This is a genomic window from Frondihabitans sp. PhB188, from assembly GCF_003752365.1.
In the GTDB taxonomy this organism is placed as follows: Bacteria; Actinomycetota; Actinomycetes; order Actinomycetales; family Microbacteriaceae; genus Frondihabitans.
The window spans coordinates 268,237-379,149 of record NZ_RJUO01000004.1 but is presented as its reverse complement, the minus strand read 5'-3'; the positions used below and the strand labels follow the sequence as shown (position 1 = coordinate 379,149).

115 protein-coding genes and 1 pseudogene (2 of these 116 cut by a window edge) are annotated in these 110,913 nt (G+C 70.9%); 39 read left to right on the top strand and 77 right to left on the bottom strand.

Annotation, left to right across the window (positions count from 1 at the left end):
* A protein-coding gene (locus tag EDF46_RS13945; RefSeq protein WP_123506907.1) for a spermidine synthase crosses the window boundary here: on the top strand, positions 1 to 579 show its 3' portion. It extends 273 nt beyond the left edge of the window; only the last 579 of its 852 coding nucleotides appear in the window; the start codon falls outside the window, past its left edge; the stop codon is at positions 577 to 579.
* A gap of 167 nt (positions 580 to 746) precedes the next feature.
* Here the strand turns inward: EDF46_RS13945 and EDF46_RS13940 are convergent, their stop codons facing one another.
* From EDF46_RS13940 to EDF46_RS13815, 25 genes are all read right to left on the bottom strand, one after another.
* Positions 747 to 1,001, bottom strand: coding sequence for a carbon storage regulator (locus tag EDF46_RS13940; protein ID WP_123506906.1), 255 nt, complete (start codon positions 999 to 1,001; stop codon positions 747 to 749).
* Between the two features lie 147 nt (positions 1,002 to 1,148).
* Complete coding sequence (locus EDF46_RS13935; protein ID WP_123506905.1) at positions 1,149 to 2,150, bottom strand: hypothetical protein; 1,002 nt, start codon at positions 2,148 to 2,150, stop codon at positions 1,149 to 1,151.
* 15 nt (positions 2,151 to 2,165) lie between these two features.
* Entirely contained in the window at positions 2,166 to 4,229 is a 2,064-nt protein-coding gene (locus EDF46_RS13930) for a flagellar biosynthesis protein FlhA (protein WP_123506904.1), read from the bottom strand.
* Positions 4,226 to 5,377, bottom strand: a complete 1,152-nt coding sequence (locus EDF46_RS13925) for a flagellar biosynthesis protein FlhB (RefSeq protein ID WP_123506903.1) — start codon at positions 5,375 to 5,377, stop codon at positions 4,226 to 4,228. Before EDF46_RS13925 ends, EDF46_RS13930 begins: the two co-directional genes overlap by 4 nt.
* Entirely contained in the window at positions 5,377 to 6,138 is a 762-nt protein-coding gene (locus tag EDF46_RS13920) for a flagellar biosynthetic protein FliR (protein ID WP_123506902.1), read from the bottom strand. The genes EDF46_RS13925 and EDF46_RS13920 overlap by 1 nt, the downstream gene beginning before the upstream one ends.
* Positions 6,138 to 6,413 carry a flagellar biosynthesis protein FliQ gene (gene fliQ / locus EDF46_RS13915; RefSeq protein WP_123506901.1) on the bottom strand — a complete coding sequence of 92 codons (276 nt, stop codon included), beginning with the start codon at positions 6,411 to 6,413 and terminating at the stop codon, positions 6,138 to 6,140. The genes EDF46_RS13920 and fliQ overlap by 1 nt, the downstream gene beginning before the upstream one ends.
* Complete coding sequence (gene fliP, locus EDF46_RS13910; RefSeq protein ID WP_370454120.1) at positions 6,413 to 7,240, bottom strand: flagellar type III secretion system pore protein FliP; 828 nt, start codon at positions 7,238 to 7,240, stop codon at positions 6,413 to 6,415. Before fliP ends, fliQ begins: the two co-directional genes overlap by 1 nt.
* Positions 7,241 to 7,527: 287 nt before the next feature.
* Positions 7,528 to 8,019 (bottom strand): flagellar biosynthetic protein FliO, encoded by a 492-nt coding sequence (locus EDF46_RS13905; RefSeq protein WP_158614261.1) that lies wholly within the window; start codon positions 8,017 to 8,019, stop codon positions 7,528 to 7,530.
* Between the two features lie 2 nt (positions 8,020 to 8,021).
* Positions 8,022 to 8,702: a flagellar motor switch protein FliN gene (gene fliN, locus EDF46_RS13900; RefSeq protein ID WP_123506898.1), complete on the bottom strand. Its 681-nt coding sequence runs from the start codon at positions 8,700 to 8,702 to the stop codon at positions 8,022 to 8,024.
* Complete coding sequence (locus EDF46_RS13895; protein ID WP_123506897.1) at positions 8,699 to 9,610, bottom strand: flagellar motor switch protein FliM; 912 nt, start codon at positions 9,608 to 9,610, stop codon at positions 8,699 to 8,701. The genes fliN and EDF46_RS13895 overlap by 4 nt, the downstream gene beginning before the upstream one ends.
* Positions 9,611 to 9,681: 71 nt before the next feature.
* Complete coding sequence (locus EDF46_RS13890; RefSeq protein ID WP_233580040.1) at positions 9,682 to 10,641, bottom strand: flagellar motor protein MotB; 960 nt, start codon at positions 10,639 to 10,641, stop codon at positions 9,682 to 9,684.
* Positions 10,638 to 11,450, bottom strand: a complete 813-nt coding sequence (locus EDF46_RS13885) for a motility protein A (RefSeq protein WP_123506896.1) — start codon at positions 11,448 to 11,450, stop codon at positions 10,638 to 10,640. The genes EDF46_RS13890 and EDF46_RS13885 overlap by 4 nt, the downstream gene beginning before the upstream one ends.
* Entirely contained in the window at positions 11,450 to 11,719 is a 270-nt protein-coding gene (locus EDF46_RS13880; protein WP_123506895.1) for a flagellar FlbD family protein, read from the bottom strand. The genes EDF46_RS13885 and EDF46_RS13880 overlap by 1 nt, the downstream gene beginning before the upstream one ends.
* A gap of 201 nt (positions 11,720 to 11,920) precedes the next feature.
* A complete protein-coding gene (locus tag EDF46_RS13875; RefSeq protein ID WP_123506894.1) occupies positions 11,921 to 13,093 on the bottom strand; it encodes a flagellar hook protein FlgE in 1,173 nt (390 codons plus the stop codon).
* A 113-nt stretch (positions 13,094 to 13,206) separates the two neighbouring features.
* Complete coding sequence (locus tag EDF46_RS13870) at positions 13,207 to 13,656, bottom strand: flagellar hook assembly protein FlgD (RefSeq protein WP_123506893.1); 450 nt, start codon at positions 13,654 to 13,656, stop codon at positions 13,207 to 13,209.
* A gap of 12 nt (positions 13,657 to 13,668) precedes the next feature.
* Positions 13,669 to 15,456: a flagellar hook-length control protein FliK gene (locus EDF46_RS13865; protein WP_158614260.1), complete on the bottom strand. Its 1,788-nt coding sequence runs from the start codon at positions 15,454 to 15,456 to the stop codon at positions 13,669 to 13,671.
* Positions 15,453 to 16,166, bottom strand: coding sequence for a C40 family peptidase (locus tag EDF46_RS18885; RefSeq protein WP_123506891.1), 714 nt, complete (start codon positions 16,164 to 16,166; stop codon positions 15,453 to 15,455). The genes EDF46_RS13865 and EDF46_RS18885 overlap by 4 nt, the downstream gene beginning before the upstream one ends.
* On the bottom strand, positions 16,163 to 16,603 hold the full coding sequence (locus tag EDF46_RS13850; RefSeq protein ID WP_158614259.1) for a flagellar FliJ family protein: 441 nt from the start codon (positions 16,601 to 16,603) through the stop codon (positions 16,163 to 16,165). The genes EDF46_RS18885 and EDF46_RS13850 overlap by 4 nt, the downstream gene beginning before the upstream one ends.
* The gene (locus EDF46_RS13845) at positions 16,600 to 17,946 is read right to left on the bottom strand and encodes a FliI/YscN family ATPase (protein ID WP_370454119.1); all 1,347 of its coding nucleotides are present in this window, start codon (positions 17,944 to 17,946) and stop codon (positions 16,600 to 16,602) included. Before EDF46_RS13845 ends, EDF46_RS13850 begins: the two co-directional genes overlap by 4 nt.
* 2 nt (positions 17,947 to 17,948) lie before the next feature.
* The gene (locus tag EDF46_RS13840) at positions 17,949 to 18,566 is read right to left on the bottom strand and encodes a FliH/SctL family protein (RefSeq protein ID WP_123506888.1); all 618 of its coding nucleotides are present in this window, start codon (positions 18,564 to 18,566) and stop codon (positions 17,949 to 17,951) included.
* Positions 18,559 to 19,584, bottom strand: a complete 1,026-nt coding sequence (gene fliG / locus EDF46_RS13835) for a flagellar motor switch protein FliG (protein WP_123506887.1) — start codon at positions 19,582 to 19,584, stop codon at positions 18,559 to 18,561. The genes EDF46_RS13840 and fliG overlap by 8 nt, the downstream gene beginning before the upstream one ends.
* Positions 19,581 to 21,248 carry a flagellar basal-body MS-ring/collar protein FliF gene (gene fliF, locus EDF46_RS13830; protein ID WP_123506886.1) on the bottom strand — a complete coding sequence of 556 codons (1,668 nt, stop codon included), beginning with the start codon at positions 21,246 to 21,248 and terminating at the stop codon, positions 19,581 to 19,583. Before fliF ends, fliG begins: the two co-directional genes overlap by 4 nt.
* Positions 21,248 to 21,586 (bottom strand): flagellar hook-basal body complex protein FliE, encoded by a 339-nt coding sequence (fliE, locus tag EDF46_RS13825; RefSeq protein WP_123506885.1) that lies wholly within the window; start codon positions 21,584 to 21,586, stop codon positions 21,248 to 21,250. Before fliE ends, fliF begins: the two co-directional genes overlap by 1 nt.
* Positions 21,586 to 21,981, bottom strand: coding sequence for a flagellar basal body rod protein FlgC (locus EDF46_RS13820; protein WP_123506884.1), 396 nt, complete (start codon positions 21,979 to 21,981; stop codon positions 21,586 to 21,588). The genes fliE and EDF46_RS13820 overlap by 1 nt, the downstream gene beginning before the upstream one ends.
* A complete protein-coding gene (locus EDF46_RS13815) occupies positions 21,981 to 22,322 on the bottom strand; it encodes a flagellar basal body protein (RefSeq protein WP_123506883.1) in 342 nt (113 codons plus the stop codon). Before EDF46_RS13815 ends, EDF46_RS13820 begins: the two co-directional genes overlap by 1 nt.
* Before the next feature lie 158 nt (positions 22,323 to 22,480).
* Here EDF46_RS13815 and EDF46_RS13810 point away from each other — a divergent pair, with 158 nt between their 5' ends.
* Positions 22,481 to 22,867 carry a DoxX family membrane protein gene (locus EDF46_RS13810; RefSeq protein WP_123506882.1) on the top strand — a complete coding sequence of 129 codons (387 nt, stop codon included), beginning with the start codon at positions 22,481 to 22,483 and terminating at the stop codon, positions 22,865 to 22,867.
* A 151-nt stretch (positions 22,868 to 23,018) separates the two neighbouring features.
* Here EDF46_RS13810 and EDF46_RS13805 read toward each other — a convergent pair whose 3' ends face one another.
* From EDF46_RS13805 to EDF46_RS13785, 5 genes are all read right to left on the bottom strand, one after another.
* Entirely contained in the window at positions 23,019 to 23,318 is a 300-nt protein-coding gene (locus EDF46_RS13805; RefSeq protein ID WP_148061220.1) for a hypothetical protein, read from the bottom strand.
* Positions 23,311 to 23,757: a flagellar export chaperone FliS gene (gene fliS / locus EDF46_RS13800; RefSeq protein ID WP_123506880.1), complete on the bottom strand. Its 447-nt coding sequence runs from the start codon at positions 23,755 to 23,757 to the stop codon at positions 23,311 to 23,313. The genes EDF46_RS13805 and fliS overlap by 8 nt, the downstream gene beginning before the upstream one ends.
* Positions 23,758 to 23,765: 8 nt before the next feature.
* Positions 23,766 to 25,121 carry a flagellar filament capping protein FliD gene (gene fliD, locus EDF46_RS13795; RefSeq protein WP_123506879.1) on the bottom strand — a complete coding sequence of 452 codons (1,356 nt, stop codon included), beginning with the start codon at positions 25,119 to 25,121 and terminating at the stop codon, positions 23,766 to 23,768.
* 131 nt (positions 25,122 to 25,252) lie between these two features.
* Positions 25,253 to 26,101, bottom strand: coding sequence for a flagellin (locus tag EDF46_RS13790; protein WP_123506878.1), 849 nt, complete (start codon positions 26,099 to 26,101; stop codon positions 25,253 to 25,255).
* Positions 26,102 to 26,214: 113 nt separating this feature from the next.
* Positions 26,215 to 27,036 (bottom strand): sigma-70 family RNA polymerase sigma factor, encoded by an 822-nt coding sequence (locus EDF46_RS13785; RefSeq protein ID WP_123506877.1) that lies wholly within the window; start codon positions 27,034 to 27,036, stop codon positions 26,215 to 26,217.
* A gap of 454 nt (positions 27,037 to 27,490) precedes the next feature.
* Between EDF46_RS13785 and EDF46_RS13780 the strand changes: the two genes are divergently transcribed.
* The 7 genes from EDF46_RS13780 (at position 27,491) to EDF46_RS13750 (ending at position 33,251) form a co-directional block, all read left to right on the top strand.
* The gene (locus EDF46_RS13780) at positions 27,491 to 27,979 is read left to right on the top strand and encodes a flagellar protein FlgN (protein WP_123506876.1); all 489 of its coding nucleotides are present in this window, start codon (positions 27,491 to 27,493) and stop codon (positions 27,977 to 27,979) included.
* A 2-nt stretch (positions 27,980 to 27,981) separates the two neighbouring features.
* On the top strand, positions 27,982 to 29,403 hold the full coding sequence (flgK, locus tag EDF46_RS13775) for a flagellar hook-associated protein FlgK (RefSeq protein WP_123506875.1): 1,422 nt from the start codon (positions 27,982 to 27,984) through the stop codon (positions 29,401 to 29,403).
* Positions 29,403 to 30,332 (top strand): flagellar hook-associated protein FlgL, encoded by a 930-nt coding sequence (gene flgL, locus EDF46_RS13770; RefSeq protein WP_123506874.1) that lies wholly within the window; start codon positions 29,403 to 29,405, stop codon positions 30,330 to 30,332. Before flgK ends, flgL begins: the two co-directional genes overlap by 1 nt.
* Positions 30,329 to 30,784: a flagellar assembly protein FliW gene (locus EDF46_RS13765; RefSeq protein WP_123506873.1), complete on the top strand. Its 456-nt coding sequence runs from the start codon at positions 30,329 to 30,331 to the stop codon at positions 30,782 to 30,784. The genes flgL and EDF46_RS13765 overlap by 4 nt, the downstream gene beginning before the upstream one ends.
* Before the next feature lie 102 nt (positions 30,785 to 30,886).
* On the top strand, positions 30,887 to 32,041 hold the full coding sequence (locus tag EDF46_RS13760) for a tetratricopeptide repeat protein (RefSeq protein WP_123506872.1): 1,155 nt from the start codon (positions 30,887 to 30,889) through the stop codon (positions 32,039 to 32,041).
* Between the two features lie 5 nt (positions 32,042 to 32,046).
* Positions 32,047 to 32,499 (top strand): SprT-like domain-containing protein, encoded by a 453-nt coding sequence (locus EDF46_RS13755; protein WP_123506871.1) that lies wholly within the window; start codon positions 32,047 to 32,049, stop codon positions 32,497 to 32,499.
* A 95-nt stretch (positions 32,500 to 32,594) separates the two neighbouring features.
* Positions 32,595 to 33,251, top strand: a complete 657-nt coding sequence (locus tag EDF46_RS13750) for a CGNR zinc finger domain-containing protein (RefSeq protein ID WP_123506870.1) — start codon at positions 32,595 to 32,597, stop codon at positions 33,249 to 33,251.
* 75 nt (positions 33,252 to 33,326) lie between these two features.
* Here the strand turns inward: EDF46_RS13750 and EDF46_RS13745 are convergent, their stop codons facing one another.
* A complete protein-coding gene (locus EDF46_RS13745) occupies positions 33,327 to 33,617 on the bottom strand; it encodes a DUF427 domain-containing protein (RefSeq protein WP_123506869.1) in 291 nt (96 codons plus the stop codon).
* 33 nt (positions 33,618 to 33,650) lie between these two features.
* Positions 33,651 to 34,190 (bottom strand): hypothetical protein, encoded by a 540-nt coding sequence (locus EDF46_RS13740; RefSeq protein WP_123506868.1) that lies wholly within the window; start codon positions 34,188 to 34,190, stop codon positions 33,651 to 33,653.
* A gap of 85 nt (positions 34,191 to 34,275) precedes the next feature.
* Between EDF46_RS13740 and EDF46_RS13735 the strand changes: the two genes are divergently transcribed.
* The gene (locus EDF46_RS13735; protein ID WP_123506867.1) at positions 34,276 to 34,761 is read left to right on the top strand and encodes a hypothetical protein; all 486 of its coding nucleotides are present in this window, start codon (positions 34,276 to 34,278) and stop codon (positions 34,759 to 34,761) included.
* A 109-nt stretch (positions 34,762 to 34,870) separates the two neighbouring features.
* Complete coding sequence (locus tag EDF46_RS13730) at positions 34,871 to 35,500, top strand: DUF1684 domain-containing protein (RefSeq protein ID WP_123506866.1); 630 nt, start codon at positions 34,871 to 34,873, stop codon at positions 35,498 to 35,500.
* 72 nt (positions 35,501 to 35,572) lie between these two features.
* Here the strand turns inward: EDF46_RS13730 and EDF46_RS13725 are convergent, their stop codons facing one another.
* Positions 35,573 to 36,115: a hypothetical protein gene (locus tag EDF46_RS13725; RefSeq protein ID WP_123506865.1), complete on the bottom strand. Its 543-nt coding sequence runs from the start codon at positions 36,113 to 36,115 to the stop codon at positions 35,573 to 35,575.
* Positions 36,116 to 36,735: 620 nt separating this feature from the next.
* Between EDF46_RS13725 and EDF46_RS13720 the strand changes: the two genes are divergently transcribed.
* Positions 36,736 to 38,535, top strand: a complete 1,800-nt coding sequence (locus EDF46_RS13720; protein ID WP_199738282.1) for a DEAD/DEAH box helicase — start codon at positions 36,736 to 36,738, stop codon at positions 38,533 to 38,535.
* Positions 38,536 to 38,715: 180 nt separating this feature from the next.
* Positions 38,716 to 39,603, top strand: a complete 888-nt coding sequence (locus EDF46_RS13715) for an alpha/beta fold hydrolase (protein ID WP_158614258.1) — start codon at positions 38,716 to 38,718, stop codon at positions 39,601 to 39,603.
* Between the two features lie 10 nt (positions 39,604 to 39,613).
* On the opposite strand, the gene EDF46_RS13710 is transcribed toward EDF46_RS13715, so the two are convergent.
* Entirely contained in the window at positions 39,614 to 40,567 is a 954-nt protein-coding gene (locus EDF46_RS13710) for a DUF5937 family protein (RefSeq protein ID WP_123506862.1), read from the bottom strand.
* A 56-nt stretch (positions 40,568 to 40,623) separates the two neighbouring features.
* On the opposite strand from EDF46_RS13710, the gene EDF46_RS13705 reads away from it, so the two are divergent.
* Both EDF46_RS13705 and EDF46_RS13700 read left to right on the top strand, forming a co-directional pair.
* On the top strand, positions 40,624 to 41,859 hold the full coding sequence (locus EDF46_RS13705) for an MFS transporter (protein ID WP_123506861.1): 1,236 nt from the start codon (positions 40,624 to 40,626) through the stop codon (positions 41,857 to 41,859).
* Between the two features lie 43 nt (positions 41,860 to 41,902).
* Positions 41,903 to 42,889 carry an SDR family oxidoreductase gene (locus tag EDF46_RS13700; RefSeq protein ID WP_123506860.1) on the top strand — a complete coding sequence of 329 codons (987 nt, stop codon included), beginning with the start codon at positions 41,903 to 41,905 and terminating at the stop codon, positions 42,887 to 42,889.
* A 6-nt stretch (positions 42,890 to 42,895) separates the two neighbouring features.
* On the opposite strand, the gene EDF46_RS13695 is transcribed toward EDF46_RS13700, so the two are convergent.
* On the bottom strand, positions 42,896 to 43,609 hold the full coding sequence (locus tag EDF46_RS13695) for a GDSL-type esterase/lipase family protein (RefSeq protein ID WP_123506859.1): 714 nt from the start codon (positions 43,607 to 43,609) through the stop codon (positions 42,896 to 42,898).
* Positions 43,610 to 43,769: 160 nt separating this feature from the next.
* Here EDF46_RS13695 and EDF46_RS13690 point away from each other — a divergent pair, with 160 nt between their 5' ends.
* Together EDF46_RS13690 and EDF46_RS13685 are read left to right on the top strand one after the other, a co-directional pair.
* Positions 43,770 to 44,522 carry a carbohydrate ABC transporter permease gene (locus tag EDF46_RS13690; protein ID WP_123506858.1) on the top strand — a complete coding sequence of 251 codons (753 nt, stop codon included), beginning with the start codon at positions 43,770 to 43,772 and terminating at the stop codon, positions 44,520 to 44,522.
* Between the two features lie 235 nt (positions 44,523 to 44,757).
* Positions 44,758 to 45,330 (top strand): hypothetical protein, encoded by a 573-nt coding sequence (locus EDF46_RS13685; protein ID WP_123506857.1) that lies wholly within the window; start codon positions 44,758 to 44,760, stop codon positions 45,328 to 45,330.
* A 314-nt stretch (positions 45,331 to 45,644) separates the two neighbouring features.
* Here EDF46_RS13685 and EDF46_RS13680 read toward each other — a convergent pair whose 3' ends face one another.
* Entirely contained in the window at positions 45,645 to 47,297 is a 1,653-nt protein-coding gene (locus tag EDF46_RS13680) for a hypothetical protein (protein WP_123506856.1), read from the bottom strand.
* Positions 47,298 to 47,494: 197 nt separating this feature from the next.
* Here EDF46_RS13680 and EDF46_RS13675 point away from each other — a divergent pair, with 197 nt between their 5' ends.
* Positions 47,495 to 47,980: a glutathione peroxidase gene (locus tag EDF46_RS13675; RefSeq protein WP_123506855.1), complete on the top strand. Its 486-nt coding sequence runs from the start codon at positions 47,495 to 47,497 to the stop codon at positions 47,978 to 47,980.
* A gap of 94 nt (positions 47,981 to 48,074) precedes the next feature.
* Here EDF46_RS13675 and EDF46_RS13670 read toward each other — a convergent pair whose 3' ends face one another.
* From EDF46_RS13670 to EDF46_RS13645, 6 genes are all read right to left on the bottom strand, one after another.
* Entirely contained in the window at positions 48,075 to 48,734 is a 660-nt protein-coding gene (locus EDF46_RS13670; RefSeq protein WP_123506854.1) for a TetR/AcrR family transcriptional regulator, read from the bottom strand.
* A 163-nt stretch (positions 48,735 to 48,897) separates the two neighbouring features.
* Positions 48,898 to 50,358 carry an ATP-binding protein gene (locus EDF46_RS13665; RefSeq protein WP_123506853.1) on the bottom strand — a complete coding sequence of 487 codons (1,461 nt, stop codon included), beginning with the start codon at positions 50,356 to 50,358 and terminating at the stop codon, positions 48,898 to 48,900.
* Positions 50,359 to 50,410: 52 nt separating this feature from the next.
* Positions 50,411 to 51,856 (bottom strand): MFS transporter, encoded by a 1,446-nt coding sequence (locus EDF46_RS13660; protein WP_123506852.1) that lies wholly within the window; start codon positions 51,854 to 51,856, stop codon positions 50,411 to 50,413.
* Positions 51,857 to 51,882: 26 nt separating this feature from the next.
* Complete coding sequence (locus EDF46_RS13655; RefSeq protein ID WP_123506851.1) at positions 51,883 to 52,359, bottom strand: cupin domain-containing protein; 477 nt, start codon at positions 52,357 to 52,359, stop codon at positions 51,883 to 51,885.
* The gene (locus EDF46_RS13650) at positions 52,352 to 53,701 is read right to left on the bottom strand and encodes an amidohydrolase family protein (RefSeq protein ID WP_123506850.1); all 1,350 of its coding nucleotides are present in this window, start codon (positions 53,699 to 53,701) and stop codon (positions 52,352 to 52,354) included. Before EDF46_RS13650 ends, EDF46_RS13655 begins: the two co-directional genes overlap by 8 nt.
* Positions 53,698 to 55,284: an adenosylhomocysteinase gene (locus EDF46_RS13645; protein ID WP_123506849.1), complete on the bottom strand. Its 1,587-nt coding sequence runs from the start codon at positions 55,282 to 55,284 to the stop codon at positions 53,698 to 53,700. The genes EDF46_RS13650 and EDF46_RS13645 overlap by 4 nt, the downstream gene beginning before the upstream one ends.
* 118 nt (positions 55,285 to 55,402) lie before the next feature.
* Between EDF46_RS13645 and EDF46_RS13640 the strand changes: the two genes are divergently transcribed.
* From EDF46_RS13640 to EDF46_RS13620, 5 genes are all read left to right on the top strand, one after another.
* Positions 55,403 to 56,224: an ABC transporter substrate-binding protein gene (locus EDF46_RS13640; protein ID WP_123506848.1), complete on the top strand. Its 822-nt coding sequence runs from the start codon at positions 55,403 to 55,405 to the stop codon at positions 56,222 to 56,224.
* Entirely contained in the window at positions 56,221 to 57,075 is an 855-nt protein-coding gene (locus EDF46_RS13635) for an amino acid ABC transporter permease (protein ID WP_123506847.1), read from the top strand. Before EDF46_RS13640 ends, EDF46_RS13635 begins: the two co-directional genes overlap by 4 nt.
* Positions 57,076 to 57,134: 59 nt before the next feature.
* Positions 57,135 to 57,860, top strand: a complete 726-nt coding sequence (locus tag EDF46_RS13630; RefSeq protein ID WP_233580058.1) for an amino acid ABC transporter ATP-binding protein — start codon at positions 57,135 to 57,137, stop codon at positions 57,858 to 57,860.
* A gap of 91 nt (positions 57,861 to 57,951) precedes the next feature.
* Positions 57,952 to 59,220: a Fic family protein gene (locus EDF46_RS13625; RefSeq protein WP_123506845.1), complete on the top strand. Its 1,269-nt coding sequence runs from the start codon at positions 57,952 to 57,954 to the stop codon at positions 59,218 to 59,220.
* 9 nt (positions 59,221 to 59,229) lie between these two features.
* Positions 59,230 to 60,240: an adenosine deaminase gene (locus tag EDF46_RS13620; protein WP_123506844.1), complete on the top strand. Its 1,011-nt coding sequence runs from the start codon at positions 59,230 to 59,232 to the stop codon at positions 60,238 to 60,240.
* 135 nt (positions 60,241 to 60,375) lie between these two features.
* Here the strand turns inward: EDF46_RS13620 and EDF46_RS13615 are convergent, their stop codons facing one another.
* The 3 genes from EDF46_RS13615 to EDF46_RS13605 form a co-directional block, all read right to left on the bottom strand.
* Positions 60,376 to 61,920, bottom strand: coding sequence for a GMC family oxidoreductase (locus tag EDF46_RS13615; RefSeq protein ID WP_123506843.1), 1,545 nt, complete (start codon positions 61,918 to 61,920; stop codon positions 60,376 to 60,378).
* On the bottom strand, positions 61,917 to 63,296 hold the full coding sequence (locus tag EDF46_RS13610) for an alpha/beta hydrolase (RefSeq protein ID WP_123506842.1): 1,380 nt from the start codon (positions 63,294 to 63,296) through the stop codon (positions 61,917 to 61,919). The genes EDF46_RS13615 and EDF46_RS13610 overlap by 4 nt, the downstream gene beginning before the upstream one ends.
* 79 nt (positions 63,297 to 63,375) lie before the next feature.
* Complete coding sequence (locus EDF46_RS13605) at positions 63,376 to 63,918, bottom strand: NUDIX hydrolase family protein (protein ID WP_123506841.1); 543 nt, start codon at positions 63,916 to 63,918, stop codon at positions 63,376 to 63,378.
* Between the two features lie 64 nt (positions 63,919 to 63,982).
* Between EDF46_RS13605 and EDF46_RS13600 the strand changes: the two genes are divergently transcribed.
* Together EDF46_RS13600 and EDF46_RS13595 are read left to right on the top strand one after the other, a co-directional pair.
* Positions 63,983 to 64,621 (top strand): alpha/beta hydrolase, encoded by a 639-nt coding sequence (locus EDF46_RS13600; RefSeq protein WP_123506840.1) that lies wholly within the window; start codon positions 63,983 to 63,985, stop codon positions 64,619 to 64,621.
* Between the two features lie 43 nt (positions 64,622 to 64,664).
* A complete protein-coding gene (locus EDF46_RS13595) occupies positions 64,665 to 65,324 on the top strand; it encodes an SIMPL domain-containing protein (protein ID WP_123506839.1) in 660 nt (219 codons plus the stop codon).
* Between the two features lie 93 nt (positions 65,325 to 65,417).
* Here EDF46_RS13595 and EDF46_RS13590 read toward each other — a convergent pair whose 3' ends face one another.
* Genes EDF46_RS13590 through EDF46_RS13580 form a run of 3 tightly spaced genes read right to left on the bottom strand, consistent with a single transcriptional unit; the run spans position 65,418 to position 68,325 of the window.
* Positions 65,418 to 66,353: an NADP-dependent oxidoreductase gene (locus EDF46_RS13590; RefSeq protein WP_123506838.1), complete on the bottom strand. Its 936-nt coding sequence runs from the start codon at positions 66,351 to 66,353 to the stop codon at positions 65,418 to 65,420.
* Positions 66,354 to 66,395: 42 nt separating this feature from the next.
* Positions 66,396 to 66,926, bottom strand: a complete 531-nt coding sequence (locus EDF46_RS13585; protein ID WP_123506837.1) for a gluconokinase — start codon at positions 66,924 to 66,926, stop codon at positions 66,396 to 66,398.
* 1 nt (position 66,927) lies between these two features.
* Positions 66,928 to 68,325, bottom strand: coding sequence for a GntP family permease (locus EDF46_RS13580; RefSeq protein WP_123506836.1), 1,398 nt, complete (start codon positions 68,323 to 68,325; stop codon positions 66,928 to 66,930).
* A gap of 154 nt (positions 68,326 to 68,479) precedes the next feature.
* On the opposite strand from EDF46_RS13580, the gene EDF46_RS13575 reads away from it, so the two are divergent.
* The gene (locus tag EDF46_RS13575) at positions 68,480 to 69,205 is read left to right on the top strand and encodes a FadR/GntR family transcriptional regulator (RefSeq protein ID WP_158614257.1); all 726 of its coding nucleotides are present in this window, start codon (positions 68,480 to 68,482) and stop codon (positions 69,203 to 69,205) included.
* Between the two features lie 89 nt (positions 69,206 to 69,294).
* On the opposite strand, the gene EDF46_RS13570 is transcribed toward EDF46_RS13575, so the two are convergent.
* The 6 genes from EDF46_RS13570 to EDF46_RS13545 form a co-directional block, all read right to left on the bottom strand.
* On the bottom strand, positions 69,295 to 70,188 hold the full coding sequence (locus EDF46_RS13570; protein ID WP_123506834.1) for an SDR family oxidoreductase: 894 nt from the start codon (positions 70,186 to 70,188) through the stop codon (positions 69,295 to 69,297).
* A 102-nt stretch (positions 70,189 to 70,290) separates the two neighbouring features.
* A complete protein-coding gene (locus tag EDF46_RS13565; protein ID WP_123506833.1) occupies positions 70,291 to 71,517 on the bottom strand; it encodes an MFS transporter in 1,227 nt (408 codons plus the stop codon).
* Between the two features lie 61 nt (positions 71,518 to 71,578).
* Positions 71,579 to 72,118, bottom strand: a complete 540-nt coding sequence (locus tag EDF46_RS13560; protein WP_123506832.1) for a hypothetical protein — start codon at positions 72,116 to 72,118, stop codon at positions 71,579 to 71,581.
* 9 nt (positions 72,119 to 72,127) lie between these two features.
* Positions 72,128 to 73,264, bottom strand: a complete 1,137-nt coding sequence (locus EDF46_RS13555; RefSeq protein ID WP_123506831.1) for an ImmA/IrrE family metallo-endopeptidase — start codon at positions 73,262 to 73,264, stop codon at positions 72,128 to 72,130.
* Positions 73,265 to 73,302: 38 nt separating this feature from the next.
* A complete protein-coding gene (locus EDF46_RS13550; protein WP_123506830.1) occupies positions 73,303 to 74,286 on the bottom strand; it encodes an aldo/keto reductase in 984 nt (327 codons plus the stop codon).
* A gap of 50 nt (positions 74,287 to 74,336) precedes the next feature.
* A complete protein-coding gene (locus tag EDF46_RS13545; protein ID WP_123506829.1) occupies positions 74,337 to 74,981 on the bottom strand; it encodes an FMN-dependent NADH-azoreductase in 645 nt (214 codons plus the stop codon).
* A 94-nt stretch (positions 74,982 to 75,075) separates the two neighbouring features.
* On the opposite strand from EDF46_RS13545, the gene EDF46_RS13540 reads away from it, so the two are divergent.
* The 3 genes from EDF46_RS13540 (at position 75,076) to EDF46_RS13530 (ending at position 81,378) form a co-directional block, all read left to right on the top strand.
* Complete coding sequence (locus tag EDF46_RS13540) at positions 75,076 to 79,701, top strand: ATP-dependent helicase (protein ID WP_123506828.1); 4,626 nt, start codon at positions 75,076 to 75,078, stop codon at positions 79,699 to 79,701.
* A 9-nt stretch (positions 79,702 to 79,710) separates the two neighbouring features.
* Entirely contained in the window at positions 79,711 to 80,487 is a 777-nt protein-coding gene (locus EDF46_RS13535; protein WP_123506827.1) for an Fpg/Nei family DNA glycosylase, read from the top strand.
* A gap of 207 nt (positions 80,488 to 80,694) precedes the next feature.
* A complete protein-coding gene (locus EDF46_RS13530) occupies positions 80,695 to 81,378 on the top strand; it encodes a peroxiredoxin-like family protein (protein ID WP_123506826.1) in 684 nt (227 codons plus the stop codon).
* A gap of 218 nt (positions 81,379 to 81,596) precedes the next feature.
* On the opposite strand, the gene EDF46_RS13525 is transcribed toward EDF46_RS13530, so the two are convergent.
* The 12 genes from EDF46_RS13525 to EDF46_RS13465 form a co-directional block, all read right to left on the bottom strand.
* Positions 81,597 to 83,615, bottom strand: coding sequence for a glycosyl hydrolase (locus EDF46_RS13525; RefSeq protein ID WP_158614256.1), 2,019 nt, complete (start codon positions 83,613 to 83,615; stop codon positions 81,597 to 81,599).
* 65 nt (positions 83,616 to 83,680) lie between these two features.
* The gene (locus EDF46_RS18380) at positions 83,681 to 84,412 is read right to left on the bottom strand and encodes an HlyD family efflux transporter periplasmic adaptor subunit (RefSeq protein WP_123506825.1); all 732 of its coding nucleotides are present in this window, start codon (positions 84,410 to 84,412) and stop codon (positions 83,681 to 83,683) included.
* The gene (locus tag EDF46_RS13515; RefSeq protein WP_233580039.1) at positions 84,409 to 86,325 is read right to left on the bottom strand and encodes a glycosyltransferase; all 1,917 of its coding nucleotides are present in this window, start codon (positions 86,323 to 86,325) and stop codon (positions 84,409 to 84,411) included. Before EDF46_RS13515 ends, EDF46_RS18380 begins: the two co-directional genes overlap by 4 nt.
* A gap of 416 nt (positions 86,326 to 86,741) precedes the next feature.
* Positions 86,742 to 87,626 carry a hypothetical protein gene (locus EDF46_RS13510; RefSeq protein ID WP_123506823.1) on the bottom strand — a complete coding sequence of 295 codons (885 nt, stop codon included), beginning with the start codon at positions 87,624 to 87,626 and terminating at the stop codon, positions 86,742 to 86,744.
* Positions 87,627 to 87,647: 21 nt separating this feature from the next.
* Positions 87,648 to 87,938, bottom strand: a complete 291-nt coding sequence (locus tag EDF46_RS13505) for a TnpV protein (RefSeq protein WP_123506822.1) — start codon at positions 87,936 to 87,938, stop codon at positions 87,648 to 87,650.
* Positions 87,939 to 88,034: 96 nt separating this feature from the next.
* Positions 88,035 to 88,430 (bottom strand): DUF1304 domain-containing protein, encoded by a 396-nt coding sequence (locus tag EDF46_RS13500; protein WP_123506821.1) that lies wholly within the window; start codon positions 88,428 to 88,430, stop codon positions 88,035 to 88,037.
* Between the two features lie 121 nt (positions 88,431 to 88,551).
* Complete coding sequence (locus EDF46_RS13495; protein ID WP_123506820.1) at positions 88,552 to 88,875, bottom strand: hypothetical protein; 324 nt, start codon at positions 88,873 to 88,875, stop codon at positions 88,552 to 88,554.
* 70 nt (positions 88,876 to 88,945) lie between these two features.
* Entirely contained in the window at positions 88,946 to 90,010 is a 1,065-nt protein-coding gene (locus EDF46_RS18740; RefSeq protein ID WP_233580038.1) for a DUF2510 domain-containing protein, read from the bottom strand.
* A 179-nt stretch (positions 90,011 to 90,189) separates the two neighbouring features.
* Positions 90,190 to 91,032, bottom strand: a complete 843-nt coding sequence (locus tag EDF46_RS13480) for a helix-turn-helix transcriptional regulator (RefSeq protein ID WP_123507112.1) — start codon at positions 91,030 to 91,032, stop codon at positions 90,190 to 90,192.
* A gap of 122 nt (positions 91,033 to 91,154) precedes the next feature.
* Positions 91,155 to 92,489 carry a glycosyltransferase family 2 protein gene (locus tag EDF46_RS13475; RefSeq protein WP_158614255.1) on the bottom strand — a complete coding sequence of 445 codons (1,335 nt, stop codon included), beginning with the start codon at positions 92,487 to 92,489 and terminating at the stop codon, positions 91,155 to 91,157.
* 23 nt (positions 92,490 to 92,512) lie between these two features.
* Positions 92,513 to 93,490, bottom strand: coding sequence for a glycosyltransferase family 2 protein (locus EDF46_RS13470; protein WP_123506818.1), 978 nt, complete (start codon positions 93,488 to 93,490; stop codon positions 92,513 to 92,515).
* Positions 93,487 to 94,332: a glycosyltransferase family 2 protein gene (locus EDF46_RS13465; protein WP_123506817.1), complete on the bottom strand. Its 846-nt coding sequence runs from the start codon at positions 94,330 to 94,332 to the stop codon at positions 93,487 to 93,489. Before EDF46_RS13465 ends, EDF46_RS13470 begins: the two co-directional genes overlap by 4 nt.
* Before the next feature lie 836 nt (positions 94,333 to 95,168).
* Here EDF46_RS13465 and EDF46_RS13460 point away from each other — a divergent pair.
* Positions 95,169 to 96,197: a glycosyl hydrolase family 18 protein gene (locus EDF46_RS13460; protein ID WP_123506816.1), complete on the top strand. Its 1,029-nt coding sequence runs from the start codon at positions 95,169 to 95,171 to the stop codon at positions 96,195 to 96,197.
* Positions 96,198 to 96,292: 95 nt separating this feature from the next.
* The gene (locus EDF46_RS13455; RefSeq protein WP_370454108.1) at positions 96,293 to 96,610 is read left to right on the top strand and encodes a DUF6504 family protein; all 318 of its coding nucleotides are present in this window, start codon (positions 96,293 to 96,295) and stop codon (positions 96,608 to 96,610) included.
* A gap of 62 nt (positions 96,611 to 96,672) precedes the next feature.
* Here the strand turns inward: EDF46_RS13455 and EDF46_RS13450 are convergent, their stop codons facing one another.
* Positions 96,673 to 97,278: a GNAT family N-acetyltransferase gene (locus EDF46_RS13450; RefSeq protein WP_123506815.1), complete on the bottom strand. Its 606-nt coding sequence runs from the start codon at positions 97,276 to 97,278 to the stop codon at positions 96,673 to 96,675.
* A gap of 251 nt (positions 97,279 to 97,529) precedes the next feature.
* Positions 97,530 to 98,237 (bottom strand): ScbR family autoregulator-binding transcription factor, encoded by a 708-nt coding sequence (locus EDF46_RS13445; protein WP_158614254.1) that lies wholly within the window; start codon positions 98,235 to 98,237, stop codon positions 97,530 to 97,532.
* Positions 98,238 to 98,423: 186 nt separating this feature from the next.
* On the opposite strand from EDF46_RS13445, the gene EDF46_RS13440 reads away from it, so the two are divergent.
* Entirely contained in the window at positions 98,424 to 99,518 is a 1,095-nt protein-coding gene (locus tag EDF46_RS13440) for a glycerate kinase (protein WP_123506813.1), read from the top strand.
* A gap of 20 nt (positions 99,519 to 99,538) precedes the next feature.
* Here EDF46_RS13440 and EDF46_RS13435 read toward each other — a convergent pair whose 3' ends face one another.
* A complete protein-coding gene (locus tag EDF46_RS13435; protein ID WP_123506812.1) occupies positions 99,539 to 100,621 on the bottom strand; it encodes an alkene reductase in 1,083 nt (360 codons plus the stop codon).
* A 60-nt stretch (positions 100,622 to 100,681) separates the two neighbouring features.
* Here EDF46_RS13435 and EDF46_RS13430 point away from each other — a divergent pair, with 60 nt between their 5' ends.
* Positions 100,682 to 101,710 carry an MBL fold metallo-hydrolase gene (locus tag EDF46_RS13430; protein WP_233580037.1) on the top strand — a complete coding sequence of 343 codons (1,029 nt, stop codon included), beginning with the start codon at positions 100,682 to 100,684 and terminating at the stop codon, positions 101,708 to 101,710.
* Here EDF46_RS13430 and EDF46_RS13425 read toward each other — a convergent pair.
* From EDF46_RS13425 to EDF46_RS13415, 3 genes are all read right to left on the bottom strand, one after another.
* Entirely contained in the window at positions 101,707 to 102,924 is a 1,218-nt protein-coding gene (locus EDF46_RS13425; protein WP_158614253.1) for a GAF domain-containing protein, read from the bottom strand. The two genes, EDF46_RS13430 and EDF46_RS13425, sit on opposite strands and share 4 nt — an antisense overlap.
* A 94-nt stretch (positions 102,925 to 103,018) precedes the next feature.
* Entirely contained in the window at positions 103,019 to 103,882 is an 864-nt protein-coding gene (locus EDF46_RS13420; protein WP_199738281.1) for a GH25 family lysozyme, read from the bottom strand.
* A gap of 33 nt (positions 103,883 to 103,915) precedes the next feature.
* The gene (locus EDF46_RS13415) at positions 103,916 to 104,101 is read right to left on the bottom strand and encodes a PspC domain-containing protein (protein ID WP_123506810.1); all 186 of its coding nucleotides are present in this window, start codon (positions 104,099 to 104,101) and stop codon (positions 103,916 to 103,918) included.
* A gap of 81 nt (positions 104,102 to 104,182) precedes the next feature.
* On the opposite strand from EDF46_RS13415, the gene EDF46_RS13410 reads away from it, so the two are divergent.
* The 4 genes and pseudogenes from EDF46_RS13410 (at position 104,183) to EDF46_RS13400 (ending at position 105,769) form a co-directional block, all read left to right on the top strand.
* Positions 104,183 to 104,671 (top strand): SRPBCC family protein, encoded by a 489-nt coding sequence (locus EDF46_RS13410; protein WP_123506809.1) that lies wholly within the window; start codon positions 104,183 to 104,185, stop codon positions 104,669 to 104,671.
* A 103-nt stretch (positions 104,672 to 104,774) separates the two neighbouring features.
* Positions 104,775 to 104,996: pseudogene (locus tag EDF46_RS18950) on the top strand (DUF6596 domain-containing protein); the annotation flags it as partial.
* Positions 104,997 to 105,161: 165 nt separating this feature from the next.
* The gene (locus EDF46_RS18375; RefSeq protein WP_158614252.1) at positions 105,162 to 105,368 is read left to right on the top strand and encodes a hypothetical protein; all 207 of its coding nucleotides are present in this window, start codon (positions 105,162 to 105,164) and stop codon (positions 105,366 to 105,368) included.
* Positions 105,369 to 105,433: 65 nt separating this feature from the next.
* The gene (locus tag EDF46_RS13400) at positions 105,434 to 105,769 is read left to right on the top strand and encodes a YciI family protein (protein WP_123506807.1); all 336 of its coding nucleotides are present in this window, start codon (positions 105,434 to 105,436) and stop codon (positions 105,767 to 105,769) included.
* Between the two features lie 69 nt (positions 105,770 to 105,838).
* Here EDF46_RS13400 and EDF46_RS13395 read toward each other — a convergent pair whose 3' ends face one another.
* Positions 105,839 to 106,867 carry a class I mannose-6-phosphate isomerase gene (locus EDF46_RS13395; RefSeq protein ID WP_199738280.1) on the bottom strand — a complete coding sequence of 343 codons (1,029 nt, stop codon included), beginning with the start codon at positions 106,865 to 106,867 and terminating at the stop codon, positions 105,839 to 105,841.
* Between the two features lie 125 nt (positions 106,868 to 106,992).
* On the opposite strand from EDF46_RS13395, the gene EDF46_RS13390 reads away from it, so the two are divergent.
* Positions 106,993 to 107,970, top strand: coding sequence for a zinc-binding dehydrogenase (locus tag EDF46_RS13390; protein ID WP_123506806.1), 978 nt, complete (start codon positions 106,993 to 106,995; stop codon positions 107,968 to 107,970).
* A 9-nt stretch (positions 107,971 to 107,979) separates the two neighbouring features.
* On the opposite strand, the gene EDF46_RS13385 is transcribed toward EDF46_RS13390, so the two are convergent.
* The 3 genes from EDF46_RS13385 to EDF46_RS13375 form a co-directional block, all read right to left on the bottom strand.
* Positions 107,980 to 108,489 (bottom strand): DUF3592 domain-containing protein, encoded by a 510-nt coding sequence (locus tag EDF46_RS13385; RefSeq protein WP_123506805.1) that lies wholly within the window; start codon positions 108,487 to 108,489, stop codon positions 107,980 to 107,982.
* Positions 108,490 to 108,760: 271 nt separating this feature from the next.
* Positions 108,761 to 109,687: a helix-turn-helix transcriptional regulator gene (locus tag EDF46_RS13380; RefSeq protein ID WP_123506804.1), complete on the bottom strand. Its 927-nt coding sequence runs from the start codon at positions 109,685 to 109,687 to the stop codon at positions 108,761 to 108,763.
* A gap of 61 nt (positions 109,688 to 109,748) precedes the next feature.
* Positions 109,749 to 110,420: a response regulator transcription factor gene (locus tag EDF46_RS13375; RefSeq protein WP_123506803.1), complete on the bottom strand. Its 672-nt coding sequence runs from the start codon at positions 110,418 to 110,420 to the stop codon at positions 109,749 to 109,751.
* 117 nt (positions 110,421 to 110,537) lie between these two features.
* Here EDF46_RS13375 and EDF46_RS13370 point away from each other — a divergent pair, with 117 nt between their 5' ends.
* Entirely contained in the window at positions 110,538 to 110,813 is a 276-nt protein-coding gene (locus EDF46_RS13370) for a GlsB/YeaQ/YmgE family stress response membrane protein (RefSeq protein WP_123506802.1), read from the top strand.
* Between the two features lie 72 nt (positions 110,814 to 110,885).
* On the opposite strand, the gene EDF46_RS13365 is transcribed toward EDF46_RS13370, so the two are convergent.
* Positions 110,886 to 110,913, bottom strand: partial view of a LysR family transcriptional regulator gene (locus EDF46_RS13365; RefSeq protein ID WP_123506801.1) — the 3' portion only. It continues 845 nt past the right edge of the window; 28 of the gene's 873 nt are visible here — the last part of the coding sequence; the start codon falls outside the window, past its right edge; it ends in the stop codon at positions 110,886 to 110,888.

Sequence of the window (110,913 nt, the reverse complement as noted above, 5' to 3'; positions counted from 1 at the left end):
TCGCGCCAGCAGGTCGTCGAGCTGGAGCAGTCGCTCGTCGAGCTGGTGCGGGCGCAGCTGCCGTTTCCGCGCGGGGCGTCGATCCGGATGCGGTACGGCGACGCCCGCGAGGTGATGGAGAAGCTGCCGGGCGGCCTCCGCGGCACCGTCGACCTCCTCGTCGTCGACGTCTTCGGCGGGTCGCGCATCCCGGCCCACGTCACGTCGCTCGAGTTCTACGAGTCCGCGGCGGCGTTCCTCTCGCCGACCGGGATGCTGGTCGTGAACTCCGCCGACGGAGCCGGGCTCGCCTTCGCCCGCGGCCAGGCGTCGACCCTCGCGACGGTCTTCGAGCACGTCGCCGCCGTCGCCGACCCCGGCACGCTCAAGGGCCGCCGTTTCGGCAACGTCGTGCTGATCGGCTCGCGGTCGCCGCTGCCCGTCGACCAGATGCCGCGCGTGTACTCGGCCGACCCGCTGCCGGCGAAGGTCGTGGCCGGGCGCGAGCTGCGCGACTTCATCGCCGGGGCGCCGGTCGTCACCGACGCGACCGCCGTGCCGTCGCCGGAGCCCTCGCGGTCGGTGTTCGGCGGGCGCTGACGTGCGCCCCGCCCGACGCGCGGCCGCCGCTTCAGATATTCAAGGAGATTTTTGCGCCGACGGGCTGGGATCCGCATGGGCACGTCGGCTGAGCGCCGAATCTCCTTGAAATTCTGGCGGGGCCGGTAAGGGCGGGGCCGGGCAGGCTCGGCAGAGTGAGGCGCTGACTACTTCGCGTCGGGGGCGGCCTCGTCGGGCTTGGCGAGCAGGTCGCGCAGCGTCGCCTCGGCCTCGGCGGGCGCGGCGGCGGCTTCGGCGTTGGCCTCGGTCACGGCCCGCACGACCTCCTCGCGCTGCACCTTGATGCCGCGCGGAGCGTCGATGCCGACGCGAATGCCGTCACCGCGGGAGTCGAGGATGGTGAGGACGATGTCGTCACCGATGAGGATCCTCTCCCCCACCTTGCGCGTAAGCACCAGCATCCCGCCAGACTACCGGGCCGCGCGCGCCTGACACGTCGAAACGGCGAAAACACCCCGCCGCGGCGCAGTGCCGGCACCGATCCGGCGGGGCTGCGCCGATTCGGCGGGCCCGGGCCGATTCCGAGGGCATGTGCCGATCTCTAGGGCCTACGCGTCGACCCAGCCCAGCGGCAGGCCGAGCTGCCGCACGGTGTCGGGCGTCGACGTCGTCGCGAGGCCCGAGGCGGCGATGCCGTCGGCGTCGATGACGGCGGAGGCCTGCGCGATCCACCGCTCGGTGTCGGCGGGCTTGCGCCCGGCGTCCACGACGAACCAGATCTGGTCGGGGGCGAGGTCCTCGACGACGCCAGCGGCCGTGGAGTCCCAGCCGACGGCGACGATGGTCGCGCGGTCCATCTCGACGCCCGAGGCGCGGGCCTCGAGGGCGCCGCGACGGTCGGTGATGGCGACGAAGCGGCCGTCGGCGCACGAGCCCGCGACCCGGATCGCGGCACGCGTGCGGGTCGAGCCGTCGGCCATGGCCTGGGCGACGGCGACGGTGTCGGGCCGCTCGCCGACGATGACGACGAGGTCGCCCGGGCCCTCGAGAAGGGCCGGCGCGATCGGACGGGGCGCGCTGGCTGCGGCGGCGGCCGCGGCGCGACGGGCCGCACGGGTCGGGAACGCCTGCTGCTGAGCGGCTCCGGGCACCGAGGCACCGGGCGCAGGAACTGGCACGGCCACTTCGGGAGCCACCCCGTTGAAGGCCAGGTCGTCCATCAGCTCCGCGAACGCGTTCGAGCGGGTGGACACCGCCGGCTCGGGCTCCGCCGCCTCGGCTGCGAACATCTCGTCGCCGCCCTCGGCATCGGCCAGCAGGGCGGCGAGTCCGACGCGCTGGGCGGGGGTCGGCGCGAAGGCGCGCTCGGCGGCGGGGCCGGCGGGGGCGGGCATTTCCTGCGCCCCGGGCTTCGCGGCGGATCGACGGCCCTTCTCGGGCAGCTCGACCGTCGCCTCGACGTAGCGCTTGGAGAACAGGCCGGCGATGCCCAGGCCGCCCGACGTCACGCGCTCGGCGGCGACGATGCGGGCTCTCGGGCCGTGCTCCTCGCGGACGCGCGCGGCGATGTCGTCGAGGCTCTTGCCCTTCAGGACGATCCGCTGTGCCATGCGGCTAGTTTCGCACTAGGCCGCGAGGGTGTCGACGCCGCGGACGACCCCGACGGTCTCGATGGTCGAGTTGCCGGCGGTGGCCTCCTGGTAGTTCAGGACGGGCAGCCCGCCGGTCTGGGCGGACACGAGGCGGCGGATAGCCGGGCGGAGGGCGGGGGCGCAGACGAGGACGGCCGAGAGGCCCGATGCCTCGACGTTCTGCAGCGACGCCTTCAGCGACGACAGGATCATCTCGATGCGGTTGGCGTCGATGAGGATCTGCGAGCCGTTCTCGGACGGGCGCAGGCCCTCGAGGAGCGACTGCTCCAGGCCGGGCTCGATCATGATGACGCGGAGCACGTTGCCGTCGAGGTACTGGGCGGCGAGCGCGGGGCCGAGCGCGGCGCGGGCCGACTCGATGAGGCCCTCGGGGTCGGTCGACACCTTGGCGCGGAGCGTGAGCGCCTCGCAGATGCGGCCGAGGTCGTTGATCGGGATCTGCTCCTGGAGCAGGCCCTGGAGCACGCGCTGCAGCTCGGCCATGCTGAGCATGCCGGGGATGAGCTCGTCGACGGCCGGGGCGTTGACCGTCTTGACGCCCTCGACGAGCACGCGGACGTCTTCGCGGGTGAGGAGGCGAGCCGCGTTGTCGGCGATGATCGACGACAGGTGGGTGACCAGGACCGACACGCGGTCGATGACGGTCGCGCCGGTCATCTCGGCCGAGTGGCGCATCTCGGAGGGGATCCACTTGCCGGCGAGGCCGAACACGGGCTCGATCGTCGAGACTCCGGGCAGAGCGTCGAGGTAGTCGCCGAGGGCGAGCACCTTGCCGGCGGGCGCGGTGCCGCGGCCGGCCTCGACGCCGGCGATCCGGATCGCGTAGGTCGACGGCGGCAGCTCGACCGAGTCGCGAGTGCGGACCGGGGGCACGACGACGCCGAGCTCCATGGCGACCTTGCGGCGCAGGGCGCGGACGCGGCCGAGGAGGTCGTCGGAGGCGCCGGAGACCATGTCGACCAGGTCGGGTGCGAGCTGGATCTCGAGGGCGTGGACGCGCATCTGCTCGAGCAGGTCGTCGGTGGTCTCGGTGGTGGGGGCGGCCGGAGCGATGGCGGCGAGCTCGGCGGCCGCGGCCTCCTTGGCGTTCCGGGTCTTGATGCGCTGGCCGATGATCAGGAGGGTGACGCCGACGACGAGGAAGGGCACGATCGGCATGCCGGGGATGAAGCCCATGCCGATCGCGGCGACGCCGGCGATCATGATCGCGGTGCGCGACTGGGTGAGCTGCGTGGACGCCGTCGAGCCCAGGTCGGACTCCGCGTTGGAGCGGGTGACGATCATGCCGGTGGAGACGGCCATCAGCAGCGCGGGGATCTGGGTGACGAGGCCGTCGCCGATGGTGAGGATGCCGTACTTCGAGAGCGCGTCGCCGATGGCGAGGCCGCCGGAGACCATCCCGGTGGCGATGCCGCCGATCAGGTTGATGATGATGATCAGGATGCCGGCGATCGCGTCGCCCTTGACGAACTTCGACGCACCGTCCATGGCGCCGTAGAAGTCGGCCTCGCCGGCCACCTCGGCGCGGCGCTTCTTGGCGATCTCGTCGGTGATGAGTCCGGCGTTCAGGTCGGCGTCGATCGCCATCTGCTTGCCGGGCATGGCGTCGAGGGTGAAGCGCGCGCCGACCTCGGCCACGCGCTCGGCGCCCTTGGTGACGACGACGAACTGGATGACGACGAGGATCAGGAAGATCACGGCGCCGATGATGACCGAGCCGCCGACGGCGACGTGGCCGAAGGCCTGGATGACGTCGCCGGCGAAGCCCTGGCTGAGCACGAGGCGGGTCGACGCCACGTTCAGGCCGAGGCGGAAGAGCGTCGCGATGAGGAGCAGCGACGGGAAGACCGAGAAGTCCATCGGCTTCTTGACGAACATCGTCGTCAGCAGGATGACCAGCGCGAGCAGGATGTTGCAGATGATCAGGGTGTCGAGCAGGAACGACGGCACCGGGACGACCAGGAGCAGCACGATGCCGACTACCCCGACGGGGACGGCGAGCTTGGGGAGGCCGGCCATTTTTGAGGGTGCGGTCATGCGGGGGCTCCAACGAGGTCGGGGGCGGTCGGTTCTGAGTCGGTGGGGGCGGGGGCCGTGTAGCCGGCCCCGCCGGGCATCGTGTGCACGCCCTCGGCGGCGCGCGAGCCGCGCGCCGTGAGGGCCATCACGAAGGTGAGGACGCGAGCGACGGGCGAGTAGAGCTCGACGGGGATCTCGTCGCCCAGCTCGCACGCGGCGTGGAGCGCGCGGGCCAGCGGGATGTCCTTGACCATGGGCACGCCCTCGGCCTCGGCCTTCTCGCGGATGCCGCGGGCGACCTCGCCGGCGCCCTTCGCGACGACGCGGGGCGCCGAGCGGCCGGGCTCGTACTTGAGCGCGACGGCGACGTGCGTGGGGTTGACCATGACGACGTCGGCGTCGGCGATCGCGCTCATCATGCGACCGCGGCTCATCGCCATGGCGCGGGCGCGACGCTGCTGCTTGATCAGCGGGTCGCCGTCGGACGACTTGCTCTCGTCCTTGATCTCCTTCTTCGACATCCGCGTCTTCTTGCGGTTGCGGCGCATGACGACCAGGACGTCGAGGCCGCCCAGCACGAGGCCGGCGGCGACGGCCGCGACGACGAGCGACGAGACGCCGCTTCCGGCGGCGGCCATGAGCGAGGAGAGCGGGAGGTCGGCGTTCATCAGCACCGGCAGGAGGCCCTGGATGACAGTCCACAGCACGAGCGCGACGACGCCGGTCTTGAGCAGCACCTTCGCGCCCTGCCAGAGCGCTTGCATGCCGAACATGTTCTTGATGCCGGCGAGCAGGTTGAAGTGCTCGAACTTCATGATCGACTTCTTGAAGTGGACGCCGCCCTGGACGACCGCGGTGACCAGCACGGCGATGCCGACGATCGCGAGCATCGGGCCCATGACGCCGCCGATCGACGAGAAGGCGTCGAACATGGCCGCGGTGGCGCGCGCCTGCGTCGGGTCCTTTATGACGTCCTGGACGGTGAGGACCTGGTGGAGGCCGGCGGTCGTCGCGCGGTCGATGGCACCGGGGATGGCGATGACGGCGGCGGCGACGCCGACCCACGCGCTGAGGTCGGTGGACTTGGAGAGCTGGCCCTTGCCGTGGACCTCCTTCATCCTCTTCTCGGTGGCGTCCTCTGTCTTCTCGCCGGTCTCGTCGGCCATCAGCTCACCGCCCCGAGCATGATGTCGACGGCCTCGCGCGAGAGCGACGAGACGACCTGCGGCAGCGCGACGAAGACCATGCCGGCGAGGCCGAGCGTGATCATGATCTTGAGCGGATAGCCGAGCTGGAACGCGTTGAGCGCCGGCGCGACGCGCGTCAGCAGGCCGAGGCCCGCGTCGGCGAGGAAGAGGATGACGATCAGGGGCCCGGCGATCTGCAGCGTCGACAGGAACATCGACGACGTCGTCGACACCAGCAGCTGCGCGGGGTGAGCCAGGTCGAGGCCGCCCGAGACCGGGATGGCGTCGAACGTGCGGAGCAGGCCGCCGATGACCAGGAGGTAGCCGCCCGACGTGAACAGGAGCACCAGCGAGGTCATCTGGAAGATGCGCGTGAACTGCGCGCCGTTGACCTGCGAGCCGGGGTCGTAGCCCATGGCGAGCTGGAAGCCGCCGAAGAGGTCGATCGCGCTGCCGGCCGACTGGACGGCGGCGAAGGCGAGCCACACCAGGAAGCCGAGGACGGCGCCGGTGACCAGCGACAGGATCAGCGACACGAAGAAGGCGCCGGTCGCCTGCTCGACGTAGCCCGGCACGACGACCGGGGCGACCGCGAGGGCGAGGCCGACACTGAGCATGGCCTTGACGCGGGCGGGGATGGCCGAGTGGTTGAACGGCGGCGCGATCATCAGGAAGGCGACGATGCGGACGCTGGCGAGCATGACGGCCTCGACCGCGCCCATCGAGAAGGAGAGGCCCATCAGGCACCGCCGAGCAGCGACGGGATGCGGTCGAACAGGGTGGTCGTGAAGGTGACCATGGTCGAGATCATCCAGTTGCCGCAGACGACCAGCGCGATGGCGCAGGCGATCGCCTTGGGCACGAACGCGAGCGTGGGCTCCTGGATCTGGGTGATCGACTGCAGCAGCGAGATGGCGAAGCCGACGACGAGGGCCGTGATGAGCACCGGGGCGGCGAGCTTCGCGGCCACCACGAGGGCCTGGACGCCGAGGTCGAGAACGGCTGTGCTGTCCATCAGTTGTAGCTCTCGATCAGGCTCTTGATGATCAGGCCCCAGCCGTCGACGAGGACGAAGAGGAGGATCTTGAAGGGCAGCGAGATCATGACCGGCGGCAGCATCATCATGCCCATCGACATCAGGGCGGCGGAGACGACGAGGTCGATGACCAGGAACGGCAGGAAGATGACGAAGCCGATGATGAACGCCGAGCGGAGCTCCGAGATCATGAACGACGGGATGAGGGTGAGCATCGGCACCGACTCGATGTTCGCCGGGTTGGCCTTCTTGGCCGCGCGGGTCATCAGGGCGATGTCCTCCTCGCGGGTGTGCGCCGTCATGAAGGTGCGGAGGGGCTGCTCGGCGAGCGTGATCGCGTGGGTGAAGTCGATCTTCCCGGCGAGGTAGGGCTGCAGGGCGGCGTCGTTGATGTGGATCAGGACCGGGCCCATGATGAACAGGCTCAGGAAGAGCGCGAGGCCCGCGATGACCTGGTTCGGCGGGATCGACTGGAGGCTGAGCGCGTTCCGCGTCATGGCCAGGACCACGAAGATCTTGGTGAAGCTGGTCATCATCAGCAGCAGGGCCGGCGCGACGCTGAGGAGCGTGAGTCCGAGCAGCGTGACCACGGCCGACGAGGGGGTTCCGTCGGGGCCGTTGATGTTGACCGAGACGCCGCCGGTGCCCGAGGTGGCAGGTGCCGTGGGGCCGGTCGGGGTGACCGGCGCCGTCGGCTCGACGGGAGCGGCGTGGCCGGCGTTCGCCGTCACGAGCACGAAGCCGACGATGAAGACGAGCACGGCGGTGACGACGAGAGCGATGCGGAGCAGGCGCGCGAGGCGGATGCGGCGCAGGGCCTGGCGCTCGGCCGCCGACAGGAGGACCGGGGCGGGGCCGAGCCCGAGGAGCTTGGCGGCCAGGCTGTGCTCGGCGCCCTGGCGGAGTGCCTCGACGAGGGCGGGGCGCGAGTTCCTGCGCTCGCCTCCGAACAGGCGGCCGGATGCCGGACGTGACGCCGGACGACCGGAGCCTGTCGAAGGGCCGGTGCCGCGGGAGGTATCCGGCCCGAAGAGGAAAATGGGCGCACTGGTGGGAGCCGCGGCCCACGTGAAGCGGCGGAGGGGCGTGGTCGTCATGCTCGCTTCTGTGCTCTCATGGCGGCGGCGGCCTGCTTCCAGGTGCTCGCGGAGAGGATGGAACCCGCGATCGGCGAAGCCGGGACCGGAGCCGCGGCGGCAGCGCGGGCCGCGCGGCGGGGGCTGAGCACGACGGTCTCGACGGCGGGGGCCGGGGTCTGGTCGAGCACGTCCGCGAACGCGGACGCAGTCGTGGCGGCGACGGCCGGCGCGATGGCCGTGACCTTGGCGTCGGCGGGCGCCTGGCCCGATCCGAGGACGCTCACCTGGGTCTCGGTGACCCCGAGCACGTACCGGATGCCCTCGACGTCGACGACTGCGACGGAGGCCTTCCCCGAGAGGCCCTGGCGGGCCACCACGGTGACGTGCTTGGCCTGCTTGGCGCCGCGCCCTGTCTTCGCGGCGACCTTCTTCTGGATGAACCAGAGGAGGCCCAGCACCGCGGCGAGGGAGACGACGACCCGAAGGCCCAGGAAGAGGGTGTCCACGGTCAGATCTGTCCGTCCGCGAGGTCGAGGATCTGCGTGATGCGGACGGCGTAGTCCTGGTCGACGACGACGACCTCGCCGTGGGCGATGAGGCGCCCGTTGAGGAGGACGTCGGCGGGGGCGCCGGCTGAGCGGTCGAGCTCGATGACGGCGCCGGGCTCGAGGCCGAGCACGTCGCGGACCGACATGCGCGTGCGGCCGATCTCGACCGTGAGCGCCATCTCGACGTTGTTGATGCGGCCGAGCTTGTCGGCGACCGAGCCGACGAACGCGGGTGCGGTGCCGGCGACGGCACCGAACTCGCGGATGCGGACGACGAACCAGCCGACCGGGCGACCCGCGTCGACGAGCTCGAAGACGACGCTCTCGGAGTCGGCGGCGAGCGCCTGCGCGTCGGAGGCGACGACCTCGCCGAGCACGCCGGCGCCGAGTGCGTTCGCGGCGGCCTCGAGGGCCGGGCGGAGCAGGTCGGCGGCGGGCAGGCCGGCGGCGGCGCTGCCCGAGAGCTCGGTGACGAGCGCGAAGTCGGCCGACACGTCGCCGACGAACGTCGAGACGACGGCGTCGGCGAGGACGCCGACCGGGGCCGCCGCCGTGGGCTGCACCGACAGCGGGGTGCTCGACGGCAGGAGGTCGGCGAGCGCGTACGCGGCGGCCGAGTGCAGAGCGGTGGCGGTGGTCATGCGAGTCTCTCTTCGGTGGTGACGATGATGCCGGCGAGGCGGGAGCCGTTGGCTCCGACGGCGGCGCGACCGACGGGGATGCCGCCGACGGTGACGTCGAGCGGGCGGTGCGCGGGGTGCGGGAGGGCCAGGAGGTCGCCGACCGCGAGGTCGAGCACGGCCGAGGGCAGAACCCGAGCGGGCAGGAACTGCAGCCCGACGTCGACCGGCACCTGAGCGAGCTGCGCGTCGACGAGCTCGCGGGCGTTCGCCGTCGTGGCCATCGGGTTGGTCTCGCCGAGCTGCGGCAGCAGGATCTCGGCGGGAAGCGCGAGCGTGGCGGGCGCGGAGGCCTCGCCGACGCGGATCTCGAACGAGGCGACGATCATGAGGTCGCTCTTCGCAGCCGCCTGCGCGAACTGCGAGTTGTACTGGAAGCCGCCGACCGAGATCGGGGTGACCAGGAGCGAGCCGAGCGAGTAGCGGAGGTCTTCGAGCGCGTCGTCCATGAGGCGACGCACGAGAGCCTGCTCGATCGGGGTGAACTTGCGCTCGGGGAGCACGGTCGCGGCGGTGGTGGTGCCGCCGAGCATGTGGGTGACCCAGCCGAGGGCCGCCGCCGACGGGAACTGGATGACGGCCTTCGCCGTCACGCCGTCGAGCGGGCAGAGAACCATGGCGGTCGTGGCGGGGAGCGACGCGGCGAAGTCGTCGTAGGTGGTCATCTCGACCTGCTCGCAGGTCACCTGCGAGATGACGCGGACCTTGGCGGTCAGCTGCGTCCCCCACTGGCGCGCGAAGGTCTCGAAGCCCAGCTCCAGCACGCGCGAGTGCTCACGAGCGAGCGTCGTGGGGCGGCGGAAGTCGTAGACCTCGACCGAGCGCGCAGGTCGCTGCGTGCTCGGAGCTGTCTGGTCGAGGAGGGTCACGTGAATAGTTATCGGCCGACCCCGACCAGGCGTTAGAGATTTATCTCGATTGGTTTACTACTTGGCGCCGTCTACTTCATCGCGGCGGCCTCCGCGGCGGCGATCTTGGGGATGAGCGCGTTGACGTCGTCCTTCTGGTTCGAGAGCACGACGATGTCGACGCGGCGGTTCTTCGCCATGTCGGCGTCGGTCGACCCCTTCGACAGCGGTCTCGACGAGCCGTAGCCGACGGACTGGATCCGGTCGGCCGGCATGCCGCCCCGCTCGACGAGGTCGCGGAGCACCGCGGTGGCCCGCGCCGCCGACAGCTCCCAGTTGGTCGCATACGGAGCGGTCGACGCTCGGGAGTCGGCGTGACCCTCCACCGAGACGTTGTGGCCCGCTGTCTTCAGCACGGGGGAGATAGCGTTCATGACCTGGTCGGCGATGGCCGACAGGTCGGCCGAGTTCGATCCGAAGAACGTCTCGGAGCCGACGAGCCGCACGGTCAGGCCGCGCGAGTCGAGGGTGAACTGCACGTCGTTCGTCAGGCCCTCCTGGGCGAGACGTGCGGCGATGGCCTTCTTGATCGAGGTGAGGTCGTCGACCTCGGCGGCGGCCGCCTTGGTGTTCGCCTTCTGCTGGGCGGGGGTGGCCTTGGCGGCGGCGGCAGCGGCCTGCTGCTTCGCGGTGGCGGCGGCCTTCGCAGTTCCGGCGCCCGATGCATCGCTGTTGGTCGCGGCGACGCCGTTCGCCGCGGCGGCGGTCTTGGCGTCGGTGTCGGACTTCGAGTAGCCGGCGCCCTCTTTCGTGGCGTCCTTCTTGTCGACGACGGTGCCCGACGCGGTGTCGACGTGCGACGACTTGGTCTGGCCGAAGCCGGTCGCCAGGGACTCCTTGAGGGCGGCGAACTTCTGGGCGTCGACGCTCGACATCGCGAACAGCACGAGGAAGAGGCACATGAGCACGGTGATCATGTCCATGTACGACGCCATCCAGCGCTCGTCGGGGTGCTCGTCGTGCTCCTCGACGTGCTTCTTGCGCTTGCTCACGCCGCGACGTCCTCTTTGTCGCTCACCTTGGTCGACTTGACCGTCTTGCCCTCGGCGGGCATGTCGACTTTCGGCACCATCGCGCGGAGGCGGGCTCCGAGCAGGCGCGGCTGCGTGCCCTCCTGGATGGCGAGGACGCCTTCCATGAGCAGCGTCATCCGGGTGACCTCGAGCTCCATCATGCGCTTGATGCGGCCGGCGATCGGCAGCCAGATCAGGTTCGAGCTGATGAGACCCCACAGGGTCGCGATGAACGCCGACGCGATGAGGGGGCCGAGGGTGTCGGGCGACGAGAGGTTCTCGAGCACGTGGGTCAGCGAGACGACGGTGCCGATGATGCCGACGGTGGGGGCGAACCCGCCCAGCGTCATGAAGAAGCGGGCGGCCTGGCGCCACTGCGCGGTGCGGCCCTGGATCTCGTCTTCGAGCAGCTCGCGGAGCTCGTCGCCGTCGGTGCCGTCGGCGACGCTCTGCAGCGCCCCCTTCAGGAACGGGTCGTCGACGCCCTCGGCCTCCTGCTCGAGGGCGAGCAGGCCGTTGGCGCGCGCCTTCTCCGAGATGGCGACCAGGTCGTCGATGGCCTTCGTGGGGTTGGCCTTCTTCGCCAGGATCGACGGGAGGATCGACTTGAACGAGTTGATCGTGTCTTTCAGGGCACCCGAGGCGATGCCGACGCCGAGCGTCGTGCCGAAGACCAGCACCAGCGGCCCCGGAAGGAAGATGGACATGATCGAGACGTGCTCGATCGTCATCATGCCGACCAGTGCGCCGAAGGCGAGCACCAGGCCGATGAGCATTGCGGGATCCATCAGCGCTCGCCCCTCTTCTCGAAGGAGCCGGTCGTCACGAGGCCCAGCGTGCGCTGAGGCGGCGAAGCCGGCTTCTCGTCGTACGCGAGCGACACGATGCGAGAGCGGTAGCGCGCTACCAGCTCGATCACCTCGGCCATCGTCTCGGTGACGATGAACTTCGCTCCGTCCACCATCACGAGGGTGGTGTCGGGGTTCTCGTGGATTCGCTCGATCAAGTCGGGGTTGATCGCGAACTGACTGTCATTGAGTCGTGTGACGACGATCATGGGCCCGTCCTAGGTCTGATTCTCGCGGTCCATCCGTGTCCCGCGAAGAGCGCTTCCTGCGCTGCTACTACTCACTATCGGCCGGAGGTGAGGGGGCGTTAGGTTCGTGCGCCTCTTTTTCCGGTGGTTTAACGGCGCAGGAACCGCAGATGGCCGGCTTCGTGACGAAGCCGGCCATCTGCAGTTCCTGCGCTATCCCGTCTAGCGCTTGAGGTTCGTGAGCTCCTGCAGCACCTCGTCGGAGGTCGTGATGATGCGGGCGTTGGCCTGGAAGCCGCGCTGGGCGACGATCAGGTTCGTGAACTCCTGCGAGAGGTCGACGTTCGACATCTCGAGCGTGCCGCCGGCGAGGGCGCCGCGGCCGGGCTGGCCGGGGGCGCCGAGGGCCATCGCGCCCGAGTTCGACGACACGACGTAGCCGGAGTTGCCGACCTTCTCGAGGCCGGCCGGGTTCGTGAAGGTGGCGAGCGCGATCTGGCCGAGCTTCGAGGTGGTGCCGTTCGAGAAGGAGCCGACGAGGGTTCCGTCGGCCGAGATCGTGTAGCCGTTGAGCGTGCCGGCCTGGCGGCCGTTGACGTCCGAGACGGCGACGGTCGAGAGGGTGGCGAAGCCGGTGAGCGACGACATGTCGGTGGTGACGTCGCCGACGGTCAGCGAGCCGGAGGTGGTCTGCTTGCCGTTGGCGAAGGCCAGCGAGGTGGTGCCCTTGTTGCCCTGGCCGTCGTCGCCGGCGACGTCCCAGCCGGCGGCGGTCTTCGTGAAGTCGAGGGTCAGCGTGTGCTTGGTGCCCTGCTTGTCGTAGGCGTCGACGTCGCGCGTGATGACGGTGCCGGTGGCGGCGTCGCCCGGGAGGTTGCCGCCGACCTTCGCGGAGGTGGTCTCCTGGGCGGCCGAGGTGGCGCCGACGGGCAGCATGATGTCGGCCAGGCCGCCGTTGGTGTTGACGACGCCGTCGGTCGCGGGGTAGCCCTGGACGATCTTGCCGTCGGTGGTGGTGAGGCGGCCCTGGCTGTCGAAGTCGAACGAGCCGGCGCGGGTGTAGACGCTCTCGTTGCCGTTGCGGGTGACGAAGAAGCCGTCGCCCGAGATCATCAGGTCGGTCGCCTTGCCGGTCGCCTGGGCCGAGCCCTGCGAGAAGTTGGTGGTGATGCCGGCGACCTGCACGCCGAGGCCGACCTGGGCGGGGTTCGTGCCGCCGAGACCCTCCTGGGCGCCGCCGGCGCCGTGGGTGATCTGCGACAGGGTGTCCTGGAACACCGTCGACGACGACTTGAAGCCGACCGTGTTGACGTTGGCGATGTTGTTGCCGGTGACGTCGAGCATGGTCTGGTGGGCGCGGAGGCCGGCGATGCCGGAGTAGAGCGAGCGGAGCATGGGAGGGCCTTTCGAAAGGAAGGAAGTGTGTGTGAAGCGGCCTTCCGTGGCCGTGATGCCGGTCGCCGTCCGTGGCAGCCGAGGTGGAGCGGGGTCTGTGGTGGTGCTGTGCGTCAGGGGGTCGTGCTGGTCGCCGCCGACTTGTCGACAATTCCCGAGATGGAGTCGAGGGGGACGTCCTTGCCGCCGACGCTCACCGTCGGCACGCTGCCGGCGAACGACACCGACGCGGCCGTGCCGGTCACCGAGGTGCCCGACGCGTCGTCGTACGTGACCTGCTTGCCGACGAGGTTCGCGGCCGAGATCCGCATCTGGAGCGAGAAGTTCTCGTTGCCGGTCGTCGTGTTGTTGGTGACCTGCTCCATCATCGCCAGCTGCGTGGTCTGGCTGATCATGGCGTTGGTGTCCATCGGCGACGACGGGTCCTGGTTCTGCAGCTGCGAGACGAGCAGCTGCAGGAACATCTCGCTGTCCATCGACTGCTTCGGCGTGCGGGCCGTCGAAGTGGTGCTGGTGGCGGGAACGGACGTGGAGACCGTTCCGGTGATGCCGTCGAGTGCCATTCGGTAGTCCTTTCAGGCCATCACGTCGATGGAGGAGGAGGTGGGGTGCAGTGCGCGGGGCGCGGCGACAGAGGTGTCTTCGCTCTGACTATCGGCAGTCGTGCGCGATTCGGTAGCTTCTCCGGAGCGATCCGACTGGCCGGCGCCCTGGCCGAACGCGCCCGCGGCCTGCTGCTGCGGCTGGTTCTGGCTCGAGAGGTCGACGCTCGACTGGAGGCCGGCCGACTGCAGGTCGCGACGGAGATCCGGCAGGATCCCGCGCACCGCATCGCGGCCGGCCTCCGACTGCGCGAACAGCTCGACGTGCATCCCCTGCGCACTGACGTGCGCGCGGACCGTCATCGGGCCCAGGGCATCCGGCGAGAGCTGCACGGTCACGACGTGGTCGCCGCTTCCGGCGGCAGCGAGCGTGAACACCGGGCGGGCGAGCTGCGTGTGGAGGGGCATCGGGGCGGCAGGGGCTCCCGAAGGGGCGGCGGCCGACGGCGCTGCGGGGGCGGCCTGCTGGACCTGTGCGAACGCGGCGGCGGAGTCGACGGCGACGGCCGCCGTGCCCTGCGCGGCCTGGGCCGCCGGCGCGACGGCGGTCGGCAGGCCGGAGCCGGGCTGGCCCTGGCCGGCCTGGCCCGAGCCGGGCTGGCCCTGGGGGGAGGCGGCGGAGGCGGCGGGCTGGACGGCAGCGGAGGCCGCGTCGGCGGTGCGGACGACAGGGCCGTCGGCCGGGGGTGCCGTGGTCGGGGCGGCGGCGAGGGCAGCGGCCGTCGAGGCCGGGCCGGCGGCGGCGGCCGAGCCGGTCGCGGGCGTAGCGGTGGCGGCTGCGCTCGTCGCAGTGGCGGCTGCGGTCGTCGCGGTGGCGGCAGTCGGGGCTGCGGCGGTCGGGGCCGGAGCAGCCGGCGCGGCGGCCGTCGAAGCGGCGGCGGTCGAAGCGGCACCGATCGACGCTGCGCTGGTCGACGCGGTGGCGCTCGGCTCTGCGGCCGTCGAGAACTCAGGGGCGGTGCTAGCGATGGGTGCGCCGACCGGGCTCGTGACGGCGGCGACCGTGCTTCGACCCTGAGTTGTCGACGGGGCGGCGGCGGCGAGAGCGGCCGGCGCGGCGGCAAGGGCGGCGGCCGGCGCGGCGGAGGCCGTCGGCGCGACAACCGACGACGCGGTGCCGGTCGACAACGCGGTGCCGGTCGACGACTCAGGGGCGATGCCGGCGGCGGACTGCGGGGCGGCGACGGCGAGCTGCGCGCCTCGAGCCTGAATCGCCGCGAGGCCTGCGGAGGCAGGGGCGGCCGCGAGCGGAACGGGGCCGCCGGACGGCGCGGCGCTGGTCGGCGCCGCCGCCGTCGACAACTCAGGGGCAGTGCTCGCTGCAGCCGACGCCAGGGCGGCGAGCACGACGGGTGCGACGCTCGAACCCTGAATCGCCAGCGCGGCAGGGACGGCGATCGGGGCCGCGTCGTCTTTCGCGTCCGCGCTCCCGTCGTCGCTCGTGGACGCGTCCCGCGGCGCGTGGTCGCGCGGCGCGACGGCCTTCGCGGCCTCGCCCGAAGCGGCGCGGCCGGAAGCCGAAGCGGAAGGGCTAGCGGCGGGACCGGCAGCAGCCGAACCAGCAGCGCCGGAACCAGCCCCGGGCGAGCCTGCGGCAGCCTGACCGCCCTTGCCCGCGGCATCGCGCGCCGGAGCCGCTGCACCCTGCATCGCGTCGCCGAACGAGGCAGCCGACGCCGGCGAGTCGACGGACGACGACGAGCCAGGACGCGCGGGCGCCGTGGTGAGCGCGTCGGCGACCGACGGCATCGCCGGGCTCACGCGGCGCTCCCCGAGGAGGCCATGAGCTGCTGGAGCGCGGCGTTGACGAGATCGGACTTCGACGAGCTGCCGGAGACGGGCTGCGTCGTGGCGGCGGTCGAGGGGACGATGCGGCGGATCTCTCCGATGTCGGCGTCCGTGAGGTAGTTGTCGATGATCCTGACGTCCTTTCCGGGGCGCGGCGCGTGGAGGATCTTGCCGTCGCCGAGGTAGATCACGATGTGACCCTCGTCCTTGGTGGTGATGATGTCGCCGGCCTTCGCGTGGGCGAGGTCGGGCACCTTGACGCCCATGTTCGCCTGGTCGGGCACGACGCGCGGCATGGTGATGCCGAGGTCTTTGAAGACGGTCTGGACGAGGCCGGAGCAGTCCATCCCGCTGGTCGTGGTGCCGCCGAACACGTAGGGCACGCCGAGGTACTTCTTGGCGTCGGCCACCACGTCGGCGCCGGTGACGCCGTTGGCGACGAGGCCCCCGGTCGGGCTCGCCGGCGTGGCCGCCGTACCCGCGGTCGAGTCGAGCGCGTCGGTGCTGGTCGCGGTCGTCGCGGTCGCGTCGGTCGTGGCTCCGGCCGCGGCGAGCGCGGACGCGAACGTCGAGGCGCCGTCGGTCGAGGCGGTCGACGAGGTGGACGACGGCAGGCCGGACTGGATCTCGGCGATGGTGCTCTGGATCTGGGAGATCCGAGAGAGGACGTCGGTGACGCTCATGACAGCTCCTCCGGGTCGGCGGGTCGGAAACGGTTGGTGGCGATCTCGTCGAGAGCGAGCTGCTCGTCGCGGAGGTCCTTCTCGCGCTCGGCGAGCAGGTGGCGCTCCTCGAGCTTCTCGAGGGCGACGGAGCGGGCGCGGGCGGCGTTGAACTCGACCTGCGCCTCCGCGGCGGCGACACGGTGGGCATCGGCGACGGCGTCGAGCTCGGCGATCATGCCGCGGGTCGAGGCCCGGGCCGCCGCGACAGCGGTGAGGGTGGCGGCGTCGGTGATGATCGCGTTCCTGCCGGCGGCGTCCTCGAGGGTGCGCTCGGCGCGGGCGCGGCGCTCGGCCACGTCGCGGATGCGGTGGTTGGCCTGAGAGAGCTCGGCCAGCGCCTTCTGCTGCTGGGCGTGCCGGACTCGGAGGAGGCCGGCGAGCGAGAACGTCTTCACAGGGCGGCCCCCAGCGTGCGGGCGAGCGCGATGAGCTGCGCCCAGGCGGCGTCGGACGGCGTCTGGTCGTCCATCGTCTGCTGCAGGAAGCGGTCGATCTCGCCCTGGTGCGCGACGGCCGCGTCGACCAGCGGGTTCGATCCCGACTGGTAGGCGCCCACGTCGATGAGGTCCTGGGCGGCGCGACGAGCGGCCATGACCGTGCGGAGGTGCTTCGCGGCGGCCGACTGCTCCCTCGTGATGACCTTCGAGGCCACGCGCGAGATCGAGCCGAGCACGTCGATCGACGGGAAGTGGCCGGTGACCGCGAGCTTCCGGTCGAGGACGACGTGGCCGTCGAGGATGCTGCGGGCGGCGTCGGCGATCGGCTCGTTGTGGTCGTCGCCGTCCACTAGCACGGTATAGAGGCCGGTGACCGAGCCCTGCACGTCGGTGCCGGCGCGCTCGAGCAGGTTGGCGAGCGTCGAGAACGTCGACGGCGGGTAGCCCCGGGTCGCCGGCGGCTCGCCGACCGAGAGGCCGATCTCGCGCTGGGCCATGGCCACGCGGGTGAGCGAGTCCATCATCAGCACGACGTCCGAGCCGGTGTCGCGGAACGACTCCGCGATGCGGGTCGCCACGAAGGCGGCACGCAGGCGCATCAGCGCGGGCTCGTCGGAGGTCGAGACGACGACGACCGAGCGCGCGAGGCCCTCCGGGCCGAGATCGTCTTCCAGGAACTCGCGCACCTCTCGTCCGCGCTCGCCGATCAGGGCGATCACGCTGACCTCGGCATCCGTGCCTCGGGCGATCATCGACAGCAGCGACGACTTCCCGACGCCGGAGCCCGCGAACAGGCCCATGCGCTGGCCGCGGCCGGCGGTGGTGAGCGTGTCGAGGGCGCGGACGCCGAGCTGAAGGGGCGTGTCGATGCGGGCGCGCTGCATCGAGTTGGGCGTCGCGTGGTCGACGGGCACGAGCTCGTCGAACTGCAGCGGGCCCTTGCCGTCGATCGGGCGGCCGAGTCCGTCGAGCACGCGCCCGAACAGGCCGCGGCCGGTCGGCACGAGGATGGGGCGGCCGGTGGGGCGGACCGCCATTCCCGAGCGGACGCCGGTCATCGGCGCGAGGGGCATGATGCGGACGCCGTCGCGGGTGGCAGCGACGACCTCGGCGATGCGCTCCTCCGGCAGGCCGGCGGGTCCGACGATCGGGTCGCCGACCGAGACGAGGTCGCCGATGGCGACGTCGAGTCCGGACACGCCGATGCCGAGGCCGACGACGCTCGACACCACGCCGATGCGCAGGGGTCGCGCAGCGCGCGACGCCTCCGCCAGACGGGGTGCGATGTCGAGGGTGGCGATGCTCACGCGACTCCCCCGGTGGCCGGCTGCGCGCCCGTCAGCGCCTGCTCGGCGCGGGCGAGCGCGGTCGAGAGCGCGGCGTCGATGAAGCCGGCGCGCAGGTCGGCCTGGGCGTCGCCGCGGCCGAGCGACGGGTCGGCGACGAGCTTCACGCCGAGCGAGTCGGCCTGGCCGTCGAGGAGGGAGAGGTCGGACGGGTTCAGGCGCACGACGACCACGTCGGCGGGGTCGACGTCCGACAGGGCCCGCGTGAGCGCGGCGATGACGGTCGACGACGGATTGGTCTCGACCTCGTAGCCGAGGATCGCCGCCGCCAGCTGGAGCGAGGTGACCAGCAGGGTCTCCTGCGCTTCGGTGCGGAGCGCCGTCTGGCGGTCGTCGATGGCTCGCGCCGACGCCACCATGATGGCGGCGGCCGCGGCGGAGCGCGCGTCGGCCTGCGCCACGGCGGCGTCGCGCTCGGCGACGAGCTGCGCGCGGAGGGCGGCCGTCTCGGCGGCGGCGGCGCGGAGGCCGGCCGCGTAGCCCGCGGCGTGACCGCGCTCGGACGCCTCGTTCTCGCGTGCGGCGGTGATCGGGTTGCGGAGGACGGGGAACGCCGCCTGGACGAAGCTACTCAACGAGGGCCTCCTCGTCGCCGCGCTGCACGGTGATCGCGCCCTGGGCCTCGAGCTCGCGGATCGCGGTGACGACCGAGGCGCGGGCCTCTTCGACCTGCGACATGCGGACCGGGCCGGCGGCGCGGATCTCGTCGTCCAGGAGCTCGCGGTTGCGCTCCGACACGTTCGCGCGGATGACCTCGGTGACGGCCTCGGGAGCGCCCTTCATGGCGATCGCGAGCACGGCCGCGTCGATGCCGCGCAGCACCTGCTGCACGTCGCGGGCGTCGAGCTTGACGATGTCGACGAAGGTGAGCATGCGCGAGCGAACCTCTTCGGCGAGCGCCGGGTCGCGCGCCTCGAGGCCCTCCAGGAGGATGCGCTCGGTGGCCGCGTCGGAGCGGTTGATGATGTCGACGAGCGGCTGGATGCCTCCGACGGCCTCGACCTGCTCGCGCGGGGCGACGACGGCGCCGGCGCGGACCTTGAGGGTCTGCGCGACGATCCCGACGGCCTCGGGGGTGGCGGTGCCCATCGTGGCGATGGCCTGCGCGACGTCGGTGCGGAGCGACACGTCGAGGCCGACGAGCACGGCCGACGCCTGGTCGGCGGCGAGGTGCGCGAGCACGAGGGCGATGGTCTGGGGCAGCTCGCCGTCGAGGAGGGTGAGCAGCTGGCCGGAGTCGGCGGCCTCGAGGAACTCGAACGAGCGGCCGGCCATGGACGACGCGAGGCGCTCCATGACGCCGGCGGCCTTCTCGGAGCCGAACGACGCCTCGAGCAGCCCGACGGCGAAGTCGCGGCCGCCGCGGCGGGTCAGGCGACCCTGCGTGGTGAGGTCGTGGAACTCGCCCACGGCCTCGTCGGCGACGGACGACTCGACGCGGCGCATCTTGACCAGCTCGGCCGTGATCTCGTCGGCCTCGGCCTCGCTGAACTTCTGCATGACGGCGGCCGCGCGGACCTGGTCCATCTGCATGAGGATGACGGCGACCTTCTGGGCGCCGGTCAGCTCGGCCGCCTTGGTGACGGGGCTCATACCGGCTGCCTGTCATCGAGGAGCCCGCGGAGCAGCTCGGCGGTGCGGTCGGGGTCGGAGGCGGCCAGGGCGTCGATCTCGGCGCGCTTGCGCTCCATCGAGGCGCCCTCGGGGTCGAGCGACGGGATCTGCGCGGTCACAGCCGTGCGGGGCTGCGAGGCCTCGAGGAGGCGGCGCTGCTCGGCGGCGTCGAGAGCCATTTGCTTGGTCTCGGCGTCGCCGGGCCAGGTGGTCGCGACCGACGAGATCTCGCCGAGGTCGATGTCCTCGCGCTCCTGCTTGCGACCGCGGCGGGTCAGCAGGAAGAGGGCGATGAGCAGCGGGATCGCGATTCCGCCGATGGTGGCGGCCGTCTTGATCAGCGAGTTCTTGCTGTCGGCGGCGGCCTGGGCGTTCGCCGACTTGAGAGCGGCGGCGGCGGCCTTGGCACCGGTGGTGCTGAAGCTCACGGACTGGACGCTGACGGAGTCGCCGCGGGTCTTGTCGACGCCGGCCGCCTTCGAGACGAGGTCCGAGATCGCGGTGAGGCTGGTGCCGCCGGCGACCGAGCTGTTGATGGCGACCGAGATGGTCTGCTTCGTCAGCTGGCCCGCGGGGATCGACGTGGTCTCGGTGGTCTTGTCGACGGCGTTGTTCTTGGTCGCCGACTCGTTGACGTAGCCGCCGTCGGTGGCCGACGCGGAGGGGTCGGATGCGGAGCCGGAGGGGACGGCGATGTTGTCGGGGCCCAGGACGCCGGTCGTGCCGGTGCTGCCGGATCCTGCGCCGCTGCCGTAGGACTCCTTGGTGCTGGACTCGCTGAGCGGAGCCGCGCCGCCGGTGGGAGCCGTGTACGACTCGGTGACCTTGGTGCCCGACGACTGGTTCATGTCGGCGGCGACGACGACGGTCGAGTTGCCGGCGCCGAGCACCTTGTCGAGCATCGCCTGGACGTTGGACTGCACGCGGCTCTCGTAGTCGCTGGACTGCTTGGACGACGAGCCGGTGGTGCCGGTGCCGACGGCTGAGAGCACGTTGCCGGAGGCGTCGACGACGGAGACGTCGGTCGGCTTCATGCCCTCGATCGAGGCGGAGGTGAGGTGGACGATCGCGTCGACCTGGTCGGTCGACAGCGTGACGCCCGACTTCGGCTGCACGAACACCGACGCCGTGGGGTCGGTCTTCTCGTCGGCGAAGACGGTCTCGGCGGGGATTGCGAGCTGGACGCTGGCGGCCTGGATGCCGTCCATGGCCATGATCGTCTTGGCGAGCTCGCCCTCGATCGCGCGCTTGTAGGTGACGTTCTGCTGGAACTCCGACGAGGTGACGCCCATCGTGTCGAGCAGCGAGTAGCCGCCCGAGTTGTCGGCGGGGAGGCCGGCCGAGGCGGCCTTGAGGCGCTCGGCGTACACCTGCGACTGCGGCACGAGGATCGTGGAGCCGCCGTCGGTGAGCTGGTAGGGGACGCCGTCGGTGGTGAGCTGGTCGACGACCGACGACGCGTCGGTGGCGGCGAGGCCGGTGAAGAGCGGCGTGTACGAGGGCTTGGTGAGCCACGAGGTGAGGGCGATGCCGCCGAGCACGAGCACTGCGACGCCGATGACGGCGAGGGTGCGCTGGGCGACGGTGAAGGCCTGGATCTTGCTCTGCAGGCCGGTCAGCATGGAGCGGAGTGCGGGGGGCATCAGGCCTGCATCCTCATGATCTCGTTGAACGCGTCGACGCCCTTGTTGCGGACGGCGGAGACGAGCTCGAGGGTGACCTGCGCGCGGGTCGCCGCGATGGTGGCGGTGTGGACGTCGTCGAGGTCGCCGGTGACGGCCTTGACCGCCAGGTCTTGCGACTGGCCCTGCAGCGACTGCAGGCCGTCGATGACGTTGCCGAAGCTGCCGGCGCCGGTGGTCGGCGTCGCGTCCATGCCGTTGATCTGCGAGGCGTCCTGAGTCGCGCCCACGTTCGAGACGCCGGAGTTGAGGGCGGTCGAACCGACGGGGAAGGTCCCGTTGACGGGGTAAATGGGCATCAGTTGCGTCCGATCTCAAGTGCTGCTTCGTAGCTTGTCTTCGCGCGGTCGACGACCGCCGCGTTCGCCTGGTAGCCGCGCTGGGCCATGATCAGGTCGGCCATCTGGGTGCCGAGGTCGACGTCGGGCATCCGGACGTAGCCGTTCTCGTCGGCCTGGGGGTCGTCGGGCGAGTACGTGACCCGGCCGGCGGCACTGCCGAACGCAGCTCCCTTGACGTAGACGCCGGAGACGCCGTCGCCCTCCTGCACCTCGACGTAGCGCGCCTGGAAGGCGGCCTCCGACATCGGCTTGACGGTGTTGACGTTGGCGATGTTGTCCGAGATGGCGTCCATCCACTTGCGGTGGACGGTGAGGCCCGTGCTCGCGATCCCGATCGCGTCGAACATGCCCATCAGCTGCTCCTCAGAACGGAGCGGACGCTGGTGAGCACGTTGTTCTCGGCCTGGGTGGCGAACTGGTACTGGAGCACCGTCGTCGTGTTGCTGAGCGTCTCGGTGTCGAGGTTGACGTTGTTGCCGTCCTCGTTGGTGGGCTCGAGCGAGCGGGCCATGGTGGCGGTGGTCGAACCGCTGCCCGCCTTGACGGACGCCGCGAGGGCGTCTTCGAACGAGACCCGCTCGGCGGTGTAGCCGGGGGTGTTGATGTTCGCGATGTTGTTCGCGATCGCCTTCTGGCGCAGGGAGAGCCCGTCGAGGGCGCTCTCCAGAGCTCGGGAGGTCACGGATTCCAGCACGTCGGCTCGCTTCGCGGTTGCAAGTGGCGGGGCGGCCGATCCGTGGCCTGATGAGGTGAGCGATCCGTGCTCACTGTGCTCTATCGGCCGGGTGAGGCGATGGCGTTAGGGGTGGTTCGCTCCCGACCGCCCCCGTCTTCGGGGGGCATCATTGACGGATGTCCGTTCCCCGTACCGCCGCACGCCTCCTGCTCGGCGGCATCCTCGTCTTCGCCGGCGCCTCGCACCTCACCTTCGCGCGCGAGCCCTTTCAGGCGCAGGTGCCGAAGTCGATCACCGACAACACCCCGCTGACCATCGACCAGGTCGTGCTCGCCTCGGGAGTCGTCGAGATGGCGCTCGGCGCGGCGATCGCCTCGGGCATCCAGCGGCGCGCGGTCGGCAGCCTGGCGGCGACCTTCTTCACCGCGATCTTCCCCGGCAACCTGTCGCAGCTGCTCAAGCGCGAAGACGCATTCGGGCTCGACACCGACAAGAAGCGCGCGCTGCGCCTGCTCGGGCAGCCGCTGCTCGTCGCGTGGGCGCTCTGGTCGACCCGCAAGTAGCGAGCCCTGGGCGCAGGAACTCGGGGTGGCCGGGTTCCCCAGAGACCTCGCCGCGCCGCGGCAAGAAGGGCGCCGCGGCGTGGGCCGTGACGCCGGACGACCGAGGCTTGTCCGAGGTCCGGTGCCGCGACACGCGTCGCGGCAAGAAGATTCAGCCGGTGGCGTCGAGATAGACCGCGCGGTCGGAATCCCGCGCCGCAGGAACCGACTTCAGTGCGGCCAGGTGCTTGACCACCGTACGGCGGGCCTCCAGCACGCGCTGGATCGCGGACTTCTGGGCGTCCTGCACCTCGCGGGCGCGCTCGACGAGGTCGGCGGGCAGCGGGCCGAGGTCGGCCTGGGGGGTCCACGCCGAGGGGGCGTAGGCGCTGTCGCCCGAGGCGCCGGCGACGGCCTCCATCTCGGCGAGCGCGTCGAGCCAGGCCTGACGGGTCTCTTCCGACCTAGGCAACGCCGAGGCTCCCGCCCAGGTAGGTGGGGGTGTCGATCGTGGCGGCACCCGCGGCCGGGATCGAGGCGGCGGCCTCGTGCCACGCCTGGCGGAGCGGCTCGAGGAGGCCGATGGCCTCGCGGGTCAGCTCGACGTTGCGGCGCACGTTGGCGTTGACGAGGGCGACCGACACGTAGGTGTACAGGGCCTGGAGCTCGACGCCGCCCTCCCAGAGCTCGACGCGGAGCGACGTGGTGAGCTCGGAGACGATGGCCTGGGCGTGGAGGAGGTTCTCGGAGGCGGTGGCCCAGGATCCTGCGCCCTGTGCCGCTTCTGCCCGGCCGAGGTCGAGGAGGAGGCGGTCGTACAGCATGGTGAGGAGCCGGGTCGGCGTCGCCGAGAGGATGGCCTCGCGCTCGTAGGCGCTGCGCTGGGCGGTGTGTCCGAAGGTGAGGGTCATGGCGGTTCTCAGCTGTAGGTCGGCAGGTTCGCGAGCGACGACGTCAGCGACGTAGCCTGCGACTGGAGGTTGGAGAGCTGCACCTCGAGAGCGGAGTAGAGCTTCTCGAGCGAGGCGCGGCGGTCGGTGAGGCGGAGGTCCCACTCGTCGACCTGCTTGCTCATGGACGTGACGAGCGACTGCTGGCCGGTGATGACGCCGGTGATCTGGCCGTCGTACTTGTCGGATGCCTGGTTCGCGGCGTCGGCCACGCGCGACGTCAGGGTCGAGAACATCGCCTGCGTGCCCTCGGGGTCGGCGGCCATCGCGGCGGCGAACTTGTCGGCGTCGAACGAGAGGATCCCGTCACGGGTGATGCTGATGCCGATCTCGGACGGCGACTTGCCGTTGACCGGCAGCGAGGCCGCGTCGACGAGGGACTGGTTGACGCCGCGCACCGTGCTGTCGCCGGTGAAGGGGCCACCGGAGACGACGGCCTTGCCCGACGAGTCGGTGCTGTTGACGATTGCGCTCTTGGTCGAGATGAGGCCGAAGACGCCGTTGAGGCTGTCGACGAGGCCGGAGGCGACCTTGCTGGCAGCGGTCTGGTCTTGGGCGACGGTGACCGTGACCGGGTCGGTCGACGCCTTGGTGACGGTGACCGAGACGCCGGGGAGCAGGTCGGCGAACGTGTTGGTGTTCGACGTGATGGTCTGCTCGGCGCTCGTGCCGGCCCAGAGCGTGACGGTGGCGTCCTGCGCGGTCTTGGTGACGGCGGCACCGGGAGCGGCGAGAAGGTCGGACCCGCCCTGGAGGACGGTGAAATCGCCCTTCGTGCCGGTCGACTGCGCCGTGAACTGGAGGCGGTACCGAGTCGAGCCGTCGGCGGCGGTGCCCGAGGCGACCTTGACCGCCTTGACGCCCGAGCCGGATGCGTTGACCGCGGTGACCACGTCGTCGAGCGAAGTCGACTTCGCGGTGATGTCGAACGACTTTCCGGTCGAGTCGACGATGCTGAGGGTGGCCGGGTCGGAGGGCCAGGCGGACATCGCGGCGGTGACGCCGGTCTTGGCCTGGGCGACGGATCCGACGGTGAAATCGATGGAGCCGGCGGACGCCGCTGTGGAGGCGGTCGCTGTGACGGTGGTCGACGAGGTCGAGGCCGTGAACAGCGACAGCGAGGTGGCCGACTTGGCCGTGGTGGCGGCCGTGGCGAGCGCGGCTACCTGCGTGTTCAGGCCCTGGAGGGCCGTGATCGCGGACTGGGTCGAGGTGACCTTGGCCTTGAGGAGGGTCTGGGGCTGCGATTCGACGGTCATCAGGGAGTTGATGAGCGACGTCGTGTCGAGACCGGAGACGAGGCCGTCGACGGCGAGTCCTGCCATGAGCGGCTCCTTTCAGCCTTTTCGAGAACGACTTTGGTCCGCGGAGGGGGTGAGGAGGGGACCCGAACTTCCACTCCTCACCCTCCATCCGCGGATGGGTGGTGCTGGTACTGCTGCCCGCTCGCTAAGGACTAGCGGAGGAGGCTCAGCACACCCTGCGTGCTCTGGTTCGCCTGAGCGAGCATCGCGGTGCCGGCCTGGCTGAGGATGTTCGATCGCGTGTACTTGACCATCTCCTCCGCCATGTCGGTGTCGGTGATGCGCGACGAGGCGGCCGTGAGGTTCTCCTTGGCGACGTTGGTGTTGTTGATGGCGTGCTCGAAGCGGTTCTGAACCGCACCGAGGCCAGCACGAGCCGTGGAGATCTTCGTGATCTCGTCGTCGATCGTCTTGATCGCAGCGGCCGACTTGGTGGCGTCGGTCAGGTCGATGGCGCCGACGGCGGTGGCCGTCTTCGACACGTCAGCGGTCGAGAGGTCGACGACGATGGTGTTCGAGGCGGTGTCCGAACCGGCACCGACCTGGAAGCTCAGCTTGCCGTCAGCGCCCGTGCCACCCTTGCCGTCCAGCAGCGAGATGCCGTTGAAGTTGGTGGAGGCGGAGATGCGAGTGAGCTCCGTGGTGAGGGCGTCGGTCTCGGTCTTGATCGCAGCACGCGAGGTGTCGTTGTTCGAGTCGTTGCCGGCCTGAACAGCGAGGTCGCGCATGCGCTGGAGGATCGACTGCGTTTCGGTCAGTCCACCTTCAGCGGTCTGGACGACGGAGATGCCGTCCTGCGAGTTGCGAGCGGCCACCGTGAGGCCGCCGACCTGCGACTTGAGGCCCTCGGAGATGGCGAGGCCCGCAGCGTCGTCAGCGGCACGGTTGATGCGGAGACCCGACGAGAGCTTCTCGAGGGACTTCGACAGCTCACCCTGCGTGCTGTTGAGGTTGCGGTAGGTGTTGTTCGCCGCGAGGTTGTTGTTGATCTGGAAACCCATGATGTTCTTCTCTTCCGTGATTGTTGGGGGTGGTTCTGCCGCCCATCCGTGGGCTGACATTGATAGCTATCGGCGGCGCGTGCCGGTCCGTTAGCGAATTCTCGAAAAGTTTTTCAGGAGGCGACGGCGACGCGCGGAGCCTCGGCGTCGTGCAGGGCGATGCCGATGCCGGCGACGGCGTTCCCGGCGACACGGGCGAGGTAGGCGGCGCGGCGAGCAGGCGCGGTGCGCGACTCGTGGACGACCTCGGCGTTGTCGTCGGACGCATAGTGGGTGTTGAGGCCGTCGCGGAGGAGGCGGATCGCCTCGGTGCGCTGCTGCGAGACGGCGGAGTGCGTGATGCCGAGCTCCTCGGCGACCTCGGTGACGCTGCGGTCGCCGAAGTAGACGTTCTCGATGATGAAGCGCATCTTCTCGGGGAGGGCGTCGACAGCGGCGCGGAGGTAGCGGGTGCGCTCCTGCTCGAGCAGCGTCTCCTCGGGGAGGATGATGTCGGCGGCCAGCTGGTCGGCGACGGTCTCGTCGATGGCCGACACGGTGCGCGAGGCGTCGGTGAGGGCATCGGCGGCGGTCTGGCGGTCGACGCCGAGCGACGAGGCGATCTCGTCGACGTTCGGGGTGCGTCCGAGGGCGGCGGTCAGGGTCTCCTGCGTCGCGAGGGTCTCCTTGATGCGCTTGCGGGTGGCGCGGCTGGCCCAGTCGCTCGAGCGCATGTCGTCGGCGAAGGCCCCCATGATGCGGGTGCGGGCGTAGGCGCCGAACGGCACGCCCTGCGTGGGGTCGAAGGCGTCGGCGGCCTGGACGAGGGCGAGGGCGCCGGCCGAGGCCAGGTCGTCACGGCTGAGGTGCGTCGCCTTGGCGCACACCTCGGAGACGAGGTAGCCCACGAGCGGGAGGTTCTGAACCACCATCGTGTTGCGTTCCGTCTTGTTCATCGTGACCCCTGAGTAGGCATGACGAATAACCCCGGCGGCAGAGCGCGCCGAAGCGATTCGAGTGGAAGGTGCCGCGGTCGCGGCGGGAGAGTTCGTGGAGTCCGGCTCGTCCCTAGCGGTCCGCCGGCGGTGTCGGAGTGATCTTTCCGACACCCATAACGCTAGAGGGGCGCAACCCCCGAAAACTAGGCCGAAATGGCCCCACTCCGGGGGTTTGGGGTGTCGTCATTTAGGGGGACAGACAGCAATTTTCCCGCATATTCACCCCCGTAAGGGGAGTTGTGACGGGGCGGTCGGGAGCCGGGGTGCCAGGCCCGTGTCGACCATTCGGGGGGCACGGATATCGCACGAAGTCTCGATCGCCTCTAACGCCCTGTGCCGCCCTGCCGATAGTGGTCGTTGTGAGCCGGACGGCCACCTGCGGCACAGATCGCAGCCAAGACGTGGAGGGACCGTGGGCGTGAACGAATTGTCCGCCGTGCTCTGGCGTGAGAGGGAGCTCCTGGAGCTCCTCACGTTCAAGCTGGAAGAGGAGCAGCTGCTCCTCACCGCCGGGAAGTCCCGGTGGATCGAGCACGCGACCCGCGAGGTCGAGCAGGTGCTCGACCGCCTGCGCTCCGCGGGCCTCGAGCGGACCGTCGAAGTCGCCGTCGTCGCCGAGGAGTGGGGGACCGACTCCGAGATGCCTCTGCGCGAGCTCGTCGAGCACGCGCCCGACGGGCCCTGGGCCGACATCTTCTCCTCCCACCTCCGGGCGATGACGGAATTGACTCGGCAGATCAAGCAGCTGCGCGACGAGAACGAGCAGTTCCTGCGCGCCGCCGCCCGCTCCACCCAGGAGACGCTCGCGACCGTGTCGGCCGACTCCTCCCTCTACGACTCCCACGGCGCCGGGCGCGCCGCGACGGCGTCGTCGAGCCACCTCTTCGACGGACGGCTGTAGACGTGAGCACCTTCTCCGGGCTGAACACCGCATACCGCGGCCTCTCGGCCGCACGCGCCGGCCTCGACGTCGTCGGCCAGAACATCGCGAACGCGTCGACCGAGGGCTACACGCGTCAGCGCGTCACCACCTCCTCGATCTCGGCCGTGCAGCCCGGCGTCTTCTCGACCGGCACGAACATCGGCCAGGGCGTCTCGATCGACGGGTACGCCCGCATCGGCGACGCCGCCCTCGACACCCAGGTGCGCACCACGGCGTCATCGGCCGGCTACGGCACGGTCCGATCGAGCGTCCTCTCGACCCTCGAGGGCTCTCTCAACGAGCCCGGCTCGACCGGCCTCTCGTCGCAGCTCTCGAAGATGTGGTCGGCGTGGGGCGACATGTCGAACTCCCCCGACAGCGCCGCCGCCGCCTCCACCCTCATCGGGCAGGCGCAGTCGATCTCGGACACGATCAAGACCGGCTACCAGTCGGTGAGCAGCCAGTGGAGCGCCGCCCGCTCGTCCGTCCAGACGATGGCCGACACCCTGAACGCCACCGCGACCCAGATCGCCAGTCTCAACGGCCAGATCCAGCAGGGCATGGCCACCGGCGGCTCGGTCAACGAGCTGGTCGACCAGCGCAACCTCCTCACCGAGAAGGTCGCGGGCCTCGCCGGCGGCACCGTCCACGCGAACACCGACGGCACGGTCGACGTCCTGATCGGCGGCAACGCCATCGTGTCGGGAACGAGCTCTCGCACGGTCCAGGTCTCCGGCTCCTCCACGATGGAGGGCGCAGCGGCCTCCCCCGTCACCCTCGAGTGGTCTCACCGCCCGGGCGCCTCCGTCGGGCTCGACGGCGGTCAGATCGCAGGAACTCTCTCAGTCCTCGCCCCGGCCGACGGCTCCGGCACCGGCGGGGTCCTCGCCGAGGCCGGCGCGACGTACAACTCGTTCGCGACCACCCTCGCCTCCGCCGTCAACGCGGTGTACTCGACCGGTGCGACCGCGTCGGGCACCACCGGCGCGAACTTCTTCGCCGTCTCGACGACCGGCCCCGCCGCCCTCGGCCTCTCGGTGGTGCCCACGTCGGCCGCCGCGATCCAGAGCGGCGCCGTCGGCGCCGGAGCCCGCGACGGCTCGATCGCCGACAAGCTCTCCACGCTCGGCACTGGCAGCGCCGCTCCCGACCGCGTCTGGGCCGGGTTCGTCACGACGACCGGCTCGCTGGCCAAGAGCGAGATCGCGTCGTCGGACCGCGCCACCGTCGCCGCCACCGCGGCCAAGACGCAGCAGACCTCGACGGCGGGCGTCGACCTCGACGAGGAGAACGTCAACATGCTCACGTTCCAGCACGCCTACCAGGGCGCGGCCCGCGTCATGACGGCGGTCGACGAGATGCTCGACACCCTGATCAACCGCACCGGACGGGTGGGCCTCTGATGCTCGGACGCGTCACCAACCAGACCGCCGCCATGGCCTCCTCGCGCATGCTCCAGGCGAACCAGGCTCGGCTCGCGCAGCTCAACAGCCAGGCGTCGTCGCTCAAGGCGATCACCGTGCCTTCGGACGACCCGACCGCCACCGGGCAGTCCCTCCTGGTCCGATCGCAGCAGAGCGCGAACTCCCAGTACGCGCGCAACGCGACCGACGGCGTCGGCTGGCTCTCGACGACGGACGCCGCCATGAGCGACACGTCCAAGATCCTGAACCGCATCCGCGACCTCACCGTCCAGGGCGCGAACGACGGGTCGATGTCGGCCACGGCCAAGGAGGCGATCGCCACGGAGCTCGTCGGGCTCAAGAGCGACCTGCTCGCGACCGCGAACACGTCCTTCAAGGGCCGCTCGGTCTTCGCCGGGTCGTCCGACGCCGGCGTCGCCTTCACTCCCGGCACCTCGACCACCGACCCGGCGACCGGAGTCGTCACGACGACGCAGCCGGCGTTCACCGGAACGGCCGGCAGCAGCGTCCAGCGCCGCATCGCCGACGGCACGACCGTCACGGTCGACACCGACGGCGCCGCCGTCTTCGGGACCGGCAGCGACTCCGTGTTCTCGATGGTCGACGACATCGTCAGCGATCTCCGATCGGGCGTCAACGTCAGCAGCCACCTCGCCGACATCGACACGCACCTGACCGCTGTCCGCGGCGCCTGGGGCGACGTCGGCGTCCGCCAGAGCCAGCTCGAGCGCGCCCAGGACAGCCTGGCGTCAAACGGCGTCTCGCTCGAGAACCAGCGCTCCGGTATCGAGGACCTCGACCTCGCCAAGGTCATCCTCGACCTCCAGACCCAGTCAGTCACCTACCAATCCGCCCTTGCGACCACCGCCAAGGTGATCCAGCCGACCCTGATGGACTTCCTCCGATGAGCGCTTCTCTCTCCTTCGTCACGCCCCCTCCCGGCCTCGACCCCCTCGTCGACTTCACCCTCGACGAGATCAGCGGCGCCGCCGGCCTGTACTCGCTGCACGCGAGCGACGAGCCGGCAAAGCGCCTGTTCGTGGTGGACGCGTCGGTGCACCTCGGGCACTACTCGCCCGAGATCTCGACCGAGCAGGCCGACCTCCTCGGCCTCACCACCCCGGCCGACGCGCTCCTGCTGGTCGTCGCCAACCCCGCCCCGGAGGGCACGACCGTGAACCTGATGGCTCCGATCGTCGTCAACGTGACCACCGGCGCCGCGGCCCAGCTGATCCTCGACGAGCAGGAGTGGCCGCTCCGCGCGCCGCTGGCCCCTGCCCGTGCGGCGGCTCCCGCCGCCCGACCGGCGGCGACGCCGGCGTCCGTGGCGTCACGGGCGAAGGCTCCCGTCCTCGCCTGACCTCCCCGGAGATCGACCACCGGGGGCGGTGAAACGGGCCCGGCCGCGCCGCCGAGCGCGCCGCACAGCCCAAACGCCCCGTCAACGACTACCCTCGAATCGATGACCGAGCACGACCACTCCGACAACGACGCGCACGGTGGCCCCACCCGCCGCCCCGTGCCCGCGAGCCTGACCGCACCCATCGTGCCGACGGGCCCCACGGGCCTGTCCGCTGCCTCGGGTGCGGCCCACTTCGACCCCGTCTCGCTGCGGCCCGCCGTCGACGTCACGGCCCTCGAGCACCGGCTGTCTGAGCTCGGCGCCAGCCGCAGCACGGCCGCCCTGGGCGAGCGCGCCGATCTGCTGCGCATGCTCGGCCGCCTCGACGAGGCTCTCGCCATCAGCGAAGAGGCGTTCCGCCTCGCCCACTTCACCGGCGACCGCGCCGACTCCGCCGCCGCGCGCATCCGCCGCGCGTACGTGTTCAAGGAGCAGGGCCGCCTCGAGCGCGCCTACAGCGACCTCCACACCAGCCGTCTGAGCGCCGCCACCGAGGAGTGGCACGCTCTCGAGGCCGCCGCCGCCGAGCTCGAGGGCTACACGCTCTACGACCTCGGCCGCTTCGAGGAGGCCCGCGAGGCGCTCGGCGCCGCCCTGGCCGCCTACGAGAAGGCCGGCGCCCCGGCCGAGCGCACGAACGGCCTCCGCGTCGCGATCGAGGGCGTCATGCGGGCGATCCTGCAGGGGTCGGCCGTCCCGCTCGTCGAGCCGATCGAGGAGCCCGCCGACGAGGTCGTCGAGCCCGAGGTCGAGCCGATGGTCACGCCCATCGTCGTCCAGCCGTCGCCGTTCGTCGTCCGCGACGAGCCCGTCGACGCCGAACAGGACGACGCCGACGCGATCGAGGGCGACACCGCTCCCCCGCCGCTGTTCCGCACCACGGGTTCGCCGGCGTTCCTGACGCCGTCCGACACCGCGACCGAGGCTCCGGCACGCCTCGACCCGGCCGCCGCGCGGCTCGATCCCGACGCGCCCGTCGATGAGCCCGTCCCCGACGCCGCGTCGATCGGCGTCGAGACGCAGGCCATCGCCGTCCCCCACGCGACGGCGCCTGGCACCGTCCGACTCGACGTCGACGACGAAGACCGGAACGAAGACGACGAGCCGGCCGCGACCGGCTTCGACGCCGAGGTGACCCGCGCCCGAAAGGCCGCGCGCAGCATCTGGGGCGCGTTCGACGCATCCCAGGCGGACCGCCCGAGCGACCGCTCCTAGCCGACGTGGCCGATCTGGCCCGCGTTCGGCACTGGGCTGCGGCCCTGATCGCGCTCCACCTCGACCCGTCGTGGACGTTCGGCTTCGACAACGCCAAGACCCGCGCGGGCCTCTGCAACTACGCCTCCAAGCGGATCACGGTCTCGCGCCACCTCGCCGGGCGGTACGACGACGACGAGATCCACCAGGTGCTCCTGCACGAGGTCGCGCACGCCATCGCCGGGTCCCGCGCCGGTCACGGCCCGAAGTGGGCCACGACCGCAGCCGACCTCGGCTACATCGGCGGCCGGCTCCACGACGGCGCGATCGCATCGGAGCTCGCGCCCTGGGTGGGCCGCTGCCCGGCCGGCCACGAGCACTACCGGTACCGCGCGCCGTCGCGACCGCTGGCGTGCGGGCGCTGCGCGCGGCGCTTCGACGACGCCAACCTCATCACGTGGGTGAAGCGCGCGGTCTAGACCCCGTGCTCCGGCACCCGCGCAACCCCGCGGCCCAGGTCCGGTGCCGCTCCGTGGGGTGAACCGTGCGAGACCAGACCGGCTACGGTGGTTACATGCCCGAGACGACCTGGTTCCGCTCCGACACCGGCGTCCGCTGGGCCTTCGAGTCGGGCGCGACGTGCCTCGACTTCGCGTACCTCGGCGGCTTCGCCCCCGACGCGTTCGGCCCCGCCTCCGGTCTCCCCGGTGCGACGACCGACTCCGCGTGGGACGGCCTCCTCGTCGCCGCCGACCTCGGCGACTGGCTCGCCGAGCGCTTCGGGCCGCTCGGCGCCGCGCCCTCCGACCGCGAGCTCACCGACGCCCGAGCCCTCCGCGATGCGATCGCCCGCCTGGCGCTCAGCGCCGCCGACGGCCACGCCCCGCAGTCGCGCGACATCGACGCGGTCAACCTCTACGCTGCGGTGCCCGACGTGCCGCCGTCGCTTCCGGGCGGCGGCCGCCAGGCCGGGGCCGTGCGCCTGCGGGTGAGCCAGGCTATGGCGTCCGTCGCGCGCGACGCCGTGCACATGCTCGCCGGCGTCGGGTTCGTCGGCGACCCGGCGCGGCGCCTGCGACGGTGCGCGGCCGACGACTGCGGGCTGGTCTTCCACGACGACTCGCGCGCCGGAACACGCCGGTGGTGCTCGATGACGAAGTGCGGCAACCGGGCGAAGGTGCGGGCGCATCGGGCGCGGGCCGCAGTTCCTGCGAGCAAGCCTCAGGCCTGAGCAGAAGGCGACGCAGCCCCGGGGTTAACGACGTCGACCCCGCACTCGGCGGGGTCGAACGATCAGGCGAGGCGTCTACTCGACGACCTGCACCTCTTTCCAGAAGGCGACGTAGTTCGAGAAGTCCTTGCCGACGCGGTCGAACGCGGTCGGGTACGGGGTGGGGTAGCTGAAGGCGCGGTCCTGGAGGCCGTTCACCGAGAAGTACTGGCACTCGCCCTTCCAGGGGCAGGTGTAGGGGGTGTCGGTCTTCTCGAGGAGCGCGTCGTTGACGCTCGCCGGCGGGAAGTACCAGTTGCCCTCGATCTTGATGAGGTCGGCTTCGGGGGCCTCTGCCACCACGGTTCCGTCGAGTACTGCCTTCATTTCGTCCTCCAAGGGTTGTTGACGGGGTGAACGCTACCCGCGCGAGGTGAATTCCCGCAGGGTGGCGACGGCGGCCGCGTGCTCTCGCCGCTGGTCGCGGGCGTCGGCGAGTTCCTGCCCCGATGTCGAGGCCGTGAGCAGATGCGCCGTCGCGCGACGGAGCCCCTGCCAGGCGGCGCACGCGGCTGCGGCCTCGGGCGACGAGAAGTCGATGCCGACCGCGGCGAGGGCGTCGACGACTGCTCCGGCTGCGAGGTGGTCTTCGACGGCCGTGCGGAATCCGTCGTCGTCGATCGAACCGGCGCCCACGACGGCCACGACGGCGCGGTCGCCGAGCTGCTCCTGAAGCGCGAGCACGTGCGCGGCGGCGTCCTGAGCCGACGTCTCGGTGGCGCAGAGCACGGCGACGTTCGGCGGGCAGGCGTCGGTCACCGCGGCGGCGAGCAGGGCGGCCGACGCCGACCCGTGTCCGTCCAGCTCGTCGGCCACGACGACGACGTGGGCGCCCTCCGCGATGCGCCGGGCTCCGGCCTCGCCCCACTCGAACCGGACCTGGTAGCGCTCCTGATGCATGGCTCCAGGCTAGCCAGATTGATCGAGCCAGCCAGGATGCCTGGCCAGTCAGGTCGTCCGGGCCGGGCGGGTGCAGACTGGCCCCATGCACGTGCAGCTCAAGCTCACCCTCGCCTGCTCTCCGGCCGCCGCGATCGACGCGCTCGCGAACCCCGAGGTCATGGTCGCCGTCACCCGCCCGCTCGTGAAGTACCGATCGCTCTCGCGCTTCCCTCGCCGCTGGAGTTCCGAGCCGCACCTCGTGAGCGCCAGCATCCTCGGCGTCTTCCCGCTCGGTCGCACGCACGTCGACCTGAGCTGGCGCACGGTGCAGGGGGCGCGCATCCAAGAAGACACCGGCACCGGGGTCGCAGGAACGTTCCGCACCCTGTCCATCCGCCACCGAATGGCGGTGTCGCCCGCTCCGCTCCCCTCCGGCCTGCCGCGCGGGACCCTCCTCCGCGACCGCCTCGAGTTCGACGCGGGCCTCCTCGGCCCGCTGCTGTGGCCGGGGCTGTGGCTCGTGTGGCAGTGGCGCGGGTACCGCATGCGTCGGCTCGCGCCGACGTGGACGACCCCGGCGCGCGCGTAGCCGTCGGTGGCCGCGTCGGCGGGTGCTCGTCGGGTTCGGCGCGTCTCCGGGGGTACGCCCGAGCCGACCGCCACCCGCCCATCCACCCACGGCGAGTAGCGTCGGAAGGGTGAATCAGCCCGCGCAGTACGCCCTCGACATCGCCTCGTGGCGCCGCACCATCCACGACACCTACCGCTCCGTGCGCGAGGCCGCCGACCTCGAGGCGGCCCACGACCTCTGGCGCCGAACCCGCGACGACCTCTTCGCCACGCACCCCTCGACTCCCCTCCTGCCCGAGGACCGCCCGGTCTTCACCGGCCTCCCCACCAAGCCCTATGACAGGAACTGGCGGTTCGAGGTCGAGGTCACCCCGGCACCCGCCCACCGCATGGTCGTCCCCACCGGCACCGACGGCGACGTGCCCTTCGACCGCGTCGGGCTCGTCGACGTGCCCGGCGTCGGCTCCCTCGACGTCTGGCGCCTCGGCTCGTACGGCGGCGGCATCTTCGTGCCCGTGAAGGACGCCCTCGCCGGCAAGCCCGGAGGCACCTACGGCGGCGGCCGCTATCTCATCGACACGGTCAAGGGCGCCGACCTGGGCCCCGGGGCGGCGCCGGGCAGCCTCGTGCTCGACTTCAACTTCGCCTACAACCCCAGCTGCGCCTACGACCCGGCATGGGCCTGCCCACTCGCGCAGCCGGGAAACACGGTGGCCGTGGAGATCCCCGTCGGCGAGCGGTACTCGGGCACGCACTGAGCCGCTTCGCGTTCGCTCTCCGAGTCGATCCGGGCAGAGACGCGGTTGCGGCTCCGTATCTGCCCGATCCGACTAGCTGACGAGACAGGCCGCCACCTCGAGCGCGAACCACAGCAGGTGCCCCGCCGCGACCAGCATGACCACTCGCCGCACGGCCGCACGCACCGTCATCTGCGCCATCGATTCTCCATCGCCCAGAACGAGCGCCTCGGCCATGGCCACCACCGGCAGGAACGCCGCGCCCACGGTCGTCCACGCCTGAGGCAGGAACTCGCCCGCGAACCCGCTGCCGTCGTCGGGCGCGAACGTGGTCCCGAGTCCGAGAACCACCAGCGGGACTCCGAGCAGCGCCAGGATCACCACCGTTCCGATCATCGCCCCGGCGATCGCGCCCGGCCACGGCCAGCGCGGCGTCGGCCGCCGCAGCACGACGACCGTCGCGGCCGACAGCGCCACGACCGCGAGGGCGGCCACGACGGCCGCCGGGATCCAGTGCCCGTCGGCCCGGGCGAGAAACCAGAGCGCGATGTCGGCTGCTCCCAGAGCGGCCCACGCCCCGAGCACCGCGAGCGTCACGCCGACGTCCGTGACGGCACGGGTCGCGGTCGAGGTCATGCCTCCAGCGTCGCTCGCCCGCGCCGCTCCCGCGTCGCCCGCGGGTTCGACACGCGTCGTCCGCAGGTCGCTATGCGACCAGGACGTCCTGCGAACTCGGGCGGGGCGCCAGGCTGAGACTCTCACCCGCTTGCACGACCCGACCAGTCGGCGTCGCTAACGCGGCGGCGGCGGCGGGCAGTTGTCGCCGCAGCCCTCCCAGCCAGCCCATTCGACTGCTGAGTCGTCGGTGAACGCTCCCATCGGGTCGTCGGGATCGGGCCGGATGCCGGGTGGCCACTCGGTGGGGCTGGGCACCGCGGCCGGCCCCGTCGGGAACTCCGATTCGTGGACCGAGGACCAGGATTCAACACCGAAAGACCTCTCGAAAGCGGCCGCTAGCGCTGAAACGCCGATGCTGTAGGCTTGGATCACTTGCGAGCCGACCCGATCGGCTCTCTGCGTCGTAGTACGCCCCTCTGATCCCGGCCTCGCACCTACCAGCGAGTCACGGAATCGCGAAGCTCACTCTGCGGCGAAACGATCGAGTGAAACCGCTCCGTCGCCACATTCGAGTCCAGCTGCGCCGTTGACAGACGCACGCCCAGGAGGCTCGAAAACCTGTGCCTGAAAGGCAACCATTGACTGACACCCTCACCCCCGCCGTCGAGCAGGACGAGAACACCACGACCTTCGCGTCGCTCGGCGTCCCCGCCCCGATCGTCAAGGCCCTGAGCGCCGACGGCAAGACCACCGCGTTCCCGATCCAGGTCGACACGCTCCCCGACACGCTGTCGGGCCGCGACGTCCTCGGCCGCGGAAAGACCGGCTCCGGCAAGACCCTCGCCTTCTCCATCCCGATGGCCGCCCGCCTCGGCGGCTCGCTCGCCGGCGGCAAGCGCCGCCCGGGTCGTCCGCTGGGCCTCGTGCTCGCTCCGACCCGCGAGCTCGCCACCCAGATCGACGCGGTCCTCGCGCCGATGGCTGCCGCCTACGGCATGAACACCACCACGATCTTCGGCGGCGTCTCGCAGAACCGCCAGGTCCAGGCGCTCAAGCAGGGCGTCGACATCATCGTGGCGTGCCCCGGACGCCTCGAAGACCTCATGAAGCAGGGCTTCGTGAAGCTCGACGCCATCGAGATGACCGTCCTCGACGAGGCCGACCACATGGCCGACCTGGGCTTCCTGCCCGGTGTGACCCGCATCCTGAAGGCCACGCCCGAGAACGGACAGCGCCTCCTGTTCAGCGCGACGCTGGACAACGGCGTCGACAAGCTCGTCAAGCAGTTCCTGCACAACGAGGTCCTGCACTCGGTCGACGAGGCGAACTCGCCCGTCGCCAAGATGACCCACCACGTGTTCGAGACCGAGTCGGTCGAGACCAAGAAGGCCCTGATCAACACGCTCGCCTCGGGCCAGGGCCGCCGCATCCTCTTCATGCGCACGAAGCACCACGCCAAGAAGCTCGCCAAGCAGCTGACCGAGTCGGGCATCCCGGCCGTCGACCTGCACGGCAACCTCTCGCAGCCGCAGCGCGACCGCAACCTGGCTGCGTTCCAGGACGGAACGGCCCGCGTCCTCGTCGCCACCGACGTCGCCGCCCGCGGTGTGCACGTCGACGACATCGAGCTCGTGATCCACGTCGACCCGCCGACCGAGCACAAGGCGTACCTGCACCGCTCGGGCCGCACGGCTCGTGCCGGGGCCGAGGGCGACGTGGTCACCCTCATCATCCCGAGCCAGCGTCGCGACGTCGCGCAGATGATGAAGAAGGCCGACATCCACGCGACCCCCGTCGCCGTGAAGCCCGACTCCAAAGAGGTCAAGGCCCTTGTCGGCGAGGTCGCCGCGTACGTGAAGCCCGCCCCCAAGTCGGAGCGCGCCGAGCAGCACCAGGGCGGCGGCCGCTCGACCGGCGCGAACGCCCAGCGCAAGCGCGCCGCTCGCCAGACGTCCGACGGCTCGCCGATCGCCCGAAAGGACCGCTCGGGTCGCCCCGCGCAGTCTGGTGGAGCATCGACCGAAGGAACTCGGGGCGCTCGCCAGCAGGGCGGCGCCGGTCGCGGTAGCGGCCAGGCCGCCGGCGGTCGTGGCGGCCAGGGCGGGCGCAGCCAGGCCCCCCGCACCGGCAGCTCCACCTTCTACTCGACGGAGTCCGGCGCCGGGTCGTCGACCCCGGTCCGCGACGAGCGTCCGGCGCGCGACGAGCGCCAGCCGCGCCGCGCCCAGAGCGACGGCGGCTCGAGCCGCACGAACTCGACCCGGAACGACCAGGCGGCGTTCGCCGCGGAGCAGTCCGGCCAGCCCGGCGCGCGTCGCGACGGCAACGGCGGCGGCTCGCGCCGGGCGTCGTCGGCCGGCGGTCGCCCGGCGTCGCTCAAGGTGGGGGCGCTCGTGCGCGGCAGCGCGCCCCGCAACGGCGGCGGTCGCGGCCGCTAGGCGGAGTTCCTGCGCCCTCGCTGTCTTTCGAGATGGCGGGGGCGTTCTCCGTTTAACGAGGGCCGAGCGCAACCCCCGCCGCGAATCTGGGCGACCCCGGCGCAGACGTGGTGGCCTGGAGGGGACGACGAAAGGGGCCCCATGGCCGATCGACAGTATGTTCTCCGTTCTGGACGCCGAGTGGGCACCTCAGCGGCCGGCGATCCGATCGCTCGCCGGCTGGTGCTGCTGTGCCACCCGACGCCGGGTGCGGGCGGATTCGACCCCGATCCGCGGATCACGGGTCCGTGGGGCGTGCACCTCCTGACCCTCGACCGCCCGGGGTACGGCGTCTCGGAGCCCGTGACCGATCCGGCCGACGCGTCGATCGCGCGGTGGGCCGACGATCTCGACGAGTACGTCTCGTCGGCGGAGCAGATGGCCGAAGAGACGCAGCGGGTCGACTTCGGCGCCGTGGGCCTGGTCGGCTGGGGCTCGGGTGGCGCCACCGCGCTCGCCTTCGCCGCCCGGCACCCCGATCGCGTGGACCGGGTGACGATCGTCGGCACGGCCGCTCCGAAGCGTCGGTCGCCGGTCGACAAATCGGCCGAGATCGCCGAATTCGCCCGGGTCAAGACCAACGCCAGCGTCGCCGAGGTGGCGGCCGGCCTCGAGCAGACCCCGTTCGCCACGTTCGCGGCGCTGGGCATCGCCGACGACGATCCGACGATGGCGCGGCTTCCCGAGCTCGACGCGATGGGCCTGAGATCGCGGCTCGGTCGCATGCTCGACGAGTCCGCCGTTCAGGGCGCGACCGGGTACGCGACCGATCTGCTGAGCCTCGCCGACGGCTCGTGGGCCGACGACCTGGGGTCGATCACGGCGTCGGTCCAGCTCGTCTACGGCGACTCCGACCCCGCCGCTGACGTCTCGGACGGGCACTGGTTCGCCGACCGGATCCCCGACGCGACGGTCGTCTCGGTGCAGGGCGCCGGGCGACTGGCGATCGTGGACGAGTGGGCGCGAATCCTGAAGCACGTCGCTCCGCAGCACGGGGCGATCGGCGAGGACGTAGCCGAGGGGCGCTGACGCGCGATGGTCAGCGCGCCAGGAGCGCCTGACCCAGCTCGCTGCGGAGGTAGAGCACGCTGCGGCCGTACCGCGTCGCCGTGACCAGGCCGCCGGCGTGGAGCGCGCGCAGGTGCTGGTTGACGGCCGACGTCGTGACGTCGAACCGCACGCCGAGCTCCGTCGACGACGCGGGCGACTCGAGAGCGACGAGCAGGGCCGCGCGCGTCTCGCCGAGCAGGGCGGCGACGGCTTCGACGGTGGCGGGCTTCTCGGTCTCCCAGAGGGCTCCGCGGCCACGGGCGGCGTAGAGCAGCAGGGGTGGCTCGTCGTCGTCGACCGCCGACGAGACCCGCCGCGAGAACATGGTCGGCACGAGGGTGAAGCCCCGGCCTGCGACGTCGATGGAGCGGTCGCGCGGATCGGTCGGCCTGACCGTCAGGACGTTGTCGGCGAACGACACGTTCTCGGCGATCTCGCCGAGCATCGCGGCGAGACCCGACTCGGCGATGCGACGGCCGCGGTGAACGATGTCAGCCTGCAGGATGCTCCGCATGCGCGGCCACCACGGCGCGAAGGTGGCGTTCCAGTAGGCCGAGAGCGCGGCGACGGTGCGGGCGAGGGCGCGACGCGGGGTCTGCCCGAAAGGAGCGGGCAGGGCGCCGTGTACCGCCTCGATCTGGGCGACGAAGAGGCTCGGCGACATCGCGGCGAGGGTCTGCAGCTCATCGTCGATCACCGTCAGGGGCGAGTCGGGGCGCGGGTTCAGGAAGTCGGGGGTCCACAGCCGCTCGTCGACCAGCGCGAGCAGCACCTCGAGGTCCAGCGAGGCACGGGCCTCCTGAGTGCGCAGCAGCCACGGCAGCTGCAGCGGGTACCGGGCCGGCTCGCGAAGGGTGCGCAGCGACAGCCCCATCTCGCACAGCGGCGACACCCCGAACCGGATGTCGCCGAGATCGGTGTCGGTGAAGCGGTAGCGCAGCATGAAGCATCACGCTACATCCATCGCGCAGGAACTCGGGGTGGTGGCAGAAAGGTCAGGTGCCCCGCATCGCCACCCGACTCCGCCGACCGTTCGCCGACCCGGTGGTCCGCGTGCTCGCCACCGCCACGCTCGTCTCCACCCTCGGTCGCGGAGCCTTCTTCACGCTGACGGCGCTGTACTTCACCCTGATCGTCGGGCTCTCGGCGACGCAGGTCGCGCTCATCCTGACGGTGGCGAGCGCCGTCGGCGTCGGCACGTCGCTGCTCGGCGGCCACCTGTCAGACCGCCTGAGCGCACGGCGCCTGCTGTTCGCGCTCGTCGTCGCGCAAGGACTCGCGCTGCTCTCGTACGCCTTCGTGACGTCGTTCGGGGCGGTGCTGGTCGTCGCCTGCATCGTCAACGGGGTGCAGGCCGCCGCGAATGCCACGCGGTCCGCGGTCATCGCCCGGGCGTTCACCGGCCGCGCACGCGTGACGACGCGGGCCCTGCTGCGCACCGTCACCAACATCGGCATCGCCGTCGGATCGGCGGCCGCCGGAGTACCCCTGCTCATCGGCACGGGCACGGCCTTCCGCACGGCCATCGTGCTCGCCGCCTGCGCGACGCTCGCCAGCTCGCTCCCACTCCTGCGACTCCCGGTGCGCGTGAATGCCTCCCCTGCCATCGCGACAGCAGACTCGGCCGGCGGCCGCTCCCCCTTCCGCGACCCCGCCTACCTCGCGATCACCGCGCTCTCCGGCCTGTTCGGCATCCAGTTCGCTCTCGCCGAGGTCGGCCTGCCGCTGTGGATCGTGCACGACACCGAGGCGCCGGTCATTCTCGTATCGGTAATCCTGATCGTGAACACGGTGCTCGTCATCGCGCTGCAGATCCCGCTGGCGCGACGGACGGACACGATCGCCCGCTCGGGCCGCGCCGTCGGCATCGCCGGAGCCCTGATGCTCGGCGCCTGCGTGGCCTACGGCACCTCGGGCCGGACTGGCGCGATCGTCGCCGGAGGGCTTCTCGTCGTGGGCATGCTGTTCCACACGTTCGCCGAGATCCTCTCGTCGGCCGGCGCCTGGAACCTCGGCTTCGAGCTCGCCGACCCGACGCGCGCCGGCGCCTACCAGGGCGTGTTCTCGATGGGCTTCTCGCTCGGCTCGCTGTTCGGGCCCCTCATCGTCGCGGCCACGGCACTGGCGCACGGGTTCGCCGGGTGGATGGTGCTCGCCGCGGTGTTCGTCGTGGCGGCCGGCGGGGTGGTGGCTGTGGTGCGCACGCGGGTTCGCGCTGCGGTTCCGGCGGCCTGACACATTTTGCTCGTGCCAACCCCAGACCTGATAGAACGGCATCATGCGAATCCTGTTCATTGGCGGCACCGGAATCATCAGCTCGGCCGCGGCCGTCCGAGCCCAGTCCCTCGGCCACGAGGTCACCCTCCTGAATCGCGGAAGCTCGTCGATCAGACCCGTCCCGAGCGGAGTCGAGGTCGTCACGGGCGACGTCCGCGACCCGGCCTCCGTGCGGAACGCCATCGGCGACCGGATGTTCGACGTCGTCGTCGACTTCGTCGCATTCACGCCGGAGCAGGTGCAGGGCGACATCGACCTGTTCTCGGGGCGCACCGGCCAGTACGTCTTCATCAGCTCCGCCTCGGCGTACGCCAAGCCCGTGCCATCGCTCCCGATCCGCGAGTCGTCGCCGCTGCGCAACCCGTTCTGGCAGTACTCGCGCGACAAGATCGCCTGCGAAGACCTGCTGATGAAGGCCTACCGCGACACCGGCTTCCCGATCACGATCATCCGCCCCTCGCACACCTACGACCGCACCGGCCTCCCGGTCACCGGCGGTTGGACCGTCATCGACCGCATGCGCCGCGGCCTCGACGTGATCGTGCCGGGCGACGGCACCTCGCTGTGGACGCTCACCCACACCGACGACTTCGCCAAGGCCTTCGTCGGCCTGCTCGGGCTGCCGTCGGCGGTCGGCGAGACGTTCCAGATCACCTCCGACGAGGCCATGCCCTGGAACGAGATCTACACGACGCTCGCGCGAGCCGCCGGCGTCGACGACCCGTCGCTCGTGCACGTCGCGAGCGAGACCATCGCGCTGGCCGAGCCCGAGTGGGGCCCGGGAATCCTGGGCGACAAGGCGCACTCGGTCGTGTTCGACAACAGCAAGGTCAAGGCGTTCGTGCCGGACTACGTCGCGACGATCCCGTGGGTCGCCGGGGCTGCCGAGATCCTGCGCTGGTTCGATGAAGACGAGTCGCGGCGCGTGGTGGACGCGCGCACCAACGAGGTGTTCGACCGACTCGTGCGGGCGGCGCGGCTGGACTAGCCTGCCCTAGACCTCGGCCGTCGCACCCACGAGCGCCGGCGCGATCGCCTGCGCCCACATCCGGTGCATGGCGCGGAACGAGAACGCGTCCTCGATGTACATCTCGGTGATCCGCCAGTCCGGGAAGGGCACGAAATCCGCGCCCATCTCGTCGGCGACCGCCGCGCTCACGGCGTTCAGCCGGGCCACCTGCGCCGAGATGAGAGCCCGCCCCGAGGGCTGGATCGGGCGGAAGTCCTGCATCGGGGGGACGCCGGCGATGGCGACGCGGGTCGACGTTCCGGCGGCCTGCCTCGCGGAGCCGACGATCGCCCGCAGGGACCTCCGCCACCGCTCGTCGTCGGTGCCGAGCAGCACGTCGGGGATCCCGAGGAGCACCACCACGACATCGGTCCCGGGCGTGACGACAGCGTGCTGCGCCGCCTCGGAGATGGTGAGGCTGGGGTCGGTGACGACGTCCCACGCGACTCCGCGTCCGGTGCGGGCACCCACGCAGCCCGCCACCTGAGCCGGCACCGCCATGCTCTCGTCGAGCACTCCGTAGCCGCTGACGGCGATGTCGCCGACGAACAGCATCCGAATCGGATCCTCCCCGTCGACGACCCGCTCGGCGGCGACCGTCGGAAAGATCCCGGCGGCGATGGTTCGGCGGTAGATGGCGAAGTGGGCGAGCAGAACGGGTCGGACGAGCCGGCGCAGCAGTGATCGGCTGAAGGGCATGGGAGGCGGGTGTCTCTCGTTGTCGCCGAGGATGTGCGGCGCGGGGCGGGTGGTGCGGGTGTGACTCCACACTGGCAGAAAGGAGGACACACTTCTGTCCCCCGATGGGGGCGATATCTCCCGTCACGAGGCGCGCGGGAGGTCCGCCTAGAGTGAGAGCGTGACGAAGGCGGGCATGTGGGGGCGGTTCGCGATCCTGCTGATCGCTTCTGCCGTGGCTCTGGTGCCGGTGGCGGTGGTGGTCTGGCGCGCGTTCGAGTTCGGGCCGGGCGGCGTCGCCGCGATCCCGCGCGGGCCTGCCCTGGCCTGGTTCGGCAACAGCCTCGCCGTCACGGGAGCGACCGTCGTCGTGAGCCTCGTGGTGGCGGCGCCGGCCGCGTACGTGCTCTCGCGCGGGCGGTCGCGGCTGGTCGACGGATACTCGCTGGTGGTGTTCGCGCTGCAGTCGTTCCCGGTCTTCCTGGCCGTGGTGCCGCTGTTCGTGCTGTTCGCGCGAGCCGGGCTGGTCGACTCGCTGCCCGGCCTGACGCTCGTCTACATCGGCACGACGGTCGCCACCGTCGTCTTCATGCTGACCACTGCGATCGACGCGATCCCGCGGAGCCTCGAGGAGGCAGCGTGGATGGACGGCTGCAGCGTCGCCGGGGCCTTCGTGCGCATCGTGCTCAGGAACTGCCTGCCGGGCCTGGCCTCCGCCGGAGTCTTCGCCTTCCTCCTGGCCTGGAACGAGTACCTCGTCGCCCTGATCTTCCTGCGCTCGACGTCGAACTACACGCTCGGCATCGGCCTGAGCGCGGCGGGCGGGTCGCCGGCCCTCGCGGTGCTGATGATGCTGCCGCCGATCGCGGTCTTCCTGATCTTCCGGCGCCACTTCAGCGTCGGCGGCGTCGCGGGTGCCCTCGCCGGCACCTGACGCCGCCCGCCCGTCTGCCGGCTCGTACGCAGGATTGATATTCTGTTATGTTGAATCCGAACCGCGCTGGTGGTTCAGGGAGGATTTTTCAATGCAGATTCGAAATACGTTGACGTCTGCGGCTGTCACCGGAACACTCATTGCTACCGCTCTCGCCTTTGCTCCGGGTGCAAGTGCAGTCGAGTCCACTACGAACTCCACTGGCGTGGGCCCAACCCGAGCAGCATTGGCTCTCATGGAGACCTCACCCACTGAAGCCAGTAGAGAGTCGACGGATCCGCACGACGGAGAATCGGATCGCTCGGCGGTCGTTCCGTCCTCGTCCTGGGTCGCGCTCGACGAGGCAGTCGACCGGGAGAACCGCCTCTTCGACGGTGACCTTGCTCGTCGCGCAGGCGTGACGGAGACCGTGATCACCGACTTCGCCACGGGCTGGGTCGCTGCGGGCAACCGCGCGGAGAACTCGACTCTCGATGCGAAAGAGCTGATGGCGCTGCAAGGCAGTGAGTTGACCGTGCTAGCGTGCGCGGGCAAAAACCGCGTCGATCACACCGGCTTGCAGTACAACTACTACCTCAACTCGTGCAACACATCGAAGCTGGTTAGCGCGATAGCGGTGGGAGCGGGCGCCGCAGCCATCGCCGCCGTAATCATGGCGGCGACCGGCGTTGGTGCCGTGGCCGCTGGAATCGTGGCCGGTGCCCTCACGATCGCCGGAGGTGTCATCGGAATGTGCTCCTCCAAGGGTAGAGGAATCGTGGCCCATATCATCCAGTACACCAACGTCGTGTGGTGCAACAACCAGTAGGCCGTCGGCGGCCCGCCGAGATCACGGAAGGAATGCGAATGTACTCGACACCCAGAGGGTCGGCAATCACTTACATCCTGTGCGGGGCAAGCAGCAGCGCCGCGCTGACGCTGGGGCTCGTGAGCCTGATCTGTTTCCCGGCGGGCAGCTCGACTCCTCCGCAACTCGCAATGATCGCCGTACTCCTCGTGGCGGCAGCCCTGTGTGGATTGACGGCCGCTCGAATACGGCAGGCAAGACGCATCCTCAAATCCGACCGCGTCTAGCGCCGTTGCGGGGCCGACGCTGGAGTCTCGTGACTCCCGGGGCCCGACCTAGGCCTGACGGGAGCGCTTGCGCCGACGCGCGACCACCACGAGTCCGGCACCGACACCTACGAACCCGAGCGACAGCAGGAACTTGGCCGCGGCGTTCGAACCGGTGAAGGCCAGCTCGGCCGTCCCCACCGCCGGGTCCGACCCCGCGCCCACGACGCCGCCGCCCGACACCGCAGTCCCGCCGTCGCCGCCGTCACCCGCATCGAAGATCTGGTCGGCGCCGACGACCGTCGCCCGGGGCGCGGCGGGGTCGCTGAGGTCGTAGGCGAACGCGCCGACGGCGAAGGAGCCCGCGGGCACGGAGACCGTGGCCGACCAATGGCCGTCGGCGCCGACGACGATCCTGCCGTCGTACGCGGGGACCGCCTCGGACGGCGCCGCCGTCGACTCGTCGAACCATCCCGGGTAGAGGCCGGAGACGAAGTGGTCGTACGACGAGAGATCGGCGGCGAACAGCTGCACCCCGTCGCCGGCGGTGCCCGTGCCGGTGACTGTGGCGAGGTATCGCTCGTCGCCGACGGCGCCGCCTCCCGTACCGCCGGTGGGGTCGTCCGTCGGCTCGACGGCCGCCGGACCGACCGGCTGGCTGCCGACCTGCCCCGGGTCGTCCGCGGCGCCGGTTCCGCCGGCCGACGCGACGGTGAACGTCGGCTCGGCACCGGTTCCGTCGTCGACGGCGACTGCGATGTCGGGATCGACGTCGGCCGGCAGGATGTAGTCGGCCGGAAGCACGACGGTAGCCGGCCCGACTCGATCGCCGTCGGTGTAGCCGCTCAGAGGTCCGAGCTCGTCGTCGATCGTCTGAGCGACGGGAGTGAAGGAGTAGTCGCCGAGGCCGACGGGAACGTCGACCGTGAAGTGGCCTGTCGAGTCGGCGTCGGCGAAGTCGCCGTCCCAGGAGCCGTCGGCCGGGTCGACCGGCTGGGCGAGCACGAAGATGTGGTCGCCGGGCTTCGCCGTGCCGCTGACTGGAACGGAGAAGCGCCCGCTCCCGAACGGGAGGGACGTGCCGGGCACCTCGTCGCCCGGAAGAGGGGAGGTGATGACCGGGACCTGGGTCGCCGGTGCGTCGAACTGCACCTCCACCAGCTGCTCCGCGAGCGCGCGGCCGTCCGCTGTCCCGTCGATGAGGATGATCTGGTCCCAGCTGCCGTCGTGCGAGAACGAGAGGTCGACCGACCACGCGCCCGCCGAGTCGGCCACCGTCGACTCGCTGACGTCGCCGTGGTCGTTCGTCACCGTGATCGCAGCTCCTGCGGGTGCGCGGCCCGCGATGGTGACGTCCCAGTCGCCGTGCACGAAGTAGACGGTGTCGGGATCAGCCGGGGTGGTGATGACGATGCCCCTCGTCGGGCCGGTCGGAGCCTTCACGCCCGGAGCGACGTCGGCCGTCGACTGGGACGACGGCGCGGCGACCCGCGAGCGAGTCGCGGGGGCGGTGCCCGACCCGGCCTTCCGGACGAGCGACAGAGCCGCGGCATCGGCCGTCGACGGGTCGTGGCCGACGAGCGTCGACATCCGGGTCGACGACACCGGCGGCGTCGGGTCGGTCGCGGACGTGCTCGACGCGGCCACCGCGGGCAGCGATCCGAGCAGGCCGAGCGCGAGGGCTGCTATGGCAGCCACGGTCATCGGGACGATCTTGTTCACGTGAGACGCGCTTTCGGCGTGGGCACAGGGTGCACCCGCAGCCCTGCCCACCCCCGTGGCCGCGGTTCGCACCCGGCGATCACGGGTGGTGCGACGACGGTAGCAGTTCCTGCGCCCCCTCCCCCCACCCAGAACGGGTGGGGATCGAAGTGCCCCGGCCCAGTCAATTCGCACGCTCGCGGGCATAGATTCAGGCCATGACTCTCGATGACATCGGCCTGACGACCCTCCGCGGGCAGGCCACCACGTTCGGCGCGTACTCCGACAAGGTCGTGCTCGTCGTCAACGTCGCATCGCGCTGCGGCCTCGCTCCCCAGTACGAGAAGCTCGAAGCGCTGCAGAAGCAGTACGGCGAGCGCGGCTTCACGGTGCTCGGCTTCCCGAGCAACCAGTTTCTGCAGGAGCTCGGCACCTCCGACAAGATCGAGGAGTACTGCTCGGCCACCTGGGGTGTGACGTTCCCGATGATGGAGAAGGTCAAGGTCAACGGCCGGTCGGCCCACCCGCTCTACTCCGAGCTCACGAAGACGCCCGACGCGTCGGGCAAGGCCGGGCGCGTCACGTGGAACTTCGAGAAGTTCCTGGTGCTGCCGGGCGGCGAGGTGCTGCGGTTCCGGCCCAAGACCGAGCCCGATGCTCCCGAGATCGTGTCGGCGATCGAGAAGGCGCTCGTCGCGGCCTAGCTCGGCCTGCCGGGCCCGTTCGCCGAGAGGACGATCTTCGTCGATCTCGGCCTGCCGGGCGACAACGATCTCACTGTCGGCGCCTGAGGGCGGGTCAGACGGCGATGTCCCACACCGGCGCGGTGTAGGCGCGCGACCAGCCGGTCCGCAGGCGCGTGACGGCCCGGTCGTACGAGTCGAGGAGGTCCATGCGCGGGCGCACCATCCACTGGATCGTGAGCCCCTCGTAGAGGGCGACGAGCTGCTCGGCGCCGCGCGCCGGATCCATCGTGGCGGGCTCGCGGCCGAGCTCCACGTCGCGGGCGAGGTGGTGCTGCACGAGCTGGTGGAACTGCTTCCAGTCGTCGCGCAGCATCTGGCCCATCGGGTGATCGGGCAGCGCGGCGACGTTGAGGAGCGCCATGATGAGGCGCATGAGGGCCGGGTCGGCGAGGTTCGCTTCGACGATGCCGCGCAGGAAGACGACCGTGCCGTAGCGCTCCGCGATCGGCCGGAGCGGCTTCATCCGCTTGGCGTTCCAGCGGTCGACGGTGGCGAGCACGAGACCGTCGAACGTTCCGAACTGGCGCGTGATCATCTCGGTCGAGACTCCGGCCTCCTTAGCCACGTGCGCGAAGGTCACCTCGTGGAACGGGTGCTTGCTGAACATCGCGATCGCGCCGTCGACGATGGCCTTGCGAATCTCAGCGTCGGCCGAGAACGAGTCGGTCGTCGCGAATTCAGGGGAGGAGGGGTTTGCTGCCAGGTCGGTCACACCAGCAACAGTGGCAGGAACTGCATGCCCCTCGCGACCACCCGTTCTGGGCACTGACAGGCGTCGCCCGGTCGTGCAGTGGTCGTACGGCTCAGTGCTGTCGAACGACTCAGTGCTGTCGAACTACTTAGGGCTGTCGAACAGCTCAGGGCTGTCGAACGACTCAGTGCGCGAAGCCCTCGAACTGCGACTTCGTCATGACGACGTCGAAGCCGCCCTCGGCGTCGGCGTCGTCGTCCGACCCGCCGCCGCCGAGCAGAGACCTCGTGAGCGCCTCGCGGTCGGAGAGGAGAGCGTCGACGGCGGCCATGAGGTGCGTGTCTGCCACGGGCTCGCCCGCGACCGCGGCGGAGAGCACCGCCCGCCGCATGAGCTCCTTGGCGAACGATCCGGTCGTCCCGTCGGCGCGCTTGGCCGCGGAGGCGATCGCCTCGTCGCTGAACGGGAGCGCCCCGGCGTATCGACGGAACAGCTGCGTTCGCGCCGCCAGATCGGGCAACGGGATCTCGACGGCGAGGTCGACGCGGCCGGGCCGCTCCGAGAGGGCGCTCTCCAGCATCTCGACGCGGTTCGTCGTCATCAGGAAGGTCACGTCGGCGTCGCCGGCGAGGCCGTCGAGTGCGTCGAGCACCTGGAAGAGGAGCGGCTGAGGGCCGGCGCTGAAGTCGCGGTCGCTGGCCACGAGGTCGATGTCCTCCAGGACGACGATGGCCGGCTGGAAGGTACGGGCGACCTCGGCGGCCATCGTGATGTAGCCGATGCTCGAGCCGGTCAGAAGGATCGCGGTGGTGCCCTCGGTCGCGCTGATCAGGTGCCGGACCGTCATCGTCTTGCCGGTGCCGGGGGGTCCGTAGAGCAGCACGCCCCGCTTGAGGTGCTGCCCCGCGGCGAGAAGCGCGTCGCGGTGCCGGCCGATGCCGATGACGTGCTGCCGCACCTGGTCGATCACACCGGGCGCGAGAACGATCTCGTCGGCCTGGACGACGGGGCGCGCGACGAACGTCGCACCGGCCTCCATGCCGTACTCCGTCGACTCGAACGAGAGGACCTGGCCGCGGAGGACGCTCCGCTCGATCATCAGGCCCCGGAGGAGTTCCAGCGCCCTCTTCGATGTCTCGGCGTCGAGAGCGATCAGCTCGAGCGACACCGTCGACCTGCCGAACTGCGGAGCGGCGTCGCGCTGCAGCACGGCGACGGGCTTGCCGTCGACACGCAGCTTCCAGATGCCGAACGCGACGACCTGCCGCGTCGACGCGGGCCCGGTGGCTCGTTCGGCGAAGTCGACCGGCCCCACGGTGAAACGGCCGTACGCGTTCGAGAGGATCTCCTGGAGATCGGAGTGGTGCCTCTGCTGACCGCCGCCCACGCCGATCACCGAGTCGGGTCCGACTCCGCCGGCGAGCTCCGCCAGAGCGATGTCGGCGTCGGCCAGCCGGTGGGGCGCGATGGCCTCCGTGACGACCGAGAGCCGGGTCACATCGGCACCGAAATACGCCGTCAGGTGGTCCTGGACGCTCGGCTCCCCGGTGTCGGCGTTCTGCTCGTGCTCGCGCACCACCCGCTCGATGAAGGTCGCGAAGGTTCGCAGGAACTTCGCCTCGTCGTCGTCGCGCTCGTTCGCCATCCTGGTCCCCCCGCCTCGTAGCCTGCCCCCACGCTAGCGCGCGTTCCGATGCCTAGTCGGGCTGCACGACCGGCACCGGCGCCGTCGCCGTGTGCGGCGCCCGCACGCGCGGCATGGCCACCGCGGCCGCGACGGCCAGGAGCACGACCACGACCACCGCGACGAACACCGCGCTCGACGCGTCGACGACGGCGCTCGGCACGGTGTCGCCGTCGGGCGTCCGGGCGTAGATCGCGTTGGCGACGGCGCCGAAGATCGCGACGCCGATGGCGCTTCCGATCGACCGGGCGAACAGGTTGGTGCCGGTGACGACGCCGCGCTCGTTCCACTCGACGCTCGACTGCGCCGAGATCAGGCTGGGCGTGGCGACGAATCCCATGCCGAGGCCGACCACGAAGCACGCCGCCGCCACGACGACGAGGTTCGGGTGGTGCGCCGTCGCGGCGAGAACCCCTGCGCCGAGAAGGGCGACTCCGATGCCGATGAAGACCGTGCCGCGGAAGCCGATCCGCAGGTAGACCTTGCCGGCCTGCGAGGCGCTGACCGGCCAGCCGAGCGTCAGTGCCGCGAGCGCCAGGCCGGCGAGAATCGGCGACACGTGGATCGACCCCTCGAGGTAGGTCGGCACGTACGACGTGAGGCCGAGCACGATGGCGCCGACGCCGAACGAGATGAGCGACGTCGTCAGGAGCAGGCGGCGCGTGAACACCCACGGCGGCAGCACCGGCTCGGCCGCGCGGCGCTCGACCACGATGAAGATCGCGAGCAGGATCCCCCCGACCGCGAACGCGCCGATGCTCTGCGGGGAGTTCCACGCCCACGCCTGCCCGCCCTCGAGCAGCGCCAGGATCAGGAGGCTGAGCGACGCCGTCAGGAGCGCCGCACCGAGGTAGTCGACGCTGTGGCGCGTGCGCTCGATCTTCTCGTGGAAGGCGCGCAGGATCATCCAGGCTGCCAGGAGGCACAGCGGCACGTTGACGAAGAAGATGCCCCGCCAGATGCCGAGCTCCGAGAACACGCCGCCGAGGGTGGGCCCGACGACCGAGGCGATCGCCCAGACGCTCGCCAGATAGCCCTGCGCCTTGGCGCGCTCCTTGACGGTGTAGATGTCGCCTGCGATGGTGATCGCCATGGGCTGCACGGCACCGGCGCCGAGGCCCTGGACGACGCGGAACAGGATCAGCGCCGGCATGCTCCACGCGAACCCGCAGAGGATGCTGCCGACCAGGAAGAGCCCGATGCCGAACAGCATGAGCGGCTTGCGGCCGACCATGTCGGACAGCTTCGCGTAGATCGGCACGGAGACGGCCTGGGCCAGGAGGTAGATCGAGAACACCCACGGGAACGACGAGAAGCCGCCGATGTCGTGGACGATCGAGGGGACGGCGGTGGCGACGATTGTCGAGTCGATGGCGACGAGGCCCGTCGACAGCATCAGGGCGATGAGGATCGGGCCGCGGTCGGAGCGGAAGCCGACGCCGGCGGACGTGGTGGTCATTGGCCCCACGCTAGGCCGTTCGCGCGCTAGTCGGCGAGCGACCAGTCGTCGAAGGTGAACCCGGGCGAGACCAGGCACGAGACGAGTGCCTCGCCGGCCGAGGGGAGGGTGCGCTGCCAGGTGCCTGCGGGCACGAGCTCTTGGGCGACGGACTCGGAGCCGGCCGTTCCTGCGCCCGGGCCCAGGACGTGGCGCTCGGCGGCGACCGGCGTTGCACTCGTTCCTCCGAGCTCGAGCACGACCTCGTCGGGGCCGTGCCAGAGCCAGATCTCGTCGGACTCGACCTTGTGCCACGCCGACGCCTCGCCGGGCGGGAGCAGGAAGTGGATCAGCGTCGCCGCGGGCCGGTCGCCGGTGGCGTTCAGGGCCGGCGACGTCCAGGTGCGGCGGTACCAGCCGCCCTCGGGGTGCGGCTCGAGGTCGAGGGCCGCGGCGCGCGCGGGCACGTCGAGCCACTCGATGACATCGCCGTCGACGGTTCGGCGGGCTACCTGGTCAGTCATGGGCTTCTTTCGTGAGGAGGGCGCCATCCTGGGCGCGGATCTCGCCGCGGATGACGGTGGCGCTGGCGCGCCCGGCGCCGTCCTCGACGAGGGCGGCGAAGGCGTCGGGGACGGTGCGGGCGTCGACGTCGAACACGATGAGGTCAGCGCGGGCTCCGACGGCGAGGTGGCCGATGCGGTCGGGTCCGGTGGCCAGGCCGATGGCATTCGCGCCGCCGAGAGTGACCGCGGCGAGCAGCCGCTCGTGCAGGTCGAGGGCGCCGTAGCCCTGGGCACGGGCGATGCGGTGCAGGGCCGTGACGTCGGCCATCAGGTCGAGCGAGGGCGACGACGACAGCGAGTCCGTGCCGATCGCGATCGGGCTGCCCTCGCGGAGGTAGTCGGCGACCGGCGGCGGGTCGAGGCCGATCACGGCGTTCGAGCGCGGGCAGAGCGCGACGGCCGTGCCGCGGGCCCGCAGCAGGGCGCGGTCGGCGGCGGTCATGTAGACGCCGTGCGCGATGTGGCAGTCGGGGCCGAGCACCCCGAGGCGGTCGACGAAGCTGGTGGCGCTGGCGCCGAAGCCCAGCTCGCGCAGCGCGCGAAAGGAGGGGACGCCGGCGAAGTGCCAGTCCTCGTGCCGCTCGCCGTGGTCGGTCGGGATGCGCTCGCCCTCGAACGCCGACTCCCCGAGGTGAAGGTGCAGGCGGAGGCCGCGCTGGCGGACGATGTCGGGCAGCTCGAGCAGCGGCGAGACGTCGAGCGAGTAGGGCGCGTGCGGAGACAGGCCGACCCCGGGGACGGCCGGGATGCGCTCCAGCTCGGCCACGACCTGGTCGCGGCCGCGCGCCTCCCAGGCCGCGTTCTCCCAGTTCATGACCTCCCAGAACGCGACGCCGCCGAGCCCGGCGTCGCCGAGCACCGATGCCGCCTCCATGTCGGTGACGATGTCGGCGATGCTGGTCACCCCGGCGACGATCGACGCCGCGGCCCCGGCTGCCGCCTCGGCCCTCCAGTCGTGCGGCTTCTCGTACTCGACGTCGAACGCCTTCGCCCAGTCGTCGAATCCGTCGTACTGCCCCTGACCGACGGCTGCCATGCCGGTGTACTGCAGGTGCGAGTGCGCGTTGACGAGGCCCGGCAGCAGGGCGCCGCGCCAGTGGTGCTCGGTGAACGCCAGGCCGCGGGCGGCGAGCTGGTCGACGACCCAGGCGTGCTCGCCGACGTGCAGGATGCGGCCGTCCTGCACCGCGACGGCGCCGTCGAGGATGGGCGGGGCGGTCATCGGCACGACGATGCGGGCCGAGTGGACCGAGACGGGGCGGCCGGGGCCACCGGGGCCGCCGGCTTCGGCTCCGGTCATGCGCGCGGCCCGAAGCGCGTGGTGGCGACGTCGAAAGGAGCGTCGCCCGGGCTCGCGGCGAACGGCGGCGTCGTCACACCGAGCCGCCGGAGCGCCAGCGTCGCGATGCGGTGATCGGCGCCCGGGTCGACCGGGTGCAGGCCCGGCGCCAGCGAGCCGCGACCGGCGAGCAGCGTGCGCACCGCCTCGAGCTGCACCGCGAACGAGAGGTCCATGATCTCGATCGGGTTGCCCTCGCCGGCCGCGATGTTGACGCAGGAGCCTCCCGCCAGCAGAAGCACGCCGCCGCCGCCCGGCAGCGTCAGCGACTCGACGTGCTCTGTCAGGGTGAGGCGGGAGGTTCCTGCGCCCTGAGCTTCGGCGAGCGCCACCTCGTTGTCGACTCCGCCGGCGACGGCGATGACGCACCCGGGCGCGCAGGAACTCAGGGCGGCGAACGTCACGGTGTCGCGCACCCCCGTCGCCGAGACGACGAGGTCGGCGGTGGCCACGGCGGTCTCGAGCGGCGCCACCGCGTACCCGGCGTACGCCGCCTGGAGCGCGCGCACAGGGTCGATCTCGGCCACCGTGACACTCAGCCCCAGCGCCGTCAGCATCTGCGCGCAGCCCTCGCCCACGGGGCCGAAGCCGGCGACGACCGCTCTGCCGCCGGGCGCGACCCGGTGCCCCTCGACGCCGTCGAGCGCGTCGACGATCGCGAAGACGCACGACTGGCCGGTGCCGTAGCGGTTGTCGAACCAGGTCTTGGTGCGGGCGTCGTTCACGGCGATGACGGGCACGCGGAGGTCGCCGCGCTCGGCCATCACGCGGAGCGGCCGCAGCCCCGACGTGGTCTCCTCGGCGGCTCCGATCATGCCGTCGAGGAGCTCGGGGGCGGCGTCGCGGGGCGTCGTCTCTTCGCGGGCCGGCGTCTCTTCCTGAGGCGGCGTCTCTTCGTGGGCCAGCGTCTCCTCCTGAGGCAGCGTCTCTTCGTGGGCCAGCCTGATCAGGTGCGATCCGTCGTCGAGCAGGATGTCGGGTCGCGTGCGCAGGAACTCGAGCGCCAGCCCCCGCTGCTCCCGGAGCGTCGCGGCGCTGTCGGCGTAGACGCTGAACCCGCGCGTGCGGAGCGCGTCGGCCACGGCGTCGTCGGTCTCGTCGGCGTGGGCGTACACGGCCACCTCCGCGCCGGCGTCACGCAGCAGCAGCGACAGCACGGCCGTCTTCGGCTCTAGCACCATGCTCACGCCGACCCGCAGGCCCGCCAGGTCGAGGCCCCTGACGGTCTCGGTCGAGATCGGCATGCGCTGCGCCGCCCACTCGATGCGGCTGTCGGCGTCGTCCTGGCGGAGCGGGGCCGCGTCGTCGCTCGTGTCGATGACGAGGGCGCCCTCGTCGGGCCCGCGATCCGCCGTGTCGACCAGCCACAGGTGATCGACGGGGCCGGCCGGCAGGTCTCGCCCGCCGAGGGCCTGGAGCAAGCTCCGGAGCGCATCGGCACGGGCTCCCCCGCCCTCGATACGGAACCGTCGCCCGGCGATCAGGAGGTTCGTCTCACGCGCGAAACGGCGGACCGCGGCCGACGCCCACGCTTGCTCGTGCATGCCCTCAGTATGGCAAGGCCCGCCCTGCGAGTCGTTGCGTGACGCCGACCGCGCGAGTGTCGGTGGTTGCGCTGTAATATCCAGTACTTCCCCACTCCTCGAACGAAGGCTCCCTGAGATGCGTCTCCGCTCCCGCACTGCTGTCGTCGCCGCCACCGTCCTCGCCGCGACGCTCGCTCTCGCCGGCTGCTCCGCCGGCTCGTCGAGCAGCGCCTCCGGCACCGTGACCGACGGCAAGCTCACCATCGCGACCGGGCAGCCCGCCTACTCGCCGTGGGTCGAGGACAACAAGCCGCAGTCGGGCGAGGGCTTCGAGTCGGCCGTGGCCTACGCCGTCGCCAAGGAGATGGGCTACTCGAAGTCCGACGTCGTCTGGACGAGATCCACCTTCGACAGCGCCATCGCGCCCGGCGCGAAAGACTGGGACCTCAACATCCAGCAGTTCAGCGTCACCACCGCCCGCAAGAAGGCCGTCGACTTCTCGACGCCGTACTACACGACCACCCAGGCCGTCGTCACGACGAGCAAGTCGAAGGCCGCGGACGCCACCAGCGTCGCCGATCTCAAGGGCGACAGCATCGGCGTCGCGACCGGCACGACCAGCCTCGCGACCGTCCAGAAAGACGTCGGAGTCACGCCGCAGGTGTTCAACTCGAACGACGACGCGATCCTGGCCCTCAAATCGGGCCAGATCGATGCGGTCGTCACCGACCTCCCCACGGCGTTCTACATCGCCTCGGCCGAGCTCGACGACGGCAAGGTCATCGGCCAGTTCCCGTCGACGGGAGACGGCGACCAGTTCGCCTTCGTGCTCCCGAAGGGCTCGAAGGTCACCTCGAAGGTCGACACCGCCCTGGCCGCTCTCGAGAAAGACGGCACCCTGGCCGAGCTGACGAAGACCTGGCTGTCCGACAAGGTCGACGCCCCCATCCTCAAGTGACCGCCGCCGTCGGCGCGCCGTCCGAGCTGGAGGTCGAGCGGCGCCTCTACCGCCGCCAGCGCGGCCGCCGCTCGCTGATCGCGAGCATCGCGTCGACCGTCGTGGTCGTCGCCATCGTCTACTTCGGCGTCGTCAACACCCCCGGCTGGGCCTCCGTCCAGCAGTCGTTCTTCGACCCGAAGACGGCGGCCGACTCGTTCCCGTCGATCCTGCTCGGCCTGTGGCTGAACGTGCGGATCCTGTTCTTCGCGGCCATCGGCGTGGCCGTATTCGGCACGCTGCTCGCGGTGGTCCGCGGGCTGCAGAACCCGGTGTTCTTCCCGCTGCGAATGCTCGCGACCGGTTACACCGACCTGTTCCGCGGCCTGCCGCTCATCATCGTGCTGTACCTCGTCGGGTTCGGGATCCCCGGGCTCGGCGTCTTCCCGCGGCTGCCCTACGCCGTGCTCGGCACGGTCGCGATCATCCTCACCTACTCGTCGTACATCGCCGAGGTGCTCCGCGCCGGCATGGAGGCCGTGCACCCGTCGCAGCGCCTCGCCGCGCGGTCGCTCGGCCTGACGCACGCCAAGACTCTCCGCCTCGTCGTGCTGCCGCAGGCGCTCCGCAAGGTCACCCCGGCGCTCATGAACGACTTCGTCTCCATGCAGAAGGACGTCGGGCTCGTCTCGATCCTCGGCGCGATCGATGCCGTGCGCAGCGCTCAGATCGCGTCGCAGGAGACCTACAACTTCACGCCGTACGTCGTCGCCGGCCTGCTGTTCGTGGTCATCAGCCTGCCGCTCATCCGTGTGACCGACGCCATCGCCCGACGCCAGCAGCGGCGCGAGCAGATCGGGGGTGCGGTGTGAGCGCCCCGGCTTTCCGCGACGACCAGCCCACGTCCGAATCCGCGCCGACCCCCGATGCAGTGCTTGAGCTGCGCGGCCTCCGCAAGTCCTTCGGCGATCAGGAGGTGCTGCGGGGCATCGACCTGACCGTGCACACGCACGAGGTCATCGCCGTGATCGGCGCCTCCGGATCAGGCAAGTCGACGCTGCTCAAGACGGTCAACCTGCTCGAGGGGATCGACGACGGCCAGATCCTGCTGCGCGGCAGCGACATCTCCGATCCGCGGGTCGACGTCGACGCCACCCGCGCGCGCATCGGCGTCGTCTTCCAGCAGTTCAACCTCTTCCCGCACATGACCGTGCTGAACAACGTGACCCTCGCGTCGCGCCGGGTGCACGGCATCGACCGCGCCGCGGCCGAGGCGACAGCGCAGACCCTGCTCGACCGCATCGGGCTGGGCACGTTCGCTGGCGCCTACCCCGACCGGCTCTCGGGCGGGCAGCAGCAGCGCGTCGCCATCGCTCGAGCGATCGCGTCCGACCCCGAACTGCTGCTGCTCGACGAGGTGACGAGCGCGCTCGACCCGCAGCTCGTCGGCGAGGTGCTCGACCTCGTGACCGAGCTCAAGGAGGGCGGCTCGACGATCCTCATGACGACGCACGAGATGCACTTCGCGCGGAACGTGGCCGACCGCATCGTCTTCCTGCACAAGGGCGAGGTCGTCGAGCAGGGCGCGCCGGCCGAGGTGCTCGACGCGCCGCAGCACCCGGCGCTTATCGAGTTCCTCTCGCGCGCGGCCCACTAGCCTCGACGCTCCGACGCGAAGACCGAAAGACGAGCAAAGATGTCCTTATTGCGGCCTAACTCATTAACCCGCAATATGAAAGAATCGACACATGGCTCGCTTCACGCACGTACGGCATCGCGGAGATCCAGGCGCGGCCACGCGAAGCGAGCGAACCGGCTACTCCTATCTGCGCTACGAACCTGACCCGCTCCGCGACCGGCTCCTCGAACTCGACTCCGACACCTGGCGATCGGTGGCGGAGGCAGGCGCCGCCCTCGCTGAGTCCGAGTCCCGACTCTTCCACCTCGGCGGAACAGAGGCTCTCGGGCGAATACTGCTTCGGGCTGAGGCCGTGGCGTCGTCTCGGATCGAGGGGCTCGAGGTGTCGCCACGGCGCCTCCTCGAAGAGGAGCACCTCGCCCGAACCGAGGCCGGACATCGACACACGACCGCGGGCGAAGTGATCGGCAACATCGATGCCATGCGCCTCGTGATCGAGCGAATCCAGTCGGGCCACGAGATCGTTCTCGACGACATTCTCTCCACCCATCGCGAGCTCATGCGGAAATCCGCTACGCCCGAGATCGGAGGGCGGCTGCGGCAGGGGCAGAACTGGATCGGCGGCGCCACACCCGCGCTTGCCGAATTCGTGCCTCCGCACCCCGATGCTGTCGAGGGACTTCTCCTCGATCTGCTCGAGTTCGTCGACAGGAGCAACCTGCCATCCATCGCTATCGCTGCGATCGCCCACGCGCAGTTCGAGACCATCCATCCCTTCGCCGACGGCAACGGCCGGACAGGCCGAGCTCTGATCCACATGGTCCTTCGATCCCGCGGCGCAACGAGCGCGGCCGCTCCGCCGATCTCGCTCAGCTTCGCCACGCATTCGCGCGACTATGTCGAGGCATTGACGCTCTTCCGCTACCAGGGCGACGGGTCCTCGCCCCTGGCCGCATCGCGCGCAGCACACTTCGTGCGGTTCTTCAGCACAGCAGTGTCCGAAGTGGTGGACCAGATGGAGCGCTTCGAGTCCGAGATACGCGGATTGCAGGCGACCTGGAGGTCCGCCCTCGTCGGAGTCCGCTCTGACTCGGCGGTCTGGGAACTCCTTGACCTCTTCCCCGGAATGCCCGTGCTCACGGCACGATCGGTCCAGAGCGCCACGAACCGCAGCTTCACGACCATTAACGACGGGCTGGCCGCGCTCGAAGCCAAGGGCATCATCGTTCAACGCAGCGTCGGCACACGCAATCGAGTGTTCGAAGTGCAATCGATCATCACGGCGATGGCCTTGTTCGAACGACGGCTCGCGTCGCCCGTGCTCGACACAGCCTCCGTCCAGCCGAATCGGCCGGTGCCGGCTCGCCCTCAGCACTAGCCTGGCGCGATGACCAAGCGCGACACCCGCACCCTCCCCAAAGCCGAGCTGCACGTCCACGCCGAGGGAACCCTCGAGCCCGAGATGGTCTTCGCCCTCGCCGCGAAGAACGGCGTCGCGCTCCCCTACGCCGACATCGACGACCTGCGCTCGCGCTACAGCTTCTCGAACCTGCAGGAGTTCCTCGACCTCTACTACGCGTGCACTGCCGTGCTCGTGACCCGCGACGACTTCCGCGACCTGGCCGCCGCCTACCTGGAGCGCGCCGCGCACGACGGAGTCCGCCACGTCGAGCTGTTCTTCGACCCCCAGGCCCACACGGCCCGCGGCGTCGCGATCGACGACGTCCTCGACGGCCTGCTCGACGCGTTCCGCCAGGCCGAGGCCGACCACGGGATCACCGGCGGCCTGATCCTCTGCGTCATGCGCCACCTCCCCGCCGACGACGCGATGGCCACCCTCGAGTCGGTGGCCCACCGCGCCGGCGACCTGCTGGCGATCGGCATGGACTCGTCCGAGGTCGGCTTCCCCGCCGCCCCCTTCGGCGCCGTCTATGCGCGGGCGCAGGAACTCGGCCTCCACGCCGTCGCACACGCCGGCGAGGAGGGCGACCCCTCGTACGTCTGGTCCGCCCTCGACGACCTCCGGGTGCAGCGCGTCGACCACGGCATCCGCAGCCTCGAAGACCCGGCCCTCGTCGAGCGCCTCGTCGCCGACGGCATCACGCTGACCGTCTGCCCGCTCTCGAACGTGCGGCTCGCCGTGACACCCGACCTCGCCGACCACCCCCTGCCGCGGATGCTCGAGCTCGGCGTCCTCGCCACCGTGAACTCCGACGACCCGGCGTACTTCGGGGGCTACATCGACGACAACTTCCGCGCGGTCCGCACCAGCCTGGGGCTCGACGATGCCGCGCTCGCGTCGCTGGCGCGCAACTCGATCACGGGAGCGTTCGCGTCCGCCGACCGCAAGGCCGAGCTGCTCGCCGGGGTCGACGCCTGGCTCGACGCGCCGCAGTAGTCGCGGAGCCCGTGCCCGGCACGCCGGGCGGCGCCCCCACTCGCGAAATGGCCCCGCCCGTCGGGCCCCCGCCTCGGGGCCGACGGCGAGGGCCACTTCGTAGGCAGGCCACCTCGCAAGCAGGCCCCGCGGCGCCTACGCCGCCAGGAACTTCTCGGCGCTGCGGAGCCCCAGTGCCATGATCGCCAGCGCCGGGTTCGCGACCACGGCGCTCGGGAAGACCGAGTTGTCGGCGATCCACAGGTTGGGCACGTCGAAGCTCCGTCCGTCCGCGTCGACGACGGCCGAGTCGGCCGAATCGCCCATGCGGGCGGTTCCGATGGTGTGAGCCGTCCGCGCGAGCACACGGGTCGACGTGGCTCCGGCCGCTTCGACGATCGCGGTCATGGTGCGGATCGCGTGTCGGTCCATGGCCTCCTCGTTCTCGCCCGAGCTGAAGGCGACGCGGGCCTTCGGGATGCCGTAGGCGTCCTTCTCGTCCGAGAGCGTGAGCACGTTGTCGTCGCTGGGCAGGCACTCGCCGTTCATGCCGACCCCGGCAAGATACCGGTAGCCGTCCATGGCGCCGACGAGCTCCCGACCCCAGAGGCCGCCGCCCCGCACCATGGTCGTGGCGAGGGTGAGCGGCACGACGCCGAGGCTCTGGAGCAGGTAGCCGCCGGCGAAGTCGGCGTCGTCGGGGCGGAGCGTGTCCTCGGTGATGATCGACGACGGGTAGCCGCGGTGGCTGCGCATCTCGGTCTCGAACGTGCCCCACACCTGCGTGGCGCCGTGGGCCATGTAGTTCCTGCCGACCTGGCCGCTCGAATTGGCCAGCCCCGTGTGGAGGAGCAGGCGCGGAGTCTCGACGCCGCCGGCGCAGAGGAAGAGCGCGGCGCACCGCTGGCGGTGCTCGACGCCGTCACGGAGGTAGACGACCGCGCTGACGCGGCCCTGGCCGTCGAGCTCGATGCCGGTCACCATCGAGTCAGGACGGATCTCGGCGCCGTGCGCGACCGCGAGCGGGAGGTAGGTGGTGTCCATGCTGACCTTGGCACCGCTGCGGCAGCCCTGGTGGCAGCTTCCGCAGGACGAGCAGGCGGGGCGGAGTCCGGCGTGCTCCTGGTGGCGGTCGACGGTGGTGAGAGCCGCCGGGGCGTCGGTGGCTCGGATGCCGAGGGCCTCGCAGCCGCGCATCATCATGTCGGACGACGCGTTCCTCGCCGGCGGCGGCATGAGGTACTTGCGCGACGGATCCCACGGGTAGGACTCGGGGCCGGCGATGCCGACGAAGTGCTCGACGCGCTCGATGTAGGGGATCAGCTCGGCGTGCTCGATGGGCCAGTCGACGCCCTTGCCGGAGTCGGAGTGCAGCTTCAGGTCGCGGGGGTCGGGGCGCGGCGTGAAGGCGCCCCAGTGCAGCGTCGAACCGCCGACGCCGCGGCCGGAGTTGTTGGCGCCGAAGGCCGTCGGGTTCGCCCCGTCGGTCAGCCGCTCCTCCATCCAGTTGATGTCGACGGCCTGGTTCTCGTCGGGCGTGAACTCGTGCGGGTCGAAGTTCGGGCCCGCCTCGAGCGCGACCACGCGCAGACCGCGCTCGGCGAGGGTCGCGAGCACGGGCGCTCCGCCGGCGCCGGTGCCGATGACGACCGCGTCGACGATCTCGTCGTCCGAGTAGGTGCGCATTCCGTCGAGCCTCATCGGGCTGCCTCCTGGGTGTCGTGGTCGTGAGTCGGGTGCGGGAGCGGCTCCCAGCCCTCGCGGGTGTCCGCGGCGAGCAGGTGGAAGCCCTGGATCCGCTGCACGTCGCCGCCGTTGGCGAAGCCGTCGAAGCCGACGCGGGCCATGGTCGCCGGGTGGGCGAGCCAGGTGCGCGAGAGGTCGACGCGGCAGTCCTCGAACCACAGGGTCATCTGGTCGGCGGTGAGGGTGCCGGCCGGCGGCGTCCAGCTGCCGTCGACGATGGCGGTGAGCGTCTCGTCGCGGGCGTGCTCGGACAGGTCGCCGAATCCGGCGAGCGCCGTCAACGCGAGTCGGTACGCCTCGGGATCGGGCGGCAGAGCGACATTCCGCCAGCCGTCGCTGTGTCCGCGGTGCAGCTGCGAGTCGACCCGCGCGGCGAGGTCGATGGGCTCGCCCGTCTGCGGGACGACGCGCGCCGCGACCGCCCGGAGGGTCTCGAGCTGCGCGGGGGTGAGAGCCCGGGGCTCGTACGACGGGCGGTCGGCGAGGGCCCGGCGCGCGAGGATCCGGCGGGTGCGGGTGTTCGTACGGCCCGACGCGATCACGCGGCCGACGTCGACGGGCACCTCGGGTCCACGGCCGGCGTGCTCCCGCCAGAGGGTCCGCACGGCGGCGGCGACCTCGTCGGGTCGCTCGAGAGGCAGGAGGTGGCCGGCTCCCTCGAGCACGACGACGTCGGCCCGGCCGTAGACCGGCAGGTTGAGGCGACGCTGGCCGTCTTCGCCGAGGGGTCCGTCCGCGCCGCCGGCCAGGATGACGGCGGGGACGTCGAGCGTCCCGACCTCGTCAGACCGGTCTTCGCGGCTGCCGCGCTCGAACCAGGCGGTCCAGGCTTCGGCCCGAGACCGCTGGACGTCGGCCAGGGCGCGCTCGTCGGCCGCAGCCCCGAGCGGCGCGCCGACGTTGTCGTCGACGAACGTCCGGGCGGCGTCGTGGTCGATTCGGCCGGTCGCGGCCCAGCCGAGCATCTGCGCGCGACTCTCGTCGCTCATGGGCTCGGGGGACGGCGGCGACGCGGCGAGGAGCACGACGCCGGTGAGGCCGAACAGGCCGGCCGACCCGTCGAGGATCCGCGCGGCGACGAGGGTGGCGACCTTGCCGCCCATGCTGTGGCCGGCCAGAAGGAAGCGGGTGGAGCCGTGGCGCCGGATCTTGCGGATGACGCCGTCGACCATCTCGTCGACGCTCAGCCCCTCGGCGCGGTTGGCCTCGCCGAAGCCGGGCAGATCGAAGGCGACCACCTCGAAGTCGTCGCCGAGGCGCTCAGCCAGCGGCTCGAATTCCAGACGGCTGGAGCCCAGCGCGTGAAGGCAGAAGATCGTAGGAGTCGACACCGGCTCGACAGTACGCGCCGGCCTCCGACCGACCTCAGCGGTCGGGGGACACGCCGGCCGCTTCCCGAGGCGACAGGAGCTAGCTCAGCGCGCCCACCGAGGCGAGGGCCGTGCGGAGCAGGGCACCGCGGCCGCCCTCCATCTCGCTGGCGACCTCCGGGCTGGCGGCGACGAGCGGGCTCATCCAGGTGATCTCGAGGGCGTCCTGGCGCGGCTCGCAGGTGCCGGTGACGGGCACGACGTAGGCCAGCGAGACCGCGTGCTGTCGCTCGTCGGTGTAGACCGAGGCACCCGGGAAGGGGAAGTACTCGGCGACCGAGAACGGCACCGGCGACGGCGGGAGCTGCGGGAAGGCCATCGGCCCGAGGTCCTTCTCGAGGTGCCGGAAGAGCGCGGTGCGCAGCGACTCCCCGTACATCACGCGACCCGAGACGAGCATGCGCGTCATAGTGCCCTCGCTGTCGGCGCGCAGAAGCACCCCGACCTCCGTCACGAGGCCCTGGCCGTCGGTGCGGACGGGCACCGCCTCCACGTACAGGATCGGGAGGCGCTGCCGGATCTGGAACAGCTCCTCCTCGGAGAGCCAGCCGGAGTTGGGGTCGGGAGTCTGAACGGAAGCCATGGGCCATTCTTACCTGGTCTCATGACGAACACGTTTCGACGCGGCCGCTCGCTACGCTTGCGACATGGTCTCGATCGATCCGTCTGCCGTCCAGTGGTCCCTCCCCGAGGCCGAGAGGGCGGGCAAGCCGCTCGTGCTCCTGCTGCACGGCGTCGGCTCGCACGAGGGCGACCTCATCGGCCTGGTGCCCCATCTCTCGACGGAGTTCGCCTACGCGTCCCTTCGAGCACCCCTCTCCTACGGCGGCGGCTTCTCGTGGTACCCGCTGTCGCAGCCGGGCGCTCCGGAGTACGCCCCCGTCGACGAGGCCGCCGACGCGGTGCTCGACTTCGTCGCTTCGCTCGGCGACGCCCACCCCGCCGTCGGCCTGCTCGGCTTCTCTCAGGGCGGCTCTCTCTCGCTCCAGCTGCTGCGCCGTCGCCCCGGCTTCTTCGACTTCGCCGTGGTGCTCGCCGGCTTCGTCGTCCCCGGAGGCACCGACGAGGTCGACGACGCCGTCACGGCCTCCGAGCCGGCGGTCTTCTACGGCCGCGGCGACGCCGACGCCGTGATCCCGCCGGCCGCGGTGGAGCGCACCGAGGCCTGGCTGACCGCGCACGCGCCGGGCGCCGAGCTCACCGTCTACCCGGGTCTCACCCACGGCATCGCCCAGGAGGAGCTCGACGACGTCAACGCGTTCCTCGCCCGAGTCCACCCCGCCTGAGCGACCCCTGTCGCGCAGGCCCGGCGCGCGGCATGATGACGACATGACCACATTCGTCGTATCCGGGCACGCCTCCGCGCTGCACCCCGCCGAGCGGGCGACCATCACCGTCACCGTCTCGTTCACCGGACCCGACCGGAAGGCCGTGCGCACTCAGGCGCTGGCCGCGCACGCCGCGGTGGTGGCCGACGCGAAGTCGCACGACGCGTCGAAGGCCGCGACCGAGTGGTACGCCGACTCGGTGGCCGTCGACGCCTACAACGAGTGGGTGAAAGACAGCGACACGACCGTCCTCCGGTACCGCGCCCAGTCGCAGGTGCGGGTCACCTTCACCGACTTCGACGCCCTCGTCGACTGGGTCAGCGACCTGGCCGAGCGGAGCGGCATCGAGTTCCACGGCATCGACTGGAAGCTCACCGAGCCGACGCGCCTCCGGGTGCAGCGCGAGGTGCGCGTCGCCAGCGTGCAGGACGCCATCACGAAGGCGCACGACTACGCCGCCGGGCTGGGCCTCGGAAGCCCGCAGCTCGAGAAGGTCTATGAAGAAGGGCTGCGGCCCGGCGTCGGCGGCGGCCCGGGCATCGGATTCTCGAAGTCGATGGTGCCTCTGGGGTTGTCCGACGCCTCGGGCGGCGCCGTCTTCGAGCTCAAGCCGGAGGACGTCCAGGTCGACGCGTCGATCACCGCCGACTTCACGATGTAGACACGGCGTCTCGCCACTCCCCCCAGGCCGCGGCAGTGCGCGGATGCCGCTTCGCGGGGTCGACTGCGCAGGAACTGCGACGCCCCGCCCGACTCAGACCAGCAGCGCGACCTTGCCCCCGGCGTGCCCCGACCCCACGAGCTCGAGCGCGGCCTTCGCATCGTCGAACGCGAACGTCGTCGCGATCGGCACGACGAGCTGGCCCGCTCCGGCGAGCTCCAGCAGGTGGGCCCGCACGCTGTCGCGGAACGCCGCGCTCTCGGGCATCGCACCACCCACGACCCGGTAGCCGTCGCGCTCGGCCCGGCCGAACGCGGCGATGCTGACGATCCGGCCGCGGTCGGCGACGAGGGCGAGCGAGACGTCGACGGCCTCGTCGGTGCCGACGCAGTCGAGGGCGGCGTCGATCCCGTGAGGCGTGAGGCTGCGGACGCGCTCCTCGAGTCCGTCGCCGTAGACCACGCCGGTGGCGCCGAAGCCCTCGACGACGCCGAAGGTGCGCTCGGAAGCCGTCCCGATCACGGTGGCCCCGAGCAGGCGGGCCTGCTGGATGACGCTGACCCCGACGGCTCCGGAGGCGCCGTGCACGAGGATCGTCTGGCCGCTCTCGACACCGGCCACGTGCAGCATCTCGGCGGCCGTGGTGCCCGCGAGCAGCAGGTTGGCGGCCTCGGGCCAGCCGAGGGCGGGCGGCTTGGGGAAGACATCCGTCGACGGCACGGTGATCGACGTCGTGTACCCGCCCGACACGCGGAACGCGACGACCTCGTCGCCCGGCGCCAGGCCGACGTCGTCGCCCACGGCGGCCACGCGCCCGGCGACCTCGTAGCCGATCGCGAGCGGCAGCTTCGACGCGTCGGAGCCCAGCAGCACGGCCTTAGCGTCAGCGGGGTTCATGCCGACGGCCACGACGTCGACCGTGACCTCGCCGGGCCCGGGCGGCGGCACGTCGGCGCCCTGCTTCTCGAGCCCGTCGAGGGAACCGTAGGAGGTCGCGACCCAGTGCTGCGTGACGCCGTTTTCAGTCATGGGCCTATCTAACGCCGACGCGGGCTGGTTCCTGCGCCCGATCTACAGCTTCCGGGCGACGAGGCCCAGGCGCTCCTCGACCTCGGCCACCTCGGCGGCCGGCGACGAGCTCGCGTCGACGACGATGTGCTGCTCGTCGGCCTCCAGCGGCTCGAAGGTCGCCAGCTGCGAGTCGAGGAGCGACGTCGGCATGAAGTGCCCCGAGCGCTGCGACATCCGCTCGCCGATCAGCGCCGTCGACCCCTGCACGTGCACGAAGACGACGCTCGGGCCGCGGAGCACGTCGCGGTACGACTTCTTGAGCGCGGAGCAGGTGATGATCCCGGGCTGCCCTGCGGTGGCGCGCTCCTGGATCCACGCGGCGATGCGGTCGAGCCACGGCCACCGGTCGTCGTCGTCGAGGGGCGTGCCCGCCGCCATCTTCGCCACGTTCGACTCGGGGTGCATGGCGTCGCCCTCGGCGAAGTCCCAGCCGAGGTCGTCGGCGAGCATCCCGGCGACAGTCGACTTGCCGGAGCCCGACACCCCCATGACCACCAGGATCGGCTCGTTCACGTGCGGTTCGACGGTCATGTCAGATCACCAGTCCCAGGAGGAGTGCGCCACCGAGGCCCACGACGGAGATGATGCACTCCACCACGGACCACGTCTTGAATGTCTGCCCCACGGTAGTGCCGAGGTACTCCTTGATGAGCCAGAACCCGGCGTCGTTCACGTGCGACAGGAACAGCGAGCCCGCGCCGACAGCGAGCACGACGAGCGAGACCTCGGGGCCGGCGAGGTGGGCGGTCACCGGGGCGAGGATGCCCGCCGCCGTCACGATCGCGACGGTCGCCGAGCCGGTGGCGACCCGGACCAGCGCCGCGACGAACCAGGCGACCAGGATCACCGAGATCCCGCTGTCGGTCACGGCGTGGGCGATGAGCGTGCCGATTCCCGTGTCGATGAGCACCTGCTTGAAGCCGCCGCCGGCGCCGACGATGAGCAGGATCCCCGCGATCGCCGGCAGGCCCGAGCCGAGCGAGGTCTGCACCTGATCGCGGCTCATCCCGGCACTGCGCGCGAAGAACACCATGCCGAAGAGCACCGCGATGCCGAGCGCGATCATGGGGGTTCCCAAAAACTCGAACAGCGCCTTGACGGGCCCGCCGCCGTTCTCGTCGAACGCATCCCACAGCGCCTTGAGCAGCATGAGCACGACCGGCAGGAGGATCCCGGCGACGGCGATGCCGAACGAGGGGCGCTTCCGGTCGCTCGCCTCGGCCTTCTCGTCGTCGCTCTCGAACAGGGCCGGAGCCGAGATCGGCACCCAGCGGGCGGCGAACACCGAGAACAGCGGGCCGGCGATGATCACCGTCGGGATGGCGACGGCGATGCCCAGCGCGATGGTCAAGCCGAGGTTCGCGCCCAGCGTCGTGACCGCGACCAGCGGGCCGGGGTGCGGCGGCACGAGGCCGTGCATCACGCTGAGGCCCGCGATCGCCGGGATCGCCACCCGCATGAGCGGCATCTTGGCGCGGCGCGAGACGAGCACGATCACCGGCATCAGCAGCACGACGCCGACCTCGAAGAACATCGGCAGGCCGATGAGCGCACCGATCAGGGCCATGGTCCACGGCAGGGTGCGCGGCGACGAGCGCTTCACGAGCGTGTCGACGATGCGATCGGCCCCGCCCGAGTCGACGAGGATCTTGCCGAACATCGCGCCGAAGCCGACGAGGATTCCGACGCTCGTCATCGTGGCGCCGAAGCCGTTGCCGAAGCTCACGACCGTGTCTGCCGGGGCGAGCCCCGCGCCGATGCCCACGCCGATGGACGCGATGGCCAGAGCCAGGAACGGATGGACCTTGAGCCACGTGATCATGAGGATGATCGCCGCGACTCCGGCGAGCGCCGCGATGATCAGCTGCGCGTCGGAGCCGGAGGGCTTCACCAGCTCGGTGCTCGCCAGCGCGAGGGGGGAGAAGTGCACGTCGTCGTCCTCTTCCGGGGGCGCTTCTGCGCGACCCCATTGTCAGGGTGACCTCGTCGGCGGCCGGGGTGCGCCAGACTGGGTCGGTAAGTTCGTCTGATTAATCAGATTAATAAGACTTATGTACTCTGCCACCACTGCCAAGGAGCGTCAAATGGCGAAGAGTCCCCTCGGCGACCGAGGCCTGCACTCGCGCGTGGTGGGCACGCTCGGGCAGCGCATCGTCGACGGCGAGCTGCCCGCGGGCGCGATCCTCAGCGTCGACCGGCTCGGCGAGGAGTTCGCCGTGTCCCGCTCGGTGCTCCGCGAGGCACTGCGGGTGCTCCAGTCGCTCGGCATGGTCGAACCGCGCCAGCGCGTCGGCACGCAGGTGCTCCCCCGGGCAGACTGGGACGTCTCGAGCCCGCAGGTGGTGGAGTGGCGCGGCCGCGGCGCCGACTACTTCGTGCAGATGCGCGAGCTCTTGGAGATGCGGCTCGGGATCGAGCCCGTCGCTGCACGCCTCGCGGCTACCGCCATGACGCCGGGCGAGGCCCACCGCGTGCAGGAGTGCGCCGCCGCCATGGTCGACGCCAGCGCCGCCGGCGACGACCGCCGGTACCTCGAGGCCGACGTCGCCTTCCACACGACGATCCTCGCTGCCTCGGGCAACCTCGTCATCGCGCACTTCGCATCGACGGTGGAGGCCCTGCTGCGGACCCGGACGGAGGAGCGCCGCCACACCATCACCGAGTACACGCCGTCGTCGGCCCACCGTCACAACGAGCTCGCCCGCACTCTGGTCGACCGAGACCCGGCCGCCGCGGAGCGCTGGGCGCGCGAGCTCCTCGGCGAGACCCTCGCGGAGTTCATCGCCGAGGGAGCCCAGCGCACCCGGTAGCACTAGTGGATCGGCGTCCCGCCGGTCAGCGCTAGTGAATCGGCGTTCCGCCGGTCAGCGCTAGTGAATCGGCGTCCCGCCGGTCAGCGCTAGTGAATCGGCGTCCCGCCGGTCACCGCGATCGTCTCGCCGCTGATGTAGCTCGACTCCTGCGAGGCCAGGAAGACGAACGGCGGTGCCAGCTCGGCCGGCTGACCCGGACGGCCGAAGACGGCCTCCTCGCCGAACGACTCGATCTTCTCGTTCGGGACGAACGCCGGCTGCAGCGGCGTCCACACCGGTCCGGGAGCCACGCCGTTGACGCGGATCCCCTTCTCGGCGAGCTGGCCCGCCATCGCGCGGGTCCAGTTCGCGATGCCCGCCTTCGAGACGGCGTACTCCGCGAGCGACGGCGACGGCTGGAAGCCCTGGATCGACGATGTCGTGATGATCGACGCGCCCGGCTTCAGGTGCGGCAGGGCGGCCTTGGTCGTCCAGAACAGCGTGTAGATGTTGGCCTTGAGCACATGGTCGAGGGTCTCGGTCTCGAAGTCCTCGATGGAGTCGACGGTCGGCATGACGCCCGCGACGAGGGCCAGGATGTCGACGCCGCCGAGTTCCTGCACCGTCTTCTCGATCATGGTCGTGTTGTACGACTCGTCTTGCAGGTCGCCCGGAATCAGGACGGCCTTCTGGCCGGCGGCCTCGACGAGGGCGGCCACCTCGTCGGCCTGCTGCTGCTCTTCGGGCAGGTAGGCGAGCGCCACATCGGCGCCCTCGCGCGCGTAGGCGATGGCGACGGCGCGGCCGATGCCGGAGTCGGCGCCCGTGACGAGTGCCTTGCGGCCCGCAAGGCGCTTGCCGCTGACGTAGCTCTCCTCGCCGTGGTCGGGCCGGGGCTTCATGTCGTGGATGTCGCCGGGGCCGGTCTGCTGCTGCTTCTCGAACGGCGGGCCGGGGTACTGGGTGAGCGGGTTCTGCGGGGTGTAGATCGTGTCTGCCATGCCGCCCGGTCTACGCGGACGGCGCGGGATGGCGGCACAGCTTTGTCCCCCTGCCGCCCGTGGCTCTCGCCGAGAGCGGCCGAGTCGGACCCCCGACCGGCCTCAGAGCCCAGGCGCGCCGCTCTCGACGGGGGAGGCCCGGCGCCGCCGCACCCCCGCCACGAGCACGACCAGGAACGGGATCACGGCCAGCACCCCGACGAGCGTGAACCCGGCGTCGGGCGCGACCCGCTCGCCGACGACCCCGCCGAGAGACGAGCCCAGCGCCATCGCGCCCACGACGAACGCCGACACCCAGGCCAGGGCCTCCGTGAACACCTCGGGGCGCACGGCCTCGTGCACGACGCGATTGGTCGAGATCGTGAACGGGGTGATCGTCATGCCCGCGAACACCCCGATCGGAAAGAGCCAGAACGGGTTGGGAGCCTGCGACAGCGCGAACCAGAAGATCGCGAACAGCAGCGTCGACGCGACCAGGAGCCGGTAGGCGGGAAGCCGGCCGGGCACGAGCCCCATCAGGAACCCGCCCGACACGCTGCCGATCGAGTAGGCAGTGAGCACGAGACCGGCGATCTGCGGAACCCCGATGCTGGCGGTCCAGGCCACGACGCTGACGTCGTTGATGCCGAACATGAGGCCGACGACGGCGTTGGCGATCAGCAGGCCCATGAGCCGCCGCGACCGCCAGGGCCGGAACGCCGCCCGGGGTCCGCTGCCGGCCACCGGGATCGGGCGCGTCGGTGCCCCGCGCAGCAGCAGGAGCGCCCCGGCCGTGCCGATCACCGCCGAGATCACCAGGCCGGCGGCGGGGCTGATGGTCCCGGCGACGAGAGCGGCGAGCGCCGGCCCGAACACCCAGACGAGCTCATCGGCGATCGCCTCCAGCGAGAACGCGACCTGCAGGATCGGGGTGTCGCCGAGCCGCTGCGACCAGCGGGCCCGCATGTACGACCCGACCGGCGCGATCGAGGCGCCCACCAGCACCGATGCCGCGGCCACGACGGGCAGGGGCGCGCCGAGCGAGCCGACCGCGATCATCAGCGCGACGGCTAGCGGGTGGGCGATCGCCGCCGCGAGGAGCGCGCCGCGCTGGCCGGCGCGGTCGGCGATGCGGCCGAAGACGGGGCTCACCGCGGCCATCGACGCGATGGCCAGGCCCGAGGCGAATCCGGCCGTCGCGAACGACCCGGTCGTCGCCTGGACGAAGAACAGCACGCTGTAGCCGACGATCGCCAGCGGGACGCGGGCAAGGACTCCGACCGCGAAGAGCGCGCGCCGATCGGCCGGACCGAGCAGCTCGCGGTACCCGCCGACGCCGCCCGCGCTCACAAGCGCGAGCCGGGAGCTTGAACGGAGAGCATCTATCGAGGCTACTGAAGATCGGACTCGGTCATCCGAAGAAACTCGGCGCGAGGGGCCGGGAGAGAAGCGATCGCCCCTGTCGCCACATCTCCTCCGTCAGGTCGAAGGCGACGCTGCAGCTGATTTCGCGATTCGCGACGAGTTCTTCGAGCATGTGGACGGTGTCGCGCGTGATTAACCCGCGCCGCTGGCCGAGGCGGTTCGCCTGCTTGTCATCGGTGATCCAGATCGAGTCCGAGAACTCGGGCCTGGCACCCAGCACATAGAGGGTCTGACTCTCCCCCAGATGTTCGAGCGGCCGCGACGGCATGCCGCCGAAGACGGCCGTGCGGCTGACCTCGATCGCGTGGCGGGCGGGGTCGTTGTCGAGTTCGATCGGTGCACCGAATACCGAGTCGACATCGAGGGCAGCAAGCGCTCGGAGAATCGTCGCTGACCGAGAGATCTCATAGGCGACTGCTTCGACGATGCGGCCGCGACCGTTGAGGTAGTCGACGAACAGGTCCAGCCGGTCTACGGCGGCGAAGTTGCAAACGACTGTTGTGTCGGGAAAGAACGTGACTGCCATGTGCCCGAGCTAGCCCTGGTTCTCGGGGTCGGCCCAGATGCCCTCTGCACCATCGCTGTCGAAGAACGCCTCGACCTCCTCGATGGGTCGCTTGAGAAGGGCGGCAAGAGGACGGGCAGTAGCGACACCCTGCTCGTAAGCAGTGACGAAGGCGTCGACCAGCGGCTGCGCCGGCCGGAACGTGTCGGAGAGGCTGCACCGGGATGCGTGTTCAGTCGATACGCGCAGTTGCCGCGCTACCGAGTGAGATGACAGGCCGCTCAAGCCCTCGCGTTCGGCGTCGTCGATGATCAGCAGATTGAACAGTCGCCAAGCCATGGAGTCGGGGGAGACACCGAACTGCCAGACGAGATCGGGGAACGCTTCGACGCCGGTGCGTTCGGACAGAGCCTCTCGAATCTCACGTTCAGGCATCAGGAACGATGCGGCGAAGACGTTCGCGCGCTTCTCCTGATGGGGGTCTCGCCTATCTCGCGGAGGCAGAAGATGCTCTGCGATGATCTCCTCGCTGGCGTCACCCCAGAGAAGATGCCCCACTTCGTGAGCGAGGGTGTATCGCTGGCGAACAGCCCGTGGGGTCTTCGCCAGCACGATGGCTCGGAAGTCGTCGTCCTGGTAGCTGAGACCGTCGTAGCCGTCGGGGAGAGTGTCGATGACCACGCAGACGCCGAACGCCTCTTCGATCGCACCGATGAGCGACACGTTGTCAGTGGCGCCGAGCGGTGTGGAGAGCCGGGAGACGGCCTGCGCGGCGAGGGCGTTCGCTTGCGCGACGTACCCCCTCTCGGATCCGCCGACGGGAAGAGCCGGAGCAGGCGCGATGAGCCCGAGCTCATGCGCAGCGTCGTGCCACTGGCCCAGGTCGGCCAGGATCTCCTGCCCTCGCGCGCTCGATTCGGACGTGGCTCTCAGTGCTCGAGCGGCGAACTCGAGCGATCGTGAAGGAGCTCCCGTGAGGAGCCAATCCACAGTCGTGCCGCCGATATCGGCAATGCGGGCGAGTTCGAGAGACGTGAAGCGCCGGGAACCATGAAGCGACTTCGAGAGCTTCGAACCGTTCATCCCGATCGCCGTCGCGAGTTCGGCCTGCGATACGCCGAGCCGGGCCTGAATCTGCTTTACGCGAGGAGCGACTTCATCTGTCATATACCTAAGATGTCAGAATATTGCGATAATCGCAATCCTCACCAGCGCGAATGCACGACTGGGCGGAAGTACCGGTCGTAGAGGCGCTCGGTGCGGTCGTGGAACTCCTCGCCGAGTGCCGGGACGTCGCCCGCCTCCGCGTTGGCACGGGCCTGCTCGGGGTTGCGGGCGCCGGGGATCACCGTGGTCAGGCCCGGCTGCTCGACGATCCACTTGAGCGCCGCCTGCGCGGTCGAGACTCCCTCGGGGGTGTACTCCGAGAAGGCGACGGCCGCCTCGACGCCGGTCTCGAAGTCGACGCCCGAGAACGTCTCGCCCTGGTCGAAGGCCTCGCCGTGGCGGTTGAACGAGCGGTGGTCGTTCGGGGCGAACTGCGTCTCGGCCGTGTACTTGCCGCTCAGCAGACCGCTCGCCAGCGGCACGCGGGCGATGATGCCGACGCCCGACTCCACCGCCGCGGGGAGCACCTCGTCGAGAGGCTTCATACGGAACGCATTGAGGATGATCTGGACCGTCGCAAGATTCGGCCGCTCCATCGCGGTCAGCGCCTGCCCGGCCTCCTCGACGCTCACGCCGTACGCCGCGATCATCTGCCGCTCGACCATCTCGTCGAGGGCGTCGTACACGTCGCCGCTGCGGAACACCGAGGTCGGCGGGCAGTGCAGCTGCACGAGGTCGAGAGTGTCCATCTGCAGGTTGCGGCGCGACCGGTCGATCCACTCGATGAAGTTCGCGCGGGTGTAGTTCTTGAGCTCCTGCGGCTCGCGGCGGCCCATCTTCGTCGCGATCGTGAGCGGGGCGTCCGCGTTGCTGCGCCGCCACTTGCCGATCAGCTGCTCGCTGCGCCCGTCGCCGTAGACGTCGGCGGTGTCGAAGAACGTGACGCCGCCCTGCACCGAGGCGTCGAGCACGGCGAAGGCGTCGCGCTCGGGCACGTCGCCCCAGTCGCCGCCGAGCTGCCACGTGCCGAGGCCGATGACCGAGACTTCGCGAGAGGTGCGTCCGAGACGTCGTTGTTCCATGCCTTCACCCTAGAGGCCGCCACCGACTCTCGCGGGCGCAGGAACTCGGCCTACGCCAGGCGGGCCGCCGCCGCCGCCGCTGCCTCGTGCGCGCCGTCGAGCTCCGCGTGCTGCTTCGCCACCTCGTCGGCGGGCCCCCCGAACCGCTCCGTCAGGGTCCGCGTCGCGACGATGGTCTCGACGCGCATGCCGAGGGCGGTGCCGAGGATGAGCTGAAGCGCCGGAAGCGCGTGGTCGTCGAAGGCCGTCGGAGTTCCTGCGTCGTAGACACCACCGCGGGTGGACACCAGGACGGCCGGGCGGCCCGCCATGGGCTGCGTCGTGTCCGCGCCGAACGGGGCCGTGACGGACGGCACGTGGATGTAGTCGATCCAGGCCTTGAGCGTCGACGGCATCGAGTAGTTGTAGAGCGGCACGCCGATCAGCAGCACGTCGGCGGCGAGGAGCTGAGCGATGATCTCGGCCTGCAGCGCCTCCTGCTCGGGGCTCGGCGCGGCACCGGCCGGGCGCAGGTGGGGCGGGAAGTGCAACGACGCGTCGCTCAGGTGCGGGAGCGCGTCGACGTGGAGGTCGCGGTAGACGACGACGTGGTCGTCGCCCTGGGCGGCCCAGGCGTCGGCGAAGGTCTTCGTGACGGCGCGGGAGCGGGAGCCGTCGATGTCGGCGGAGGAGTCGAGGTGCAGCAGAGTGGGCATGGCTCCACGCTATCCGGAGGACCGCGGCGGCGATCGGCCCGGTCGAATGCCGTCCCGGTCGAATGTCAGTGGCTGCGGGCAGGATGGCCTGACGATGACCGACGTTCTCGACCGCTTCTCCCCTGCGACCGCAGAGTGGTTCCGCGGCGCCTTCGCGCGGCCCACGCACGCGCAGGAGGGGGCGTGGGAGGCCATCTCGGGCGGCCGCAACGCGCTCGTGATCGCGCCGACGGGCTCGGGCAAGACGCTGGCCTCCTTCCTCTGGTCGATCGACCGGCTGGCGTCGGCGCCTCCTCCCGAGGCCAAGGAGCACCGAACTCGGGTGCTCTACATCTCGCCGCTCAAGGCGCTGGGCGTCGACGTCGAGCGCAACCTCCGGTCGCCTCTGGTCGGAATCACCCAGACGGCCCGGCGGCTGGGCTCCACCCCGCCCGACATCAGCGTCGGCGTGCGATCGGGCGACACCTCGTCATCCGACCGCAGGCTCCTGCAGCGCACGCCGCCCGACATCCTGATCACGACGCCCGAGTCGCTCTACCTGATGCTGACGTCCGCCGCGCGCGAGAACCTGCGCGGCGTCGAGACAGTCATCATCGACGAGGTCCACGCCGTCGCCGCGTCGAAGCGCGGCGCCCACCTCGCGCTGTCGCTCGAGCGCCTCGACGACCTGCTCGAGAAGCCCGCCCAGCGCATCGGGCTGTCGGCGACCGTCCGCCCGCCGGAGGAGGTCGCGCGGTTCCTCGGCGGCACGGCGCCGGTGACGATCGTGGCGCCCGCGTCCGAGAAGAAGTTCGACCTGCGGGTCGTGGTGCCGGTCGACGACATGACCGAGCTCGGCACGGCGGCTCCCCTCGAGGGCTCGGCCGCCGGCGCGGCCCCGCAGGGGTCGATCTGGCCGCACGTCGAAGAGGGGATCGTCGACCTGATCCTCGAGCACCGGTCGACCATCGTGTTCGCCAACTCGCGGCGCCTGGCCGAGCGGCTGACCGCTCGGCTCAACGACATCTACCTGGAGCGGCAGCTCGTCCCGGCGGAGGAGGCGCTGGTCGGCGCCGCGGCCGACGGCTCAGCCACCGGCGCGATCGGCTCGCCGCCGGCTCAGGCGGTGCCCGCTCAGCTCATGGGCGGCTCGGGCCAGACCCAGGGCTCCGAGCCTCTGCTGGCCCGCGCCCACCACGGCTCCGTGAGCAAAGACCAGCGCGCGATCATCGAAGACGACCTGAAGAGCGGCCGCCTGCGCTGCGTCGTCGCGACGAGCTCGCTCGAGCTCGGCATCGACATGGGCGCGGTCGACCTCGTCGTGCAGGTCGAGTCGCCGCCGTCGGTCGCCAGCGGCCTGCAGCGGGTCGGCCGCGCGGGCCACCAGGTCGGCGAGGTGTCGCGGGGCGTGCTCTTCCCGAAGCACCGGGCCGACCTGATCCATTCGGCGGTCGCAGCCGAGCGCATGGTCGCCGGCCTGATCGAGCAGCTGCAGGTGCCGGCCAACCCGCTCGACGTGCTCGCGCAGCAGACCGTCGCGGCCGTCGCGCTCGATGAGATCAATGTCGACGAGTGGTACGACCTGGTGCGCCGCAGCGCCCCGTTCGCGACCCTGCCGCGGAGCGCCTACGACGCCACGCTCGACCTGCTGAGCGGCAAGTACCCGTCGGACGAGTTCGCCGAGCTGCGGCCGCGAATCGTGTGGGACCGCGTGCACGGTACCCTCGCTGGCCGTCCCGGCGCCCAGCGCCTGGCCGTCACGAGCGGCGGCACCATCCCCGACCGCGGCCTCTTCGGCGTGTTCATGGTCGGCGAGAAGGCGGCTCGCGTCGGCGAGCTCGACGAGGAGATGGTCTACGAGTCCCGCGTCGGCGACGTCTTCGCCCTCGGCGCGACGAGCTGGCGCATCGAAGACATCACCCACGACCGCGTGCTGGTCTCGCCCGCCTACGGGCAGCCCGGACGCGTGCCGTTCTGGAAGGGCGACGGCATCGGCCGCCCCGCCGAGCTCGGCCGCGCCATCGGCGCCTACACGCGCGAGCTCGCCACGTCGAGCGAGGCCGAGGCCGTCGCCCGAGTGGCCGCGGGCGGCCTCGACGAGCGGGCCGCCCGCAACCTCCTCGCCTTCATCGCCGAGCAGCGGGAGGTCGCCGGCCACGTGCCGACCGACCAGACGCTCGTCGTCGAGCGGTTCCGCGACGAGCTCGGCGACTGGCGTTTGATCCTCCACTCGCCCTACGGCATGCGCGTGCACGCTCCCTGGGCGCTGGCCGTCTCCGGGCGCATCCGCGACCGGCTCGGCATCGACGGCTCGGCGATGGCCGCCGACGACGGCATCGTCGTCCGCATCCCCGACACCGACGCCGAGCCGCCCGGCGCCGACCTGTTCACGTTCGAGCGCGACGAGCTCGACGCCATCGTGACCGAGGAGGTCGGCGGCTCGGCGCTGTTCTCGTCGCGTTTCCGCGAGTGCGCGGCGCGGGCCCTGCTCCTGCCCCGCTACAACCCGGGCAAGCGGTCGCCGCTCTGGCAGCAGCGACAGCGAGCGTCCCAGCTGCTCGACGTCGCGCGCAAGTACCCGCAGTTCCCGATCGTGCTCGAGGCGGTCCGCGAGGTGCTCCAAGACGTCTACGACCTGCCGGCCCTGATGGAGCTGACCGACGCTCTAGCCCGCCGCGAGGTGCGAGTCGTCGAGACCGAGACGGCCCAGCCCTCGCCGTTCGCGCGGTCGCTCCTGTTCGGCTACGTCGCGGCCTTCCTCTACGAGGGCGACTCCCCGCTCGCCGAGCGCCGGGCCGCCGCGCTGTCGCTCGACTCGTCGCTGCTCGCCGAGCTGCTCGGCCGTGCCGAGCTGCGCGAGCTCCTCGACGCCGACGTCATCGACCTGCACGAGCGCGAGCTGCAGAAGCTCACGCCCGAGCGGCGCGCCCGCGACATCGAGGGAGTCGTCGACCTGCTCCGCCTCCTGGGCCCGCTGACGACGTCCGAGATCGTCGAGCGCAGCTGGCTGGCCGGCACCGACGACGCCGCCACCCGGCTCGAGGGTGCCCTCGACGAGCTGGTCCGGGCGGCGCGCGTCCTTCGCTTCACCCATTCCGGCACGGAGCGCTGGGCCGGCATCGAAGACGCCTCCCGCCTCCGCGATGCGCTCGGAGTGAACCTGCCCATCGGCGTCCCGTCGGCGTTCATCGAGCCCGTCGACGATCCGCTCGGCGACCTCGTCGGCCGCTACGCCCGCACGCACGGTCCGTTCGCCCCCGCCGAGGTCGCCCAGCGCCTCGGCCTGGGCACGGCGGTGGTGCACGACACGCTGCGGCGCCTCGCTACCGATCGCCGCGTGGTGGAGGGCGAGTTCCGGCCCGATCGCCAGGGGTCGGAGTGGTGCGACGCCGAGGTCCTGCGGCGACTGCGCAGCCGCTCGCTGGCGGCACTCCGCCACGAGGTCGAGCCGGTCTCGCACGAGACGCTCGGCCGGTTCCTGCCCGCGTGGCAGCACGTCGCGACCGGCGCCAAGGGCTCGGGTCTGCGGGGCATCGACGGCGTCGTGCAGGTGATCGACCAGCTCAGCGGCGTGGCCCTGCCCGCGAGTGCGTGGGAGACCCTGATCCTCCCCGCCCGCGTCACCGACTACTCTCCCGCCATGCTCGACGAGCTGACCGCGACCGGCGAGGTCATCTGGTCGGGCGCGGGCACCCTGCAGGGCAACGACGGCTGGGTGAGCCTGCATCTGGCCGATGGAGCCGGCGTCACGCTCTCCGAGCCGTCGGGCGATGAGACGACCGAGCTGCAGCGCGAGGTGCTGGCCGCCCTGGCCGGCGGCGGCGCGTACTTCTTCCGGCAGCTCTCCGACGCGGTCGGCTCGAAAGACGACGAGTCGCTGGCCACCGCGATCTGGGACCTCGTCTGGCAGGGCCAGATCACCAACGACACCTTCGCCCCGTTGCGCACCCAGGTCGGAGGCAAGCCGCCTCGCCCCCGGGCTCCGACGCGCATGCGCTCGTCGTACCGCGGCCGCGTCCCCCGCGCCGACCGGGTGCGCCAGGCCGGTCCGCCGACCGTCGGCGGCCGCTGGTCGCTGCTGCCGCTCGCCGAGGGCGACTCGACGGTCCGCGCCGCCGCGCAGGCCGAGATGCTGCTCGAGCGGCACGGCATCGTGACGCGCGGCGCCGTCGCCAACGAGGGCGTCCGCGGCGGCTTCTCGACCGTCTACAAGGTGCTCTCGGGCTTCGAAGAGACCGGACGCGCCCGCCGCGGCTACTTCGTGGAAGGGCTCGGCGCCGCCCAGTTCGCCACGGGGCCGACCGTCGACAGGCTCCGCTCGTTCCTGCGCGACGACGGAGACACCTCGCCCGTGCCCGTCGTCACCCTGGCGGCGACCGACCCTGCCAATCCCTACGGCGCCGCCCTGCCGTGGCCGGCGCTGCCCGAGCCCGCCGACGGCTCTGCCGCGCCACGCGGACACCGCCCCGGGCGCAAGGCGGGCTCGCTCGTCGTGCTCGTCGACGGCCGACTGGTCGTCTACGTCGAGCGGGGCGGCAAGACGCTGCTGACGTTCGGCGCCCCCGGCCCGGACGACCTCGTCGCAGCCGCGACCTCCCTCGCTGCCGTGGTGCGCACGCGGCTCGGCCGCCTCTCGGTCGAGCGCGTCGACGGCGAGTTCGTGCTGAGCACGACCCTGGGCGAGGCGCTCCGCGACGCCGGCTTCGCGACGACGCCCAGCGGTCTGCGGCTGCGCGGGTGAGGCCGGACCATGCCTGAGGGCGATACCGTCTACCGCGCCGCCAAGAACCTCGACGCGGTGCTCCACGGTGCGGTGCTGACGAAGAGCGACTTCCGCGTGCCCGAGTTCGCCACCGTTGATCTGGCGGGCACCGTCATCGACGACGTCGTCAGCCGCGGCAAGCACCTGCTCCATCACCTCGGCGACGTGACGCTGCACACGCATCTCAAGATGGAGGGGTCGTGGCACCTCTACCGCCACGGCACGAAGTGGAAGCGGCCCGCCTACCAGGCGCGCGTCGTGCTCGAGACGGCCGACTGGGTCGCCGTCGGCTTCGACCTCGGAATAGTCGAGCTGGTCCCGCGCGACGACGACGACTCGGTCGTGGGCCACCTCGGCCCCGACCTGCTCGGCCCGGACTGGAACCCCGACGTCGCTCTCGCCAACCTCGAGCGCGACCCCGAGCGGCCGATCGGCCTCGCGCTGCTCGACCAGCGCGTGCTCGCCGGAGTCGGCAACGTCTACCGCAACGAGCTCTGCTTCCTGCGCGGCGTCCTCCCCACGCGGCCCGTCGGCGAGGTGCCTCAGCGCGCGAAGGTCATCGAGCTGGCGCACCGCCTCATCGACGCCAACAAAGACCGGGTCGACCGCACCACGACCGGGCGCCTCCGCGGCGACACCGACTGGGTGTACGGCCGTGCCGGGCGGCCCTGCCTGCGCTGCGGCACGAAGATCGAGCGCGGCATGCTGGGCGAGTCCGAGCTGGAGCTCCGCGACACCTACTGGTGCCCGCGCTGCCAGAGCTGACCCCGCTGGCGCGGGCCGCCGTCGACAACGACGGAGATCTGCCGCAGCGGCGAGAAATGAGGCGGCGAAACGGGCCGGGTCGCGAGAATCCCCGTCATTGGCCCCGGTACCAGGCCGGGCTGTGACCGCGTGTTACGCAGCCCAGCCCCGGCGACGCCCGGACGCATACCCTGAGCCAACCATCCCGACCCCCACCCGAGGAGCAGCATGCCCAGCGACACCCGACCCGCCGAGACCACGACCATCGCCGATCAGGTAGCCACCTTCAACGAGGGCTTCACCGCCCAGATCGGCCCGCGCCTCACGGCGGTCTTCGACGACGAGCAGGCGGTGTTGACCGCGTCGGGCACGCCCGACGGGGCGGTCGAGGCGGGCGACGCGCTGCCGGACGCCGAGCTCGTCAGCACCACCGGCGAACCCGTGCGGCTGGCCGACGCGCTTGGCGCCGACGGCACGGTCGTCGTCTTCTACCGGGGCTCGTGGTGCCCCTACTGCAACCTCACGCTCAAGCACTACCAGGAGGCGCTCCTCCCCCAGCTGCGCGAGCGCGGCATCGAGCTCCTGGCGATCAGCCCCCAGACCCCGGAGGCCTCCGAGCTCGCCATCACGAACGGGTCGCTCGAGTTCACCGTGCTCTCCGACCCGGGCAACACGCTGGTCCGCTCCCTCGGCATCCTGACCGAGCCGACGTCCGACGCCCGCGCCGCCCACACCGACCTGGGCTTCGACGTCGCCGACAGCAACGCCGACGCGACGGGCGACATCCCGTTCCCGACGGTGCTCGTGGTCGCGGGCGACGGCACTGTCGTCTTCGCCGACGTCCACGTCGACTACACGACCCGCACCGAGGTCCCGACGATCGTCGAGGCGCTGGCGCTGCTTCCGAGGTAGCCGCCGCCTGCCTGCGCCGCCGCAATTTCAAGGAGATTTCCGCGCCAGCACGAAAGTGAGGCGGATCGGGCCACGGTCGGCCCGAAAATCTCCTTGAAATTCGGGGCACGGCCCGGGCGCAGGAACTCCCGGCCGCCGCCGACCCCGCCGACCCGACGGGGGCCGGCCGCCGCCGGGCCCCCGCGGGAGCGCGACGCCGGCCCCGCCTGCAGCGGGCCCTACTTCGTCTGCTGCGCCATGATGAACGCGAGCATGTAGGTGCGCGAGTTGCCGTTGTCGATGGAGGCGCTCGGGAACTTCTTCGCCGCCGCCAGCGCCGCGTCAGCCGACGAGGTGCCGGCAAGCGACTCGTACATGAGCACGTAGTCGGCGAGCGTGACGTTGGTCCCCGCCGAGAGCGCCGTGTCGACGAGCGAGATGATGTGCTTCGAACCGCCGCCCGCCTCGGTGCCGAGATAGGTCGACACGGGGCTCATCGGGATCAACTGGATGCCGATGATCGCGCTCGGCGCCGCCGAGAACCAGGTGGCGTAGTCGCGCTTGCCGCCCCAGTTGAGCGAGACGAGCTCGTGCGAGAAGCCGTCGAACTCCGAGCCCGTGAGGTCGGGGTTGACGTAGTAGGCCAGCGCCGACGCGGTCTCGCCGCTGAGCATCCAGTTCGCCTCGGCCTCGAGCCCCGAGTCGCCGGAGGCCTTGGCCCAGAGGGCGAGTCCGTTCCAGGCGTTCACGGCCTCGGACGACGACTCCTGGTTGTTGCCGTCGTTGAACTCCGAGTAGCCCGAGGCCCAGGCGTGCGAGAAGTACGGGTCGTACGCGCGCGTGTCGGGGAAGTACGTGCCCGACTGGTCGCCCGTGTTGGTCGCGATGTCGGCGGCCAGCAGGTTCATCACCGGCGCCCACCTCTTCGCCAGCGCGGGGTCGTTCTGCGCGACGACGCCCGCCGCATAGAGGAAGTACCCGTAGTGGAAGTGGTGGTCGTTGGCGAGCTCGGAGCCGAACGAGTTCACGAGGCCGACGATCGTCTTGAGCTTCGGGTCGTAGACGAAGCACTCCTGGCCGCGTGTGGTGCAGCCGTCGGGCTCCATCCACAGGGAGATCTCTGTGGTGAGCTTCGTCGTGAGCGTCTTCGCGGATGCCGAGTCGCCGAGCTGCCGCGCGATCTGCAGGAGCATCGCGGCGCGGTACAGCGACTTGCCGCCGTAGTAGGTGTCGGTGTTGAAGGTCGGGAGCGACGACACGTCGACTTCGAGCTGCGACTTCAGGGTGGCCTTCTGCGACGACGAGAGCTTCGACAGGTCGAGCTCGCCGGTGGCCTCGACCGCGGCGGTCGTGAAGGTCAGCCCCGACGAGATGCAGACCGGCACCGTGCCGTAGATGGTCGTGTAGGTCAGGCCGGTGCAGCCCGTGCTGGCGGCGTCGGAGCCCTGGTGCGGTAGGGGGACGACGATCGTTGACTGCGCCTTCGAACCGGACGCGGTCGTGTACCCGAGCGACGTCTGCTCGCCCTTCGAGACCGACTTGTAGGCCGTCGTGACACCGGTCAGCGGAGCCTCGGCGGCGGTCATGAGCTTCGTCAGCTGGGATGAGGAGGCGCCCGACGGCACGGGGAACAGCACGACGCTGCCGCCCTTGTCGAGCTTCACGGAGGCGCCGTCGATCGACCCCCCGGTCGTGACGACAGCCCACTCCTGGCCCGAGACGGTGAGGGTCCCGCGGCCGGCGACGGTCGACGCGACCTGGCCGTCGAGAGTGGTCGTCTGCGAGCTCGCGGCGACGTACGAGACGAGGGGCGAGCCCTCGGCGATGGTGGTGTGGCCGATCACGGTCGAGCCCTTGCGGTGCTCGACGGTCACAGAGACGTCGTCGTAGCGGCTGACGACCGCAGTCGAGGCGCCCACGTCGAGGGTGACCTGCGGAACGTTCTCACCGAACAGCGTGTTCTCGGTCGCCGTGACGGGCGGGAGCCCTGCCGAGAAGCCGGTCGCGGTCTCCTGGAACGAGATCGGGAAGGGGAACACCGCGAACGACTCGGCGCCGAAGGCCAGCCCGGAGTACCACTTGTTGGTCGGCGGGATGAGGCCCTTCGCCAGCTTCGTCGTCGTCGCCGGAGCGATGGACTTCTGCGGCAGTGCCTTGACGAGCGGAGCGACCGTCGAGTCGCCGAGCACGGTCGAGGCGGTGCTCGGCCGCGATGGAGTCTGGGTCGTCTGGCTTCCCTCCGAGGTGCAGGCGCTCAAGAGGAGCGCCGAGGCCGCCACGAGGGCGGCGGCGGCCAGGCGGCCGCGGCGTACGACACCGATGACTACAGGCCGATCTTCTGGACGAAGGCGAGCATGGCGTCCTGGACGCCGGCGAACATGCCGTCCTGACGCAGGTGCAGCGTAGCCGTCACCGGGGTGCCCGGCGCGACGAGCCCGGAGGCCGAGCCCTGCACCAGGTACTTGCTGGAGACCTGGACGGACGTCTGGGCGTTGCCGTCGGTCGTCTGCACGGAGACCTTCTTGACGGTGCCGTTGAGCACGGTCTGGTTCGGCAGGGTCAGGTCGACGGTGCCGCCGGACTGGATGCGCTCGTAGTCGCGCGGCGTCAGGTTGTAGTCGCCCATCACGAAGAGGCTGTCGGCCGCATCGATGGTGGCGAGGTCGGCGCCGGCCTGGACGAAGCCGCCCTCCTTGGTCGCGATGTCGGTGACCGTGCCGGTGACCGTGGCCTTGAAGGTCATGGTCCCGTCGGCCGTGACCGAGTACGCGGCGCTGTTGTAGCTGAGGAGGTTCGACGAGACGTCCTGCAGCACCGACAGGCTCTTGATCGTGAAGAGCGGGTCGCCCTTCGTGACCGTGTCGCCGTCGACGACGTACTGCTTGGTGATCGAGCCCGAGTAGTCGGTGCCGATCTTGTACTCCTCGGCCTGGATGCTGGCGCTGGTCGAGATGACCTGCGACTGCCTCTTGGTGAAGATCACGGTGAATGCGGCGACGAGGATGATCACGACGACGATGCCCGCGAAGAGCTTGAAACGGCTGGCCCAGGTCATGAAGCAACCCTCTGGTCGGTGGCGGAAGAAGGACTGGTGGTGAGCGATGCGGGCGGGGTGACGACCGGCGGCTGGATTCGGCGCGAACGAGGCAGGGTGTCCTCGATCGACGTCTCGAGGAGAGCGATCTCCTCGGGGCTGCGAGGCGCGGGTCGGGAGATCCGCGTGCGGGTGGCCTTGGCGGCGGCAGCGACCGGCTCGTAGACGTCGGTCACGACCTCGCCGCGCAGGGTGGCCTTGTTGGCCTTGCGGATCTGCTTGGCCTCGCGGAAGGCGACGATGATGAACGACAGCAGGATGAAGGTGTTCAGCAGGTTCCAGAAGGTGGCGAGCGTCGCGACGCCGTTCTGCATGTCGCGGTAGATCGCCACGCAGCTGGTCAGCGCCAGGAAGACGAAGAACAGCACCTGCGGGATGATGAAGTTGAACGGCGACTTCTGCAGGTTCTTCGCTCCGGTGACGTGCCAGCCCTCGTCCTTGCCGGTGATGACGTTCCAGAGCGCCTTGACGTAGATCGGGAACGACACGGTCGCCAGCATCAGCACCTCGTACCGGAACGACCCCAGCGTGTAGAACGCCAGCAGGATCTGCATCAGGTAGAAGCTGCAGTAGTAGAGGATCCACTGCCAGAGCGAGATGGTCAGGTTCATGGGGCGCAGGTCGAAGAAGATCTCGAGCGGCGGCACCAGGAGCAGGAGGAGCGGCGCGATGCCGGTCAGGTAGTTGGTCGCGGTGACCATGTACTGCAGCTTCTGGTCCATCGTCAGCGTGCGCTTCGGCGACATCGGGTTGTGCTGCATCAGGATCTCGAATCCGCCCGAGGCCCAGCGGAGCTGCTGCTTCGAGTACGCCTCGATGGTCTCGGGGGCGTCGCCGACGGCGAGCGTCAGCGGGATGTAGATCGAGCGCCAGCCGGCCTCGTGGAGGTGCAGCGAGGTCCAGACGTCCTCCGACTTCGACGCGGTGTCCATTCCGCCGATCGAGTCGATCGCGGCGCGACGGAAGATCACGTTCGTGCCGACGCAGAACGCTGCGTTGAAGCGGTTGCGGCCCGGCTGGATGAACTTGTAGAAGACGGCCTGCATGTAGCCGGCGCCACGCGATACGAGCGACGACAGGTTGCCGTACGCCTGCGGGGTCTGCACGAAAGCGACCTTGTCGTCGACGAAGAACGGCACGGTCTCGAAGAGGAACTCGGGCTTCGGCACGAAGTCGGCGTCGAAGATGGCGTAGTACTCGCCCTTGGCGAGCGAGAGCGCATGGTTGACGTTGCCGGCCTTGGCGCCGTGGTTCGTCAGTCGACGCACATAGCGGGCGGCATGGCGCGCGGCCAGGTCGCGGACCTCGTCGCTCTTGCCGTCGTCGAGGATCCAGGTGCGGTGCTCGCCCTGCAGGGCGAGGGCAGCGACGAGCGTGGCCTCGATCTTCGCGACGTCCTCGCCGTAGACCGTGATGAACACGTCGATCAGCTGACGCTTGCCGTTGATGTACATGGGCCACAGGTGCGGCTGGTCGGCGAGGCCGAGACGCTCGATCTCGTCCTCGTCGTACAGCGTCTCCTGCGTCTGGTGGAAGTCGAAGTCGCGGGGGTCGGCGCCGCCCGAGAGGATCGTCCACATCGACAGCAGCGCCTGGACGACGACCACGGCCTCCGCCACGATCACCATGCAGTACGGCAGCAGGTCGCCACGGTTCGCAGGGTTCAGCAGGAACTGGCCGTACAGCAGGATGCCGAGGGTCGCGACGAGCACGAGCAGCACCATCACCGGCGAGTGCGTGCGCCCCTCGGGACGACCGCCCGCCGTGATGTGCGCGGTCGTGTGGACCTTCGGAGCTCGGACGGCCTTCTTGGCGGCGGCGGCCTCCTCGAGGCGCATCCGCTCGGCTTCGAGCCGCGTCTCAGCGCGGCTCACGTGGGTGGATCTGCGAGCGGACGTGCGCTCGCCGGGCATGGTTCGGGACATGCGGGACAGGTCTCCTGGATTCGGGTCAGGGGAGATGCCGACAGAAGGGCGCAGCTGGGTGGGCGAGCCCTCGCGAAGGCGGGGTGTCGGCTACGGCGACGACGAATGGACTGGGATGAACGGAGTTGCCATCGTGCTCTGCAGACGGTTGGGCGGCCGTCCGAGTTGGTCTGGTCAGATTATCCTGAGGTCCCTCTTTTGACCGACCCCCGTTTGGGGTGCAAAAGGGGGGCACTTGTGCCTTTGTCCCCCGCATAACCGGCCTCTCACCCGCACAGACCACCCGATGACAACGCTTACCCACCCGGCGGGTGCCGTGTCGATGACGCCATAGCTGCCAGGGGTTTCTCAGGCGCGCGACGCCGTCAGGCCACCTGCTCCAGCCACGAGCGCAGGAACTCGGCCCCCGCCTCGTCGTGGATGGCCCCGCTGGCGCTCACCCGGATCGGATACCCCTTCTCGGGCACCCCGTCGGACGGCCGCACGTCGACGTGCTCGACCTCGTAGCCTTCGGCGTCCAGCCAGTCGGCCATGGCGTAGTCGCTCCGCGAGTCGCCGACCGTGCGCCACGAGAGGGGCAGAGCGCCGTCGAGGGCGAGCAGCTCGAGAGCCCGCTTCGCACCCAGGTCTTTGCCGAGGACGACCGACTCGATGTCGGTCGAGATGATGGTCGGGTCGATGCGCCACTGCACAGCGCCGTCGGCGTCGGGGCGCTCGTCGTCCACCCGCCGCACGCCGAAGCCGCGCCGCTGGAGCGAGGCCATGGCCAGGTCGTCGAAGACGGGCTGGATCGCCAGGTAGGCCTCGGTATCGATCGACGTGAGCTGCTCGACCGACACCATCGCGCGCTTGGTGTGGTCGAAGAAGACGCTGTCGGCGAAGCGCGCCTGCACGAGCTCATCCATCTCGGCGGCGAAGTCGATCGGCATCGCGAGGGACTCGTCGACGTGGATCTCGCTCGTGCCGGCAGGGCCGTACTGCGGGCCGATCGAGAACCAGACGGCGCCCTTCTCGCAGATGCCGTGCACGCGGCTGTCAGCGCGGAGCCCCGCGGCGAGCAGCGGCCTCACGACCTCCTCGCGGATGAACGCGTCGGATCGGCCGGTGTTGAAGACGAGCGGGACGCCCGCGTGCGCGAGGGCGACGAGGTCGCGGGTGATCTCGGGCAGGTTGATGCTGCGGGTGATCGGGCTGGCGATGGGGCCGTCCACGTCGAGGAGGAGGCCGAGGGCGGGAGGCGTCGAGGTCACGCCTCAATCCTCCCAGCAGGCTCAGGCGTCGGCGAACACCTCGGCCGGGGGCGCCACCGTCTGCGAGAAGATGAGCTCCTGGAAGGCGACCTCCTCGGCCTGCTTCTTCGCCTTGCGGAGCCGGAGGTCGCGGAGTCGACCAGGCTCGCGGGTCGGGGCATCGCCGGCGAACACCGGCACGAGCTCGTCGACGCGACGGGCGACGCGCGATCCGAGCTCGGCGAAGAAGTCGTCACGGTGCTGCATCTGCGCGAAGCGCCGCTCGTCGGCGGCCCTCCACAGGTCCTGTGCCAGTTCTCCGTACGCGTTCACGTCAGCTCCCGCCCCCACCCTTGGTCCGTGGGTTCCACTCCACAGCACGGACGCCTGCAGTGCATCCACCCCGAGACTGATCCTCAGCCCTTGGAATCAGGACGCAGGTGCCATTGCGGTCACTATGAGTGCCACCACAGCGGGCACGAACTGGATGAGCGCCGGCCGGAAGTAGGCACGACCCGTGGTGGAGAGCACGATGCCGGCGACGGCCATGCAGGCCGTGCCGAAGATCACCAGCGTCTTGCCCGCGACGAACGCGCCGTCGGCGCCTCCCAGCAGGACGATGCCGACGATGACGCCGATGGCGAGGGCGAGGTTGTAGAACCCCTGGTTGTACGCCATCGGCCGGATGGTGTCGGCCTCCGCCTGCGTGGCGATGCCGAACCGGCCGAACACGGTGGGCCGCCTCCAGAGCACGCTCTCGAGCACGAAGAACACGATGTGGAGGAGGGCGGCGAGCCCCGCGACCACCAGTGCGGCGATGAGCATGCGCGGACCCCTGTCAGTGCGACGACGGGCCGGTTGCGCCCTGCTCTCAGCATGGTCCAGCGACGGACCGGAACCGCGGAGGCGAAGGCGTGTCGCGCCGCCCGCGGCTCTGGTCGCGGACTCAGGCCGCGCGGCCGCCAGCGCCATGCGAGTGCTCGACCACTGCGCGGGCCGCGAGGCGGAGCACGACGTGCACGTCGAGGTCTCGCTGCTCGGCGAGCGCGCTGCTGATGCCTGCGGTGATGGCCGCGCTGGCCGACCCGATCATCTCGACGACTTCGGCCTGGCGGTCGGTGAGGGGCACGTCGGAGAGGCCGTCGACGAGCTCGACGAGTCCGTGGTCGCTGGCGCGCATGGCGTCTTCCCCGCCGTCGACGGAGGCCGTTGCCACCGCGACGAGGGCGAGCGCCAGAGACGCCGCCTCGCTTTCGGTCAACCCGTCCATGGCCTGCACGGTACGCCGCCGCGACCCGGGTTGCGGAGGCAACGCCCAGGGCGCGGTGCGAGAGAGCGGACTAGTTGATCGACCCCATCACGCCCGAGATGATCCCTACGAACGCGGTGATGCCGAGGACGAGTCCGATCACGGCGATCGCGATGGACACCCAGAGGGGCAGGAGACCACGACCCGACCGGCGGTGCACGACGACGCTGCGGCCGATGATGTAGACGAGCGGCGTGATCAGAGCGAAGAACGCGAAGGCCCAGTGGAAGGGGCGCACGACCCCGGCGGCCTTGAGCGCCTTCCAGTCGAAGTAGGCGAGGACGATGGTGGCCGCCGCGATCAGGATGCCCACCACGTTGCCGACGATCTCGAGCGGTGTGGTTGGCGTCGTGGGCACGGTCGACCCCGTCGGATCGGTCTGCGCCGACTTGATGACGTCTTCGACGACCCCTTGGAGGCTGGCGATCGAGGCCAGGCTGAAGATCAGCGAGATGATCGGCAGGAGCACGATCAGCCAGATGAAGATGTTCGTGACCTTGGCACCCTCGGGCGCCTTCGGGATCGGCTGGCCGTAGCCGTACTGCTGGCCGCCGTAGCCGCCGTAGGGCTGCTGCTGAGCGCCGTAGGGCTGCGTCCCGACCGGCTGCTGCTGGCCGTAGCCCTGCTGCGTGCCGTAAGGCGACTGCTGGCCGTGCGGCTGCTGCTGCCCGTAGCCGCTCTGCTGCCCGTAGCCGGTCTGCTGCTGGCCGTAGCCGGTCTGCTGGCCGTAGCCGCTCTGCTGGCGGTACGGCTGGGCCGGCTGCTGCTGCTCGGGCCGGGCCGAGCCCGGCGTCTGGTAGCCCGGGATCCGCTCGCCGTACGCGGGCTTGTCGTCATCGCGCTTGCCGAGGTCGAGCGCGGGTGCGGCCGCCTCGGGCTCGACGGCCGACGAGGGCGCAGGAACTCCCACGGCCGCCGCCGGGGCCGCCGGAGCGGGGGCGGCGGGCGCCGCATCGTGCTGGTGCAGCGGAGCCTGCGGCTCCGGTGCGCGCACGTGCTCCGTCCAGGCTCGGCCGTCCCACCAGCGGTAGCCGGGGTCTCCGGACGGGTTGGGGTACCAGCCGGGCTGCGGCGATGCGCCGGTCGAGTCGCTCACGGAGTTCCATTCGTTCTAGACGCCGGGCGCAGTTCCTGCGCCCGCGGACGTTCTCGGGTTCGTGCAGGCCCAGCCTAGGTCCGGCTTCCTTGCAGAGACCAGGGAACGTCGCGAGATGGCCCTTGACGTCATCCACCCCGCCCCGGGGCGACCGAGAGGGCCATCTCACGCGGAGAGCCTCACTCGGCGAAGGTCTGCCGCCCCACCACGCCGAGCAGGTCGAGCTTCGCCGCCGACTCGCTGCCGGGCTCGGCCGTGAACACGAGCAGGCGCTGAGACGCGTCGCTGACGGTGAGGATCTCGCACCGCACCTCGATGACGCCGAGCTCTGCGTGCCGGATCCGCTTCTCGTTGCTGACCCGCGAGGCGACCTCGTGCCTCTTCCAGAGCTCGACGAACTCGGCGCTGCCGGCCAGGAGGCTGGCGAGGATCGGCGCGACCCGGGGATCGTTCGCGCCGTAGCGGCCGACGGCGGCCCGGAGCTCGGCGACCTGGAAGCGCGACTGGAAGGCGTGGTCCTGCTCCGGGTAGACGTCGCGCCCGTCGGGCCGCGTGAACCAGCGGTGCACGAGGCTGCGGTCGAGTCCGTTGAACCGTTCGTCGTCTCCCATGAGCGCGACGGCGAGGGGGTTCTGCACGAGCGTGCGCCCGAGGTCGTCGACGACCTGCGCCGGGGTGTCGTGCAGGCGGTCGAGGATCCGCAGGATCGTCGCGTTCACGTGGTCGCCCGACCCGAGCCGCTGCGGCGGGTTGTGGCCGGCGAGGCGGAAGAGGTGGTCTCGCTCGTCGAGCGTCAGGCGCAGGGCCCGCGTGATGGCGCCGAGCATCTGCTCGGACGGCTGCGTGGCGCGCTGCTGCTCGAGACGGCCGACGTAGTCGACGCTCATGCCGGCGAGCAGGGCGACCTCCTCGCGGCGCAGGCCCGGGGTGCGACGGCGGCTGCCGGCGGCGAGTCCGACGTCGGCCGGGGTCAGCGCCTCGCGGCGGCGCCGCAGGAAGTCGGCGAGCTGGGCGCGGTCCATGTCCATGCGTCCATCCTCCGCCCGGCGCCGCCGGCGAGCCAGGGACCGCCGCTCCCCGCCCGCCCCGCCCAGCATTTTCGAGGAGATTCGTGGCGACAGTCGCGGCTGTCCGGCAGGGGCGGTCATCGACGCGCGAGTGCCGCCGTCCGGATCTGAGGATCAATCAGTCCCGTGCCGTTCCAGCGCTGCCGCAGGTAGCGGCCCGGCCCCTTGGCGACCGACACCAGCTCGGTCCAGCCGACCTTCGACACGGCCTTGGCCCAGTCGGTGCCGCCCTCGGCCGGAGCCGCGGTGACGCCGAGGCGCGCGGCGTCGTCCGAGACCGGCTCGCCGCTCTCGAGGGTTCCGCCGCCCTTGGCCGCGAGACGGCGCAGGGCCGACGGGGCGCGACGGACGGCGACCTTCATCATGGTCGGGTCGAGCGCGACCTTGGTCAGCCAGGCGCCGAGCCCGGTGCCGTAGCCCACCGCCTGAGACCGGAGCGCGCCGAGGTCGGCGCGGTGGCGGTGCCAGACGAGGGCCGAGGGCTCGACCACGAGCGCCGATCCTGCGAACAGGACGCGGGTGAAGATGTCGAGGTCCTCGCCGCCGCCGGTGCGGGTGCCGACTCCGAACGCGGTGTCGAAGCCGCCGAGCTCGATGGCGCGGGTGCGGCGCAGCGCGAAGTTGGCGCCGGTGCCGAACTCGCCGACCGAGAACGGGAACATGGGCAGGTCGGCCGGAGGCGCCGAGAGCCGGAACTCGCGAGGCACCAGGTTGCCCGACCAGCTCACGCGGTCGTCGAAGAAGCGCTGCACGGGGGTGCGCAGCTCGCCGCTCGGCACGAGGCCGGTGACGCAGTCGACGTCGGCGCCGCGGGCGAAGCCGGCGACGAGGGCGCGCAGCCAGTGGCTGTCGACCACGACGTCGTCGTCTGTGAAGGCGACGAACTCGCCTGTCGAGGCGATGAGACCGGTGTTGCGGGCTCGCGAGAGGCCGGCGACGGGCTCGCGGATGAGGCGGACGCGCGGGTCGGCGAACTCGGTCTCGACGAGCACGCGCGTGGCGTCGGTCGCCGGAGCGTTGTCGACCACGATGACGTCGAAGGCCGGGTAGTCGAGCGCCAGAACCGAGGTGAGCGCGCCGCGGAGCTGGTCGGCGCGGTCGCGCGTGGAGACGATGACCGTGACCGTCGGGAGGTGGATCGGATCGATCGAGCCCGCGACGGGGCCGAGCTTCGCGATCTTCGACACGAGGTCGTCGAACGAGACGCTTCCGCCGATCTGCGGGAGGTCGACCACGGGGAGCTCGACGAAGCCCAGCACGGCGCGTCCGCGGCGGATCAGGAGCCGCGCCCGCCTGTAGCCGGTGCTGTCGCCGAGCACGACAGTGTCGCCGTGCACGCCCTCGAGAGAGGCGACGTCGACTGCGCCGATCCAGATCGCCCCCGACCAGTCGGGGGCGATCGGGCTGTCCATCGGGCGCTCCAAGCGCAGCGCGATCATCGTGCGACGACCGCGTGCCGCCGGATCTGCTTCGAGAGGGAGGGGGAGTCCGCTGCCGTGGCACCCGAGACCACGCCGACGGCGTAGCCGGCGATCGTCGCCGAGACGGTCAGCGCGATGGCCGCGGCGCGCCGGATGCCCCCGTCGCGGAACTCGCCGAGCTCTCGGAAGAACGCCTTGGGCAGCACGCGCGTCAGGTACGCCGACTCGCTCGAGAGGGAATCGGTCCGTCCGAGCGACCGGCTGAGCACGGCCTTCGAGACTCCCTCGTAGAACGAGCGGCGACGCAGATAGCGCCAGGTGCCCCGGTCGGCCGACACGCGGTGGTGCACGAGCGACATGGGTTCGTAGACGACCCGGGCAGCAGGATCCGCCTGGCGGATCCTGATGCACAGCTCGGTCTCCTCGCCGCCGAGCGGGACGTTGCCGACCCGGCCGACGGCCGACGAGAAGCCGCCGGCGGTGAGGATCGCCGCACGGCGGAACGCCATGGAGCAGCCGATCACGTTGCGGACGTCGGCCGTCTCGGTGGGGAGGCCGGTGTAGCTGCAGCCGACGATCCAGAGAAGCTCGTCCGGGTAGAGCCTCGGACCGCGCTCGTCGGGCCACACGGGCTGCGCGTGGCCGCCGACGCCGACGACGTGAACGTCGTCGAAGGCGTCCATCAGCCAGGTGAGCCAGTCGGCGTCGGCGATGGCATCGTCGTCGAGGAACGCGACGACCTCGCCGGTCGCGGCACGGACGCCGGTGTTGCGAGCGCCCGAGAGACCCCGGGCCTCGGTGTTCTCGAGGACGGTCAGGGTCGGCCAGCGGTCCTGCGCCATGCGGAGCAGCTCGGGCTCGTGGTCGATGACGACGACGACCTCGGTCGTGCCGCTCTGCAGGCGGGCCGACTCGACGGAGTCCTGGAGATCGTGCCAGCGGCGCTGAGTGTAGGCGCAGACGACGACGGTGACGGTGAGGGGGGCGCTCACGCGAGTTCGCGGTCGGACTGGATGCGGATCGGAGCGGTGACGGCGCCGATGAGCTCGCGCTCGGGGGCGGAGGCCGACGCGGTCGCGGCGGCGTAGGCGGAGTTGTCGCGGCGCTTCTCGTCGAAGATGGTCTTGAGCACGCGGATGCCGTCGCTGATGGCGTTGAGGTTCGACTCGCCGTGGATGCGGTTCTTCTCGAACGAGGGCACCTCGACGACGCGGAGCTCCGCCTGGGCGAAGCGGCAGGTCAGGATGGTCTCGATCTCGAAGCCGTCGCCCCACAGCATGCCGCCGCCCACGGGCGCCGGCAGCGACGAGTCGAGCAGGTCGATCGCGGGGAGCACGTCGCGCCAGAACGCGTTGTAGCCGTAGCAGAGGTCGGAGTACTTGGTTCCGAGCAGGATGTTGCAGATCAGGTTGAGGCCGAGGTTTCCGCCGGAGCGGAAGAGCGTCAGGTCTTCCGAGCCGCCGCCCCTGCGGAAGCGCGAGCCCTTGGCGACGTCGGCGCCCCTGACCAGGGTCTCGACGAACGCGGGGATCTCGGCCGGGTCGGCGGAGCCGTCGGCGTCGAACATGACGATGATGTCGCCGGTGGCCGCCTCGAAGCCGCAGGCCAGGGCGTTGCCCTTGCCCGTGCGGGTCTGCTGGACGATCTTGATGCCGGGCAGCACGCGCCGGGCCGCCTCCACGGTGCCGTCGACCGAGTTGCCGTCGACCAGGATGACCTCGTGCACGTCGGGGAGCTGGGGGAGGATGACCTCGAGGTTCTTCGCCTCGTTGCGAGTCGGAACGATGATCGAGATGGTCGGGTTTGCGGGGCGCAGGGGCGTGCGGACGATCATGGGGAACTGCCATTCGGGTAGGCGGATCAGGGGGGTGACTCATCCGCCGGTGAGGAGTCTGGGTGATTCGACCGGCAGATGTCGGGGCGGCCTTTCGGGTCGACCGCCCCTGTGACGGGCGAAGCCTTTCGGGAGGCTCCGTTCGTCTTCGGGTGTTGCCAAACTAGCCTCGTCCGGATCGAAGCGAGAACCCCCGCGTACGGGGGGTCCTTCACAGGGTTCTCGCCATCTGCGGGCCGTTTCGGTCCCCCGTTTGTCACCCGGTTCGTGGGCAACAGGGAGGACACCGGTGGTCCCCATGGAGGACACAGCTGTACCCCGGGCACATCTCGGCCGCCCGTGGTGCCGAACGCGGTTTTCCGGCACACTCGACGAGCGAGGAGATCACCGTGCCCCGCCCGCCCTCATCATCGAAATCAGGATCAATGCCGACCGCCGACTCGAGCCACCCGCCCGTCTGCCTGTGCGGGCACGTCGGAGAAGCCCACGAGCACTATCGGCGAGGCTCCGACTGCAGCCTGTGCGACTGCAAGCGCTACCGGCCGGCGCGGTAGGCGCGGTCTCCCGCAGTGCGGACACGGTCCCCCGTCGTGTCCTCCTTTCTGCCGACTGAAACGCGCTGTGTACCCCTGGCCCTGTGGATAGCCGAAGCGCAGGAACTGCGGGCGGCGTCCGTCGATCCACGGCGTCTGACCCCGAATCGGGGGCGGCCGCCCCGAGTTCCTGCGCCCCCTCTCGCCCCCCTCGGTCACCCGAACTGGGGGTAGTGGCAGGCGGCTCAGAGGCTCTGGACGCTCTGGGGGCGGCTCGCGAGGTAGTGCCAGTACCCTCGTCGCATGAACCATCGCTCGCGTTCCAGGGTCGTGCTCGCCGGGGTGGCGGCAGTGGCCCTGCTCCTGACGGCGGGCTGCTCGAGCAGCTCGGCCGACTCGCACGCCGCCAGCATCCCGGCCGGCCTGGCCGTCGAGGGCTACGGCACGGCGAGCGCGGCGACGTTGAAGGCGCTCGCGCGCGACACGGCCGCGATCGACACCGTGGGCATCTCGGGCGTCAGCCTCACCGCGGAGGGGGGCGGGGTCGCCGCGTCGTCCGAGGAGGCGCTGGCGATCCTGAAGAAGGCGCACGCCGACGGCAAGAAGGCCGAGCTGCTGATGAACAACATCGACCAGGCCAAGGGCGACTTCAGCGCCGAGATCGCGACGAAGATGCTGTCGAGCGAGGCGAACCGCGAGTTCGTCATCTCGGGCCTCGCAGGCGAGGTCGAGCACGGCGGCTACGACGGCGTCCAGCTCGACCTCGAGTACCTGTCGGCGGCGAACTCGGACGACCTGGTGTCGTTCGTGTCCGAGCTGCGCGCCGCCCTGCCGGCGAAGGCGACCATCTCGATGGCGCTCATGGCGTCCACGTCGCCGGACGCCTATGCAGCGGCGGGTTACGACCTGCCGTCGCTCACGGCCGACGTCGACCGCTTCGTGCTGTTGGCCTACGACGAGCACGGCTCGGGTTTCAGCGAGGCCGGCCCCGTCGGCGGGCTCCCCTGGATGAAGGAGGCGGTCGCCGCGCTCACGAGCCTGGTGCCGGCGAAGAAGGTCGACCTCGGCGTCGCCGGCTGCGGCTACACCTGGAAGACGAGCGGATCGGGCGGAGTCGTCACGCCGGCGCAGGCGCGATCAAAGGCCGGCACCCGCGCCAGCTGGGTGGCGGCGCAGGGCGAGTGGACCGCCAAGCTCGCCGACGGGACCGTGCTGTGGTGGTCGGACGGACGGTCGCTCACGACACGGGCCAACTACGCGAAGTCGATCGGCCTGCACGGGGTCGCCCTCTGGCAGATCTCGACCGGCGACCGGATCACGCGGGCCTCCTGACGCCGTCTCGAAACCCGTTTGGCGCGTCGCACCAATTCGACGTACGCTCTCCTCCTATCGAACATACGTTCGATTTTCTCGACGAGAGGAGCAGGGTGGACGTCATGACGCGGGTCGACGAACCGGTGACGGTGTGGGTCTCTGACACCGGCCTTCCCGAGCGGATCGTGTGGCGAGCGCGCCGATTCCGCGTGAGCGACACCCCCACTCGGCTGGCCCCGACGCAGCCCGGCTGGCACGGCGAGGCCGGCTGGCAGAACGAGGCCGCATTCGACCCCGCGATCACGCACCCGCCCGAGCCCCGCGAGTCGTGGCGATTCCAGGCCACGGCCGAGACCGGCGAGAGCCTCGTGTTCGACGTGGCCCTGGATCGCTATGCCGCGCGCTGGCGCCTGCTCCGCACCTACCTCTGAACCGCATTTCAGCGTCCGGTTCCGGCCGCCTCGGCTGGCCGGCGGCGACCTCGGGCGGAGAGTCAGCGGGGCGAGCGGGCGGCGGCCAAGCGCTGGATCAGCGACTGCCGGACGGTGGGCCACTCGCCGTCGATGATCGAGAAGACGACCGTGTCGCGGATCGTGCCGTCGGGCCAGACCTTGTGGTTGCGGAGGACGCCGTCCTGCTTGGCGCCGAGGCGGGCGACCGCGGCCCGCGACTGCTGGTTGTGCCAGTGCACCCGAAATTCAACGGCGATGCAGCCGAGCGATTCGAACGCGTGCCGCAGCAGCAGCAGCTTCGCCTCCGTGTTGATCCCGGTGCGCTGGAACTCGCGCCCGATCCAGGTGGAGCCGATCTCGAGGCGGCGATTGGCCGGCTCGAGGTTCAGCACCGTCGTGATGCCGACAGCATGGCCGGTGCGGTTGTCGACGATCGCCCACGGCACCGACTGTCCGGCGGCGTGGAGGGCCAGCCGAGCGTCGATGTCGTCTGCCATGGTCTCGGGAGCGGCGATGTGCGTGGCGTACCAGGTCGTCCAGAGCTCGCCCGCGGCCACCGCTTCGGCCAGATCCGCGGCGTGCTCCGGCGACAGCGGCGCGAGGGTGACCAGGTCGCCGGTCAGAGTGGGGCGGGCCGTGAAGTCCATGCGACGACCCTAGAGGACGACGCGACGACCCGCAGAGGGGAGAGAGCGAGTCCGCCGCCGCGAGCCAGGCCTGCACCGACTTCGCAGCCGGTGCAGCCTGATCCCCACGGTATCGACCTCGCGAGCCGACACCAGCCGGCCCCTCCGTGCCGATTCAACGATCAAACCATACCGTCTGGTACTTTTCCAGACCGCCGAATGGAGGACACCCGTTCGGGGGGCTCGCCTGATGGGCTCGGGGTCAGATGGGGTCAGGACCGGATGAGTGCGGGCAGCGCTGCGCACTCCTCGAGGCAGTCCGGCGACGAGATGCCCGGTAGCAGGAGCTCCCACATCTCGCGCACGCGGTCGAACAGGTCGACTCGCCCGTTCAGCGAGTTCGAGACGAGCTGCACGCCGGTGAAGGCGCCGACGACGAAGCGCGCCAGCTTGAGGGCGTCGAGGTCGGCCCTCAGCTCGCCGTCGTCGATCGCGCGCTGGAAGAGGTGGACGTAGAGGTCGGTCCAGGTCGCGTACGGCGCCTGGATCTCGAGCTGCGCCACGAGCTCCTCGGTCGTGAGCTTGACCCCGGCCGCGACGACCACATCGCTCACGATCTGCTGCACCAGGTTGCGGTTGAGGCGGATGAGCGTCTCTACGGGCGGAGCTCCTGCGTCGAGGATCTCCCTGGCGCTCTCTGTCGTCATCCGGAGCTCTTCGGCGATGACGGCGTTGGCCAGGTCGCGCTTCGACGCGAAGTGGAAGTACAGGGCCCCCTTCGTCACGCCGGCCTCGACCGCGACGACATCGAGAGTCGTGCGGGCGTACCCGCGCTCGGCGAAGATCGTCGCCGCGGCCAGGACGATGGCCGCTTGCGTGGCCTGGGCGCGCTCCTGGCGAGGCTTCTCGAGGGGCGGCGGCGACGTGAGGAGCTCGCGCTCGGCCGGCGTCTCTGGAGAGGGGGTGGAGTCTTTCGGCACGGTGATCGCCGTCGTCTTTCTCTTGCAGCAGCCCCCGCCCGCAGGCTTGGCTGCGCGCTTTTCATGTTAACCGCGGACGAACCTGTACGCCGCCGTTTCTGCCTGGTCGAGTGTCCTAACGGGCGCAAACGGATGTCCGTGCTGAATGCAAGACCGTGGAGCCTTCGGATAGGGCAGTGTCGAGCCATGAAGATCGTCGTGGCTCCGGACTCGTTCAAGGGCAGCGCGACGGCGCGAGAGGTCGCCGAGGCGATCGCACGCGGCTGGCGGAGCCGCCGCGATGACGAGCTCGTGCTGCTCCCGCTCGCGGACGGCGGCGAGGGAACGCTCGCCGCATTTGAGTCATCCGTCGCCGGGAGCATCCGGCACCGAGTGACCGTGACCGGTCCCGACGGAGCCCCCGTCGACGCATCGTGGCTGATGCTCCCCGACGGGACGGCCGTCGTCGAGCTGGCGACGACGAGCGGCATCACCCTGCTCAGCGAGGGCGGCCTCCTCCCCCTCGACGCCACGGGACGCGGCTTCGGCGAGGCCATCGCCGACGCGCTGGCCGCCGGCGCGAGCCGCCTCCTGCTCGCCGTGGGCTCCAGCTGCTCGACCGACGGCGGTGCCGGAGCCCTGCAGGCGCTCGGCGCCCGGCTCGACGACGCCCACGGGAACCCGATCCGACCGGGCGCGCGAGGGCTCGCCGACCTCGCGTCCGTCGATCTGACCGCGATGCTGGCGGTGCCGACGCGGGGTGCGATCGTGGTGTCGGACGTCGCGAACCCGCTGCTCGGGCCGGACGGCGCTGCAGCGGTGTTCGGACCGCAGAAGGGAGCGACGGGCGACGACGTCGAGGCGATGGACGCGGGGCTCGCCCACTACGCGGGGCTGCTCCCGGCGTCAGCGGAGGCGGCCGGTGCGGGCGCGGCGGGCGGCACGTCGTTCGGCCTGCTCGCGTGGGGGGCGACGCTCGAGCCGGGCGCGGGCGTCGTGGCCGACGCCGTCGGCCTCGAGGCCGCCCTCGACGACGCCGACCTGATCATCACGGGCGAGGGCAGGTACGACGCCCAGTCGGCACAGGGAAAGCTGCCCTCGCACGTGGCCGGGCTCGCGCACGCGCGAGGGGTGCCCGTAGCCCTGGTCGCCGGATCGATCGACGCGCGGACGGACGAGTTCGTCGCCGCGGTGGCCCTCGCCGAGCTCGAGGGATCCGTCGAAGCCGCGATCGCGCACGGCGAGGCCGCGCTCGAGCGCGCGGGCGCAGCCCTGGCGGCGGGGTTCGACGGGGCCGCCTGACCTTCCTGCGCCCTATCGCACTACGCGCGCGACGACTCCAGCACGGGGTAGTCGGTGTAGCCCTCGGCGCCCGCGCCGTAGAACGTCGCGGGGTTGGGCTCGTTGACCTCGGCTTCGGACTCCCAGCGCTCGACGAGGTCGGGGTTGGCGATCGCGAGCCGGCCGATCGCGACCGCGTCGGCGTGCGTCGCCTCGACGAGGTGGATCGCCTCGTCGCGCGTCGTGATCTCGGAGAAGCCGGAGTTCACGATGTACGCACCGCCGAAGCGCTCGTGCAGGTCGCGGACGAGCTCGCTGTCGAGGTCGGCGCGCAGGATCGACACGTAGGCGAGGCCGAGCGGCTCGAGGGCGTCCATGAGGACGCCGTAGGTGGCGTGCACGTCGGCCTCGTCGACCTCCGCGATGCCCTGGATGTTGTGCGCCGGCGAGATGCGGATGCCGGTGCGGCCCGCGCCGATCGCCTCGCGGATCGCCTTCGTCACCTCGATGACGAACCGGGCGCGGTTCTCGGGGCTGCCGCCGTACTGGTCGTCGCGCGCGTTCGACACCGGCGACAGGAACTCGTGCAGCAGGTAGCCGTTGGCCGAGTGCACCTCGACGCCGTCGAAGCCGGCGCGGATGGCGTTGCGGGCGGCCAGCACGAGCTGGTCGCGGACCTCCGACAGCTCGTCGGTCGAGAGCGCGTGCGGAACCGGGAACGCCTTCTTGCCGACGGGCGTGTGCGCCTCGCCGTCGATGGCGACGGCGCTCGGGCCGACGATGCGGTCCGTGCCGGTGATCTCGGTGTGCGAGACACGACCGCCGTGCATCAGCTGGAGCACGATCTGCCCGCCCCGCGCGTGGACGGCGGCGGTGACGAGCTGCCAGGCCTCGACCTGCTCGTCGGTCTCGATGCCGGGCTGGCCCGGGTAGGCCTTGCCCTCCTGCACGGGCCAGACGCCCTCGCTCACGATGAGGCCGAAGCCGGCGCGCTGCGCGTAGTACTCGACGACCAGGGGGCCGGGAACGCCGCTCTCGCTGGAGCGGAGACGCGTGAGCGGAGCCATGACGACGCGGTTTGCGAGCTGAAGATCGCCGAAGGCGGCGGGCGTGAACAAGTCCATTCCGCCGAGTTTAGGCGAGGCTCCTGACACCTGTCGTCCGCGTGCTCGTACTCTGGCGACGTGCAGCCCACCAGTACCGCGCAGTTCGACGCCTTCGAGCGCGGCGGCGCCCCTGAGCTGGAGGCCGTCCGCGACGACGTCTGGGCCCTCGGCCAGCCGATGCCCGGCGAGCGCCTCCCCGCCTCCCTCCTCTACATCGTCCGCGATGCGCAGCGCGGACTCCACGTGATCGACCCGGGTACCGGCACCGACGACAACTGGGTCCGCTTCGTCGACGCGCTGACGCGGATCGGAGCCGTTCCCGCCGACGTGGCCACGGTGACCGCGACGCACCTGCACGCCGACCACCTCGGCATGGCCGAGCGCCTCCGAGCCGAGACGGGAGCGGCGGTGCAGCTGCACGGGGCTGAGGCGGCCGCGGCGCGCAGGCTCGCCGACGGGAGGCCGACCCCGGCGGACGCGCGGTCGCGGGCCGCGGGGTGGGGCGTGCCGGAGGCGCGAGTTCCTGCGCTCGAAGCGGTCGCCGAAGCCGCGCCCGCAGTCGTCGCTCCGGAGGTCGACCGGCTGCTCGCCGACGGGGACCGCCTCGAGATCGCCGGGTTCGACCTGCGCGTGGTCCACACGCCGGGGCACACTCCCGGACACGTCTGCCTCTACGAGCCCGACCGCCGCCTCGTGCTCACCGGCGACCACGTGCTGCCGATCACCGTCTCGGGCCTGGGGCTCGGCGGGCCCTCGAGCACGAACCCGCTCGCCGACTTCCTCGCGAGCATCGACCGCGTGGAGTCGCTCGACGAGCAGGCGGCGCAGGAACTCCAGGCCCTCCCCGGCCACGGCTACCGCTTCACGGGCCTGGGCCCGCGTGCCCGGGCCTGCGCCGAGCACCACCTCCGCCGCACGCGCGAGGTCGCCGGGCTCGAGGCCGCGTCGCCGAGCCTCAGCATCTGGGAGCTCGCATCGCGTCTCACCTGGACCGGCGGCTTCGCGAGCCTCGACGGGTTCACGCTGTGGTCGGCGCTGCAGCAGGCCGAGATGCATCGCGACTACGTCGCGGCCGGGCTCGATGCGTCTGGCGAGGCGAGCGGCTAGGCGTGGAGGGGGACCATGCTCTGCGCCAGCTCCCGCTGCACGGCCAGGGCCAGCTCGCGGAGGAGCACCAGGTCGACGCTGTCGGCGAGGCGAGGCTGGGGATCGGTGACGCAGAGCGCGCCGATACGGAGCCCGCCGGGGCCCTCGATCGGGTAGCCGGCGTAGAAGCGCACGGACGGGTGCGTGACGAAGCGGTCGTCCGACCAGACGTCGGGCACGATGAACGGGCCGGTCCCTCGGATGGTCTCGGCGCACATGGCACCGCGGAGCGGGAACTCGACGACGCCGTCGCCCGAGATCGACTTGTTCCACACCCGGTCGTCGTCGACCACCGAGAACGCGGCGCCCGAGGCGGCCAGGAGGATGCGGGCGCGCTCGACGATGTCGTCGAAGCGCTTCTCGGCCGGCGAGTCGAGGATACCGAGGCGGTGGATGGCGCGCAGGCGGTCCTCGTCGCTTTGCGGCGACGTGCGAAGGGGACAGGCCTCGCGACCCGTCTGGAACTGCGCGTCGAGCGGCTCGACGAGGTGGGCCGCGAGGGTCGAGGCCATGCCGCGGAAGAGGTCGGTGGCGCTCGTGCTGCGAAGGGCGTCTCCGGTCGCGTCGCCGGCGTGATCGGACATCGTGACGAAGCGGACGCCGGGGAGGCTCTCGCAGACGGACGCGCCGATCGCGTTGAGACGATCGGCGTGGCGGTCGAGAGCGCTGCCCTTCTTGAGCGAGAAGAGGCCGAGCGACGAGGGGCGGTGGATCGCGACCAGGGCGATCTCGGCTCCCTCGTGACGGTGCGCGATCAGGAGGGAGAGGAGTCCACGGATATCCCTCTCGTACCGGGCCGGCGAGGTCATGCGGAGCGCATCGCTCAGGCCGAGGGCGACGACCATCGCGTCGTACGACACGAGGCGCGCCACGGGCACCGCACGGGTGGCGGTCGCCGTGATCATCGTCGGATCGGCGACGAGGTCGACGTCGCTGCCGCGGCCGGTGAGGTTCGAGACCTGGCGCGCGAGCTGACCCGGAAGAGCGAGGTCGTGGCTGCGGACTCCCCAGCCGACGGCTGCACCGTTGCCGAAGATCAAAATGCGGTCGGGGTCGACGCCGGGCGCGTGCGCCCACGGGGGGTCGTCCGGGCGCGGCAGCGTGAGCCGGCCCCCCACACCCGCGAAACGCCCCCGGAAGAAGGGGAGAGCGAGAGAGTGGAGCAGAGACAGCACGACGGGGTCCGATCTGAGTGGAATACGACTCATCGACTATCACCCGCGGGCGAGGCGAGCACAACACCCCCGTGCCGGGGGTGAAAGAGTCGTTTCACCCGTGGGTGAGCGGACCCGGCCCGGGCACCAGCCCCGAAGTGGTGTCGAACTGCAGGCGGGCGAGCGCGCGGAGCTCATCGAGGGTGCCCGCGAAGAGGTCCTCGTCCGAGGCGGGGGTGTCGTCCTTCTTGCCGGTCGTGATCCCGGCGTACCGGCTGCCGGTGCTGGTGTACTGCCAGATGGTCCACGACGGCCAGCTCGCGGGCAGGTCGCCGGCGCCGCCCGCGACGTCGGAGACGTACCGGGCGAGGAAGAGCTGTGTGCCGTCGAAGACCGCGCTGTCGGCCGTGCATCGCTTCCACCAGTCGGTCGTCGTGTAGAGGAGCGGCACACGGCCCGTCAGCCCCGTCACCGTGTCGGTGAACTGCCGCACCCACAGCACCATCTGCTTCGGACTCAGCCCCCAGCAGGAGTCCGTGCCGTCGGCCGCCGCGTACGGGTTGTACTCGAGGTCGAGCAGCGGCGGAAGGGTGGTGTCGCCGTCGACGCGACCGCCGCCGAGGCCGTCGAGCGCGGCGACGAAGTACTCCGCCTGCGCGACGGCGGTCGACACGTTCGGCTTCGCGAAGTGGAACGCCCCGCGGATCACGCCCGCCTTCTTCGCCTTCGTGTACTGCGTCGCGAACCGGGCGCTGGTGTAGTGCACGCCCTCGGTGGCCTTGATGTAGGCGAAGCGGGCCCCCTTGGCGTAGGCCTCCTCGAAGTCGACGCCGTGCTGGTAGGCGCTGACGTCGAGGCCCGGGACGGTGGGGCCGGCGGCGGAGGGGTCAGTTCCTGCGCCCGCGGCTCTCGAGGGCGGCGCGGAGGGAGAAGGGGGCAGGAACTGGGTGGACCCGGTCGCGCCCAGAACGATCGCCACGCTCAGCGCGACGGCGACACGACCTCGCACCGATCACTTGGCCTTCGGGATCAAGATCCACAGCACGATGTAGAGCAGGAACTGCGGCCCTGGCAGGATGATCGAGACGACGAAGAGAAGCCGGACCAGGAAGCGACTCCACCGGAACCGGTCGGCGATGGCGGCGCACACACCGGCGATGACGGTGCCGCGCTTCGGTCGGACGAGGGTCGCGCTCATGCATCGAGTCTGCACGCATCGGCTGACCGTCGCCCGGAACGGCTCGCCTGCCGGTCTGTGCATCGGCTCCGAACCCCCTGCATGTCCACATCCGCCACCGCGAGCGCACATGCCACGGCCGCCGCGCCCCTCGAGCACACCTGGGGAGTCGCGACGCCGCTGACCCCCGTCGGCTTCTACCCGAAGTCGGGGCCGCTGCCCGCGGTGGTCGAGGTCCGCGATCAGACCGGGCCGTGGGACGGCGTCGGGCAGAGGCGGCAGCTGATGCTGTCGGACGGCGGCAGCGTCGTCGAGACGACCGTGCGCGTCGACCGCCCGAGTGCGTTCGTGTACGAGCTGAGCGAGTTCCAGAAGCTGTTCGGACACCTCGTGTCGGGCGCTCGGGCCGAGTGGTTCTACACGCCCGACGGCGGCGGCACGCGCATCGACTGGACGTACACGTTCTTCGCGGAGCCCGGCGCGGGCCTCGTGCTGCGCGGCATCGTGCGGTTCTTCTGGGCGCCGTACATGCGGACCGTGCTGCGCGGGATCGTGGCGGAGGTCGAGCGGCGCCGCACGGACGGGTCGTAGACCCCGGTAGCGGCAGCCGCGCAGTGCCGCGGCCCAGGTCGGGTGCCGGAACACGGGGCCGATCGCGGACGCACCATTTCGCCGACGGTGTCGATCTGCGACCATGTCGTTCGACGCCTTGGTGAGACGGTTCGGTGCGAGCACCGCCGCTCGACGACGGGAGGCCGACATGGGCGACGACGCGAGGGCAGTGGTGGTCGACGTGCGGCGCGCCGAGTCGGCCCGGGTGGTCGGTGCGCTGGTGCGGTTCACGCGCGAGCCGGAGGTCCACGGCCTGGTCGCTCTGATGGCGTTCCAGACGTCGCGGTTCGCGGCCCGAGTGTCGGCGGGAGGCGACGCGGAACGACCGCGAGCGCGAGACGCTCCGCCACCTCGCCGACGAGTTGTCCACAGGCCCTTCCACAGGCGCTGCTGCGAGTTCCACACATTCCCCCACAGGGTTATCCACAGGTTGGAAACCCGTGGATCCCGCACAGATTCAGGAGTCCCAATGAAGTTCCTCCTCCTCATCCACAACGATCACGCCGAACTCGTGGCCGGTCTCCCGCCCGAGCGCGAGGCGGCATACACAGCCGCCCACGGCGCGCTGATCGGCGACCTGATGGCGTCGGGCGAGTTCATCGACACGAACGAGCTCGACGTCGCCGACACGGACCGTGCGACGGCCATCGCCGCCCGCCTGGCCGAGGCCCGCTAAGGCCCGGTCGAGGTGCGGCAGCTCCTGCACTGACTCCCCAGCCATCCCCAACGAAAGGACTCCCCATGCAGTACCTCCTCCTGATCTGCGACGACCCCGAGGCCGAGCCCTACGACCCGGCCCGGGACACCATCGGCGACTGGGTCGCCGACAACGACGCCCAGGGCCGCACCATCACCGGCAACCGGCTCCGCCCGCCGGCTGACGCGAAGACCGTCCGGGTCCGCGGCGACGAGACTCTCATCACCGACGGACCCTTCGCCGAGACCCGCGAGACCATCGCCGGCTTCGACCTGCTCGAGTGCGGCTCGCTGGCAGAGGCCCTCGACGTGGCGGCCCGGCACCCGATGGCGCGGTTCGGGCGGGTCGAGGTGCGCGCGGTGTGGCCGTTCGAGGGGTGAGGGCCGGGGCCTGAGGGCGCAGGAACTCGCGGCCCGTCGGCGGGCCGCCCGTTCCTGCGCCCGCTGCCCCTAGGGTGCCGCCGGCGAGCAGCGCACGACCCGCACGCCCCCGTCGATCGTCGTGGCCCCGGCGGAGTGCGGCACGAGCAGCACGTCGCCGCGGGTCAGCGGCATCGTGTCGCCGTCGCCGTCGCCGTCGCCGAAGTCGAGCCGGCCGTCTCCGTCGAGCACGACCAGCACCGCGAAGCCCGGATCGACCGCGACGGGCTCCGTCGGCGCGATGATCTCGGCACGGAAGTAGGCGTCGGCCGCCGGCGGGAAGAGGCGCGACCGTGCGCCGTCGTCGGGCCGGCCGTGCACGTCGCCGAGCCGGTCGGCCGGCAGCGGCTCGAGGTCGACGGCCTGCAGCGCCGTGTCGACGTCGAGGCCGAGGAAGGCGTCCGCCGGATCGAGCAGCGGGTACGGGGCGTACTCGAGGATGATCGAGAGGTCGCTCGCCTCTTGGAGCTCGACGAGGGTGACCCCGGGGCCGATCGAGTGCGGCATCCCGGCGGGCACGTAGAGCCAATCGCCGGGCCGGACGGTGATCTCGTGCAGCTGGCTCAGGAGGGCTGCACCGTCTTGTGCGTCGACCCACCGCCGCACCTGGGCGGGGTCGACGCGATTCCTGAACCCGAGCCACACGGTCGCCTCGCCGGTCGGGCCCGCGTCGACGATGAACCAGGCCTCCGTCTTTCCCCGCGGCGAGCCGAGGTGCTCCGCCGCGAAAGCGCCTCCGGGGTGGACGTGGTTGAAGAGCCGCTCGCCCGTGCTCAGCAGCTTGACCAGCAGGCCGGTGTCGGTGCCGTGCGCGTCGACGTGCTCCTGGCCGAGGTAGGCCACCGGATCGGCGGCGATCGCGTCGCGCAGGGTGCGGCCGTCGTCGAGCACGGTCAGGCCCACCGTGTCGCTGCCGTGCGTCGTCGTGACCGACGCGACGAAGTCCTCCGGGGCGTGGTCGTCGGTCGAGCCCGTTCCGCGGAGGGCGAGGATCCCGGCGCCGCCCTTGTACGGCCGGGCGGCCGGCTGGTTCGGGGCGAGGCGGATGGGACCGATCACGGGTGCTGCCTCCTGGAACGTCGTCGTCAGCGCCACCCTAGCGCGGGGCCCCGCACCTTCAGCCTGCGCCCCAGCCTGCGGTGACAGACTCGAGGCCGAACACCGAACAGAGAGTCGAGATCACCATGCGCGCAGTCGTGCACACCCGTTTCGGAGAGCCGTCCGAAGTCCTCACCGTCGACGATGTCGAGACGCCGACCCCCGGCCCGGGCGAGGTGCTCGTGCGCACGGTCCTGTCGCCGATCCACAACCACGACCTCTGGACCATCCGGGGCACCTACGGCTTCAAGCCCGACCTGCCCGCCCGCGCTGGTACCGAGGCCGTCGGCACCATCGAAGCGCTCGGCGACGGCGTCACCGGCGTCGAGGTCGGCCAGCGCGTCGCGACGGGCGGGACGTTCAGCGTCTGGGCCGAGTTCTTCGTGGCCAAGGCAGCAGCGCTCATCCCGGTGCCCGACGGCATCGCCGACGAGGTCGCATCGCAGCTCGTCTCGATGCCCTTCAGTGCGATCACCCTGCTCGACTCGCTCGATCTCGCCGAGGGCGACTGGCTCGTGCAGAACGCCGCCAACGGCGCCGTCGGGCGCATGGTCGCCCAGCTGGCGGTGGCGCGCGGCATCAACGTCGTGGGTCTCGTCCGCCGAGCAGCGGGCGTCGACGAGCTCGAGGCGCAGGGCATCGGCAACGTCGTCGCCACCGACTCGGACGGCTGGCGCGACCGGGTGGCGGCCATCGTCGGCGGCGCTCCCGTGCTCGCCGGAGTCGACTCCGTCGGCGGCCCGGCCAGCGGCGAGGTGCTCTCGCTCCTCAGCGTGAACGGCACCCTCGTCGTCTTCGGCGCGATGCAGTCGCCCGTCATGGAGATCTCGTCGGGCGACGTCATCTTCAAGCAGGCCACCGTCAAGGGCTTCTGGGGCAGCACCGTCAGCTCGAGCATGGCCCCCGCCAAGCGCGGCGAGCTCCTCGGCGAACTGGTGCGCAGGATCCAGGACTCCACCATCACCCTGCCCGTCGAGGCCACCTACTCGTTCGACGAGGCCCGCGCCGCCAGCGCGGCCAACTTCGAGCCGGGGCGCGCGGGCAAGATCCTGCTGCGCCCCTGACCCCGGCGGCTACCGCTTCGTGGTCCGCCGGACGCGGCGGACCACGAGCGTCACGGCGATCGCCAGGACGGCGGCGATCCCGAGCCCTGAGAGCAACCAGAAGCTGACGACGATGTCGCGCTTGGCGCCCGGCCAGTCGGGTACGACCCTCGATGGGTCGCGGGTGTCGTAGACGACGTCGAGGCGTTGGCCGACGAAGAACTCCGACGAGTTGCTGACGTTGTACGCCTTCGTCCTCGTCGTCGCGTCGACGCCTCGGATCGTCGTCGCGATGACCGGGTAGTAGTGCTCGTGGGTGCCGTGCCGCGAGTGCGTCGTGTAGTGCACGACCTCCGTGACGACACCCGTGGCGCCGGCCCCCTCGGAGCGCACGTCGCGATCGTGGAAGTAGGCCGGACCCTGCGACGCGACGCCGATCAGGCTCACGAAGAGCATCACCGCCGACAAGAAGATGATGCTCGCCGACGGGCTGCTGCCGGCGACCTTGCCGCGTCGCTTCTTCGTGCTGTTGTTCCCCACGGGATCAGTCTGCCGGACGCATCGGTCGGGGTCCGCCATTGCGCCGCGTGGATACTGCGCGAGACAGGGGCGAGGGCTGGTGAGTCCCTCGCCCCTCTTCCCGGATCCCTGATTCGAAGAGCCGGGGGACTCTCATCATGGCGATCGGCGACGCCTCCTCGCGCCCGCACGCCCCCCTTAGTCGGCAAGGGCGACGAAGATGTGCGTCTGGTGTCCAGCGGCATCGTCTCGCGTCCACTCCCTGTGCGGGCGCGAGTCTCGACCGACGGGCTCAGCGAGTCAGAGCTTCGCGGGGAGACTCGTCGTACGTTCGCGTGTGAAGGCTGCTGAACCGGCTGATGTTCGTGAAGCCCCAGCGCTGCGCGATCTGCGTGACCGTCGCGTCGCGCGGGTCCGAGGCGAGAAGCTCCCGGTGCGCCTCGGCGAGTCGCACGCCTCGCAGGTACTCCAGCGGCGTGATGCCCGCTGTGCGCCGGAACGCGGCCTGAAGGCCCCGAACGCTCATGCGGGCGTGCTCGGCGATCTCCTGCACCCCGATGGCGGCGGCCGCGTTGTCGTCCATGTAGCGCATCGCACGGTCGACGGCGCTCGGTCGAGTCGAGTGCTCCCGCGATCCCGGTGCCGCATCAGCGACGGTGATGCCGAAGGTGGTGATGGCCGATGCGAAGAGCAGATCGACGGAGGCACGGCGGACGAGGTCGCTGCCGAGGAGCTCCGGACTCGCGAACACGTCGAGAGTGTGCGCCACCAGGCGCTTCCAATGAAGGCCGCTGTCTGCAGTCAAGGGCCTCGGAGATCCGACCCGGAGAGCCGCCCCGGCCTCTCCCCCGGCGTAGGCCGCCAGAGCCGCGGCATCGAGATTCACCATGGCCAGTCGGTGGTACTCCGACGACGACCGCGCGACACCCGGCTCCAGGACGAACGGCCGCGCGACATCGACAGGCCTGCCGTTCGTCGTCGCCCGGTAGTCGCCCCCGGCGCACATGCCCACGGCGAGGACGCCTTCGATGTCGACAGTGAAATCGGAGGGCGCGTTCACGACGAACTTCGCGATCGTGGCCCGCTCGTCTCCGACCACCCGCTGGCGAAACAGGAACGGCGCCTGAGGCGACCGCAGCTGGGCCTTCCGGTACACGCGATTGACCGCGTCCTCCGCCTCCGAGATGTCGTCGGTCTGATGTCCGGCATCGATGAGCACGGCGACCTCCGATCTCCCGACTCAGCGCCAGAATAGCCCTTCGGCTCTCAGCGGTACCGACTCACGGGCCACCCAGCCAGTGGTCGATGCGGTGGTGATCGGGAGCGAAGCCGTTCGCCACCCCGTAGAGCACCGCCTGGGTCCGCGTGGTCGCGCCGATCTTCCGGTAGGCCGAGCGGATGTACGACTTGACGGTGTTCGGGCTGAGGTAGGTGAGCTGCGCCACCTCGGCATTGCTCTTGCCCTGGGTGATCAGGGCCAGGATCTCGGACTCCCGATCGGTGATGCCCTGGAGGCGGCCCGGCCAGTCGAGGCCCGGCGCGCTCGGCGCACGCCTCGTGGGCGGGCTGATCACCGTCTCGCCCGCGTGGACGGCCTCGAGGGCCTCCACGAGCTGTGCGGGCGTCATGGTCTTCGACAGGTACCCGTGGACGCCGAGCTGCTGTGCCGTCTCGATGAGCTCGGGCTGGAAGTTCCAGGTGTAGACGACCACCCGGTGCGCCCTCGGGTTGGCCAGGAGCCCGCGGATCTCGACCTGATCGGACTCCGGCTGGGCGAACGAGTCGTAGAGGACGATGTCGATCGTGTCAGAGAGGGAGGCGTTCGCATCGATCTCCGCCACGATCACCCGATCCCGGAAGTCGTCGAAGAAGTGGGCCAGGCCCTTGAGCACCACGTCGTAGTCGTCGATGAGAGCGACGGTGATGGGTCGGGTGGCTACCTGGGCTGGCATGACTTCACTATTCCACCCCCAGGGGTGTGTCGGCACACCCCGAGGGGTGGTTGATTGAGTCCACGCCGAAAGGCCAGACGGGTCGATTCCGACCCGCACAAGAGAATCGAGAATCTCATGATCGGCCTCCTCATCAGCCTCATCATCGTCGGCCTCATCGCCGGCTTCATCGCCCGCGCCGTCATCCCCGGCCGTCAGAGCCTCGGAATCCTGAAGACCATCATCCTGGGCATCATCGGCTCGTTCGTCGGCGGCTTCCTCGGCTTCCTGATCTTCCAGCACGACCCGATGGACGGCTTCTTCCAGCCCGCCGGCATCATCGGCTCGATCATCGGCGCCATCATCGTCCTGTTCATCTACACCCGTGTCGTGGGTCGCAGCGTCGCCCGCTGACCCAGCGAAGCCAGAAACGAAAAAGCCTCCGGAGCCCTCCGGAGGCTTTTCGCGTCGGTCTGGCTGCTGCGCCTACGCCGTCAGAGCCGCCGACTCGTGC

Coding starts and splice junctions, on each gene's coding strand:
- EDF46_RS13560 (WP_123506832.1), bottom strand. CDS start 72,118: ATGGCAGTCACGTTCTTTCCCGACACAACAGTCGTTTGCAACTTCGCC.
- EDF46_RS13475 (WP_158614255.1), bottom strand. CDS start 92,489: ATGGACAGCCCGATCGCCCCCGACTGGTCGGGGGCGATCTGGATCGGC.
- fliG (WP_123506887.1), bottom strand. CDS start 19,584: ATGAGCCCCGTCACCAAGGCGGCCGAGCTGACCGGCGCCCAGAAGGTC.
- fliQ (WP_123506901.1), bottom strand. CDS start 6,413: ATGGACAGCACAGCCGTTCTCGACCTCGGCGTCCAGGCCCTCGTGGTG.
- EDF46_RS13645 (WP_123506849.1), bottom strand. CDS start 55,284: ATGCACGAGCAAGCGTGGGCGTCGGCCGCGGTCCGCCGTTTCGCGCGT.
- fliE (WP_123506885.1), bottom strand. CDS start 21,586: ATGCCCATTTACCCCGTCAACGGGACCTTCCCCGTCGGTTCGACCGCC.
- EDF46_RS13555 (WP_123506831.1), bottom strand. CDS start 73,264: ATGACAGATGAAGTCGCTCCTCGCGTAAAGCAGATTCAGGCCCGGCTC.
- EDF46_RS13710 (WP_123506862.1), bottom strand. CDS start 40,567: ATGCTGCGCTACCGCTTCACCGACACCGATCTCGGCGACATCCGGTTC.
- EDF46_RS13400 (WP_123506807.1), top strand. CDS start 105,434: ATGCAGTACCTCCTCCTGATCTGCGACGACCCCGAGGCCGAGCCCTAC.
- EDF46_RS18375 (WP_158614252.1), top strand. CDS start 105,162: ATGAAGTTCCTCCTCCTCATCCACAACGATCACGCCGAACTCGTGGCC.
- EDF46_RS13540 (WP_123506828.1), top strand. CDS start 75,076: ATGACCGACGTTCTCGACCGCTTCTCCCCTGCGACCGCAGAGTGGTTC.
- EDF46_RS13480 (WP_123507112.1), bottom strand. CDS start 91,032: ATGGACCGCGCCCAGCTCGCCGACTTCCTGCGGCGCCGCCGCGAGGCG.
- fliS (WP_123506880.1), bottom strand. CDS start 23,757: ATGACCCTCACCTTCGGACACACCGCCCAGCGCAGCGCCTACGAGCGC.
- EDF46_RS13820 (WP_123506884.1), bottom strand. CDS start 21,981: ATGGGCATGTTCGACGCGATCGGGATCGCGAGCACGGGCCTCACCGTC.
- EDF46_RS18380 (WP_123506825.1), bottom strand. CDS start 84,412: ATGACCTGGGCCAGCCGTTTCAAGCTCTTCGCGGGCATCGTCGTCGTG.
- EDF46_RS13440 (WP_123506813.1), top strand. CDS start 98,424: ATGAAGATCGTCGTGGCTCCGGACTCGTTCAAGGGCAGCGCGACGGCG.
- EDF46_RS13810 (WP_123506882.1), top strand. CDS start 22,481: ATGTCCGTTCCCCGTACCGCCGCACGCCTCCTGCTCGGCGGCATCCTC.
- EDF46_RS13435 (WP_123506812.1), bottom strand. CDS start 100,621: ATGGACTTGTTCACGCCCGCCGCCTTCGGCGATCTTCAGCTCGCAAAC.
- EDF46_RS13750 (WP_123506870.1), top strand. CDS start 32,595: ATGCCCGAGACGACCTGGTTCCGCTCCGACACCGGCGTCCGCTGGGCC.
- EDF46_RS13885 (WP_123506896.1), bottom strand. CDS start 11,450: ATGGATCCCGCAATGCTCATCGGCCTGGTGCTCGCCTTCGGCGCACTG.
- EDF46_RS13460 (WP_123506816.1), top strand. CDS start 95,169: ATGAACCATCGCTCGCGTTCCAGGGTCGTGCTCGCCGGGGTGGCGGCA.
- EDF46_RS13875 (WP_123506894.1), bottom strand. CDS start 13,093: ATGCTCCGCTCGCTCTACTCCGGCATCGCCGGCCTCCGCGCCCACCAG.
- EDF46_RS13790 (WP_123506878.1), bottom strand. CDS start 26,101: ATGGGTTTCCAGATCAACAACAACCTCGCGGCGAACAACACCTACCGC.
- EDF46_RS13530 (WP_123506826.1), top strand. CDS start 80,695: ATGCCCAGCGACACCCGACCCGCCGAGACCACGACCATCGCCGATCAG.
- EDF46_RS13655 (WP_123506851.1), bottom strand. CDS start 52,359: ATGACTGACCAGGTAGCCCGCCGAACCGTCGACGGCGATGTCATCGAG.
- EDF46_RS13870 (WP_123506893.1), bottom strand. CDS start 13,656: ATGGCACTCGACGGCATCACCGGAACGGTCTCCACGTCCGTTCCCGCC.
- EDF46_RS13760 (WP_123506872.1), top strand. CDS start 30,887: ATGACCGAGCACGACCACTCCGACAACGACGCGCACGGTGGCCCCACC.
- EDF46_RS13650 (WP_123506850.1), bottom strand. CDS start 53,701: ATGACCGGAGCCGAAGCCGGCGGCCCCGGTGGCCCCGGCCGCCCCGTC.
- EDF46_RS13925 (WP_123506903.1), bottom strand. CDS start 5,377: ATGGCCGACGAGACCGGCGAGAAGACAGAGGACGCCACCGAGAAGAGG.
- EDF46_RS13725 (WP_123506865.1), bottom strand. CDS start 36,115: ATGACCTCGACCGCGACCCGTGCCGTCACGGACGTCGGCGTGACGCTC.
- EDF46_RS13410 (WP_123506809.1), top strand. CDS start 104,183: ATGTCCACATCCGCCACCGCGAGCGCACATGCCACGGCCGCCGCGCCC.
- EDF46_RS13605 (WP_123506841.1), bottom strand. CDS start 63,918: ATGGCTTCCGTTCAGACTCCCGACCCCAACTCCGGCTGGCTCTCCGAG.
- EDF46_RS13940 (WP_123506906.1), bottom strand. CDS start 1,001: ATGCTGGTGCTTACGCGCAAGGTGGGGGAGAGGATCCTCATCGGTGAC.
- EDF46_RS13450 (WP_123506815.1), bottom strand. CDS start 97,278: ATGGACTTCACGGCCCGCCCCACTCTGACCGGCGACCTGGTCACCCTC.
- EDF46_RS13935 (WP_123506905.1), bottom strand. CDS start 2,150: ATGGCACAGCGGATCGTCCTGAAGGGCAAGAGCCTCGACGACATCGCC.
- EDF46_RS13550 (WP_123506830.1), bottom strand. CDS start 74,286: ATGGAACAACGACGTCTCGGACGCACCTCTCGCGAAGTCTCGGTCATC.
- EDF46_RS13595 (WP_123506839.1), top strand. CDS start 64,665: ATGACCACATTCGTCGTATCCGGGCACGCCTCCGCGCTGCACCCCGCC.
- fliF (WP_123506886.1), bottom strand. CDS start 21,248: ATGCCCCCCGCACTCCGCTCCATGCTGACCGGCCTGCAGAGCAAGATC.
- EDF46_RS13640 (WP_123506848.1), top strand. CDS start 55,403: ATGCGTCTCCGCTCCCGCACTGCTGTCGTCGCCGCCACCGTCCTCGCC.
- EDF46_RS13735 (WP_123506867.1), top strand. CDS start 34,276: ATGCACGTGCAGCTCAAGCTCACCCTCGCCTGCTCTCCGGCCGCCGCG.
- EDF46_RS13585 (WP_123506837.1), bottom strand. CDS start 66,926: ATGACCGTCGAACCGCACGTGAACGAGCCGATCCTGGTGGTCATGGGG.
- fliN (WP_123506898.1), bottom strand. CDS start 8,702: ATGACCACCGCCACCGCTCTGCACTCGGCCGCCGCGTACGCGCTCGCC.
- EDF46_RS13570 (WP_123506834.1), bottom strand. CDS start 70,188: ATGGCAGACACGATCTACACCCCGCAGAACCCGCTCACCCAGTACCCC.
- EDF46_RS13930 (WP_123506904.1), bottom strand. CDS start 4,229: ATGACCGCACCCTCAAAAATGGCCGGCCTCCCCAAGCTCGCCGTCCCC.
- EDF46_RS13620 (WP_123506844.1), top strand. CDS start 59,230: ATGACCAAGCGCGACACCCGCACCCTCCCCAAAGCCGAGCTGCACGTC.
- EDF46_RS13495 (WP_123506820.1), bottom strand. CDS start 88,875: ATGGACGGGTTGACCGAAAGCGAGGCGGCGTCTCTGGCGCTCGCCCTC.
- EDF46_RS13600 (WP_123506840.1), top strand. CDS start 63,983: ATGGTCTCGATCGATCCGTCTGCCGTCCAGTGGTCCCTCCCCGAGGCC.
- EDF46_RS13500 (WP_123506821.1), bottom strand. CDS start 88,430: ATGCTCATCGCCGCACTGGTGGTCGCGGGGCTCGCCGCCCTCCTCCAC.
- EDF46_RS13740 (WP_123506868.1), bottom strand. CDS start 34,190: ATGCATCAGGAGCGCTACCAGGTCCGGTTCGAGTGGGGCGAGGCCGGA.
- fliD (WP_123506879.1), bottom strand. CDS start 25,121: ATGGCAGGACTCGCCGTCGACGGCCTCGTCTCCGGTCTCGACACGACG.
- EDF46_RS13695 (WP_123506859.1), bottom strand. CDS start 43,609: ATGCCCTTCAGCCGATCACTGCTGCGCCGGCTCGTCCGACCCGTTCTG.
- EDF46_RS13575 (WP_158614257.1), top strand. CDS start 68,480: ATGGCGAAGAGTCCCCTCGGCGACCGAGGCCTGCACTCGCGCGTGGTG.
- EDF46_RS13545 (WP_123506829.1), bottom strand. CDS start 74,981: ATGCCCACTCTGCTGCACCTCGACTCCTCCGCCGACATCGACGGCTCC.
- EDF46_RS13685 (WP_123506857.1), top strand. CDS start 44,758: ATGGAGACCTCACCCACTGAAGCCAGTAGAGAGTCGACGGATCCGCAC.
- EDF46_RS13375 (WP_123506803.1), bottom strand. CDS start 110,420: ATGCCAGCCCAGGTAGCCACCCGACCCATCACCGTCGCTCTCATCGAC.
- EDF46_RS13390 (WP_123506806.1), top strand. CDS start 106,993: ATGCGCGCAGTCGTGCACACCCGTTTCGGAGAGCCGTCCGAAGTCCTC.
- EDF46_RS13745 (WP_123506869.1), bottom strand. CDS start 33,617: ATGAAGGCAGTACTCGACGGAACCGTGGTGGCAGAGGCCCCCGAAGCC.
- EDF46_RS18885 (WP_123506891.1), bottom strand. CDS start 16,166: ATGAGCGTCACCGACGTCCTCTCTCGGATCTCCCAGATCCAGAGCACC.
- EDF46_RS13625 (WP_123506845.1), top strand. CDS start 57,952: ATGGCTCGCTTCACGCACGTACGGCATCGCGGAGATCCAGGCGCGGCC.
- EDF46_RS13590 (WP_123506838.1), bottom strand. CDS start 66,353: ATGACTGAAAACGGCGTCACGCAGCACTGGGTCGCGACCTCCTACGGT.
- EDF46_RS13535 (WP_123506827.1), top strand. CDS start 79,711: ATGCCTGAGGGCGATACCGTCTACCGCGCCGCCAAGAACCTCGACGCG.
- EDF46_RS13785 (WP_123506877.1), bottom strand. CDS start 27,036: ATGAACAAGACGGAACGCAACACGATGGTGGTTCAGAACCTCCCGCTC.
- EDF46_RS13465 (WP_123506817.1), bottom strand. CDS start 94,332: ATGATCGTCCGCACGCCCCTGCGCCCCGCAAACCCGACCATCTCGATC.
- EDF46_RS13415 (WP_123506810.1), bottom strand. CDS start 104,101: ATGAGCGCGACCCTCGTCCGACCGAAGCGCGGCACCGTCATCGCCGGT.
- flgL (WP_123506874.1), top strand. CDS start 29,403: ATGCTCGGACGCGTCACCAACCAGACCGCCGCCATGGCCTCCTCGCGC.
- EDF46_RS13920 (WP_123506902.1), bottom strand. CDS start 6,138: ATGGGCCTCTCCTTCTCGATGGGCGCGGTCGAGGCCGTCATGCTCGCC.
- EDF46_RS13880 (WP_123506895.1), bottom strand. CDS start 11,719: ATGATCGTCGTCACACGACTCAATGACAGTCAGTTCGCGATCAACCCC.
- EDF46_RS13700 (WP_123506860.1), top strand. CDS start 41,903: ATGCGAATCCTGTTCATTGGCGGCACCGGAATCATCAGCTCGGCCGCG.
- EDF46_RS13675 (WP_123506855.1), top strand. CDS start 47,495: ATGACTCTCGATGACATCGGCCTGACGACCCTCCGCGGGCAGGCCACC.
- EDF46_RS13665 (WP_123506853.1), bottom strand. CDS start 50,358: ATGGCGAACGAGCGCGACGACGACGAGGCGAAGTTCCTGCGAACCTTC.
- EDF46_RS13370 (WP_123506802.1), top strand. CDS start 110,538: ATGATCGGCCTCCTCATCAGCCTCATCATCGTCGGCCTCATCGCCGGC.
- EDF46_RS13660 (WP_123506852.1), bottom strand. CDS start 51,856: ATGACCACCACGTCCGCCGGCGTCGGCTTCCGCTCCGACCGCGGCCCG.
- EDF46_RS13615 (WP_123506843.1), bottom strand. CDS start 61,920: ATGAGGCTCGACGGAATGCGCACCTACTCGGACGACGAGATCGTCGAC.
- EDF46_RS13765 (WP_123506873.1), top strand. CDS start 30,329: ATGAGCGCTTCTCTCTCCTTCGTCACGCCCCCTCCCGGCCTCGACCCC.